The 115,343-nt window shown below is 40.8% G+C and carries 111 protein-coding genes and 2 pseudogenes (2 of these 113 cut by a window edge); 80 read left to right on the top strand and 33 right to left on the bottom strand.

Annotated features, from left to right (window positions below; genetic code table 11):
• From ACYP5M_RS20475 to ACYP5M_RS20455, 5 genes are all read left to right on the top strand, one after another.
• Positions 1-635, top strand: partial view of a LysR family transcriptional regulator gene (locus ACYP5M_RS20475; RefSeq protein WP_434168674.1) — the 3' portion only. It extends 262 nt beyond the left edge of the window; the window shows 635 of its 897 coding nt (coding positions 263-897); the start codon falls outside the window, past its left edge; the stop codon is at positions 633-635.
• A gap of 372 nt (positions 636-1,007) precedes the next feature.
• Entirely contained in the window at positions 1,008-1,184 is a 177-nt protein-coding gene (locus ACYP5M_RS20470; RefSeq protein ID WP_164468801.1) for a hypothetical protein, read from the top strand.
• A gap of 318 nt (positions 1,185-1,502) precedes the next feature.
• Positions 1,503-2,204 (top strand): hypothetical protein, encoded by a 702-nt coding sequence (locus ACYP5M_RS20465; protein WP_434168675.1) that lies wholly within the window; start codon positions 1,503-1,505, stop codon positions 2,202-2,204.
• A gap of 256 nt (positions 2,205-2,460) precedes the next feature.
• Entirely contained in the window at positions 2,461-3,330 is an 870-nt protein-coding gene (locus ACYP5M_RS20460) for an RNA polymerase sigma-70 factor (protein WP_434168676.1), read from the top strand.
• 83 nt (positions 3,331-3,413) lie between these two features.
• Positions 3,414-3,875 carry a carboxymuconolactone decarboxylase family protein gene (locus ACYP5M_RS20455; RefSeq protein ID WP_434168677.1) on the top strand — a complete coding sequence of 154 codons (462 nt, stop codon included), beginning with the start codon at positions 3,414-3,416 and terminating at the stop codon, positions 3,873-3,875.
• A 64-nt stretch (positions 3,876-3,939) separates the two neighbouring features.
• On the opposite strand, the gene ACYP5M_RS20450 is transcribed toward ACYP5M_RS20455, so the two are convergent.
• From ACYP5M_RS20450 to ACYP5M_RS20435, 4 genes are all read right to left on the bottom strand, one after another.
• Positions 3,940-4,167: a hypothetical protein gene (locus ACYP5M_RS20450; protein WP_034304201.1), complete on the bottom strand. Its 228-nt coding sequence runs from the start codon at positions 4,165-4,167 to the stop codon at positions 3,940-3,942.
• Entirely contained in the window at positions 4,167-4,487 is a 321-nt protein-coding gene (locus ACYP5M_RS20445) for a YbjQ family protein (protein ID WP_034304199.1), read from the bottom strand. The genes ACYP5M_RS20450 and ACYP5M_RS20445 overlap by 1 nt, the downstream gene beginning before the upstream one ends.
• Positions 4,488-4,934: 447 nt before the next feature.
• A complete protein-coding gene (locus ACYP5M_RS20440) occupies positions 4,935-5,102 on the bottom strand; it encodes a hypothetical protein (RefSeq protein ID WP_157831104.1) in 168 nt (55 codons plus the stop codon).
• Between the two features lie 17 nt (positions 5,103-5,119).
• Entirely contained in the window at positions 5,120-5,809 is a 690-nt protein-coding gene (locus ACYP5M_RS20435; protein ID WP_452444767.1) for a response regulator transcription factor, read from the bottom strand.
• Between the two features lie 255 nt (positions 5,810-6,064).
• On the opposite strand from ACYP5M_RS20435, the gene ACYP5M_RS20430 reads away from it, so the two are divergent.
• The 4 genes from ACYP5M_RS20430 (at position 6,065) to ACYP5M_RS20415 (ending at position 10,851) form a co-directional block, all read left to right on the top strand.
• Complete coding sequence (locus ACYP5M_RS20430; RefSeq protein WP_459735459.1) at positions 6,065-7,852, top strand: LytS/YhcK type 5TM receptor domain-containing protein; 1,788 nt, start codon at positions 6,065-6,067, stop codon at positions 7,850-7,852.
• Positions 7,849-8,595: a LytR/AlgR family response regulator transcription factor gene (locus tag ACYP5M_RS20425; RefSeq protein ID WP_230177162.1), complete on the top strand. Its 747-nt coding sequence runs from the start codon at positions 7,849-7,851 to the stop codon at positions 8,593-8,595. The genes ACYP5M_RS20430 and ACYP5M_RS20425 overlap by 4 nt, the downstream gene beginning before the upstream one ends.
• Positions 8,596-8,736: 141 nt before the next feature.
• On the top strand, positions 8,737-10,530 hold the full coding sequence (gene cstA, locus ACYP5M_RS20420; RefSeq protein WP_402940799.1) for a carbon starvation protein CstA: 1,794 nt from the start codon (positions 8,737-8,739) through the stop codon (positions 10,528-10,530).
• A gap of 165 nt (positions 10,531-10,695) precedes the next feature.
• Positions 10,696-10,851: a DUF1540 domain-containing protein gene (locus ACYP5M_RS20415; protein WP_065310844.1), complete on the top strand. Its 156-nt coding sequence runs from the start codon at positions 10,696-10,698 to the stop codon at positions 10,849-10,851.
• A gap of 331 nt (positions 10,852-11,182) precedes the next feature.
• Here ACYP5M_RS20415 and ACYP5M_RS20410 read toward each other — a convergent pair whose 3' ends face one another.
• A complete protein-coding gene (locus tag ACYP5M_RS20410; protein WP_434168681.1) occupies positions 11,183-11,824 on the bottom strand; it encodes an O-methyltransferase in 642 nt (213 codons plus the stop codon).
• The gene (locus ACYP5M_RS20405; protein ID WP_459735458.1) at positions 11,811-12,146 is read right to left on the bottom strand and encodes a hypothetical protein; all 336 of its coding nucleotides are present in this window, start codon (positions 12,144-12,146) and stop codon (positions 11,811-11,813) included. Before ACYP5M_RS20405 ends, ACYP5M_RS20410 begins: the two co-directional genes overlap by 14 nt.
• Before the next feature lie 224 nt (positions 12,147-12,370).
• Between ACYP5M_RS20405 and ACYP5M_RS20400 the strand changes: the two genes are divergently transcribed.
• The gene (locus ACYP5M_RS20400; protein WP_434168682.1) at positions 12,371-12,517 is read left to right on the top strand and encodes a hypothetical protein; all 147 of its coding nucleotides are present in this window, start codon (positions 12,371-12,373) and stop codon (positions 12,515-12,517) included.
• Between the two features lie 61 nt (positions 12,518-12,578).
• On the opposite strand, the gene ACYP5M_RS20395 is transcribed toward ACYP5M_RS20400, so the two are convergent.
• The gene (locus tag ACYP5M_RS20395) at positions 12,579-13,007 is read right to left on the bottom strand and encodes a MarR family winged helix-turn-helix transcriptional regulator (protein ID WP_101224365.1); all 429 of its coding nucleotides are present in this window, start codon (positions 13,005-13,007) and stop codon (positions 12,579-12,581) included.
• Between the two features lie 133 nt (positions 13,008-13,140).
• Complete coding sequence (locus tag ACYP5M_RS20390; RefSeq protein ID WP_260356778.1) at positions 13,141-14,232, bottom strand: low temperature requirement protein A; 1,092 nt, start codon at positions 14,230-14,232, stop codon at positions 13,141-13,143.
• Positions 14,233-14,477: 245 nt separating this feature from the next.
• Here ACYP5M_RS20390 and ACYP5M_RS20385 point away from each other — a divergent pair, with 245 nt between their 5' ends.
• The 8 genes from ACYP5M_RS20385 (at position 14,478) to ACYP5M_RS20350 (ending at position 22,271) form a co-directional block, all read left to right on the top strand.
• On the top strand, positions 14,478-15,038 hold the full coding sequence (locus ACYP5M_RS20385; protein ID WP_459735457.1) for an NADPH-dependent FMN reductase: 561 nt from the start codon (positions 14,478-14,480) through the stop codon (positions 15,036-15,038).
• Positions 15,039-15,208: 170 nt separating this feature from the next.
• A complete protein-coding gene (gene ycaC, locus ACYP5M_RS20380) occupies positions 15,209-15,850 on the top strand; it encodes an isochorismate family cysteine hydrolase YcaC (protein ID WP_101224362.1) in 642 nt (213 codons plus the stop codon).
• Between the two features lie 611 nt (positions 15,851-16,461).
• Positions 16,462-17,049 carry a hypothetical protein gene (locus ACYP5M_RS20375; RefSeq protein ID WP_459735456.1) on the top strand — a complete coding sequence of 196 codons (588 nt, stop codon included), beginning with the start codon at positions 16,462-16,464 and terminating at the stop codon, positions 17,047-17,049.
• 343 nt (positions 17,050-17,392) lie between these two features.
• Entirely contained in the window at positions 17,393-19,459 is a 2,067-nt protein-coding gene (locus ACYP5M_RS20370) for a BglG family transcription antiterminator (RefSeq protein ID WP_459735455.1), read from the top strand.
• Positions 19,456-19,722 (top strand): PTS sugar transporter subunit IIB, encoded by a 267-nt coding sequence (locus tag ACYP5M_RS20365; RefSeq protein ID WP_048883162.1) that lies wholly within the window; start codon positions 19,456-19,458, stop codon positions 19,720-19,722. Before ACYP5M_RS20370 ends, ACYP5M_RS20365 begins: the two co-directional genes overlap by 4 nt.
• A 17-nt stretch (positions 19,723-19,739) precedes the next feature.
• Entirely contained in the window at positions 19,740-20,006 is a 267-nt protein-coding gene (locus ACYP5M_RS20360; protein ID WP_048883161.1) for a PTS sugar transporter subunit IIB, read from the top strand.
• A 31-nt stretch (positions 20,007-20,037) separates the two neighbouring features.
• Entirely contained in the window at positions 20,038-21,306 is a 1,269-nt protein-coding gene (locus tag ACYP5M_RS20355; protein WP_459735454.1) for a PTS ascorbate transporter subunit IIC, read from the top strand.
• 119 nt (positions 21,307-21,425) lie between these two features.
• Positions 21,426-22,271, top strand: a complete 846-nt coding sequence (locus ACYP5M_RS20350) for an HAD family hydrolase (RefSeq protein WP_434168688.1) — start codon at positions 21,426-21,428, stop codon at positions 22,269-22,271.
• Between the two features lie 296 nt (positions 22,272-22,567).
• On the opposite strand, the gene ACYP5M_RS20345 is transcribed toward ACYP5M_RS20350, so the two are convergent.
• Entirely contained in the window at positions 22,568-22,978 is a 411-nt protein-coding gene (locus tag ACYP5M_RS20345; RefSeq protein ID WP_459735453.1) for a hypothetical protein, read from the bottom strand.
• A 630-nt stretch (positions 22,979-23,608) separates the two neighbouring features.
• Between ACYP5M_RS20345 and ACYP5M_RS20340 the strand changes: the two genes are divergently transcribed.
• From ACYP5M_RS20340 to ACYP5M_RS20260, 17 genes are all read left to right on the top strand, one after another.
• Positions 23,609-24,634, top strand: coding sequence for a LacI family DNA-binding transcriptional regulator (locus ACYP5M_RS20340; protein WP_101224356.1), 1,026 nt, complete (start codon positions 23,609-23,611; stop codon positions 24,632-24,634).
• Between the two features lie 265 nt (positions 24,635-24,899).
• Positions 24,900-25,667 carry an SDR family NAD(P)-dependent oxidoreductase gene (locus ACYP5M_RS20335; protein WP_434168689.1) on the top strand — a complete coding sequence of 256 codons (768 nt, stop codon included), beginning with the start codon at positions 24,900-24,902 and terminating at the stop codon, positions 25,665-25,667.
• 34 nt (positions 25,668-25,701) lie between these two features.
• Entirely contained in the window at positions 25,702-26,889 is a 1,188-nt protein-coding gene (locus tag ACYP5M_RS20330) for an iron-containing alcohol dehydrogenase (RefSeq protein ID WP_101224354.1), read from the top strand.
• 4 nt (positions 26,890-26,893) lie between these two features.
• A complete protein-coding gene (locus ACYP5M_RS20325; protein WP_459735483.1) occupies positions 26,894-28,327 on the top strand; it encodes an aldehyde dehydrogenase family protein in 1,434 nt (477 codons plus the stop codon).
• 62 nt (positions 28,328-28,389) lie between these two features.
• The gene (locus ACYP5M_RS20320) at positions 28,390-29,013 is read left to right on the top strand and encodes a cupin domain-containing protein (RefSeq protein ID WP_063594732.1); all 624 of its coding nucleotides are present in this window, start codon (positions 28,390-28,392) and stop codon (positions 29,011-29,013) included.
• 2 nt (positions 29,014-29,015) lie between these two features.
• Entirely contained in the window at positions 29,016-29,714 is a 699-nt protein-coding gene (locus ACYP5M_RS20315; RefSeq protein ID WP_459735452.1) for an alpha/beta fold hydrolase, read from the top strand.
• Between the two features lie 54 nt (positions 29,715-29,768).
• Positions 29,769-30,545 (top strand): HpcH/HpaI aldolase family protein, encoded by a 777-nt coding sequence (locus tag ACYP5M_RS20310; protein ID WP_434168691.1) that lies wholly within the window; start codon positions 29,769-29,771, stop codon positions 30,543-30,545.
• A 56-nt stretch (positions 30,546-30,601) separates the two neighbouring features.
• Positions 30,602-31,840 (top strand): ester cyclase, encoded by a 1,239-nt coding sequence (locus tag ACYP5M_RS20305; RefSeq protein WP_260356787.1) that lies wholly within the window; start codon positions 30,602-30,604, stop codon positions 31,838-31,840.
• 64 nt (positions 31,841-31,904) lie between these two features.
• On the top strand, positions 31,905-33,173 hold the full coding sequence (hisD, locus tag ACYP5M_RS20300; protein WP_459735451.1) for a histidinol dehydrogenase: 1,269 nt from the start codon (positions 31,905-31,907) through the stop codon (positions 33,171-33,173).
• Positions 33,174-33,394: 221 nt separating this feature from the next.
• Positions 33,395-34,618, top strand: a complete 1,224-nt coding sequence (locus ACYP5M_RS20295) for an MFS transporter (protein ID WP_101224458.1) — start codon at positions 33,395-33,397, stop codon at positions 34,616-34,618.
• Positions 34,619-35,154: 536 nt separating this feature from the next.
• Positions 35,155-36,123, top strand: a complete 969-nt coding sequence (locus ACYP5M_RS20290) for an ABC transporter substrate-binding protein (protein WP_459735450.1) — start codon at positions 35,155-35,157, stop codon at positions 36,121-36,123.
• An 85-nt stretch (positions 36,124-36,208) separates the two neighbouring features.
• The gene (locus ACYP5M_RS20285) at positions 36,209-37,213 is read left to right on the top strand and encodes a FecCD family ABC transporter permease (protein ID WP_459735449.1); all 1,005 of its coding nucleotides are present in this window, start codon (positions 36,209-36,211) and stop codon (positions 37,211-37,213) included.
• A complete protein-coding gene (locus ACYP5M_RS20280) occupies positions 37,210-38,223 on the top strand; it encodes a FecCD family ABC transporter permease (protein WP_434168696.1) in 1,014 nt (337 codons plus the stop codon). Before ACYP5M_RS20285 ends, ACYP5M_RS20280 begins: the two co-directional genes overlap by 4 nt.
• Before the next feature lie 15 nt (positions 38,224-38,238).
• Positions 38,239-39,030 (top strand): ABC transporter ATP-binding protein, encoded by a 792-nt coding sequence (locus ACYP5M_RS20275; protein ID WP_459735448.1) that lies wholly within the window; start codon positions 38,239-38,241, stop codon positions 39,028-39,030.
• Positions 39,031-39,200: 170 nt separating this feature from the next.
• The gene (locus tag ACYP5M_RS20270) at positions 39,201-40,178 is read left to right on the top strand and encodes a zinc-dependent alcohol dehydrogenase family protein (RefSeq protein ID WP_434168698.1); all 978 of its coding nucleotides are present in this window, start codon (positions 39,201-39,203) and stop codon (positions 40,176-40,178) included.
• A 189-nt stretch (positions 40,179-40,367) separates the two neighbouring features.
• A complete protein-coding gene (locus ACYP5M_RS20265; protein WP_434168699.1) occupies positions 40,368-41,678 on the top strand; it encodes an amidohydrolase family protein in 1,311 nt (436 codons plus the stop codon).
• Between the two features lie 138 nt (positions 41,679-41,816).
• Complete coding sequence (locus tag ACYP5M_RS20260) at positions 41,817-42,083, top strand: hypothetical protein (protein ID WP_230177182.1); 267 nt, start codon at positions 41,817-41,819, stop codon at positions 42,081-42,083.
• Positions 42,084-42,134: 51 nt separating this feature from the next.
• On the opposite strand, the gene ACYP5M_RS20255 is transcribed toward ACYP5M_RS20260, so the two are convergent.
• Positions 42,135-43,088, bottom strand: coding sequence for a bile acid:sodium symporter family protein (locus ACYP5M_RS20255; protein WP_101224343.1), 954 nt, complete (start codon positions 43,086-43,088; stop codon positions 42,135-42,137).
• A 278-nt stretch (positions 43,089-43,366) separates the two neighbouring features.
• Between ACYP5M_RS20255 and ACYP5M_RS20250 the strand changes: the two genes are divergently transcribed.
• From ACYP5M_RS20250 to cobT, 4 genes are all read left to right on the top strand, one after another.
• Positions 43,367-43,783: an RrF2 family transcriptional regulator gene (locus ACYP5M_RS20250; RefSeq protein ID WP_434168700.1), complete on the top strand. Its 417-nt coding sequence runs from the start codon at positions 43,367-43,369 to the stop codon at positions 43,781-43,783.
• Positions 43,784-43,897: 114 nt separating this feature from the next.
• Complete coding sequence (locus tag ACYP5M_RS20245; protein WP_434168701.1) at positions 43,898-44,605, top strand: nitroreductase family protein; 708 nt, start codon at positions 43,898-43,900, stop codon at positions 44,603-44,605.
• Between the two features lie 251 nt (positions 44,606-44,856).
• The gene (lepB, locus tag ACYP5M_RS20240; protein WP_434168702.1) at positions 44,857-45,402 is read left to right on the top strand and encodes a signal peptidase I; all 546 of its coding nucleotides are present in this window, start codon (positions 44,857-44,859) and stop codon (positions 45,400-45,402) included.
• 131 nt (positions 45,403-45,533) lie between these two features.
• On the top strand, positions 45,534-46,580 hold the full coding sequence (gene cobT, locus ACYP5M_RS20235; protein WP_402940870.1) for a nicotinate-nucleotide--dimethylbenzimidazole phosphoribosyltransferase: 1,047 nt from the start codon (positions 45,534-45,536) through the stop codon (positions 46,578-46,580).
• 87 nt (positions 46,581-46,667) lie between these two features.
• On the opposite strand, the gene ACYP5M_RS20230 is transcribed toward cobT, so the two are convergent.
• Positions 46,668-48,068, bottom strand: a complete 1,401-nt coding sequence (locus ACYP5M_RS20230) for a sigma-54 interaction domain-containing protein (protein WP_397314251.1) — start codon at positions 48,066-48,068, stop codon at positions 46,668-46,670.
• A 244-nt stretch (positions 48,069-48,312) separates the two neighbouring features.
• Between ACYP5M_RS20230 and ACYP5M_RS20225 the strand changes: the two genes are divergently transcribed.
• Positions 48,313-49,986, top strand: coding sequence for an alpha-keto acid decarboxylase family protein (locus ACYP5M_RS20225; protein WP_434168704.1), 1,674 nt, complete (start codon positions 48,313-48,315; stop codon positions 49,984-49,986).
• Between the two features lie 908 nt (positions 49,987-50,894).
• The gene (locus ACYP5M_RS20220) at positions 50,895-51,098 is read left to right on the top strand and encodes a hypothetical protein (RefSeq protein WP_434168705.1); all 204 of its coding nucleotides are present in this window, start codon (positions 50,895-50,897) and stop codon (positions 51,096-51,098) included.
• A 675-nt stretch (positions 51,099-51,773) separates the two neighbouring features.
• Here ACYP5M_RS20220 and ACYP5M_RS20215 read toward each other — a convergent pair.
• The 4 genes and pseudogenes from ACYP5M_RS20215 to ACYP5M_RS20200 form a co-directional block, all read right to left on the bottom strand.
• Entirely contained in the window at positions 51,774-52,931 is a 1,158-nt protein-coding gene (locus ACYP5M_RS20215) for a C40 family peptidase (protein ID WP_459735447.1), read from the bottom strand.
• Positions 52,932-53,163: 232 nt separating this feature from the next.
• A pseudogene (locus ACYP5M_RS20210) lies at positions 53,164-53,888 on the bottom strand (TIGR03943 family putative permease subunit).
• Positions 53,889-54,019: 131 nt separating this feature from the next.
• Positions 54,020-54,649 carry a DNA-3-methyladenine glycosylase gene (locus ACYP5M_RS20205; protein WP_459735446.1) on the bottom strand — a complete coding sequence of 210 codons (630 nt, stop codon included), beginning with the start codon at positions 54,647-54,649 and terminating at the stop codon, positions 54,020-54,022.
• Between the two features lie 102 nt (positions 54,650-54,751).
• Complete coding sequence (locus tag ACYP5M_RS20200; protein WP_101224331.1) at positions 54,752-56,317, bottom strand: MDR family MFS transporter; 1,566 nt, start codon at positions 56,315-56,317, stop codon at positions 54,752-54,754.
• A gap of 288 nt (positions 56,318-56,605) precedes the next feature.
• On the opposite strand from ACYP5M_RS20200, the gene proC reads away from it, so the two are divergent.
• Together proC and ACYP5M_RS20190 are read left to right on the top strand one after the other, a co-directional pair.
• Positions 56,606-57,412, top strand: a complete 807-nt coding sequence (gene proC, locus ACYP5M_RS20195) for a pyrroline-5-carboxylate reductase (protein WP_230177191.1) — start codon at positions 56,606-56,608, stop codon at positions 57,410-57,412.
• An 83-nt stretch (positions 57,413-57,495) separates the two neighbouring features.
• Entirely contained in the window at positions 57,496-58,863 is a 1,368-nt protein-coding gene (locus tag ACYP5M_RS20190) for an FAD-binding oxidoreductase (protein WP_452444762.1), read from the top strand.
• A 174-nt stretch (positions 58,864-59,037) separates the two neighbouring features.
• Here ACYP5M_RS20190 and ald read toward each other — a convergent pair whose 3' ends face one another.
• From ald to ACYP5M_RS20160, 6 genes are all read right to left on the bottom strand, one after another.
• On the bottom strand, positions 59,038-60,171 hold the full coding sequence (gene ald, locus ACYP5M_RS20185; protein WP_053533925.1) for an alanine dehydrogenase: 1,134 nt from the start codon (positions 60,169-60,171) through the stop codon (positions 59,038-59,040).
• Between the two features lie 171 nt (positions 60,172-60,342).
• Positions 60,343-61,164, bottom strand: a complete 822-nt coding sequence (locus ACYP5M_RS20180; RefSeq protein WP_434168710.1) for an EcsC family protein — start codon at positions 61,162-61,164, stop codon at positions 60,343-60,345.
• A gap of 49 nt (positions 61,165-61,213) precedes the next feature.
• On the bottom strand, positions 61,214-62,470 hold the full coding sequence (locus tag ACYP5M_RS20175) for a PucR family transcriptional regulator (protein ID WP_230177196.1): 1,257 nt from the start codon (positions 62,468-62,470) through the stop codon (positions 61,214-61,216).
• 129 nt (positions 62,471-62,599) lie between these two features.
• Complete coding sequence (locus ACYP5M_RS20170) at positions 62,600-63,598, bottom strand: inorganic phosphate transporter (protein ID WP_101224327.1); 999 nt, start codon at positions 63,596-63,598, stop codon at positions 62,600-62,602.
• 15 nt (positions 63,599-63,613) lie between these two features.
• Positions 63,614-64,234 (bottom strand): DUF47 domain-containing protein, encoded by a 621-nt coding sequence (locus tag ACYP5M_RS20165; RefSeq protein WP_063235631.1) that lies wholly within the window; start codon positions 64,232-64,234, stop codon positions 63,614-63,616.
• A 424-nt stretch (positions 64,235-64,658) separates the two neighbouring features.
• Positions 64,659-65,657 (bottom strand): inorganic phosphate transporter, encoded by a 999-nt coding sequence (locus ACYP5M_RS20160; protein ID WP_459735445.1) that lies wholly within the window; start codon positions 65,655-65,657, stop codon positions 64,659-64,661.
• 385 nt (positions 65,658-66,042) lie between these two features.
• Here ACYP5M_RS20160 and ACYP5M_RS20155 point away from each other — a divergent pair, with 385 nt between their 5' ends.
• Together ACYP5M_RS20155 and ACYP5M_RS20150 are read left to right on the top strand one after the other, a co-directional pair.
• Entirely contained in the window at positions 66,043-66,873 is an 831-nt protein-coding gene (locus ACYP5M_RS20155) for an aldo/keto reductase (RefSeq protein WP_434168711.1), read from the top strand.
• 473 nt (positions 66,874-67,346) lie between these two features.
• Positions 67,347-67,601 carry a GlsB/YeaQ/YmgE family stress response membrane protein gene (locus ACYP5M_RS20150; protein ID WP_170946860.1) on the top strand — a complete coding sequence of 85 codons (255 nt, stop codon included), beginning with the start codon at positions 67,347-67,349 and terminating at the stop codon, positions 67,599-67,601.
• Positions 67,602-67,810: 209 nt separating this feature from the next.
• Here ACYP5M_RS20150 and ACYP5M_RS20145 read toward each other — a convergent pair whose 3' ends face one another.
• A complete protein-coding gene (locus tag ACYP5M_RS20145) occupies positions 67,811-68,722 on the bottom strand; it encodes an RluA family pseudouridine synthase (RefSeq protein ID WP_459735444.1) in 912 nt (303 codons plus the stop codon).
• A gap of 232 nt (positions 68,723-68,954) precedes the next feature.
• Here ACYP5M_RS20145 and ACYP5M_RS20140 point away from each other — a divergent pair, with 232 nt between their 5' ends.
• Complete coding sequence (locus ACYP5M_RS20140; protein ID WP_459735443.1) at positions 68,955-69,368, top strand: DUF5365 family protein; 414 nt, start codon at positions 68,955-68,957, stop codon at positions 69,366-69,368.
• Between the two features lie 68 nt (positions 69,369-69,436).
• On the opposite strand, the gene ACYP5M_RS20135 is transcribed toward ACYP5M_RS20140, so the two are convergent.
• Positions 69,437-69,907, bottom strand: coding sequence for a thioredoxin family protein (locus ACYP5M_RS20135; protein WP_048689755.1), 471 nt, complete (start codon positions 69,905-69,907; stop codon positions 69,437-69,439).
• Entirely contained in the window at positions 69,907-70,344 is a 438-nt protein-coding gene (locus tag ACYP5M_RS20130) for a disulfide oxidoreductase (RefSeq protein WP_101224324.1), read from the bottom strand. The genes ACYP5M_RS20135 and ACYP5M_RS20130 overlap by 1 nt, the downstream gene beginning before the upstream one ends.
• 191 nt (positions 70,345-70,535) lie before the next feature.
• Between ACYP5M_RS20130 and ACYP5M_RS20125 the strand changes: the two genes are divergently transcribed.
• The 3 genes from ACYP5M_RS20125 to ACYP5M_RS20115 all read left to right on the top strand — a co-directional run bounded on the left by ACYP5M_RS20125 (position 70,536) and on the right by ACYP5M_RS20115 (position 74,655).
• Positions 70,536-72,083 (top strand): carbon-nitrogen hydrolase family protein, encoded by a 1,548-nt coding sequence (locus ACYP5M_RS20125; RefSeq protein WP_137018058.1) that lies wholly within the window; start codon positions 70,536-70,538, stop codon positions 72,081-72,083.
• A 150-nt stretch (positions 72,084-72,233) separates the two neighbouring features.
• On the top strand, positions 72,234-73,964 hold the full coding sequence (locus ACYP5M_RS20120) for a phospho-sugar mutase (RefSeq protein WP_434168713.1): 1,731 nt from the start codon (positions 72,234-72,236) through the stop codon (positions 73,962-73,964).
• A 163-nt stretch (positions 73,965-74,127) separates the two neighbouring features.
• A complete protein-coding gene (locus ACYP5M_RS20115; RefSeq protein ID WP_434168714.1) occupies positions 74,128-74,655 on the top strand; it encodes an NADPH-dependent FMN reductase in 528 nt (175 codons plus the stop codon).
• Positions 74,656-74,786: 131 nt separating this feature from the next.
• Here the strand turns inward: ACYP5M_RS20115 and ACYP5M_RS20110 are convergent, their stop codons facing one another.
• Positions 74,787-75,029, bottom strand: a complete 243-nt coding sequence (locus ACYP5M_RS20110) for a YhdB family protein (protein ID WP_048689737.1) — start codon at positions 75,027-75,029, stop codon at positions 74,787-74,789.
• 132 nt (positions 75,030-75,161) lie between these two features.
• On the opposite strand from ACYP5M_RS20110, the gene ACYP5M_RS20105 reads away from it, so the two are divergent.
• The 13 genes from ACYP5M_RS20105 to ACYP5M_RS20045 all read left to right on the top strand — a co-directional run bounded on the left by ACYP5M_RS20105 (position 75,162) and on the right by ACYP5M_RS20045 (position 87,699).
• Positions 75,162-76,130: a M14 family zinc carboxypeptidase gene (locus tag ACYP5M_RS20105; protein ID WP_459735442.1), complete on the top strand. Its 969-nt coding sequence runs from the start codon at positions 75,162-75,164 to the stop codon at positions 76,128-76,130.
• 48 nt (positions 76,131-76,178) lie between these two features.
• The gene (locus ACYP5M_RS20100; protein WP_101224319.1) at positions 76,179-76,499 is read left to right on the top strand and encodes a DUF3889 domain-containing protein; all 321 of its coding nucleotides are present in this window, start codon (positions 76,179-76,181) and stop codon (positions 76,497-76,499) included.
• A gap of 238 nt (positions 76,500-76,737) precedes the next feature.
• Positions 76,738-77,619, top strand: coding sequence for a radical SAM/SPASM domain-containing protein (locus ACYP5M_RS20095; protein ID WP_101224318.1), 882 nt, complete (start codon positions 76,738-76,740; stop codon positions 77,617-77,619).
• 466 nt (positions 77,620-78,085) lie between these two features.
• Positions 78,086-78,928 carry a MurR/RpiR family transcriptional regulator gene (locus ACYP5M_RS20090; RefSeq protein WP_101224317.1) on the top strand — a complete coding sequence of 281 codons (843 nt, stop codon included), beginning with the start codon at positions 78,086-78,088 and terminating at the stop codon, positions 78,926-78,928.
• A 63-nt stretch (positions 78,929-78,991) separates the two neighbouring features.
• Positions 78,992-80,146 (top strand): M20 peptidase aminoacylase family protein, encoded by a 1,155-nt coding sequence (locus tag ACYP5M_RS20085; RefSeq protein WP_459735441.1) that lies wholly within the window; start codon positions 78,992-78,994, stop codon positions 80,144-80,146.
• Entirely contained in the window at positions 80,139-80,933 is a 795-nt protein-coding gene (locus ACYP5M_RS20080; protein ID WP_452444761.1) for a GNAT family N-acetyltransferase, read from the top strand. The genes ACYP5M_RS20085 and ACYP5M_RS20080 overlap by 8 nt, the downstream gene beginning before the upstream one ends.
• 13 nt (positions 80,934-80,946) lie before the next feature.
• Entirely contained in the window at positions 80,947-82,059 is a 1,113-nt protein-coding gene (menC, locus tag ACYP5M_RS20075; RefSeq protein WP_459735440.1) for an o-succinylbenzoate synthase, read from the top strand.
• Positions 82,060-82,210: 151 nt separating this feature from the next.
• The gene (locus tag ACYP5M_RS20070; RefSeq protein WP_101224314.1) at positions 82,211-83,290 is read left to right on the top strand and encodes a YkvI family membrane protein; all 1,080 of its coding nucleotides are present in this window, start codon (positions 82,211-82,213) and stop codon (positions 83,288-83,290) included.
• Between the two features lie 162 nt (positions 83,291-83,452).
• Complete coding sequence (locus ACYP5M_RS20065) at positions 83,453-84,868, top strand: SpoVR family protein (RefSeq protein ID WP_101224313.1); 1,416 nt, start codon at positions 83,453-83,455, stop codon at positions 84,866-84,868.
• Positions 84,869-85,034: 166 nt separating this feature from the next.
• On the top strand, positions 85,035-85,520 hold the full coding sequence (locus tag ACYP5M_RS20060; protein ID WP_434168723.1) for an arsinothricin resistance N-acetyltransferase ArsN1 family A: 486 nt from the start codon (positions 85,035-85,037) through the stop codon (positions 85,518-85,520).
• A 24-nt stretch (positions 85,521-85,544) separates the two neighbouring features.
• On the top strand, positions 85,545-85,742 hold the full coding sequence (locus tag ACYP5M_RS20055) for a hypothetical protein (RefSeq protein ID WP_434168724.1): 198 nt from the start codon (positions 85,545-85,547) through the stop codon (positions 85,740-85,742).
• Positions 85,743-85,814: 72 nt separating this feature from the next.
• Positions 85,815-86,270, top strand: coding sequence for a MarR family winged helix-turn-helix transcriptional regulator (locus ACYP5M_RS20050; RefSeq protein ID WP_459735439.1), 456 nt, complete (start codon positions 85,815-85,817; stop codon positions 86,268-86,270).
• Positions 86,271-86,325: 55 nt separating this feature from the next.
• Positions 86,326-87,699, top strand: a complete 1,374-nt coding sequence (locus tag ACYP5M_RS20045; RefSeq protein WP_459735482.1) for an FAD-dependent oxidoreductase — start codon at positions 86,326-86,328, stop codon at positions 87,697-87,699.
• Between the two features lie 116 nt (positions 87,700-87,815).
• On the opposite strand, the pseudogene ACYP5M_RS20040 reads toward ACYP5M_RS20045, so the two are convergent.
• A pseudogene (locus ACYP5M_RS20040) lies at positions 87,816-88,028 on the bottom strand (DUF1259 domain-containing protein); the annotation flags it as partial.
• A 231-nt stretch (positions 88,029-88,259) separates the two neighbouring features.
• On the opposite strand from ACYP5M_RS20040, the gene ACYP5M_RS20035 reads away from it, so the two are divergent.
• Genes ACYP5M_RS20035 through arsC form a run of 3 tightly spaced genes read left to right on the top strand, consistent with a single transcriptional unit; the run spans position 88,260 to position 90,369 of the window.
• Positions 88,260-88,601: an ArsR/SmtB family transcription factor gene (locus ACYP5M_RS20035; RefSeq protein ID WP_101224312.1), complete on the top strand. Its 342-nt coding sequence runs from the start codon at positions 88,260-88,262 to the stop codon at positions 88,599-88,601.
• Between the two features lie 18 nt (positions 88,602-88,619).
• A complete protein-coding gene (locus ACYP5M_RS20030) occupies positions 88,620-89,918 on the top strand; it encodes an arsenic transporter (RefSeq protein ID WP_434168728.1) in 1,299 nt (432 codons plus the stop codon).
• Between the two features lie 31 nt (positions 89,919-89,949).
• Complete coding sequence (gene arsC, locus ACYP5M_RS20025) at positions 89,950-90,369, top strand: arsenate reductase (thioredoxin) (protein ID WP_434168729.1); 420 nt, start codon at positions 89,950-89,952, stop codon at positions 90,367-90,369.
• An 84-nt stretch (positions 90,370-90,453) separates the two neighbouring features.
• On the opposite strand, the gene ACYP5M_RS20020 is transcribed toward arsC, so the two are convergent.
• The gene (locus tag ACYP5M_RS20020; RefSeq protein WP_434168730.1) at positions 90,454-91,230 is read right to left on the bottom strand and encodes a SurA N-terminal domain-containing protein; all 777 of its coding nucleotides are present in this window, start codon (positions 91,228-91,230) and stop codon (positions 90,454-90,456) included.
• Positions 91,231-92,018: 788 nt separating this feature from the next.
• On the opposite strand from ACYP5M_RS20020, the gene ACYP5M_RS20015 reads away from it, so the two are divergent.
• The 14 genes from ACYP5M_RS20015 (at position 92,019) to ACYP5M_RS19950 (ending at position 109,026) form a co-directional block, all read left to right on the top strand.
• Entirely contained in the window at positions 92,019-93,011 is a 993-nt protein-coding gene (locus ACYP5M_RS20015) for an alpha/beta hydrolase fold domain-containing protein (RefSeq protein ID WP_434168731.1), read from the top strand.
• Positions 93,012-93,706: 695 nt separating this feature from the next.
• The gene (locus ACYP5M_RS20010) at positions 93,707-95,065 is read left to right on the top strand and encodes an MFS transporter (RefSeq protein ID WP_434168732.1); all 1,359 of its coding nucleotides are present in this window, start codon (positions 93,707-93,709) and stop codon (positions 95,063-95,065) included.
• A gap of 63 nt (positions 95,066-95,128) precedes the next feature.
• Positions 95,129-95,584 carry a DUF3237 domain-containing protein gene (locus ACYP5M_RS20005; protein WP_434168733.1) on the top strand — a complete coding sequence of 152 codons (456 nt, stop codon included), beginning with the start codon at positions 95,129-95,131 and terminating at the stop codon, positions 95,582-95,584.
• Positions 95,585-95,662: 78 nt separating this feature from the next.
• Positions 95,663-97,873, top strand: a complete 2,211-nt coding sequence (locus ACYP5M_RS20000; protein WP_459735438.1) for a helix-turn-helix domain-containing protein — start codon at positions 95,663-95,665, stop codon at positions 97,871-97,873.
• Positions 97,874-98,023: 150 nt separating this feature from the next.
• Positions 98,024-98,878 carry a 3-hydroxyacyl-CoA dehydrogenase family protein gene (locus ACYP5M_RS19995; RefSeq protein ID WP_434168735.1) on the top strand — a complete coding sequence of 285 codons (855 nt, stop codon included), beginning with the start codon at positions 98,024-98,026 and terminating at the stop codon, positions 98,876-98,878.
• A gap of 20 nt (positions 98,879-98,898) precedes the next feature.
• A complete protein-coding gene (locus ACYP5M_RS19990; RefSeq protein WP_434168736.1) occupies positions 98,899-99,675 on the top strand; it encodes an enoyl-CoA hydratase/isomerase family protein in 777 nt (258 codons plus the stop codon).
• Positions 99,676-99,838: 163 nt separating this feature from the next.
• Positions 99,839-101,014 (top strand): acetyl-CoA C-acetyltransferase, encoded by a 1,176-nt coding sequence (locus ACYP5M_RS19985; RefSeq protein WP_434168737.1) that lies wholly within the window; start codon positions 99,839-99,841, stop codon positions 101,012-101,014.
• Between the two features lie 255 nt (positions 101,015-101,269).
• A complete protein-coding gene (locus ACYP5M_RS19980) occupies positions 101,270-102,817 on the top strand; it encodes a class I adenylate-forming enzyme family protein (RefSeq protein ID WP_434168738.1) in 1,548 nt (515 codons plus the stop codon).
• A gap of 25 nt (positions 102,818-102,842) precedes the next feature.
• The gene (locus tag ACYP5M_RS19975) at positions 102,843-103,262 is read left to right on the top strand and encodes an acyl-CoA thioesterase (RefSeq protein ID WP_434169615.1); all 420 of its coding nucleotides are present in this window, start codon (positions 102,843-102,845) and stop codon (positions 103,260-103,262) included.
• 4 nt (positions 103,263-103,266) lie between these two features.
• Complete coding sequence (locus ACYP5M_RS19970; protein WP_434168739.1) at positions 103,267-104,973, top strand: acyl-CoA dehydrogenase family protein; 1,707 nt, start codon at positions 103,267-103,269, stop codon at positions 104,971-104,973.
• A 176-nt stretch (positions 104,974-105,149) separates the two neighbouring features.
• The gene (locus ACYP5M_RS19965) at positions 105,150-106,214 is read left to right on the top strand and encodes a cupin domain-containing protein (RefSeq protein ID WP_434169616.1); all 1,065 of its coding nucleotides are present in this window, start codon (positions 105,150-105,152) and stop codon (positions 106,212-106,214) included.
• A 20-nt stretch (positions 106,215-106,234) separates the two neighbouring features.
• Positions 106,235-107,083, top strand: coding sequence for a fumarylacetoacetate hydrolase family protein (locus ACYP5M_RS19960; protein ID WP_434168740.1), 849 nt, complete (start codon positions 106,235-106,237; stop codon positions 107,081-107,083).
• 86 nt (positions 107,084-107,169) lie between these two features.
• Entirely contained in the window at positions 107,170-108,399 is a 1,230-nt protein-coding gene (locus ACYP5M_RS19955; protein WP_434168741.1) for an FAD-dependent oxidoreductase, read from the top strand.
• Between the two features lie 69 nt (positions 108,400-108,468).
• Positions 108,469-109,026, top strand: a complete 558-nt coding sequence (locus tag ACYP5M_RS19950) for a hypothetical protein (RefSeq protein WP_434168742.1) — start codon at positions 108,469-108,471, stop codon at positions 109,024-109,026.
• A gap of 229 nt (positions 109,027-109,255) precedes the next feature.
• Here ACYP5M_RS19950 and ACYP5M_RS19945 read toward each other — a convergent pair whose 3' ends face one another.
• The 3 genes from ACYP5M_RS19945 to ACYP5M_RS19935 are packed head-to-tail and all read right to left on the bottom strand — an operon-like array spanning position 109,256 to position 111,846.
• Positions 109,256-109,798 carry a TVP38/TMEM64 family protein gene (locus tag ACYP5M_RS19945; protein WP_434168743.1) on the bottom strand — a complete coding sequence of 181 codons (543 nt, stop codon included), beginning with the start codon at positions 109,796-109,798 and terminating at the stop codon, positions 109,256-109,258.
• Position 109,799: 1 nt separating this feature from the next.
• On the bottom strand, positions 109,800-110,477 hold the full coding sequence (locus tag ACYP5M_RS19940; protein ID WP_101224307.1) for a response regulator transcription factor: 678 nt from the start codon (positions 110,475-110,477) through the stop codon (positions 109,800-109,802).
• Entirely contained in the window at positions 110,455-111,846 is a 1,392-nt protein-coding gene (locus tag ACYP5M_RS19935) for a HAMP domain-containing sensor histidine kinase (RefSeq protein WP_434168744.1), read from the bottom strand. Before ACYP5M_RS19935 ends, ACYP5M_RS19940 begins: the two co-directional genes overlap by 23 nt.
• 882 nt (positions 111,847-112,728) lie before the next feature.
• Here ACYP5M_RS19935 and ACYP5M_RS19930 point away from each other — a divergent pair.
• Positions 112,729-113,205, top strand: coding sequence for an Lrp/AsnC family transcriptional regulator (locus ACYP5M_RS19930; protein WP_459735437.1), 477 nt, complete (start codon positions 112,729-112,731; stop codon positions 113,203-113,205).
• A gap of 35 nt (positions 113,206-113,240) precedes the next feature.
• Here the strand turns inward: ACYP5M_RS19930 and ACYP5M_RS19925 are convergent, their stop codons facing one another.
• The 3 genes from ACYP5M_RS19925 to ACYP5M_RS19915 all read right to left on the bottom strand — a co-directional run.
• A complete protein-coding gene (locus ACYP5M_RS19925) occupies positions 113,241-113,792 on the bottom strand; it encodes a chromate transporter (RefSeq protein WP_434168745.1) in 552 nt (183 codons plus the stop codon).
• A complete protein-coding gene (locus ACYP5M_RS19920) occupies positions 113,792-114,412 on the bottom strand; it encodes a chromate transporter (protein WP_434168746.1) in 621 nt (206 codons plus the stop codon). Before ACYP5M_RS19920 ends, ACYP5M_RS19925 begins: the two co-directional genes overlap by 1 nt.
• A gap of 370 nt (positions 114,413-114,782) precedes the next feature.
• On the bottom strand, positions 114,783-115,343 hold the 3' portion of the coding sequence (locus ACYP5M_RS19915) for a DMT family transporter (RefSeq protein WP_434168747.1). Its footprint extends 312 nt past the window's final position; 561 of the gene's 873 nt are visible here — the last part of the coding sequence; its start codon lies beyond the right edge, outside the window — the gene reads right to left on this strand; its stop codon occupies positions 114,783-114,785.

Below are 115,343 nucleotides of genomic sequence, written 5' to 3'. Positions count from 1 at the left end.
CTACAGGGATATTGAATATCGGTACAGTTGAAACGGTCAGCGATCTTCCCAAGATTCTAGCCTCCTATCATAAACAGTATCCAAATGTCGATTTATCCATAAAGGCGGGGTTAACGGAAGAATTAATTAAAGATGTCATTGAACACAGGCTGGATGGCGCTTTTGTTACAGGACCGATCAAACATCCGCTCATTCAGCCATACGATGTATGTACAGAAAAACTTGTATTAGTTACAAGAAATGAAACATTTAACCTTGAAGAAATCATAACAGAACCATTTTTAGTATTCAGTCAGGGGTGTGGCTATCGCTCCAAACTGGAACAATGGCTGAGGGAAGAAGAAGTGATGCCCAAAAGGATCATGGAGTTCAATGTATTGGAAACGATCTTAACCAGCGTAACACTCGGCCTTGGCATTACCCTCGTACCACAATCGGCGGTAAATCACCTAACAGCCATTGAAAAAGTCCACGTGCATCCAATTCCTGAAGAATACCGCAATATCTCGACAGTTTTCATTCACCGTAAAGATGCTTATATGACAAACTCCATGAAAAGCTTTCTGCACACGATTGAAGCTCATCATGAAGACCGATTCAAGCAAAATCCAGAAGCAGCTCCTGAGCTGATATGAAGGGGGAGCAGCAAATCGCTTTACATAGAATGATAGAGGATTGCTGAAACCGATTATTTTAGGCTGCGAAACTATTCATAAAAAGTAAAACATGGGGATACAGGGGCAGCGATATAGCATAGTATGGTATTTATTATTGCTTCGGTTCCTTATGCTTGTCGTTTATTAATCATGTTACTTCTAGAAAGTATTTTGGGAATTATTAGACAAAAGCCAACGATTTCGTTGGCTTTTTGTCTGTACGATCATTTCAATTTTCATACATTCAAATAACCTTCTTAAACTAAACTGGTAGTTTAGCTATAGAAAAATTGTATTACTTTTCATCAATTGGGAAAAAATATAAATAATAACAAGAAGGAGGGAAAAGAGATGGAAGTAAATATGAGTGTTGAAGAAGTCGTGAATCAAATTTCTGACTTAGTAGAAAAAGAAGGGAAGCTACCTCGAAAGAAAGAGGTAAAGAAGTCAGATCCGGAGTTAATGAAGAATGCATTGTATTATTTTCCTAATTGGGATACTGCAGTAGAACATAGCATTGGATCTTAACGATAAACGATACATAAACATTTATTTTTCAAATTAGTAGAAGTTATGAAGGCCGCCAATTGGCGGCCTTTTGAACGTGCGATTCTTTACATTATCATACATTCAAGCACTCCCTATTCAAACTATCTATCGAATAGTTTAGTTAAATAAAGATATAGACGCATCAAAGTGAATCAATCTCATATTTTCTTTTCGGAACGAGTGGAGTATCGATCTTTTTTAGTCGATAAAGTCTGATATTTCAATGAAGCATAGTGTAACTTTTTTCCATATGGGGCCGTATAATAATTTGTTAAAACACAAGAAAAGAGGGTTCCAATGAAAAAGATATTGTTGATTTTGGCAGCCGTTTTTTTGGTAACAGGACTTAGTGCTTGTAAAGAAGTCCAGGAGGGAAATGAGGAATCTTCGCCAATTTCAGAAAAGCCAAATGATAATCCTAAGCAAACCGACGGGCTAGAAGATCCTCCAGGTGAATCGGTTGATGATCCGACAAAAGATCTGCCAAATACGAAAACGGATACGATCATATTAGAAGGTATGGAAGAACCATTCCAATTCACGCTTCATCATAGTCAGGCATTGGGATTCTCAACGTACATCGTGGATGACATGGTCGTTGAAGAGGCTAGTTCTGGTGAAGGAGATGCAATGATTGTTTTTGCAAATTTTGCAGGCAAGAGAAATGAGGATGCCAAAGTTCAGATTTTTTCCAAAAGTGAGGGTACGAATGCGACAATAGAAGAACAGGCGGAGTTTGCGAGGGAAGTTGTGATAAGCAACGGCTTTGAGATAAAACAGCGATCTGATAATTCGCCTAACCGATTTGATTGGTCTGAGGTGGAATTTGACATTAGTCAGAATGGCAGTAATTATTCCATATTGGGTACAGTGTCGGTTTTTCAACATGGCAACCGCGTTTACTATGCGATCGTTCAATACCCGGAAGATTATGAAGAAGGCTTCATACCGCGGGTTGTAAAAATGTTTGATGATATCGTATGGTATGAAGCACCTTGATAAATGAGTATCCGAAAATGGGTACACCATTTGACAGATGATGGTCATATATTTGTCTAAAAAGTGGGCATAAAAAGGAATCCTGTTGAACGGTAGGGAGCTAGTTTGTCTACAGTCTGAGAGCAGCTCTTTGCTGCTCTTTTTTGTATGATAGGATTGTCTGCTTTATTCAGATTAAGAAGGATAAATGATTGGGTTAGAGAATAATTAGTGATAGGATTTCGAAAACGAATTTGATAGAAAATAGGTGAAGCAAGTGGAGTTGGATACATTATATAAGACATATCGACCTTTTCTTTTTTCCATCGCATACCGGATGCTCGGATCGGTTACAGATGCAGAAGATATCGTTCATGATTTATTCCTGCAGCTTAAGCTTGATACCGACGAAATTAAGGACATGAAAGCATACCTTGCGAAAATGACGACAAATCGCTGTCTGAATTACTTGAAATCAGCCCGTAAAAGAAGAGAGGTTTACACAGGTCCTTGGCTGCCAGAACCTCGGGTAAACGAAACAGATCAGCCTCTAGATAAGGTCGTAACGGATGAAACGGTTGCATATGCCTTCCTCGTTTTGCTGGAACAGCTTTCACCTGTTGAAAGAGCGGTTTTCGTGCTTAGGGAAGCATTCACTTACAGCTATGAAGATATCGCCGAGATGCTGGAAAAGAATGAAGTGAACTGCAGAAAGATCTACAGCCGGGCTAAGCGGAAATTACAGAATGATAGGCCTGTCCATCCGGAGGATACGAAACATGTCGATCTTTTGGCAAAAAAATTCATAAAAGCATCTGCGACAGGAAACTTTGAGGAGTTTTTGGATCTTCTTACAGAAGATGTTGTCCTTGTTACTGACGGCGGAGGAAAAGTGCTTTCTGCATTAAATCCAATTGTAACCAAACAGCGCGTATCCTCCTTTCTTAAAGGCGTTTCTGCTAAAGGAGGCTTCATAGGAGAACTTCTTCCGGTGATGGTCAATGGCCAGGAGGGAATTTTGCAAATGAAAGAAGGAAAGCCTATCAAAGTCATCTGCTTTGAATTAGATCCAAAACAAAAAAATATCCGCAAAATCTTCATTGTCACCAATCCCGATAAATTAAATCATATTCCTGTGATAGATTGAGGGGTCTTTTTTTTGGATGTCACAAATCAAACCTCTATTTTGTCTTATAAGTGGAACCTAAAAAGATTATGGAGGAGATAGACATGGAACAACGGATTAACTACATGAAGACAAATCGTGAAGTGGTCAAATTAATGATGGGTTTGGAGGAGTACAAGAAAACAACGGAAATCGATAGCACATTAATCGAATTGATTAAAATTCGCGCGTCTCAAATCAATGGCTGTGCGTACTGCTTGGATATGCATACAAAGGATGCCCGGGCAATGGGTGAAACGGAACAAAGAATTTACTGTTTGAGTGCTTGGCGTGAAACACCATTCTATTCTGATTCGGAAAGGGCAGCGCTGGAATTGACGGAAGCGGTCACGGCCATTTCTGCAAACGGTGTACCTGATGAACTGTATGAGAGGGTCCGCCTTCATTTTGATGAAAAACAATATATCGATCTCGTTACCATAATCATCACGATCAATGGCTGGAACCGATTGGCCATTTCAGCCCAAAACATACCAGGACACTATAAGCCTGTAATGCAAAAATAATGTTGTTATCAAAACCCCTTGTATGGTTACAAGGGGTTTTAATTGTAAAAACGTGGCTTTTTAATTATTTTTCTTTTTTATAAAAGCGTTCACCCGTATCAGGATTATAATACACCCTTGTTTTTTCTCCTGTCACGGGGTCAATATTTATTTCATCTGTCGATTGAAATCCATCAGGAACTTTTACACCGTGATTGCGTTTAAACCGTTTATCATAGATAAAGTATCCAAGTAAAATGCATAAGATAACTATAATAATTTGTAATATATAGTACCCTATGATGAACTTCATTATATTTTCTCCACAATGACGGCGGTTCCATATGCAACAATTTCGCTCATATTCGTGCCGATTTCCCCAGAATCATATCTCATCATTATAATTGCGTTTGCACCCATTTCATTGGCATTTTTTATCATACGGTCCATAGCTTCTTTTCTTGAATCTTCAAGCATCGCTGTATATTGCTTGATTTCTCCGCCTACCAGGGATTTTAACCCTGCCATGATATCGCCGCCAATCCCTCTACTTCTTACAATTAGACCGAAGGCAGGCCCTTTTACCTCTACAATTTTGTACCCTTCAATTTTTTCTGTGGTAACTACCAACACATTAATCGCCTCCGACTTATTTACTTTATTATGAAATTTTCCTGAACTGAAAGCATAAACAAATGATCCAAGTTCGATGAAGTTTAAACATTCCCTTTAGTTCCTTTTTTATCAAGCGCAATAATCATTCCTTTAAATTTTACCATAATATAAGCTTTATCCCCCCCTTAACAATAGATAACATATTTCGGGTAAGCATAAAAAATCCCATTTCGCAGAAAAGAAATGGGATTAAATTTATTGGTGTTTTTACTGCTGATTTTTGATTGTTATATATGTGTGTAGATTTATGATGCTCATGATGCTACTGTGAATGCCCATATAAGCTCTTATATGGGCTAGCTCTATAATATTAGTGTTTTGTAGGATTACATCAAGTAGTAAATAGTATCAACTTATAGGTAGATAATGAAGGTCTCTCAAGAGTTTAGACTTAAAGGGCCTTCATCATTTATTTTTCTTTTTTTGAATTTGAGCGATTAAGATAAGTAATATACCTAAAATAAACAACGAGATAAATATATTGAAAGATTTTACATATCCTACTGGGAATAGTGCAGCACCAATTAATGATATAACCCCTAGTGTATAAAAAGTTCTGACTCTACTAATCATAACTCCTCCTATAAATACTAAAAATAGCGGTTATTTATCTTTATTTCATTAAGAATTTCATACAATTTATTTTCATAGTGCAAGCTGATTAATTGTGATCTGGATGTAACATCTAGTTCTTCAAACATTTTATTTACATAGTTACGAACTGTAGAAACACTTATATTCAGATTATCAGCTATTTCTTTATCTTTGAGACCTTGAGTTATATTTTTTAATATTCGCAATTCAACTTCATGTTGTTGTTCCCTGGTGATTAAGGATGATGTATCTGTTTTTATTATCTCTTCTATTAATAATTTCTCACGATACACATGTAACTCGTAGGAGATTTGATTAGCGAGCATTTCAGAAATCATTTCGAAATTTCCATTATCATCCTTTGTGATTATACCAACATACCCTTGCAATTCTTTATTTTTAATTTCATGGATCGGGGAAGATAAAACACTAAAATACTTCCCGGAGATTTGACTTTTAGTTTTTACAGTAGTATTTTGCAATGAACTTAAAACAAATGCATTATTTTCAACAGATTCTTTTATAACCAAATTACATATATCTTTATGTTCAAAATTACTCTTAGAGTATAAAACATTTAGCTCTTTATCAAAGATAAATATAGTAGTTTCAAAATTAAACTTGAAATTCTTTATACTATTCAATACTTTTTTACTGATATAAATGATTTGATTTTTCAATTCCATATTCATACCTCATACTTGTTCCTAAAATGAAATACCTGTTTACTCTCCTCGTTTCACAATAAACTATTTTACCTTGTGATGGGTTCCAAAAATGATGATTGCTATTTCAGAAATGATACGGCACGTCGGGTTTGGATTTTATTCAATTGCTAACTTATTTACACAGAGTATTGATGAAATTCTAAAAAAAATGCTTATACACCCATCTCCTAAACCTAAAACAAAATTCGACAAGGATTTCATGGCTGGTGTAAGATGAATGAAAAAGCCAGAAATGGGGTGGATGCTTTGGTTGATTTATTACCGTCGCTGTTTGAAAAAGTGGGGATCATCGTAATTGCTGCATTCCTGCTTTCTTATATGAAACCCTTTCGGCAAATGATAGGCCATGAACATGAAATGTCGAAGAAAATCATGTTTATCGCGCTTTTTGGAACATTCGGCATCATAAGTAACTATACAGGAATCGAAATCGGGAACCATGCCATGCCGGAGGGTGATTGGCATGCTGAGATTGCTCCCGATAACGCGATTGCCAATACAAGGATTATGGGCGTGGCAATCGGCGGTTTACTGGGGGGACCATTTGTTGGGTTGGGAGTAGGTTTGATTGCAGGGCTTCACCGTTATTTTCTCGGGGGTTTTACAGCGGGGGCATGTGCGATCGCCGCGATATTAGCTGGGGTCTTATCGGGTTTTTTGGGAAAAAGGCGACGAGAGCATGGGATGATCACTCCTTGGTTTGCGCTGCCCATTTGCATGGCTTTGGAAGCGATTCAAATGGGCATTATCCTGTTGACTACCAAACCATTTGAAAGGGCGTGGGAGCTCGTACAGGTAATCGGACTTCCGATGATCATCATCAACGGGTTCGGGACTTTACTATTCATGCTCATCATTCAATCGATTACAAGGGACGAAGCACGGACACGGGCCGTACAAACGAATCTTGCGTTTTTGATTGCAGATCAGACTTTACCCTTTTTCCGGCAAGGTCTTAATCAAACTTCATGCAAAAGAATAGCCCAAATCATCTTGGGGCTGACTGAAGCCGATGCCGTGGCCATTACCAATGGTCATAGCGTACTTGCCCATGTTGGCGCTGCGTCAGATCACCATGTCCCTAAGGTGGGAATTGCGACAGGCTTAACGAAAAAAGCCCTTGAACAAGGGAAAATAATCGTGGCCAAAACAAAAAAGGACATTTATTGTTTTCATGATCAATGCCCATTGCAAGCGGCCGTAGTCCTGCCGTTGCAGGTCCAACAGAAAACGGTCGGGACTTTGAAGATGTATTTCAAGCATCCGGATAAATTAGGCCAAGTGGAACAAGAGTTAGCTGAAGGATTGGCCAAACTATTTTCCACTCAATTGGAACTCGCTAAAGCGGAAATGCAAACGAAATTATTGAAAGATGCTGAAATTAAGGCATTGCAAGCACAGGTCCATCCGCATTTTTTATTCAATGCAATCAATACGATATCTGTTCTATGCAGGACGGATGTCGAGAAGGCAAGAAGTTTATTGCAGGAGCTCAGTGCTTTCTTTCGCTCTAATTTACAAGGAGCCCGACAAATCCTGGTGCCGCTAGAAAAGGAATTAGAGCATGTTAATGCTTATTTATCACTGGAGCAGGCGCGTTTTCCAAATAAATTTCATATCGACTATCGCATTGAGCCAAGGCTGAATGAAGTTCTTATCCCTCCATTCACGTTGCAGCCACTTGTTGAGAATGCGGTACACCACGCATTTCCACATGTGAAAAGCAAAGGTCAAATCATCCTTCACGCATACTTTAAAGACGATGCGATGCGCATTGTTGTGGAAGATAACGGAAAAGGGATTTCAAGCGGGAGAATAGATGAATTGGGTAAGCATGCTGTAGAATCGGCTAAGGGTACAGGAACGGCCCTTCATAATATCAGTGAACGGCTGGAAGGGATCTATAAAGGACAGGCCAGCCTCTCGATAGAAAGTAAGACGGGACACGGAACAAAAGTGAAAATATCAATACCACTCGAAAGGAGCATATGGCAACGATGATGAAAGCATTTATCGTAGAGGATGAACCACTGGCAAGAGATGAATTGAAATATCTATTGAAGAGAAGCAGGCAAGTTGAAGTCGTGGGTGAGGCTGAGGGGATAGAAGATGCCATAAGGGATATCTCCCGACTTAAACCTGAACTTGTCTTTTTGGACATTGAGCTTGCAGATGGAAATGGCTTGCATTTGGCTAAGCAATTGGCGGAACTTGACCCCGCACCATCGCTTATTTTTGCGACCGCTTATGATGAGTTTGCCCTCCAAGCCTTCGAGTTATATGCATTTGATTATCTATTAAAGCCATTTAATGAAAAAAGGATTCGGCAAACATTGGATAAGCTCATGAAGCAGCGTCAAATTGGGAAAGACGAATCCAGGACAGCAGCTTCCGCCAGCCGAACCGCGGTGGAACAGACAGGTAAATTGGCTGTAGTGATAGATGATCGGATCGTTTTGATCGACCGAGATCATATTTTGTTCATAGGACTCATGGAAGGAAAGACGATCATTAAAACAGAGGAAAATGAATATAAAATCGGTGACCCTCTCATCGTGCTTGAAAAGAAGCTCGATAAGCGCTCATTTTTACGGGTGCATCGTGGTTTTATCGTGAATGTCATCCATATTTCTGAAATACAGCCTTGGTTCAACTCGACTTATAATCTCATTATGAGTGATGGATCAAACATCCCGGTAAGCCGGACGTATGTGAAGGAGCTAAAGCAGCTCATCGGTTTTTAAAAATTTTCATAATTCTGCATTTTATCTTCTTGATAATGCAATCTATCCCTCGATATCTGCATTATAACTTGAAAACCCATTGAATTCGCTTTCATTGTGATATCATTTTTTTACGATGTAAGTAATAGAGGGGGTTCAAATATGAATGCGGTTACAATTGTCATAGGCTCCATTTGTATATTAATGATTGCCTACCGTTTATACGGGACATTCATAGCACTCAAAGTATTAAAACTTGATGATTCCAAGCCGACTCCGGCCCATAAATTAGAAGATGGAAAAGATTATGTTCCAACAAATAAATGGGTGGCATTCGGCCACCATTTTGCAGCCATTGCTGCGGCTGGTCCTTTGGTGGGTCCGATCCTTGCAGCACAATTCGGCTATTTGCCAAGTTTATTATGGCTTTTGATCGGGGCTGTAATCGGGGGGGCCGTTCATGATGCCGTCGTGCTCTTCGCGTCGATGCGTAAAGACGGCAAATCCCTTTCGGAAGTTGCGAAAGAGGAACTTGGACCTGTAGCAGGCTTCTGTACAGGACTCGCGATGCTTTTTATCATTACGATCACGATGGCAGGACTTTCAATGGTCGTTCTGCATGCTTTGGAAAATAATCCATGGGGGACGTTTGCTGTCGGGATCACCATTCCGATCGCCATGGGTGTAGGGCTTTACCATAAAAAAACCGGCAACCTGAAAGGGGCGACCATCGTCGGGTTCGCGCTCATCATGGCCGGAATTTTACTTGGTCCGAACATTCAAGGAACGGCACTTGGTGAATTATTGACACTTGAAGCGAGTACACTTGCCATCATTTTGCCGATCTATGCTTTCTTCGCTGCCGCATTGCCTGTTTGGCTGCTGCTGGCACCACGTGATTACTTGAGTACATTTATGAAAATCGGTGTATTTGCCGCATTGATTATCGGTGTTTTCGTCGTGAATCCAGAAATCCAGTTTCCTGCGTTTACCGAATTCATTAATGGCGGGGGCCCGATCGTAGCCGGTCCAGTTTGGCCTTTCATTTCAATAACAATCGCCTGTGGGGCGATTTCAGGATTCCATGCATTTGTCGGATCAGGCACAACTCCAAAAATGTTAAACCGTTGGAGTGATATCAAATCCGTTGGTTTCGGAGCGATGCTTGTCGAATGTGTGGTCGCCATCATGGCATTGATTGCTGCGGTTTCGCTGCAGCCAGGAGATTATTTTGCGATTAACTCCACACCTGAAGTATTTCAAACATTAGGCATGGAAACCGTACACCTTGACGAGCTCAGTGAAGAAATCGGCATTAATCTGGAGGGACGGACAGGCGGGGCAGTTACACTTGCTGTCGGCATGACCTATATTTTTACCGAAATACCCTTCTTTGACAAACTGGCTTCGTTTTTCTTCCAATTCGTCATCATGTTCGAGGCGGTGTTCATATTAACCGCAATCGATTCAGGGACACGTGTTGCCCGTTACTTGATCCAGGACTTCTTCGGGGAGTTCTATAAACCATTAAAACGAGTCGACTGGCTGCCGGGGAACATCTTCGCCAGCGCGTTAGCCTGCTTTATCTGGGGATACCTGCTTTACTCTGGGGACATCGGTTCGATCTGGGCACTCTTTGGCGTATCCAACCAGCTCATGGCTTCGATTGGACTCATCATCGGTGCGACCGTCGTATTGAAAATCGCAGACAAACGCTGGTATATCTGGACATGCCTAGTACCCCTTGCGTACTTATATGTAACGGTTAATGTAGCAGGGTACTGGATGGTGAAAAACGTATACCTGAACCCGGACTCTGCAGGATTCAGCATCTTGAACGGAGTATTATCGATCACCATGTTAATCCTGGGCTTGATCATTCTGGTTGCCGCCTTGAAAAAATGGCGGGAGCTTTGGAAAATACCTCAAGCAGAACTATTGAAAAGATCAGCATGAGCATAAAAAAATCCGGGCGGAAAACTGCCCGGATTTTTGTTCGTTGCGAACGGTAGAAAATGCCCTCAATACCGTTTCCTTAAAATTAAGACACCAAAACCTGAAAAAGGAAAGTATCAATAACCCCAACTTTGTTAATGATAGCAAATGAGGAGGTGTGATAAGATGGCAAAAGATGTTCTATGTGAAGTGAATAATTGTAAATATTGGGATTCTGGAAACAAATGCAGTGCAGATGCTATTTATGTTGTCAGCCATAAAGGGAACCAAGCATCAAATAGCAAAGAAACGGATTGCAAAACATTTGATCCAGAAATTTAAACAATCGGGGGTAACCATCAACTGGTTACCTTCTTTCATATTTATTATTGATAATAAAAATCATTTTCATTCAAGATTATAGAAATTCATATTATTTTTTCTTCATGGAATGGATATTTGGGCGATATATTTGAGAATTTTGATCGATAAAATCGTGAAATTGATCAATAAAATCGAAAGTTTGGTCGATATATACTTGAGATTGAGCGATATATCGAGAATTTGATTGATATATACGTGAATTTGAACGAAATACTCAAGAATTCGCACTATACTCGTGAGTTTGGGCAGTTTACTCGTGAATTAAGAAGTTTTACTCGTGAGTTTGCACTTACCCGAGAATTACTTTTGAAATAGTCAGTCCATCACCGATTGGAATTAGCATGGATTCCAATTGAGGGTGATTGGCCACCTTTTCATTGAATGCCTTCATAAATGCAGTGTAATGTTTAGGTTCAGCATCCGGATCTGCGACACTGCCCCTCGCAAGTACGTTATCCATGACGATTAAAGCACCCGGTTCTGCCAGTTTAATGCAATATTGCAGGTAATTTTCATAATTGTCCTTGTCAGCATCTATAAAGAAAAAATCAAATTTCCTGTTATCACGCTCAAGTTGTTCAAGGCTTTGCAGAGCTGCTCCGGTCATATATGATACTTGGTCGCCAAAGCCAGCTTTGGATAGATTGCGATAAGCTAACTTTGCGTATTCCTCCTTTAATTCAAGGGAGGTTAATTTTCCTTCGCTGCCGAATCCTCTGGCAAGGCAGATTCCGCTATACCCCCCAAGAGCGCCTATTTCCAATACATTTTTAGCTCCTGAAATGGATATAAGCATAGTAAGAAGTTTTCCGGATGAGGGGGATACCGATATGGACGGCATTCCGTTTTCTTGTATGGACGAAATGACTTCTTCCAAAAGGGCATCTCCGGAATAAAACACTGAGTCGATATAACTGTTAATTTGTTTCATTCGTTTCCATTCCTTTCTCATTGGAAGTTTCCTTTTCTTCACTTTTCTTATCGGCTGCTTCATTTTCTTGTATTTCAAATAATTGAATGAACTCGTTGATTAACATATCAATTGCTTTCAATTCACCGACTAAGATTTGATTGATGGATTGAAACTCTGGTTTATCTAACTGTTCCATAATGGTTGAACGTTTAAGATTCATCATCTCTAAAAAAGCAATTGCCCTTCCGCGGCGAAACGTTTTGGGGCCACGATGGTGTGAACCATGGTCTTTATGCCTGCCAACGTGATGTCCATCTTTTTTGAATTTTTCATCTCTCATGTTATAACCTCTTTCTGTGTATACAAATGTATACACTTTCTCTTTTGTTTAATGTATACATTTGTATACAAAAAGTCAACTGATAATCGAATAGAATAATCAAAATGCAGTTAATAAAAAGTTTGTCTAAATTGTTATTTAGAGAGGAAAAAAGAGACTTACATTCAAAGATTTTTTTGAAAATAGACCGGTTTGTATAACCAAGGGCAATTGGGATAGCGGTCATGGTTTCCCTATTCTCTGCGAAGCAAAATGGCTACTTGACTGATGTGGCAAATGATTTACCGGCAGCTGCCGCCTCAGGTTCATCACTTGTATTTAAAATTTGTTTGATTTTCGCCATCGTGAATGTGGTGCTTCATTGTTCATGAAAAAACCGAAGTAACAAAGATAAAAAAACAGATCACCATTCAAACGGGTGATCTGTTTTTATTATTTTTGAACTTTACTAAGTAAATCTAAAAGCTGTTGTTTTTCCGTCTCATTCAAGTTGGAAAACTGTGATGCCTGAAAATGCTCTTGTTTTGGAACGACTTCATGAAAAAACTCTTTTCCTTCATCAGTCAATGAAAGGTATTTTGTTTTCCATTCCTGCTCCCGTTTAATCAATCCCATTTCTTCCATTTTCCTTAATAGTTGAGTGATATTGCCTTTCGTCACAAAAAGCTTGTTTGCCAGTTCTTGCTGAGACAATCGTTCATGGGAACCCACTTGAACCAAGATATCGAATTGGGCTGCCGATAGATTCCATTTCTTTAAATGTTGATTGGATTCCCGGATACTCTGATTATATATTCGTGTGATTCGGAACCATAACATTAAACCTAGTCTTTCCTCATTATTAGATGTGAAGGGATGCATGAATGTCACCTCATACTTTCTTTGTCCCAATCAGTTTATGAATAAACTAATTAGGTGTCAAATGCAAAAATTTCCAACTTCTATACAAAGAAACCAGTATAATCTTACGTTACTGGTTTCTTTGATTTCTTTATTATGTAGTCGTTAGTTTAGCAAAGATAATAAAAAACAGTGTTAATTCTGCTATAATCACAATATTTGGTACACCGACAAACAAATTAAAAATAAAAAAGAGTGCTAAAATCCCTAAAAATAGCCCTAAATGATATATTTGCAACCGCTGGTGTTTGTGTCTATATTGGTGGAAAACAAAAGTGGTTGAAATGAAATAGAGCAATACGGAACCAAAAACAAAATAGAGGATGAATGAATAATGGACCTCATGTAAAAACAATAATCTGATGGCTGCTGCAATCATGCTTATAGACATTAAAATAAACAGATGTCCGTAAATGATGATCTGGCCGGAAGATTGTACAGACTTGTCGACTTTCTTCTCCATGTTATCAAAATATTGCCACCACATAGCTATTATCAGGGCAAATGAAATGATGGAAAAGGCTATCGAATCCCAATTTCCTTGTTTAGGTTGAATTACCGCAAGAGTGCTGACAAGAGCTTCCCCAAAGAGAATGATGGTAAATAGACCAAAGCGCTCTAACAAGTGGGCCGTATTTGTAGGAACCTTTTCTAAGCACTTTCTTCCAAGGATCGGGACAATGATATCAATCAGAATACCCAGATACAACACAGCATACCGAAGCCAAGAATCAAAAAGGACGGAGAATAATGAAATGGCGATTCCAATCCAAAAATACCTTCCCAAAAAAAGTGCTGCCTTTTTTCTAAATCCCTTTTCAATCCGCTGTACAACAAGATATTGGATAGCAGTCACGGCTCTCAATCCAATATAACCAATTAAAAAAGAAACATAATAAGGATCAAAATCAGCAGATAAGCTTGATGTCATGATCAGGACAAAAAACATTTGCAATATCAAAAATAGCCGTTGATGAAATACATCCTTTCCAAACCGGTTAATAAATATGGTTTGCCCTACCCAAGCCCACCAGATAGGAATAAAAATCAATACGAACTTTAATAAATACTCTAGATGGATATAACCATCTTCAACATGCAGTAAAACATGAGTTGCGCCCGCAACGGCCGCCACAAATAACAAATCATAAAAGAGCTCTAACCATGTAACTTTTTTTTCATCCATCTCTGCACTCCTCCCAATCGCCTTATAGTTTATAGTATGTTGGAAATATTCAGAAAATGGAAGGGGGGTTCAATATAACTTTGGGGAAAGCAATTTAGAATTCATGATCCATTATAAGAAGTTCTATTTACCCAATATTAAGTTAAGCCAAATTCAGTAAATATGTAATTAGGAATAACGTCACTTTTTAAGTTTTGGTATTTTATGGTACTATAGGATATGATTTCAAACGGGGAGGGAAGTAGATGACCAGAACCATCGGCCTTATTTGTGGCAGTTTACGGGAAAATTCTTATAATCGAATCATTGCTCAATCATTGACAGATATGGTTGGTTCGTATCAATTTCGCTGGATCGAAATTAATGATCTTCCGTTGTTTAACGAAGACTTAGAAATAAGTGGGGTTCCAGAAACAGTGGCATCATTTAAATCCGCCATCCAGGGCGTCGACGGTATCATTATCGTGAGTCCAGAGTACAATTCTGGAATACCAGGCGTATTAAAAAATGCATTGGACTGGGCATCAAGACCTCGGGAGTTCGCTGTTCTTACCAAAAAACCAGTTGGCCTGATTGGAGCTACTCCTGGTGGAATGGGAACTGCATTTGCTCAAATGCAAATCAGGCAAGTATTAGAAGCCATGCAAGTTCATGTTCTTCCATTTCAAAAAATGCTGATTTCGCAAGTACATAAAAAGATTGATCCTGATCGGAAAGTGCTTACTGACGATCAAACAAAACGTTATCTTGAGCGTTATTTACAACAATTCATACATTGGATCGATCACACTCCAATTATAGATTAACAATCAATGATTCTTAATCTATATATGATTGACAGGCTATGAGTTTATAGATAAACTAATAGCAACAGTCAGTTAAGTTATAAACTGACTGGAACCAACGAAGGAGTTGGGGGGATTTCCCTACATATGAACTTTCTTCGATAGCTTTTAATAAAAGGAGGACTTTAAAAATGTCTGATCTCTATTCCCGTCTTTCCAAAGATGATGCTGCCGTTCTTCTGGTGGATCATCAAACCGGTCTTATTTCCGGGCTAGTGCGTGATTATGGTGTTGATGAATTCAAGAACAATGTTATGGCTCTGGCCAATACAGCTAAGTTTTTTGATTTACCAGTCATTTTAACGACAAGCTTTGAAAACGGACCAAACGGACCGCTCATGCAAGAATTGGAAGAACTCTTTCCTCACGCACCAAAAATAGCTCGGCCTGGACAAATTAACGCATGGGATAATGAAGATTTTGTTAAAGCAATCGAAGAAACTGGAAAAAAACAACTTATTATCGCGGGAGTGGTTACAGATGTCTGTGTTGCTTTCCCGGCACTTTCCGCTTTAAAAGCTGGTTATGAAGTATTCGCTGTCACTGATGCTTCTGGAACAGTAAGCAAACAGGTAGCTGATGCGGCTTTAGCGCGTATGGCCCATGGCGGTGTGCAGCTTATGAACTGGTTTAGCGTAGCGTGCGAATTACAACGTGATTGGCGCAACGATGTCGAAGGTTTTGGTGCTTTACTTTCCAGCCAGCTTCCTGGTTATCAAAATATCATCGGAAGCTATAGGGGAGCGCAGCGCGACTTCAGCAAGCAGATTTAGATTGTGTCTTTATCCAAGTTGAATAAGGGAGGGGACATTATGTCCTTCCCAGTTTGTAAACAAAAAGGTTTCGGAATGTTCTCATTCCGAAACCTTTTTTATTTTTTACCGGATTTGAAGCGTTCTTAAACGCGTTTTATAAGCTGCAGCTTTCAAACAAAAAAAGAATGTACCATGATTATTCTTCAAAACCTTATTCATTTGAATAGTTAGAGGATACCCTTTGTAAAGTCTTCTTTTTGTTTATCGTTTTTTGAACCATTTTTTTATCATTATGCATTCTCCAATTAATTAACCTACTAGAACACAAGTAATGCCTATATAATAATCTGGATTTTCAAATAAAATGTCTGCAAGTATTGTACCAATAAAAACCCCTAAAAGAATAATAATATATGATTTATATCTAAACCTTAGGTAATTAAACATGAAAATACAATTCCTCATTTTTTTAGTTTGTATATTACATATTATAGTCAAAATGTTTTGAATTTACAAATAAAAAGAGGAGGTTTTACCTATGGTAAAAAAGATTTTAAGTCTATTTGTTACCTTTGCTATTACTTTTTCATTATTTTCAAGTAGTACTATAGCATTTGCTTCTCAAGAACATGAAAGAAATATTGTTTGAAGGAACTAGCGAGGAGCTTCACTTTAATAGTGTTGAGAACGATAACTTCATCATTTCAACAGTTACAGATGCAGAAGGGAATCAGATTACTGAAGTAAAGATTAATAAATTAACAAATCAGTTGGAAATTGATGGTATGAATTTGTCTAAAGAAGAACAGATAGAACTTAATAATTATGTTGAATATGTTAATAATGAATATATATCCGATAGTGAATACTTTGTCTCAGCAGAAAATGAAGTTCCAATTATAGAAATGGCCTCAGCTAATGCGTGCAAGTATAAAAGTCTGGGGACGTATTATGGAAGTTCAGCTGTACCTAAAATAGGTGTTTCAGCATTTGCAGCATATCTATCTACTATTACGAAAGCTCCTTACAGTTCAGCTTTAGCAGCTGCAAGTGTTGTTGTTGGCGCTGTTCCAAATATATATTACTCTTTGAATGATGCTCAATGCACATCTGGTAAGTACTTATACAACAAAAGAACAGTGAAATTCTTTAAAGACAAGGCACGTAAAATACAAGTAGGAAAAACAAGTGTGAGTTATCAAAAAAGAGCTAAGTAAAATAGTAATCTGAAACATTACTTGTGATTTATAAACAGGTCCTGTTGGCATATTTCTTAATAGTTATAAAAAAGTGGTGGACGTTTAATCTCAAAACTTTCACCACTTTTTTTGTTTGTTTTAAAGAGTGTGTGCAATTTCATTTTAATACTGCATAATGCACTTTTAATTCACCCGCTTTTCTACAAGGCAGAATGGTAATTGACCTAACAAGGATGCAGTATTGTGCACAAATGTTTAAAGAGTATATTATTGTGCAGTACCGATGACAACATTCGGACTGAGAAACGCTACATTTTTAATAAGAAGTGAGATATCGTAGAAGCAGGGAGAGGGATTGAGAATGTTTTTAGATGAAAGAAGCGCCAATTTACTAAAACTATTACAGCATTCGCCCATTTCAAAAATGAAAGAGCTTGAAGCCCAAACAGGTCTGACGAGAAGGCAAATCCAATATGGATTGAGCAAAGCGAATGACTGGCTCCAATTTCATGGATATCAACCGATTCAATATAATCGTGAAATGGGCTACTCCTTTTCTGAAACAATCAGGGATGAAGAATTGAATGTAAAACTGACAAAACGCAATTATATATTTTCAGAGACAGATAGGGAAAAGGTTTTTTACCTCATGATCCTGTTAAGCCAAGAAGAATTATCCGTCTATCATTTCCAGACGATCACCGGGGTTTCGCGAAATACGGTGCTGAAGGATTTAAAAAGACTTAAAGATAAAAACAGGGACATATCGCTCAAGATACAGTATTCCAAACAAGATGGCTACGTGGTGATTGGGGAAAGCCGAACAAAGAGATATATCATTGAACGTCTCGTGCATGATGTACTGAACAGTTCCAATAGTGATTGGATCATGGAGTGCATATGGGGAAATCATGAAAAGCAAATCAGCTCGATCCGGTTACAGCTTGAAAGGGCTGAACGTAAATTGGGCATCACCTTTACGGATGAACGGCTTCATGAACTGAGCTATTTATTTCTATGTACAGATCAGCTCATAGGAAAAGGGGAAGAGTTACAGGCCGACCAGAGCTGGGCGCCGTTTGTTGCGACGGAAGAATACAAACTGGTTGAGGAGATGACCAGGACGAATGCCTTTCAATCAGTATGGAGCGAAACGGAAAACTTATACGCAGCCTTACATTTATTGAGCATGAATCGAACGAAGGATATTTCCCCTCTTAAGGATGATGAAGTCATTCAACACCTTTTGCAGGAAATCGTGGAAGAGTTCGAGAGGCTGGCATTTGTTCACCTGAAAGACAAAGAGCAGCTATGCCAGCAATTATACGTTCATTTTAAACCTGCATATTATCGCCTGCGGTATGGTCTCCCGCAAATGAATCCGATGACGGGACGGGTGCAGAAGGTATATCCCGAACTGCATCATTTGACAAAAAAATCCCTGTGGGTGTTGGAGAAAGAGGTTGGCTGTCCAGTATCGGAAGAAGAAGTGGCCTATTTCACGATCTATTTTGGCGGCTGGCTGCGCAGGCAAGGAACAACATTGGATGATCGAAAACGGGCGATTGTCGTATGCCCGAATGGTATCGGCATCAGCAATATCCTCATTTATACATTGAGGGAATTATTTCCTGATATTTTGTTCCTGGATGTTTTGTCCGTTAGGAATGCGGCTGAATACCCGCTGTCGTACGATCTTGTTTTCTCGACGGTGCATATGAGAACAAAAGCGGCATTATTCGTTGTACCGCCGATTTTGGAAATGCAGGACAAACATACATTGCGCCAGCAGGTCATGCAGGAATTGTATGGATATACGACGGAAAGTGTGGATGTTGCAGCTTTATTAAAGATCATTTCCAAGTATGCAACCATCCATGAACAGGATCAGCTTGAAAAGGCTTTGAAATCGAATGTGTATACCCATACACCAAAAATAACCCAATTTTCTTTAAAGGAGGCAGAGAAGCCTGTGTTAGAAGAACTGCTCAATATGCAAACGATCCAATTACAGCAGCAAGTTTCCGATTGGAAAGAAGCCATTCAAGTCGCGGCCAAGCCTCTCGTGGACTTAGGTACCGTCGAAGAACGATATGTGGATGCCATGATCGAGGCCATAGAAACGAATGGACCATATGTAGTGATAACGCCTGGAGTGGCGATTCCCCATGCACGTCCGGAGCAGGGGGTCAGGTCTTTATCCATGAGTTTGCTGAAATTGGAGGAAGCCGTGGACTTTGCGCCGGATAAACCGGTCCGCCTGATTATCATTTTGGCGGCCGTAGATAACGATTCGCATCTGCGGGCATTGATCCAGCTCACTCAATTATTGAATGAGCCGGCCAATATAGAAGAAATCTTAAGCACTTCAGATAAATCGGTCCTTATGGAGTACGTTCATAAATATTCAAAGGAGGAAGCGGAATGAAAATCATGGTAGTATGCGGAAACGGATTGGGAAGCAGCTTCATCATGGAGATGAATGTGAAGAAAGCATTGACGGAAATGGGGAAGACGGCCGAGGTGGATCATACGGATCTGGCATCCGCAAAAACGGTTCAGGCTGATATTTTCCTGGGAGCGGCAGATATTGTCGGTCAGCTGGATGATGGAACCCGGACGATCGTCACACTGGAGAACATGATGAGCATCCCTGAAATCAAATCTAAATTGGAAATGCACGTAGGATAAAAAAAGGAGAGATTGATATGAAGAAAATCATGGTAGTATGCGGTAATGGATTGGGAAGCAGCTTCATCATGGAGATGAATGTGAAGAAAGCATTGACGGAAATGGGGAAGACAGCCGAGGTGGATCATACGGATCTGGCATCCGCAAAAACGGTTCAGGCTGATATTTTCCTGGGAGCGGCGGATATTGTCGGTCAGCTGGATGATGGAACCCGGACGATCGTTACACTGGAAAACATGATGAGCATTCCTGAAATCACATCGAAATTGGCTTCACATCTATAAGAAGAAAACATAAAGAAGAGGGGGAGAGGCAATGCTGGAACTTATCATGAATGACATCTTGGGTACACCTTCCATACTTGTGGGGCTGTTTGCCCTCATTGGACTGCTGTTACAGCGGAAATCCAGTGCGGATGTCGTATCTGGAACGCTAAAAACCGTCATGGGCTTCATTATCATCGGAGCGGGAGCGGCAGTGCTCATTGGCGCCCTTGATATATTCAGTAAAATGTTCGATCATGCATTCAACGTACAAGGCGTCATACCGAATAACGAAGCCATTGTCGCAGCCGCCCAAAGTGATTTTGGGACTTCGACTGCACTTATTATGGTATTTGGGATGGTTGTCAATGTTTTACTTGCTCGTTTCACGCCATTTAAATATATATTTTTAACGGGACACCATACCTTATTCATGGCTTGTTTACTTGCAGTCACCCTATCCGTCGGCGGGCTCAGCGGATTTCCGCTTATCTTGGTCGGCTCCATTCTATTAGGAGTAAGCATGGTGTTGTTCCCAGCCCTCCTTCAGCCATACGTACGGAAGATTACCGGCAGCGATGATTTTGCCATCGGCCATTTCGGGACAATCGGATATTTCGTATCCGCGACTGTGGGAAAATGGTTTGGAAATAAGGAAAAAACGACAGAACAAATCAAGGTTCCCAAGTCTTTAGGATTCCTGAGGGACACATCGGTCGCTGTATCGCTTACGATGACGATGTTCTTCGTGATCGTCGCATTGTTTGCCGGGCAGAACTATATTGAAACGGAATTATCCGGCGGTTCGAACTTCATCGTATTCTCTTTCATCCAGGCGATAACATTTGCTGCAGGAGTCTACATCATCCTTGCAGGAGTACGGATGTTAATTGCTGAAATCGTCCCTGCATTTAAAGGGATTGCCGATAAAGTGGCACCGAATACAAAACCTGCATTGGACTGTCCGACCATCTTTCCATTCGCTCCAAATGCAGTGATCATCGGGTTTCTATTCAGTTTCTTGGCTGGACTATTATCCATGTTCCTCCTTCCGGTACTTGGATTGAAAGTAATCGTTCCAGGGCTCGTACCGCATTTCTTCACCGGAGCTGCAGCTGGTGTTTTCGGAAATGCCACGGGCGGCAGACGCGGAGCGATGCTTGGATCGTTTGCCAACGGACTCATCATCAGTTTCCTGCCGGCAATACTCCTGGTCTTCTTGGGGGATGTAGGGTTTGAAGGCACCACATTTGGTGATTCGGACTTCGGTGTGGTAGGTCTCTTGATCCTGAGTGTCATGAAACTTTTAGGATTATCCTAAACTGTTATACTGATAAGGTACAGAAATAAAAATATATGAATGAAACCAACAGCCTAAGATCTTATAGATAATGGGCTGTTGGCATTTTCATCATCATTCTGATTTTTGAGGTGATTGGCATGGCGAACAAAGCAATTGTGCTCGATTTGGATGGCACGACATTGAACGAAAGAAATACTGTGAATGAGACGCTGGAACAATACATAGGCGAACTTAGGGAAAGCGGTAAGCTGATTTTCATTGCAACAGGAAGAACGCTGGAAGAGGTGAGGGACGTTTTGCCGGCCGGCATGGAGGCTGATGGAATGGTCACCGCCAATGGAATGTCCGTATTCATCGGAAAGGAACAGATTGTCGAACACGCCCTGTCGACGGAACTTGTCGAAGAATTGGTCGCCAAAGCAGGAGCGGAAGAGATTTTTTACGAAGTTCATCCGAACGAAGGCACACGGATGGCATTACTTAAAGATAAAGACTATATGGTTAAACAAGGTTTGATACCAAAACCTGAGACAGTCGATGAAAATGAATGGCTATCAAGACAGGATGCAGTCGAAGACAAAATAAGATGGTCAGAACAACTGGATATAAAGAGCGTCGCCAAAATCTACTTTTTCAGCAATGAAATGAATACGATTCGAAAATGGAAAGCGGAGTTGGGGGAAATCAAGCAGTACAATGCCTTTACCACAGCTTCCTCGACCCATCATAATGTAGAAGTGACCGTGGAAGGCATCACAAAAGCAACAGGCGTTCAACTGCTGCTGAAACATTTTCAGCTAGCACCCGAAAATATCCTGGCAGTAGGCGATGGCGAAAATGACCTCCCGCTATTTAAACTCGCCGGACATTGCGTTGCCATGAAAAACGCCACTGACCTTGTCAAAGAACAAGCCGATGAAGTGACGGAGTATTCATATCGAGAAGATGGACTGTATCGCTTTTTAAAGGCTAAGTTTCACTGAAACCTGGAAGGGCGAGTGCCTTACGTTCCAAACAACGTGTAAGTTTTGACAACTTAATTATGTCTACAAAAGGGGTTCGGAATGGTATCATTCCGGACCTTGATATTAAACAAGATTCCTTAATGGTTTTAAACTGTTTTATGAAACCCTCAAAGGATGGAAGAAATTTGCGACACTCCTGCCGAATAACTGGCTAGCCGAGACCCCACAGACGCTTGCGTCGAGGAAGCTTGGCAGACAGTCGGCGGAAAGGAAGCGGATTTCTGAAATCAACGCCGAACGTTTTTTATTTACTTCTACCTAATTTTAACAGTATCGGTATGAATTTTACCATTATGTTCCCAAACTACGGACACAACTGTGCCTTTTGATGGCTTAGGTCCTAAGGAAAAATCATCTGAAAAAGGATGCAGAACAGTAATTTCGCCATCTTCCGCCCTTCCTTCTTCAAAACTATCGATACGTGTTTTAACTTTATCATTTACTTCAACTACAATGGCTTTTACAGTTGCATTATCGTTTTTTCTTTGTTTTAAATGACCTTCCCATCCATATGGTTCGCTGGGATCTATATTTTTCGAATAAGTTACCTTCCACATCCCATTGTCTGAAGTTCCCGATATTACGATACTTGAGTAATACCAATAAACGCAGGCTACAATGAGAGCTAACGGTATTATAATTTTCAAATATTTATTTCTAATCATATAGCCCAATGCTTCCTCCAAATACTTGTTTTATCTATATTTTAACATATTACGGAAAAAATAAGATTTATTATACAAATCATTTTGCTTACTTGTTTACACAGATGAATTCAATGGATTGAAGAAATTTGCGACATCCCTGCCGAATAAATGGCTAGCCAAGGTCGCTTGGCAGAAAGTAGGCGGAAAGGGAGCGGATTTCTAAAATCAACTGGAACGTGTTTTAATTTGTCTATATTCTAGAAGTTACAGCAGTTTGTAGACAAAAGGAGATCCATCTAAGTTTTTAAGCAAAGTTGATTGGAACGGTAGGTACGAGACTCCCGTGGAAAGCGAGTACCCTACGTTCCACTTAATTAATATCGAGCTTGTCTCCAGTCTGAAGCCAATCTTAAAGATCGGCTCTTTTTCCTATAGGATAAGAAAAGCTACAAAAGCTGCTTCATTCACTTTATTTTCCAAAAATTTTAACCTCACACAATCCAAAACCCAAAACAGTTCCATAACTGGAAGTAAAATTTTAAATATTATGATATATTAAAGGGAAATCATAATGTTTATATTGATATAAATACGTTATTTTAGTTTCCTAGGATAACAATTACTAGACGTAGAAAGGATTTATGAAGCATGAAGAGAGTGACGACAGAAGATGTGGCCAAAATAGCGGGTGTTTCACAATCAACCGTTTCCAGGGTGCTGAATGATTACCCATATATTAAGAAAAATACGCGTGACAAGGTTCTTGCTGTCATTAATGAACTGGGATTTACAAGGGATGAAATAGCGAGAAGCCTCGTTGAAAAAAGAACCAAATCAATAGGGTTGATATTGGGTAGCATTTCAAATCCATTCTTTGCCGAAACGGCGGAAGTCATCATAGAAAGGGCACAAGAATTAAAATATGATGTCATCGTTTACAACACGGGGCATAAAGATGAAAACTTGGAACAAGCCATTAATTTGCTGATTGGTAAAAGGGTAGAGGGAATCATCCTTACAAGCGTTAGTAAAAATTATACTGAAAAAATTAAGAAGTTACATGATAATGGATTTCCCGTATTATTATATAATAGTTTCCTCGATATCAAGGACGTTAACTTTATCGTAATGGACAATAATAAAGGTGCCAGGCTCGCTGTTCAGCATCTAATAAAATTAGGACATAAAAAAATAGCGAAAATATCCGGCCCATCCAAATACTTGGCAACATATGAGCGAACGGTAGGTTATAAAGAAGAGCTGATGGAGAACGGATATGAGATTGATGAAGGTTTGATTTTCAATAGCGAATTTTCCTATGACAAGATTTATTCATTTACAAAAAAACTGCTGAAAAAGAAGGACAGGCCGACTGCAATCATTGCCGCATCCGATCAGATGGCTCTCGCAGTCTTAGATGCAGCTTCAAGTCTGAATTTGAAAATCCCTGCTGATTTATCCGTTGTTGGGTTTGATAATATAAGATTGTCCTCTAATGAATTTATAGGGCTGACCACAGTATCTCAACAAATGGATCAAATGTCCTTAACAGCTTTGGAAAAACTAATCTTTCTCATAGAAAATAAAGAAACATCATCTTCATCTATACAAATTTTTCTTAAGCCTGAATTGATGGTCCGTAAAACAACAGGGCCTGCCCCCATGCAAGACTAAGGGTAAAGGCAGGTTTTGGGTTGGGCCTTAAGTGTATTTTTTATTAACACTCCTTATAAAGAAATCGGTCACTTTTAATATATAAATTAAAGTTTTTTAGACTTAATATTATTTTTACTATTTACAAAAGTCAGAAAGTTGTTTATATTGTAATTTGTAATCGCTAACAAGTATTTTGCATAATTTTGAATACGTATTCAAAACCAAAATGCCAAATGCCTGAATGTAAAAAAATCGCCTCGATGAGGTAAAGATAGGTGATAGATTGGATATAAATCATTTATTTAATTTAAGCGGTAAAGTGGCTATCATAACAGGCGCAAGTAAAGGAATCGGTAAAGACTTAGCCCATTTGCTTGCGCAGGCCGGAGCCGATATAGCGATAGTTGCCCGCAATAAAGAGCAACTCGAAGAAGCTGCACATGAAATTGGGCAAACCGGTGCAAATGTTTTACCCGTTTCATTTGACTTAACAAAGGTTGAGGAAACGGCGGATGTAATGGAAGGGATATACAAACACTTCGGTAAGATTGATATTTTAATAAATAATGCAGGAATTAACGTGGCAAAGCCAGCTGAAGTGCTGACATCGCAAGATTGGGATACAGTACTGGACATTAATTTAAAAAGTGTATTTTTTACGAGCCAAGCTGCAGGGAAGTATATGATCGACCAAAAAAAAGGCAAAATCATAAATATGTCTTCGCAAATGGCATTCGTCGGTTATTACAAAAGGGCTGCATACTCCTCCAGTAAAGGCGGAATTACACAGCTGACAAAAGCGCTTGCGATAGAATGGGCACCATATCAGGTCAATGTCAATGCCATTGCTCCAACTTTCATTGAAACACCGATGACCAAGCCGATGTTTGAAGATGAAACGTTCAAAACTGAAGTATTGAGCAGAATTCCGCTTGGCAGACTTGCTAAAACGGAGGATTTATTTGGCGGCGTGGTCTATCTGGCATCGGATTGTTCAGATATGATGACAGGTCAAACATTGGTGGTTGATGGCGGTTGGACTGTCTGGTGAGTTTTTTGAATACGTATTCAAAGGAGGGGTAATCATGTCTATTGCTCAAAATATAATCCAAGATTTTCGAATGCCGACAGTTTTCCGGGTTGGTGTTGGGGCATTTACGACGTTAGTAAAGGAAATCGAAGAGCTGGGAGCCAAGAAGGTTGCGATTGTAAGTGACAAGGGTCTGGAAAAAGTTGGCGTTGTTCAAAAAGTGTTGGATCATATTAAGCCTCTATCCGTACCAACCATTACATATACGGAGATTTCGGGAGAGCCGACGTTTCAGCTATTGAAGGAGGCCGTACTAACGCTGGATGCCGAAAAATGTGATGTAATCATCGGAATCGGCGGGGGAAGTGCGCTGGATGTAGCAAAAGCAACAGCAGCTTTATGCGGGAAAGACGATATAACAAGTTATCTAAACGGTGAAAAAGTGGTGAAATCGAGAACGGTTAAATGCATTCTTTTGCCGACAACTTCAGGAACAGGTTCGGAAGTGACGATGAATGCCATTTTCGGTGATGAAGAGCAGCAAGTAAAAAGAGGGATCGTAAGCCCGGTATTCCTTCCGGATGTAGCGATCATCGATCCGGAATTGACCATTTCCTGCCCGGCACGAGTTACTGCGGCATCAGGAGTGGACGCCTTTACACATGCCATCGAATCTTATATTGCCATCAAGGCTACACCGCTTACGAAAGTTTATTCAGAGAAAGCAATGAAACTATTTCCTTCGAACATTACGAAAGCTGTCCATAACGGAAATGATTTGGCTGCACGGACAGGAATGAGCTGGGTAAGTTCATTAGCGGGTGTGGCTCTAGCAAATGCAGGGGTTGGGGCGGTTCATGCACTGGCCTATCCGCTAGGCGGTAAATATCATATTGAGCATGGTGTCGCAAATGCCCTTTTAATGCCATTCGTTTTCGAAGTGATTGGGAAAACATGCACGGAAGAAATGATGGAGGTAGCGTCCTTTTTACAGCTGGGTGATTTCAAATCACAGCCAAGCGAAGCATTGAAGGCAGTTGTTGATTATATGTATCAGCTTCTGGAGGATCTTGATTTACCTACATCGTTATCAGAACTTGGGATTGAAGAGGACTCATTACCGATGCTGGCGGAACAGGCGGCCAAAATTGATCGCTTGCTATCGAACACTCCTTATAAGCTAAATGAACAAAAGATTCTCGGAATCTATCAAAGCGCCTTTAAAGGAAGGGTGGGAAACTGACTTGATCAAGACAAATTCCGATAAAAAGAGATTATACATCGGCGGCGAGTGGCTGGCAGGAAAGAATCATTACGATCTTCGGTCCCCTTATTCCGGCAAAGTGATCGCGCAAGTGCCTTTGGCAGAAAAGGAGACGGTACTAAAAGCGATAGAATGTGCGGAACAAGGTGCAAAAGAAATGAAAAAGCTAACAGCCCTTGAGCGCTCCAATATCTTGGAACGTGCAGCCGAAATTTTCAAGGAAAGGCTTGAGGAATGTGCATTAATACTCGCTAAGGAAAATGCTAAGCCATTAAAGGCGGCAAGGGGCGAAATTTTACGCACGATTGAAACATACAAGTTTGCAGCAGAAGAGGCAAAACGGATTCATGGTGAAACGATTCCGATGGATGCCGCTAAAAATGGCAAGGGCCGCTTTGCTTATACAAAGCGTGAACCGCTCGGCGTCATTGCTGCCATCACACCATTTAACTTTCCATTTAATTTAGCGGCACATAAGCTTGGTCCCGCGTTTGCTGCAGGCAACTCGGTCATTTTAAAACCGGCTTCACAGACACCGCTTAGTGCATTGGCCGCAGCCGGAATTTTTGAAGAAGCAGGTTTACCTAAAGGCGCCCTGAATGTTGTTACAGGTAAAGGAAGCGTCGTTGGCGATGTATTGGTCACTGATCCGAGAATTAAAATGGTCACATTTACAGGAAGTGTCGAAGTCGGCTTGGGGATCAAAGAAAGAGCTGGCTTGAAAAAGGTGACATTGGAGCTTGGTTCCAATTCTGCTGTCATTATCGACAGTGCTGCTGACTTGGATGCCGTTGCACAGCGCTGTGTCGAAGGTTCCTTTGCCTATTCAGGTCAGGTTTGCATCTCTGTCCAACGAATTTATGTACAGGAAGATTTATATGAGTCATTTTTGCAAAAGTTTACCGAAAAGACGAAGCAGCTAAAATTTGGAGATCCGGAATCAGAAGATACAGATCTTTCCGCGTTGATCAGTATAAATGAAGCAAAACGAGTGGAAGGGTGGATCGAATCTGCTAGAACCGCTGGAACGGAAATCGCATATGGCGGTCAAAGAGCAGGTGCAATCCTTCATCCAACCATTATCAAGAATGCGGGGTCAAAACAGGAGGTAAGCTGCCAAGAAGCATTTGCCCCCATCGTTTCAGTGAATTCCTATAGCACATGGGATGAAGCCATCGATCTTGTGAATGATTCTTTATACGGCCTCCAAGCAGGCGTCTATACAACTTCGATGCCTAAAGCTTTTGATGCTGTTGAACGGCTTGAGGTCGGAGGTGTCATCGTGAATGACATCCCATCATTCAGGGTCGACCACATGCCATATGGCGGTGTGAAAAACAGCGGGACTGGCAGGGAAGGTATTAAGTATTCAGTCGAGGAAATGACTGAATTAAAACTAGCCGTCTTTACCCTCTAAATAGATATGTCATGAAAATTGAGAAATGAAAAAAATCAACGAACACGGAAGGGGAAATTAAAATGTCAGTACAAGAGCCTAAAGTAAAAAAAGCGGTTACGAATGAGGAAATGGAAAACAATTGGATCGTCCGTTTTGATCAAATGAAATCAAAAGGAATACCGTTAATGTTCATTGATAGTATCATTCCGGGTCATCAACGTATCAACTATACATTAATTGGTGATACAGCAAGCGAAAATGATAATTTCACTCCTGAAATTACCGAGCCGCATGGTTTTCAAATCGGAATGGTGAAAGCCCAAAAAGGGAACGGTCCTGCTTACCATACGCATGATTACATTGAATCCTTCCTTCCTCTCTCAGGAAAATGGCGTTTTTACTGGGGGAAGGGCCCTGATGAAATTGATGGCGAAACGATCATCGATCAATGGGACTTAATTTCATTACCGCCAGGCTTATGGAGAGGTTTCGAAAACATCAGTGAAGAAGATGCTTGGATCTTCGCCGTTCTTGAACAACATAAAGTATTTGATGGAAAAGACCCTTACTGGTCACCAAAAGTGATCAAGGATGCAGCTGAATATGGATTCTTTGCCAATGATTTAGGCAAAATGATTAAACCGGATAACTTTGAAGAACTTGAAAAGGAAATTGCCGATAAATTGAAAATGGGTGAAAAATAAGAATGGCTAAAGTCCCGCTCATTTTGCTTCCTGGTACGCTTTGTGATGAGCGTCTATGGGAAACGGTGAACCTATCAGATCTTGCTGATGTAAAAGTCTGTGATGTATCGAAGGCTGATACTATAGAAGGAATCGCAAAGTCGGTATTGGAAGAGGCACCTGATAAGTTTGCACTTGCAGGTTTATCCCTGGGTGGCATCATTTCTCTGGAAATCATGCGAATAGCACCAGAACGGGTCATAAAGCTAGCGTTGCTTGATACGAATCCAAACCCTCCAAGCCTTGAACAAATCGAAGGTTGGGAGAGGTTCATCGATATGGCGAATAACGGTCAATTTCTGGATATTACTATCAATCACCTTCTGACGGTGTTAATCCACCCAGACCGAAGAAATGATGAAGGATTAGTTTCAACGATCATCGATATGGCTGAAAAAGTCGGGATCGAAGGATATATCAATCAGTTAAAAGCAGTGATGACGCGCTCTGACCAACGTCCCATCCTTTCTACTATTTCATGCCCGACCATGATTTTGGTAGGAAGGGAAGACAGGGTGTGCCCCCTGCACATGTCCGAGTTTTTAACGGAAAACATCCCGGCGGCGAATCTTGAAATCATAAGTCATTCAGGCCATTTAAGCCCTTTGGAACAGCCTGAAAAAGTAAGCGCTGCATTGAGGGAATGGCTGTCATGTAATTGAAATGCTGGGAACTGGATTGAACAAGATACAGTCTGTAGAAAGAGAGGGAAGACGATGAAGAATAATGCCATAAAGGAAAAAATCAAACGCGGGGAACAAGTTCTTGGTGCATTTTTAGGGATAAATTCCCCGCCATTAGTCGAAATGCTCGGTTATGCCGACTTTGATTTCGTCGTAATTGATGACGAGCATGGTGCATTCAGTGCATCAGAGCTTGAAAACATTATCCGTACGGCAGATTCTATTGGGCTTGTCCCGATCGTCCGGGTTTCATATGACCCTTCCAGTATTCAAAAGGCTTTAGATCGCGGAGCAAAAGGTGTACAAGTACCAATGGTCAATACAAAAGAAGAGGCACTTGAGGTTGTTAAGCGGGCTAAATTCCCTCCATATGGAAATAGAGGAGTGTCGTATTCCACCAGACCGGCGCGTTACGGAAAAGATGGCGGAAAACCCTATTTAGATGAGAGTAATGAAAATGTTATGATAATTGTGCATATTGAAACGCTAGCTGCAGCAAACAATTTTGAAGACATTGCAACAGTTCCTGGTATTGATTTGGCATTTATCGGTTCTACAGACCTCTCGGTGAACATGGGATACCAACTAGAAGGGGCAAGTCATCCTGAAGTGCAAAAGGTCATCGATGAACTGTTCATAAAAGGGAAAGAGCTCGATATGCCAATTGGTACCGTTGCCAGTAACAGCGCTGCCGCTAATGCGGCTTTTGACAAAGGCGCCCAATATGTCGGGGTCATATTGAATAATGTGATTACGTCTGCGTTAAATGATGTTGTCTCTGTAAGCAAGGCCACTCAATCTGTTAAATGACTTTACAAGAAGTACAGCATTTCAACGAAACTATTTAAACGAAAAGGATGGTTATAATGGCAGACAAAAAGACAGGTTCAGTGCAAGTAGCTCCAAAAGAAGAAAAAACAGCAACGAATGCAAGCCAACCGGTCAAGAAAACACCGAACTTCATCTTCTATGCGGATGCTGAAGACGTTAATATGCTCGATACAAAAGATGATTATGATTACATTAATATAGAAGAAACGAATCAAAAGAAACAGAGGATGAACGGCTTTGACCCGGAATACAACAACATCGTTGATTATATTGTGAAAATCACACGTCAAATCTGGAAAGAGAAAGACATCGGACTTATATACGATACGTATAGCACAAGCATATCCGTTCATAAAGGGTTGATCAATAGCCATGGGGTTAACGAAGTCATCTCAGGTACGCTGCAAACCTTGCATGCTTTTCCGGATCGGAAAGGGCTGGGATGGAGTGTAATCTGGTCAGGGGATGATGAAGCAGGATTTTTCACTTCACACCGGGGACGTTCAGTTGCAACGAACCTTGGAGATAGTTTATACGGTCCTGCCACCGGAAAGAAAGTGATGTTCAGAACAAGCGCTGATTGTATGATCTTAAATAATAAGATATACGAAGAATGGCTTGTGATGGATACATATCATCTTGTCCTGCAACTTGGCTTGGATCCGGTCGAGTTTGCTAAAAAAATGGCTAGAAGTACGCAGAAGCTTGCTCCTTCGATACAGTTTGGATTTAAAGAGACAGCAGAAACGGGGCTTCCTCCCAAACTATTCACTCCATCTTCTGATGAGTTTGAGATAGGGGAGTTCATGCAGCTTGTATTCAATCGAATTTGGGCTCGGCGCTCATTTAATTTTGTTCGGGAATATTATGAGGAAAATGCAGTCGTTCATTATGTCTGCAACAAGGATGTAATCGGAGTAAGTGAAATTCAAGGAATGTTCATGAGCCTCTTTGCCTCCATACCGAATGGGAAAGTGATTCTTGAGAGGGTAACTTGTAATAGACGCGGCTCTGACAGTGATTGGGATGTAGCTGTTCGCTGGAGAATACAAGGAGTGCACGAAGGAACGGGATACTTCGGAGCCCCTAGCGGAAAAGCCATTGATATTGCCGGCATCAGCCACTATAAAATACGCAATCAAAAAATTTCGGAGGAATGGCTATTGTTTGATGGAATGGAAGTTTTGCGTCAGATTTATTTGCCTGATGAAAACGAATCACAACAAGATGGAGAATCCACAATCGATGACGGGAATTTTACCGGCGTATCATGATTGGCCAGTTGACGGCTGTTCTGCAGCCGTCACTTTACTAAACAACGATTAGGGGGAAAATAGGATGGAATATATGAAAAAAGCGGACGTAGTTGAACAGACCTCTTCACATGAAGTGGAACAAACGGTGAAGTCCATTATTGAAAATGTAAAAGCAGGCGGGGATGATGCCGTACGGGAATATGAAAAAAAATTCGGTGATTCCGATCGTCCTGTCCGGGTTAGTGAAGAAGAGATCGAGCGTTGTATCAGGACTCTTCCAGAAGAGGTAAAGGTGCTGATCGATCGAGTCGTGGAAAGAGTATCCGATTTTGCTAAAGCACAGTTGAACTGCCTAACTCCATTCGAAAAGGACTTTGGCGAGGGTATTAAAATGGGTCATAGAATCGTACCAATCGAAAAGGTGGGGGCTTATGTTCCAGGCGGGAGATTCCCGTTATTATCATCAGGACCCATGGTCGTTGCCCCGGCAAAGGTAGCAGGAGCAAAAAGGATCGTTGCAGCAAGCCCGGCCAATTATGAAGGCGGCATCCATCCGGCCGTTTTATATGGCTTGATTCGCTCCGGTGCAACAGACATTTTTGCAATTGGCGGGGCGCAGGCCATTGCTGCCATGGCATATGGAACCGAATCCATCCCGGAAGTGGATATCATCGCTGGACCAGGTAACCGGTTTGTCGCTGAAGCAAAACGTCAGGTGTTCGGTAAAGTGGGCATAGACCTTATTGCCGGACCGAGTGAAGTGATGGTATTTGCTGATGATTCGGCTTCACCTCAGAAAATAGCGGCCGATTTACTTGCCCAGGCTGAACACGATCCGTACGCACGGGCCATTCTTGTCACAACGTCCAGAACGGTTGCCGAAGAAACAGAAAAAGCAATCGAAGGATTTTTGAAAACATTCTCACCATCTTCCCCTGCACACGAATCATGGGAAAAAAGAGGGGAAATCATTTATGCAGATTCATTACAAGAAGGACTGGATATTTGCAATGATTATGCCATTGAACATCTACATTTGCATATCAAAAATAGCCGCGAATTGATGGATAAACTAAATAATTATGGATCATTGTTCCTTGATGAAGGAAGTTCCGTCGTCTTCTCTGACAAAGTATCTGGAACGAACCATACATTGCCGACTCAAAAGGCAGCAAGATATACAGGGGGACTTTGGGCAGGAAGTTATGTGAAAGTCATGACACATCAGGAAATCACAGGTCAAGGCATTCAATTCCTGGCATCCCATGCGGAAGATCAATCCGAAATCGAAGGCTTGGAAGGCCATAAATTATCGGCTACAGTCAGGTTGACAGAGTGTGCTTCTAAATGATTATGATTGCTGAAAACGCATTCAATTAAGGAGCATGCTTCTGGTGCAGCCCCTTGAAGAAATGGATACTACCATTCTGCCTGAAATAGTTTCAGGTGGATGGGCAGTATCTGCAGATTAGATCCTAACCCTGAAAAATATATGAGAATATGTGTAAATACTAATAGCATCGCCTTTCTGTCCAGTGGGACGAAAGGGAGGGGAATGAAAGGGTGGAATATATGGACAAAACTAAAATTAATAATCGGAAAGAAACCATCTTATTCTTTATCATTAGCTTGTTGTTCTTTGTCACCATTACCGCATTTGATCCATTTATCTCCTCTTATGCTAAGGATCTTGGGTTCGATTCAGTTATTATAGGCAGTATAATCGGAATTTCAGGGATTGTGGCCTTATTGACACGACTTCCGATAGGTGTATTTTCGGATATGCTGCATAAACGAAGATTGTTTATCCAAATGGGGTTGCTGATAACCATTGTAATGTGGACGCTAGCCTTTTTCATACCAAATGCTACCACATTGTACCTTGGGAAAATTTCGGATGGTTTAACTGGTTCCACCTGGGTTATTTACAATGTTATGTTCGCCTCTTATTTTGGTGTGAAGGAAGCTGCAAAAGCAGTGGCGATATTGGGTGTTGCATCGCCGGTTGGCTCCATACTAGGGACAACCATCGGTGCATTAGTGGCCAATAGTTATGGGTATCGGTATAGCTTTTTAGTAGCGGTGGCCGCCGCCATACTTGCGTTTGTTTTAACATTTTTCACAAAAGACCTCAGCATTAAAGGGGTAAAAGTAAAATACGATAAGAAAATACTTGTTGAGCAAATCACCGATAAAAAAATCTGGGTCATTTCCGTTTTGGCAACGATTGCTTTGATGGTCACCATTGGAACAAGGGATACGTTCACACCTTTAGTTGCTACCGACCTTGGAGCAAATCCGCTATTGATTGGCATGCTGGCAAACACACACCTGATCATATATGGCTTAGCCGCAGGATTATGCGGAGCCCTTTTTTATAAAAAAATCGGTTTAATGAATACGGCGATTTTGGGAGCGGTATTACAAGGGGTCATCATCATATTGATTCCTTATGCTGAAAATTTAACGATGCTTTTTCTATTGCAGGCATTCCAAGGTTTTGGTTACGGGCTGATCTTTACGGTCGTCACTTCCTGGGCTGTTGAAAATATCCCGGAGATTAAACAATCTACGAGAATGGGCTTGTTCCAAAGTTTATATTCGGCTGGAATGTTTTTGGGACCCGTCCTAATTGGCATCTTGATTGAAGTGTTTTCAAGATCCACAGGTTACCTGATCATGGGGGCATTATCAATAGCTTCAACCATTCTTATCAAAACCTCCATAAAACGCTCAAAAAAAGAAGCTTCTAATGAAGAATTTCCTCTTGAAGAGATGCTGATTAATAGAAAATGATTCTTTGAAACAGGAAAGAGCAGACCTTAACGGGTTTGCTCTTTTTTAGTTTGAGTCGGATCCTATATTAAATAAAACAACTATCTGTCATTTAAGGCTGAGCGTCAAACCAATATTAGTTAATATTTGAGTTTGTAGACAAAAAAGGTATTACCTAAAATTTCAAAACAAAGTTGATGGGAGCGGGTGTGCGAGACTCCTGCGGGAAAAGCGCGTCAAGGGAAACCCCGCAGGCGCAAGGCGAGGAGGCTCGCGGACCGCCCGCGGAAAGCGAGTGCCTGCAGTGGAAATCTACGCTGGTAAATCTTGATAATCTAAGACTATCATAGGGTCCAATTTACTTCACATTATCAATAAAATGCATGCAGATTGTCTTAATGGCCATAATGATTTTTATTCACAAAATTTCATTAATATTGACCGCATCAATCTATGACTTTATCATAACAACAGGATAATGATAATCATTTTCAATTATGAATGTATTCGTCGGATAAGAAGTTAAGTAGTTATAGATGACGGAAAGGGTGCAAAAAATGAGAGAATCTAGAAAAGTAAGAACATTTGGGGGAGGAGCATTCATCCTGTTATTTACGATTATGATGGTGTTAACAGGATGTAATAATTCTCAAAAAACAACGGAGGCAGAGAAGACATCTGCCGAAACAAAGAATCAAGAAGTAAGGACGATTAAGCATGAAATGGGAGAAACGGAAATTAAAAACACTCCTAAAAAAATAGTTACGCTTGAGTTATCTTTCGTTGATTCTTTAAATGCCCTAGGGATAAAACCTATCGGGATTTCAGATGACAACAAAAAAGATATGATTACAAAACTTGTTGGTCAAGAAATGGATTATACTTCCGTAGGAACACGTGAGCAGCCTAATTTAGAGGTTATCAGTTCTTTACAGCCGGATTTAATCATTGCAGATGCTGAGCGACATAAAGGGATTTATAAAGATTTACAGCAGATTGCTCCTACCGTTGTCTTAAAAAGTCGGGAATCTACATATCAAGAAAATCTGGATTCTTTTAAAACGATTGCAAAGGCAGTAAACCAGGAAGATGCTGCAGAAAATAGATTGAGCGAGCATGAAAAAACGATTAAGGAACTTAAATCAAAGCTTACTGTTGATTCAAATATGACGGTTTTACCAGCAGTTGTACGAGATACTTCATTCCAAGCCCATACTTCATCTTCGTATGATGGAGAATTGCTTGAGCGCATGGGATTGAAAAATGCCATTCAGCAGGAACTACCACATGCCGAAATGAATCTGGAGCAGCTTGTCGAGATTGATCCGGATGTGCTGCTTTTAGCGAACAATGAGGGTAAGTTACTTACTGATGAGTGGAAAGACAATCCTCTTTGGAAAGACTTGAAGGCTGTAAAAAACGGACAAGTGTATAGTGTTGATCGAGATTTATGGACGAGATACCGCGGTGTTGTATCCGCAGAGGCCATTGCTAAAGACACTTTAAAAATGCTTGGAGAAGAATAGACGAACAAAAGCGAAGTAAGAGATCCCATTCTTACTTCGCTTTCCATTAGGTTAAAATTTTGTCAGGAAGTGTGTTGTATAGAAAATGGAAACTGTAGGTAGAAGTAAACTGAAAGTGTTATGTACGGCTATAGCTGGGATCGTTTTGTTAATTTTAGGTATCCTGACGAGTATTTCTGTGGGAGCGTCCGATATTGATGCATCAATGGTTTTGAAGTCCTTTTTTGAGGCCGACTCGTCCAAGGAACAGACTATTATAAGGACTCTTCGATTGCCACGAGCTTTAGTTGGAGCGTTGGTCGGTGCCAATTTAGCGGTAGCGGGTGCTCTCATGCAGGCTATTACCCGGAATTCATTAGCTTCTCCACAAGTGTTTGGTGTTAATGCCGGTGCCTCATTTTTTATTGTGTCAGTTTTTGTTTTCTTTCCTAACCTTTCTTCCGTGTCTCTAGTTTGCGTTGCATTCATTGGTGCAGCAGTGGGAGGGATGGCAGTCTATTCTTTTGCTTCGGGGGGAGGAATGACCCAAGTGAAGCTGGCATTGGCTGGAATGGCTGTTCACTTTTTTTTATCTTCCTTAACGCAAGGCATGATCATCTTTAATGAACAAGCGAAAGATGTGCTCTATTGGTTAGTCGGGTCTATTAATGGAAAAACATGGGCTCACGTGAACATGATCCTTCCTTGGTCTCTTTTCGGGCTGCTTGTTGCTGCCATGTTCTCTCGATCTGTTTCGATCCTTGTCTTAGGAGAAAATATGGCGCAGGGACTTGGGCAGCGGGTGCATCGAATCCGTATTTTAGCAGGAATATTGGTGATCATTTTGGCAGGATCTTCGGTTGCCGTCGCAGGCCCAGTGGGATTTGTGGGATTGATCATTCCTCATATCGTCAGGAGGCTGGTGGGCGGGGATTATCGAAGGATCATCCCTTTTTCTGCATTATTCGGCGCTTTACTCTTAGTTTACGCAGATATTCTCGCACGTTTCATCGCTTATCCTTTTGAGTCGCCGGTAGGCATCGTAACCGCTATGATCGGTGCGCCATTCTTCCTTTATTTAGCTAAGAAAGGGAGGAATATTAAGCAATGAAACTAAAACGGACATTTGGGTTGAAATCAACTTTGCCCCCGTATTCTATTATCCTGTTGCTGACGGTTACCGTGCTGATTTTAGCAATGGTGAGCCTGGGCTTAGGGGCCATTTATATTTCACCTTTAGAAATTCTCCAAAATTTCCTTGGAAATGGCATGCAAAGTCAGACATTCATTTTGCACAACTATCGCATACCGCGCATTCTAATTGCCGTGATAGTGGGGGCCGGATTGGCAACGGCCGGAGCCATTCTGCAAGGAGTCCTTCGAAATCCGCTGGCTTCTCCAGATGTGATTGGGGTAACAAAAGGGGCCGGATTGGCAGCAGTTATCGTCATTGTTTTATTTCCGCAATCGCCCATTATCGTACTGCCTCTTTCAGCTTTTATCGGCGCTGCGGTCATGGCGGCCATTTTGATGATATTTGTTTATAAAAAAGGAGCTCAACCAAATACGATAGCTTTGGTCGGAATCGCTTTAGGGGCCATATGTCAAGCTGGCATAGAGTATTTCATGGTCAAGTTCCCGGATGATGTAAACACGACACTGCTGTGGTTGACTGGCAGTCTATGGGGAAGAGGATGGGATCAAGTATTCATTTTGCTTCCATGTCTTGTGCTTGTACCTGTATTGATTGCATTGACGTCTAAAATGGATGTACTGAGTCTTGGAGACGATATAGCTACAGGTCTCGGTGAAAGATCAAAATCACTGCGTTATATATTGTTAAGTGTTTCTGTCATATTAATCGGAGTCTGTGTAGCAGCGGTTGGTTCGATCGGGTTCATTGGTTTAATTGCCCCCCATATTGCACGGAGGATGGTAGGGTCAAAATTCAAGGTATTACTTCCTGCTTCAGCTATTTTCGGTTCTATCTTTCTCCTCGTTGCCGATAGTCTTGGAAGAGGATTATTCCCTCCAATAGAAATACCCGCCGGAATCATCACTGCGGTGATTGGTGTACCATATTTTTTATATCTATTACGCCGTGAACGAAAAATAACATAAGGAAGGCTGAATATCATGACAACATTATCAGCAGAGCATCTTTCTCTCTCTTATGGATCAACTCAAATTATTGAAAATATTGATTTAGAAATTCCCGAAGGCAAGATCAGTATAATCATTGGCTCCAATGGCTGTGGCAAATCAACCATTCTGAGGTCTCTAGCTAGATTATTGATGCCTCAGCAAGGCACGATCTATTTAGATGGAAAAGCAATTCATCAGCAGTCTTCCAAGGAAGTGGCGAAGAAATTGGCCATCTTACCCCAAGCTCCGGAAGCTCCGGAAGATATAACCGTTAAAGAACTATGCTATTATGGCAGGCATCCGCACAAGGGCTTATTTTCTAGACAAACCCAGGAAGATCATAGGATTGTCGACCGTGCATTATCAGCAACAAAAATGACGGAGTTTGCTGATCGGACATTGGATGCATTATCTGGAGGACAAAGGCAAAGGGCATGGATTTCGATGGCTTTAGTACAAGAAACCGACCTTTTACTGTTAGATGAACCGACAACCTATCTCGACTTAGCGCACCAAATTGAAATATTGGAATTACTGCGCGATTTAAACGTAACTTATGGACGTACGATAGTCATGGTTCTGCATGATTTGAATCAAGCGGCACAGTATGCCGATCACCTGATTAGCATTAAGAAGGGAAAAATCTATAAAGAGGGACCTCCTGAAACAGTATTCACAAAAGAGATGATCAAGGACGTCTTCAGACTGGAATGCTGTATTATTGAAAATCCAGTAGATCAAACGCCCCTATGCATTCCAATTGGTTTATCTAAAGAGTATTAGAAAAACTAACGACGATCGTGCCGGATGGAATAACGAATTACAGAAGTCAACATATTCATTGTTGGCTTTTTTGCTTATTTACGATGTTGAGAGGGATAGTTAAGATATTTTAGATCAAGAGTATAAATGATAGAATAGATAGACATATATATTAAAGGAGACTTAGTATCTTGGAAGCCAAATGTGTTAAATTCTATGAGTTTGGGAATCCGGAAAAGGTTTTAAAAGTTGAAAATAAACTTATTCAAAAACCTTTAAACGGGGAAGTCCTCGTTCGGATGACCACACGTCCCGTTAACCCGTCTGACTTGCTGCCCATTCGCGGTGCATATTCTCACCGAATTCCCTTGCCTTCCATACCTGGTTATGAAGGGGTCGGCATTGTCGAAGAGGTGGGTGCTTCGGTTTCGAAAGAACTGATAGGCAAGCGTGTTCTGCCTTTGCGCGGTGAAGGGACCTGGCAGGATTATGTTAAAACATCTGCGGAGCTGGCCATCGTCATTCCAGATTCACTTGAGGACCATATAGCAGCGCAATTATATATAAACCCGATAACCGCATGGCTAATCTGTACAGAAGTATTAACATTGAAACCGGATGATGTTTTACTAGTAAATGCCTGCGGATCTTCCATTGGCCGCATCTTTGCCCAGTTATCCAGAATTCTTGGATTTAAGCTGATTGCTGTAACGAGAAACAATAAGTATACGGAAGAACTGCTTAAACTTGGTGCTTCATATGTGATCGATACGTCACGATCATCATTGCATGATACAGTGATGGAAATGACGGATGGGCGCGGAGCGAAAGCGGCCATAGATTCAGTGGGCGGCATCGATGGCTCAGAACTCGCTTTTTGCGTTCGGCCAAATGGCACCTTATTAACGATTGGCCTTTTATCGGGACAGCCTGTGAATTGGGCAAAAATTTCCGAAAGGACAAAAGTGAATGTTAAAATGTTTCATCTTCGGCATTGGAATCAGCAGGCTTCCGTTCAAACCTGGCATGAAACGTTTAATCTTTTGATGGGGTTCATCGCTGATAAAAGGGTGAAATTCATGATGCCGGATTCCTACTATGGTCTTCAAGATGTGAAAGAAGCCATGATTGTCACAGGCAATAGAGGGAAGATATTTTTAAGCAATTGATTTTGCAATAGGCATCCACTATGTGGTGGTAATTGAAGAAGCATTCATCTTGGAGCACTTCCAATAGGTTCCTAAGGTAAATGGAAATGTCCCTTGATAATATGGAATTACTTGATTACATGTAAGGTGCTAGTTTAGAATGCGGAATAGAACATGTTAATACATGTGAAGACTTTGGAGGAAATACTTATGAAAACAATATATGTGAATGCTACATTTTTTACTATGGACAAGGAAAATCAAATCTTTGAAAACGGCATGATGATTGTACAAGATCATACCATATCCTACATCGGCCAGCATGATGAACAACAATTGGCAGATGCAGATCAAGTGGTCAACCTTGGCGGGAAATGGATTATGCCAGGCCTTGTGAATGCCCATTCGCATATTGTAATGACCCTTTTACGCGGTATCGGGGACGATATGCTGCTGAAGCCATGGCTTGAAACGAAAATATGGCCGATCGAAAGCCAGTTTACAACGGAAATCGCCTCTGTAAGTTCACAGCTTGGCATCATGGAAATGATGAAATCAGGAACCACGACATTTTCGGATATGTTTAATCCTAATGGAATAGATGCGGGTGCTGTCATGGAGACGATAGGCGAAACAGGAATGCGGGGAGCCTTTTCCTACACGATCTTCAGCTTGGGTACGGAAAAAGATCAAAAGGCGAACCTCATGGGAGCTGAGCAGTTTTCAAAAAACTATAAAACGTTTGCCGATGGCCGCCTGACTACAATGGTCGCACCACATAGCCCATATGCCTGCACACCTGAAGCGATTATGGAAAGTGCACGGATTGCAAAAGATAATGATTTGATGGTGCACATTCACGTATCGGAAACGGACTTTGAAATCCTCGACATCGAAAAACGTTACGGATCCCGTCCTGTCGAGCACCTTCGCCGTCTAGGGCTGTTCGATCAGCCTACCGTGATGGCACATGGAGTGGTTCTCAATGATGAAGAGCGGGCAATCCTAAAACAGCATGATGTTCGCGTTGCCCATAATCCAATCAGTAACCTAAAGCTCGGATCTGGAATAGCAGATGTCGTCAGCCTTCTTGATGCAGGCATTAAAGTGGGGGTGGCAACAGATGGCGTTGCCTCCAATAACAACTTTGATATGTTCGAAGAAATGAGGACAGCTGCATTACTGCAAAAAGGAATGTATAAGGATGCTACTAAATTCCCTGCCCAAACGGCACTCGCCATGGCCACAAGAATGGGTGCCGAAGCAGTAGGAATGGGTCATACAGGATCACTGGAAGCTGGTAAAAAAGCAGATTTCATCACCATTTACCCATATGACAAAGAACATCTTCAGCCATTGAGTGAAGCCTATTCGCACCTGCTTTATGCAGCACGCGGAAATGATGTATGTGATGTATACATTGATGGCAAAAACGTCGTGAAAGATGGCCGCTGCTTAACGATCGATGAAGAAAAAGTAATCGCCGAAACAAATCGTCTGCAAGGTACCTTATCACGATAATGCAGATGTGAGAACAAAAAAAGGAGCTGCCATTTGCAGCTCCTTTTTTATGGATTAAGTTAAGCGACGAAAATTGGTTGTAGGTCAATTAATCTGGTTGCACGTCGGAATAAATTTGTAGGGGATAATTCGTGTCAAATGGCATTCAAAAAAATTTACCGCCAGTATTGTAGAATAAATAGATCTCAACACTTAGAAACCCGTCGTGAGTCCAGTTTCTTGGAAATATGGAAACAAAGGAAGCCGATAAAAAATATTAATAAGAAAATAGGTATGGCAAAAACGGTAAAAAACGAAAAGACGAAAAAAATGCTGCTGACCGCAAATATTAACCAACTGGTAATCAGCAAGCAGCTGGATAAAAAATCTTTGACAGCATGGATCATGAATTTCACCACCGTATGAAGATTTATGTAATGATTATACACTATCTTCCAATCATGTTGTTTCGACGGCTCACCCTTCATTCACATCACGATGGAAATGCCTTTCCATGACATAGCCAAAAAAGGAGGCAAGCATTTGTTGAAACAGCATCCCAAGTACAACGGGTACCGCGACGGCAGCAGGGAAATAGGCGGTTGCAAGAACGGCTCCCGCACTGATGTTTCGCATGCCACCTGTAAATGTCAAAGTGATGATATCCGCCTTATCCCATCTTAAATATGCCCCGACCATCCAAGAAATGGCATACCCAGAAGCAGCTATGAACAAAACCAAGAAGGCCATGATCATTAATTTCTTATCGAAATGGGTTAAGTAAGGCGCGATTTTTGAACTGTTCAATATGACTACGATTCCAACGCTTATCTTGGAAAATGGAGCTAAGCGGGGGGATAGTGTATATTGTATCTTCCCTTTTGTAGCTTGATTCAAGAACATGGCAAGCATGGAGGGAAGAACGACCATACCGATTAATCCTTTCACCATCGAACCTAAATCCATTTCGATCGAACCGCCTCCAAAAAGGGATACACTGTATGGAACGATGAATGGCGAGAGTAGGGTGTCGATCAAGATGATCGTTAGGGCAAGTACGGCATTCCCATTATAAATGGATACCCAGATCATACTGGTGACACCGGTTGGAATCACTACAGCCAGGACTAGGCCGGTTATCGTGAAAGCATCACCATGGAACACTAAATGGCCGAGTCCAAAAGCCCAAACAGGCATAAGCATATGAAGGATGATCAATACGATGAAAACAGGTAAAGGGTGGGTGACTGCCTGTTTAAGAGATTCAAAGTTGGAGCCTAAACTTCCGGAAAAGGTAATGAAGGCAAATATCCATGGGACAAGAAAGGTGTAATCCATTAGATGTTCGGCCAATAATACCCCAATAACCACGCTTATCGGCGTGATAAGGGGCATAATTTTATCCATTTGTTCATTTATTGTTTTCAGCATGATTCATCCACTTCCTGAGTAAAGTAAATTCTATTAAGTAAGTTTACCATATTCCTAAAAATATAATTTGTAAGACAAGCAATTTGTCTATTTGTTTTTTGGATTTTTAAAAAAGATTACTATCACTGCCCTGGAACTCGCATCGTTCCAAAAGGGCTTCAAGCTTTCCCCGACGAGGGAGGGTTCATTAAAAAGAAGAGGTTTTAGGCAGGATTGTTCGATGCATCGTTGTATATTCATTGAAAAATAGTTTAAAGTAGAGGAGAGAGGTGAAAGAAATGTCAGAAAAGGTTTCCAGTATTATGTGGTTTAGTCTTGCCGTACAAGCCCTGCTTGTTCTTGCTGATCATGATGGATTATGTAATAGTAATAAATTGGCCGTTAAGCTTGATTCGGAGTCAGGTTTTCTTAGAAAAATATTAAGTAATTTAGTGAAGGCCGGGCTGATTCAAGCGAAGGAGGGCAGGGATGGGGGATATTCACTTGCCAAAAATCCCGAACAAATCATTCTTGCAGACATATACTCTGCAATTAAATCGGAACCTTTCTCAAAAGGTTTTCTTGATGTGAATGATAAAAAATGCTTTCATCCATCTTCTAGAGAAGCGTTATGCGGTTTAAAAAACGAGATGGAGAGCTGGATTATACACGGCTTGGAACAAAAGACGATTGCTGACTTACTATCAAAATCTTAATGTAAAAAACGAAACTGACAAGGTTTCGTTTTTCTTAAACTGTATTTAATACAGGAACAGTATGCATTATATACTGTTCCTGTATTAAATACAGTTAAATGGAGGTCATTATAAATGACAAAAAATATAATGAGTAAAGAAGAGTACCTAAATAAATCGAAAGAATTGAATATACCGGTTGAAAAGCCCAAAGTCCTTAATGATACGGATTTCATTACGGTAGCAAATGAACGGAGATCTGTTCGCCAGTACGATCCTGAATACGTGATGACTGAAGAAGAAATTCGTGAAATTCTGGAAATTGCGATTCAAGCACCATCTTCTTCCAACTTGCAGCCATGGAGATTCCTTGTGATTCAAGATAAGCAAACCCAGCAAGAATTGCTTCCCATCGCAAATAACCAACAACAAATCGTCGACGCATCTGCTGTCATTGCCGTTTTAGCTGATATTGAAGGTTACAAAAATGCAGAGCGGATTTATGGTGAATTAGTCAATAAAGGGATCATGAAGAATGAAATCAAAGAGCCATATGTAGCCTCTATTCTGCATAATTACGGAAACTTTTCTGCTGAAAAGGCTTTAAGTGTAGCCATGATTGACGGTGGCTTGGTTTCCATGCAGATCATGTTGGCTGCAAAAGCAAAAGGATACGATACAGTACCAATGGGAGGCTTTGATGAAGCCAAATTTGTCGATGCATTCAATGTACCGGAAAACTTCAAGCCTGTCATGTTAATTTCCATTGGAAAAGGAACTAAAGCAGGGTTTGAAAAAGTTCGTTTGCCACTCGATACTATATTGACTTGGAATAAATACTGAGGAAAAAACGTAGTAAGAGGATAGCTGAAATTTGCTATCCTTTTTTTCATGGTTTGAGATTGGCATTGAAAATGATTTAATCTCGCAAGCGATAAATGGATATGTTACAATTTTTCCATATATTTCTTTGGAAAGTCACCTCGAAAGTCCCCGACCGCAAAAGGATATTTAAGGGGATAAACAGAGCTAAAGAATTGCGCTGAAAGCCAATAATTGGTTTAGCCGTTCACAATGGATGGGAGGGAGTCCTTATGAAGAATATGAAAAGTGAAGTGTTTTCGTGGTTGAAAGCCATTTTATTCGCTTTAATGATCGTGTTCATTTGCCAACAGTTTTTATTTACGCCAGTCACAGTAAAAGGTGAATCAATGGAGCCGACTTATGAGAATGATGACCGGATCGTGGTAGCTAAAATCGGAAAGCCGGAGCGCTTCGATATGGTTGTATTTTATGCTCCGGACGCTGAAGAGAATTATATAAAAAGGGTGATCGGTTTACCAGGTGACAGTGTCGAAATGAAAGATGATGTCTTATATATCAATGGGAAAAAGTATAAGGAACCATATTTGAAAACAAAAAAAGGGGAAATTCCTCCTGAAGAGAATCTGACGGAGAATTTCAGCCTGAGTGATTTACTTGGGAAATCCAAGGTACCTGCGGGTCATTTATTTGTCATGGGGGATAATCGGAGGAACAGTTGGGATGGAAGAAGATTTGGTTTTATTTCTGAAGAATCACTTGTGGGCAAAGTGAAATTTCGTATCTACCCACTTAATGAAATGGGAGTGCCGAAGTGAATTGAACACAGTAAGTACAAGTGAAAGCTTAGAGGATAATTATGTGGACTAAGTTGTATTTATAGCAGATGATGGATAAGAACCTTTTCCTGTGGTTAAGGTTTTTCATTTTGGATTGTGGGGGTATTAATATGACGAATGGGTTAGCTGCCATCTCCATCCCGATGCTGGATGAAGAAATGGGACGGCAGGTTAAAGGACATGTCGATTCGCTGACGGTTCCTAAGGGAAGCTTAGGCCGGCTTGAAGAATGGATAATCGAACTGGCCAAGATGACAGGAGAGGCATTTCCGGACATTTCGAAACCGGGGGTTATCGTGTTTGCGGCCGACCATGGAATTACGGAAGAAGGGGTTTCGGCTTATCCAAAAGAAGTGACGGAACAAATGGCTCTCAACTTCCTGAATGACGGTGCCGCAATCAATGTATTAAGCCGGGCGATAGACGCTTACTTGGATATTGTCGATATAGGGATCGATGCAGATATCGAGGCACCAGGGTTAACTTCGAGAAAAGTCCGCAATGGAACTAGAAACTTTTATAAGGAAGAGGCGATGACAAAGGAAGAAGTAATTCAAGCGCTTGAAATTGGATATGAGCGTGCAGAGAAAATGATTGCCCATGGTGTGAACTGCCTGATTCTTGGTGAAATGGGAATCGGAAATACGACATCCAGTACCGCCATCATCTCCATCGTAAGCGGGAAAAGCGTCGAATCACTAGTGGGGCAGGGAACAGGATTGAATTCAGAAGGCATTTTACATAAGCGAAGAATAATTGAGGAAGCGATTTCATTAAGAAATCCCAATCCTGATGATCCAATCAACATTTTGATGAATATCGGTGGATTCGAAATTGCAGGTATGGCAGGGGCCATGCTTGCTGCAGCGAATAACCGTATACCGATTCTTGTTGATGGTTTCATTACAACCACGGCTGCTGTATTGGCAAACCTGATTTCCGGACGTGCAGTCGATTATATGTTTGTTGGACATCGATCTGCAGAACCTGGTCATAGAACGGCCATTGAACTGCTTGGCAAGGAGCCGATCCTCGACCTGGGAATGAGAATCGGGGAAGGAACAGGGGCTGCCCTGTCATACCCCATCCTTAAGGCAGCGACATTGGTCATTAAAGAAATGGCAACATTTGAATCTGCAGGCGTGTCAAATAAATAAGAAACAGGAGACCTTCGATACGCTGGTCTCCTATTTATACAGGTTAAAAAGGTGGATACTGCATTGAAATATACACTCATCCCGCTGTTACTTAATGGGCAGGTGTTCTTTATATTTCTTCATTTTCCTGACGACGGAAGGCTGGCTGATTCCTAAGAATTTAGCCATTTCATATGTGGACTTGCATTGTTTACTCGCTTTCATCATCATCCATTTTTCGACTTGTTCGAGGGCGGTATTGAGATCACTATCATCAACCATCATATTGTCGATCATTAGGGTATCATCTATTTTCTCCAAAGATTCTTGTCCATGGAAATGGGAGGGGAGAAAGCCTGGGAAAATGATGGAGTCTTCCGAGGTCAAAATGAGCCGTTCAATCAGGTTTTCCAATTCACGAACGTTTCCTGACCATTTATGCTGAATCAGTATTTCATAAGTGGAAGGGTGCAACTTCTTATCTGTCTTGTATTTCTTGTTGATAATTTCGAGATTATGATTGATTAAGATGGCAATGTCTTCTTTTCTTTCGCGTAATGGAGGTATTTGGATCGGAATCACATTTAAGCGGTAATACAAATCTAGCCTGAATGTTCCCTTTTCCACCATTTCTTCAAGGTTTTGATTGGTTGCAGTCACAAGCCGAAAATCTATCCTATACTCTTTTTTCCCGCCCACTCTTTTAAAGGTCTTCTCTTGCAGGACATTTAATAATTTCACTTGCATATCCAGGGGAAGCTCCCCGATTTCATCCAGAAATAAGGTTCCGTTATCTGCTTGTTCCACCAGCCCCTGCTTCCCCTGCTTCTGCGCACCGGTGAAAGATCCCGCTTCATATCCAAACATTTCGGATTCAAAGAGACTTTCTGGGATGGTACTGCAGTTGACTTCGATGAATGGCTCTTTGCTGCGGTAACTCTGATTGTGCAGCCGCCGGGCAAATACGCTTTTTCCCACACCGGATTCCCCAAGAAGCATGACTGTCGCATCCGTTTTGGAAACACGGTGTATCGTTTTGGCGATTTGCCGCATTTCCTTACTGCGATAGATCAGCTCCTCCTGTTCCCTAAGTTCCTCGACCTCCGATTGGTATTCTTGAATCTTTTTCTCCAATTGACCGTACTGATCCTGGAGGTTCCTTATTTCAGTTTGATCTTGGGCATAGCTGACGACACGAATCAATTCACCATCCTCATCAAAGATGGGGTAGGCAGTCGACATGACGATTTTTCCCGTCTTCGTTTGCTGCATGATCTGGACAGGTGTTTTCTCTTTCAATACCATGGCGGAAATCGACGGTGAAAGGATTCCTTCCGTTTCGAGCTGGTAAACGGATTTCCCAAGATAATGTTCTGGTTCGATTCCATATATCCACCAATGGTTAGGATTCGTGAATAAAATGAATCCTTTTTCATCGGTCACGGTAATATTGTTATTGGAAGTGTTGATGATGCATTCCAAAACTCTTTTAACATTGTTATCACTCATCATTTTCCCCCTTATCCACTTTCCAGTGATTCAAATATAAATCAAAATCAGAGGTGAATCAAGAATTTTCAGATATTTTGATTTGGAATTGAATCATTTATGAAAGCATGCCTGCGATAATCTCACTCACTTCATACATCAAAGCTACAACTAGAGTAATAGAGTAGCGAACTGCCTTACTTACGGTTAACCTACATATGTTTGGGTATAAATAAAGTATAGAGTATTCGATTTGAAGGAGTGATTGACTTTGAACAGAACCTTGGGACAATTTTTATACGACTGCTTAAAAGCGGAAGGCATTACAGAGATTTTTGGTGTGCCTGGAGACTATAATTTCTCATTGCTAGATACTTTGGAAGATTACGATGGGATTGAGTTTATTAATGGACGAAATGAACTCAATGCTGGATATGCAGCGGACGCTTATGCCCGGGTGAAGGGCATGTCGGCACTGATCACCACATTTGGTGTCGGTGAAATGAGCGCATGTAATGCAATCGCTGGTGCGTACAGTGAAAATGTGCCGCTCATACATATTGTCGGCTCGCCAAAGTCCATGATGCAACAGGAGAAGGAGCTTGCCCATCATACGTTAATGGACGGAGATTTTGATGTTTTCCGTAAGGTTTATGAGCATATCACCGGTTATACGGCGATCCTTACACCGGAAAACGCGGCTAGGGAGATACCGGCTGCAATCCGAATTGCGAAAGAAAAGAAAAAGCCGGTTTATTTGGTAGTGGCTATCGATCTCGTTGAAAAACCGTTGATTTCCCACAGTGAGGCTTATGAGAATGCGGCCAAACCGAATGTCGATGCGTTGCAGTCAGCAGTAAAGCATATAAAGGGTATGTTAGAACATGTAAATAAAGCGGTTCTGCTTGTCGACGTAAAAACACTTCGCTATAACTTGCAGAAACCTGTACTTCAGCTCGCTGAGAGATTAAATGTTCCGGTTGCTTCATTAATGCAGGGGAAAAGCGGGTTTGATGAGAGCCACCCCCAGTATATTGGTGTATACGGTGGAGCTTTCGGAAGTAAGGATGTAACTCAGACTGTTGAAGAAGCGGATTTCATCATAGCCGTTGGTGCTGTTTGGTCAGACGTCAATACTTCCAAAGGTACAGCAAAGCTTAACCCGTTGAAAATGGTGGAAATTCAACCTGACACTTTAAAAGTGGGGGAAGCCAGTTATATGAATGTCATGGCGGAGGAAATTCTAAGTGCGCTCCAGGACATTGGCTACCGGCAGAACGAATCTGTCGGAAACATCTCGTTTCCGTATGACACAATGGTGGAAGACCCGTCAGCACCACTGAAAGCGGCTTCCTATTATCCTCGAATTCAGAAAATGTTGAAGGAAAATGACATTGTGGTCACGGAAACAGGAACATTCTCTTATGGCATGTCACAGGTCAGATTGCCGAAAGGGGCGACCTATATTGCTCAGGGAGGCTGGCAAAGCATCGGTTATGCGACGCCCGCAGCTTTCGGAGCTTGTATAGCGGATAGAAACCGGCGTGTTCTTTTGTTTACCGGGGACGGCTCGATTCAGCTGACAGTACAGGAAATAAGCTCGATGCTGGAGAACGGCTGCAAGCCCATCGTGTTCATCCTCAACAATAACGGCTATACGATTGAAAAATTCTTAAACGTAAAAGTCGATATAGAAAAACAGAAATACAACGAAATACCAGAGTGGGATTATACAAAACTGGCAGAAGCGTTTGGTCAAGAGGCATTTACAGCAAGAGTCGAGACTAATGGTGAACTGGATGATGCCATTACAAATGCTCAGGACATGAACGCCGATAAACTTTGCCTTATAGAGCTGGTCGTGAAAGATCAAATGGATGCACCGGATTATTTGAAAAAAATAAGGCAGTACCTTGAAGAGCAAGAGAAACTAAAGTAATTCATGTACGAAATTCCCTCACTCCTGATTAAAACACTAGAATATATACTTTATGTTTTGTTTATGAACCTCACTAGATAGAAGAATTATGCGACACTCCTGCCGAATAACTGCTGGCCGAGACACTACAGGCGCTTGCTTTGAGGTAGCTTGGCAGACAGCCGGCGGAAAGGGAGCGGATTTCTGAAATGAAGCTGGAACGTTTTTTTAGTAGAAACTGTAGGCGAACTTGCTCTTCATCGAGTGTGGAGACAAAATGGGTTTCGGAGTCCGAATAATGAGGTGAAAGTCGAAAAAAATTCGTGAACGGTCGAATAAAGTGCCTCAACGGTCGAATGCTGTCCGGGATAGGTCGAATCCAGTGCATGAACGACCGAATACAGTGAGGCTTAGGTCGATAAACTGTGTCAACGGCCCAAGACAGTGCAGCTGTTCGAATACCTTGCTCCGGCCTTGATGGTTTTTACTGTAACCGTTATTGGATAGAAGTATTATGCGACACTCCTGCCGAATAAATGACTGGTCGAGACACCACAGGCGCTTGCTTAGATGTAGCTTGGCAGACAGTCAGCGGAAAGGGAGCGGATTCTGAAATGAAGCTGGAACGTTTTTTTAGTAGAAACTGTAGGAGAACTTGCTCTTCTTATTAATATACAGTCTGAAAGGTCTTCTGTGATGAAGGCCTTTTTTTGTTGGTAATCTAGATACTGCACGGCCCGATCAAGGACAAGAATGGCAAGTTCCAGAGTGACAATACCAGTATTGGTACCTGTCATTTCAAAATTGAAACCAAGAATTTTTAAACTAATAGTATTATGAAAATGTCACTAAGTAATAGGGAAAATATTTTTCCTAAGTAGAGAAAACCATTCTTTTTAGCAATTTCTGTAGAGAAGGAGGCACAAAAAATGCGTAAAAGTGTATCATTAGCGCGGTTAATAGAGTCGAATAAAGAAAATCTCAACAATAATCAGCCGTTCATAGATCTTATAGAAGAAAAAGTCCATAGAAAGCAAGTTGAAATGCAGGAAAGGCATTTAACAAAACAGGCAGGTGAGGAAAATGTTATTAAGAAAGGCTTGGTTATTACAACAAACGATTACCTTTCATAGAAAAAAGAAGGATGAAATAGCCCAACGAAAGGAATTATCCAGCTTTGAAGGCGTCCGTATCAGTAATCAACTTAATTATGCGATTGTGGAAATGCAAAGGTTAATGCGCGAGGTATGAGGAAAGAGGGGGATAAAAAAGGTTAGCTTAAATTTGTATATTATAAAGTGAAGAATTTTAATGGTTTAACTAAAACTACCATTTCAGATTATTAAAATGAAAAAAGAGGTGATGATAATTAGTAAGTATTGGTCTTATAAAATGCTTTTAACTGGTGTGTTTATCATTGCTGCGATTATCTTTTATAAATTTGGGTTTACTAGTGAAGGTTTTTGTATGTCTTGCAATAACTTTTAAGTGTGTTGAGTATTTTTAATCGTAAAATCAATTATAAAAAAAGACTTTATACTTTAACGAATAAAAAATAATAACATTTCATTTCCAGTTATGAATAACAAACCATATTTGGATTATCCAGCTTGGAAGGAGTCCGTATCAATAAACAACTTAATTATGCGATTATGGGATGCAAAGGTTAATGCGCTAGTGAGGATGAGAAGAGTTATAAGCCATAACACCAGTTGGCGGCTATTTGACATTATCATACATAAAAAAGCGTGTTTGATCTTTTTTATCAAAACACGCTTTTTGCTCTTTATCGTTTACTGCCATCACATTTAGTTAAGAACTCGGACTGCCTTCACAAAGCTAGGTCCCCAGTAAGAATTGTTAATGTTAGCGTAGGATACTCCTTTAGATGTAGAAGCATTCAGCATTTGACCGTTACCGGCATAAATTCCTACATGGTTGATTACTCCATCATTATTGGTATCAAAAAATACTAAATCCCCTTTTTGAAGGGCTTTTGAAGATACAGCTGTACCAACGTGTGATTGTGCCACTGAATTTCTAGGCAAGGAAATACCTGCACTTTTGAATGCCCTTAATGTGAACGAAGAGCAATCAAAAATGTCAGTCCGCGAAGTGCTCGCACCGTAAACATACTTGGCTCCCATGTATTTAGCACCAGCTGCCAGAACTTGATCCGCTTTGGTCGATTTGGACGGTTTATTAATTGAAGAAGTCGAGGCTTTCCCTGAAACACGGATGGTTTGGCCTATACGAATACGATCTGAATTAGAAATATTAGGGTTTATTTTAAGTAAGGCACTAAGGGAAAGGTTATATCTTTTAGCGATGGTTGATAATGAATCCCCTAATTTAACCACATAAACGTCTGTTGTATTTTTACTATTATCCGGAGTGCTGGTAAGGGTATTAACCTTCAGGACCTGACCGGGAAAAATAAGGCTACCAGTCAAATGGTTTTTAGACTTTAATTGTTGGACAGTCATATTGTTGACTCTTGCAATTTTGTCCAGGGTGTCCCCGGATTTGACTGTATATGTAGCATTTGTTTTAGCCGTAGAGCTGGATGCAGGAGCTTGTCCGGAAACACGGATGGATTGGCCAATATAAATGCGATCCGAATTAGAAATATTAGTGTTTAATTTAAGCAGGGCACTAAGTGAAAGGTTGTATCTTTTAGCAATTTTAGATAAAGTATCCCCCAGTTTAACTACATATTTTTCGGTTTTATCTATATTCTTAGTGTTAAGAGTATTAAATTTCAAGATTTGGCCGGGAAAAATAAGGTTACTAGTCAAATGGTTTTGAGATTTTAATTGTTGGACAGTTGTATTATTAGCTTTAGAGATTTTATCAAGGGTGTCCCCTGATTTAACTTGATAAGAACCAGCATAGGCAGAAGTGCCGGCGATAAGGGTACCTATAATGGTTCCTGCAAGAATGAAAGAGTTTTTCGAATTGTTCATTTAGGAAAGTTCCTCCTGATGTGGTAAAAAAATATGTAGCATTTATATTATAAAGGTAAGGCATATAAAAAACATGACCCATTTAAATAAAATTCAACTTTTTCGTCATTTATCAGGATATTTTGCAGATCTGTCATATTGAGTGGATTCAAGTGGATGGGCAGGATCCTTAATATCGCATAAAGAGATAACTAGGCTAAAAGAGATTTCATAAATGGAAGCTTTGAGGTAATTAAAAAGAAAGGTAAGAATAATATAATATCCTTACCTTTCCATGATAAATTTTTGAATATTGTCTATAAACATAGGGATCGTCAGGTTCTGCGATTTTACTATGTGATGATACTCTTAGCAGGGGAATGGTTTTCTTGAATGGCTGATAATAAATGGATTCCAATTCTCCTGTCACGGAATACCACTCATCATTTTTTGGATGCTACCGAATACCCCAGAGTCTGCGACACAGTGAATGACGCCAAAGCGAAACAGGAATACCTGGTTTTTGGCTAGCTCATCTGAATTGTACGAAAACCCGGTTAACGTAATTTGTTTGCCAGTGAATTTTCCAGGAGAGTAATAGATGGCCTCTAAGTCGTTTAGATAGTTTTCATCGGTTAAATGAAGACTATCATGGTCAACTAAGTCTTTGAGCGAGTGATCCATTAAAGTTAAATAGTCATCCTTGCCATAATAAATACTCGTATCCGGCTGCAGAAATTGATGCTGGCTATAATCATCTGAGTCATCATATACCGGGAAATGAAATCCTTTTTTTTCTACGATATTCGAGTCCATAGTGGCAACAGGCAAAAAGAGACCGGTTAAAATGGGAATGACGTAAAGGAAGTAAGTAAGGTTCTTTTTCCATTTCTTGTTTTCCTGGGAGTGATCATGTCCGCACTGACAATCAACACATTCTTCTTGATTATCTTCTTTAAAATAATGGAAGGAAGTCAATTTAATATTACTGGGGTAATAGGCTGGAAGTTAAATAGGGAGGGGGATTAAGAAAATTGAATAAAGTAAACTCCCCTCAAAGTTGTGTAACATCCAAAGGATTTACACTATTCAACATAGAGGGGATAAAATCATGGTTTATTTTTCGGTACAGCTTTATTAATTAGGTTTTTACGCGATACAAACTGATTGTCGGTAACCCAAAAACGCCAAGGGTAATCTTTTGCTACCCCGGAGTTGTCGATTCCGACGCGGGGGCCGCTGGATATGTGTTCAGGCTGTTTTCCGACAGCTAGATATAGCGGGGGATCCGTAAAAGATCGACCATAATCATCCATGGTGATGCCCAGTGCCTTTGTTAGCTTCCCTGGTCCATCGGTCCATTTACGAATATCGGCAATTCCTCGTCTTTCATGCATTAACTCGAGCCCCGAATAGGGTTCAACCGCACGGATTAAAATGGCTTCCGGATTTTCAGGCCCTCCGCTTACGACATTGACCAGTGTATGTGTGTGCATGACGTATGTATAGATCAAACCTGAATTTCCGAACATCACTTCCGTCCGTTTTGTCCTTCTATTTCCAAAGCTATGTGCGGCCCTGTCTCCAGGTCCAATATAGGCCTCTGTTTCAACAATGAATCCAGAAGCGGTTCCATCCGCTGTTTCTTTTATAATCAGGCAGCCTAGAAGGGATTTTGCCAGTTCAAGGGTAGGCTGCTGATAAAAATCCGCAGGTAAAATTGAATCGTATATCTTCATGATATCACTCCATTTAGTCTCATACAGGTAAAATTCCCTTATCAATGAAAAAGAAACATGAAGGGAAAAAAAGACCGGCTGATTATATCAGCCGACCTTTTTTTAGCCTAATTCCTTCTCCGTTTCTTGATCTTTTTTGATTCGGCCCGAACCCACGGAAAGTGCCACTAATATCCCCGCGGAAACAAAAAAGATACCGGTGATGAAAACACTGGAGAATGCATCGATCCAAGCATTTTCAATCGTTTTTACAAGGACAGTGCTGACTTCTGCGGGCATTTTAAGGTTTTCAGGATAAAGCATGATGTTGAATAACGCATCCGTTTTATCTGCTAATGCTTTCAGTGCCTCATGCAATATAGGGTCCTTTTGACTTACGACCGCATCATCCATATTTTGCTGGAGATTGTGATTCATGACAGCATTCAAAATCGTGATGCCCATCGTTCCTCCTATTGATCTGAAGAATGTCGAAGCCGCTGTAACCGACCCGAGCTGCGATTTTGGAAATTCGTTTTGAACGGCAATCATCAATGTCGGCATGACAAGACCCATGCCTATCCCAAGGATGGCCATGAATGAGTACGCAGTGAATATAGTCGTACTGCCGTCCATCATGCTCATTAGGAAAAAGCCAAGCGTCGCAAAGACCATTCCAAAGGTAAGCACGGTACGAAAACGGAATTTCAAAAGTAACCGCCCGCCAATGATGCTGGAAAGAATCATACCGATCATCATCGGAGTCATGGTCGACCCTGCTTTTGTTGGTGAAACTCCCAATACGCCTTGCATGAACAGCGGGACAAACATGATTGCCCCGAACATGCCAAGGCCAAGCAAGAATCCCAAAATATTCGTTGTGGAAAAAACTCTATTTTTAAAAAGGGATAAATCAAGGATCGGTTCGACCGCTCTTCTTTCAAAAAAGATGAATAGGGCAATGAAGACAATGGTGCTGCCGAAAATCAAGAAAGATTCTAATGATAACCATTCGAATTTATCACCACCGAAGGTCAAGCCAAGCAGTAACAGGACAATACCAGGAATCAAGGTGAAAATCCCTAGATAATCGATATTCACTTTCTCTGTTTTCCTTATCGCTTCATGTTTCAATCCTACATAAATCAAAATGGCAGATAGTAAGCCCGTCGGTACATTGATCAAAAAGATCCAATGCCAGCTGATATGGTCAACGATCAGGCCGCCCAGAAAAGGGCCGATGACAGAACTTAAACCAAAAAGGGCTCCGAATACACCCTGCCATTTGGCTCTTTGTTCCGCAGAGAATATATCACCGATTATCGTTTGGGATAAAGGCATGATCATCCCGCCGCCGATTCCCTGCAGGCCCCTGTAGATGATCAATTGCTCCATCGAAGTGGCTGTGGCACATAAAAACGAACCGATCGTAAATATGATCGTGCCAAGCAGATAAAGGGAACGTCTGCCATATAAATCAGATAGCTTTCCAACAATGGGTACAACAGTCGTTGAGGCTATTAAATAGGCAGTCGTTACCCATGCAAAGATGGTAAATCCATTCAATTCCCCGATAATTGTCGGCATGGCCGTACCGACGATCGTCTGTTCCAATGAACTGAAAAACATTCCAATGATCAATCCTGTTAAGACAAGCTTGGTATTGACCGCTTTTTTTTCCATTTGCATAGCATTTCTCCATTCCTATAACTGTATTCCTTATTCGCTTTTTGACTAATAGGTCAAAATTATAAATCCCTAATGACCATTTAGTCAACAATTTTTTTTTTGAAAAAAAATTCAATTGCCTGACTATATTGCGTAAAGGTGGATTTAAAGATACATCCATATAACTAAAGTAATTCGACCAGAATCCACCAAATCCTTCCTTATTAATGTCTCCAACGTGTTTCCATTTATCATATCCGATATAATAAGAAGGAATATAGATGAAACTTATGATTGGAAGTGTAAGATATGAATAAAAAAATAGGATTTATTGGATGCGGCAAAATGGGTGAGGCGATGCTTGAGGGCATGCTGCTTGCAGAGGTCATTTCACCTGAAGGGATCATGGTCAGTACTGCGAGTGTGGAGACCAAAACTAAAATCACCACGAAATATAAGGTTAAAGGTACTTTGGATAATAAAGAGGTTGCCGGTTTTGCTGATTTTCTCTTTCTAGGAATCCAACCTGCCATGCATAAGCAAGTGCTAGAAGAAGTGAAGAATCATGTTAAAGAAGACGCTGTGATCATTACTATGGCAGCAGGCATCACTGTATCACTAGTTGAGAACAGCTTCGGAAAAAAAGTGAAGGTTGTCCGGACGATGCCAAACACTCCTTCGCTTGTCGGTGAAGGCATGACTGCCATGAGCATTAATGATCAAATTACCGATGCTGATATAGAGGATGTGACTGCACTGCTGAATAGTTTCGGTAAAACGGAAATCCTGCATGAAGATTTGATGGACGCAGTACCTGCCATCAGCGGTTCGTCGCCTGCTTATGTATATATGTTCATCGAGGCGCTGGCTGATGGAGGGGTCCGTGACGGCATTCCACGAAAACAAGCATACCGAATGGCAGCACAAGCTGTAATGGGAGCTGCTAAAATGGTACTGGAAACGGAAAGACATCCTGCTGCTTTAAAGGATGATGTCTGCACGCCGGGCGGTTCAACGATAGCTGCGGTAGCGTCTTTAGAAGAGAATCAGCTAAGATCCAGCATTCTGCAAGCAATGAAGGCATGCACGGATAAAACGAAAGGTTTAAGTAAATGAAGAAAGATGGATTGCCTTTTAGAGGGCAATCTTGTCCGTTTTCCATTTTCAGAATGTTCTGTGAAAAAAGAGGGGGATGCATAATGAATGGTTATATAGAAGAATTAAGGAAGATTCTGACGGAAGAACAAGTAACGGTGAATGAAACATTATTGGAGCAGCACAGCCATGATGAATCATATCACACTCCGCACCTTCCGGATATGGTCATATATCCAAGGGATACTGCGGAAGTAAGCTCAGTCATGCGATATGCGAATGAGCATGAAATACCGGTCATTCCTTTTGGATTAGGATCAAGTTTGGAGGGGCATGTCGTTCCAGTCAAAGGGGGAATTTCCCTGGATCTGTCCTTGATGAATCGAGTATTGGAAGTCAGGGAAAATGACTTCCTTGTGAAGGTGCAACCAGGTGTGACTAGGACGCAGCTCAATAAAGAATTAAAAAAACACGGTTTGTTCTTTTCCGTCGACCCTGGTGCCGATGCTACATTGGGAGGGATGGCAGCTACGAATGCAAGTGGGACGACCTCGGTCAAATATGGGATAATGCGCGATCAAGTAAGGGATTTGGAAATAGTTTTAGCAAACGGTGAAGTGATTCATTCCGGAAGCTTAGCGACAAAATCATCTTCAGGCATCCATTTGAATGGCTTGTTTGTTGGCTCTGAAGGTACGCTGGGTGTATTTACTGAACTGACATTAAAGGTGTATGGCATTCCTGAAGTCACAATGGCCGGGAGAGCATCATTTCCAACCGTCGAACAGGCAGTATCTGCGGTTAATGGGATTATGCTTGCTGGTATTCCGATTGCACGAATTGAATTGGTTGATGCCGAGTCCATAAGAAAAGTTAATCAATTCATGGACAAATCCTATGAAGTCAAACCAACTTTATTCCTCGAGTTTCATGGGAACTTTGCCGGACTGGAACAGGACGTCAAATTTGCCAAGGAAATCGTAAGTGATTTTAGCTGTGGAGATATCCAGTTTGAAACCGATTCAAGAGCACGGAATGCCTTATGGGAAGCGCGCCATAATCTCGCGTACGCATTCATTCACAGCGCTCCGGGGAAGAAGCTGATGGTGACCGACGTTAGTGTGCCCCTTCAAGAATTATCGAATGCCATACTGGATACAAGGAAGAAAGTCGAACAATCCAAAGTGGAGGGGGCGATTGTAGGTCATGTAGGTGACGGGAATTATCACGTATTGTTCATGATCGATCTGAAAAATCCTGAAGAAGTTAAAGAAGCGAAAAGGTTGAATGAAGAAATCGTTGAATATGCATTAACCAGAGGCGGTACATGTACGGGTGAACATGGAGTGGGCCTTGGAAAATCGAAGTATCAGCGAAGGGAGCATGGAGGAGCTTACGAAGTGATGAAAACGATCAAACAGGCATTGGATCCGAAAGGAATAATGAATCCCGGGAAGATCTTCATAGATTAAGAGGAATATTCTATTTTGATAGATTAGTAATAACACCAACTGGGGAAAGGGCAGAGTAGTGGCCTTTCCGGAAAAATAGTTCGTCATAGCAGATAATTCAATCTAACAGCTTCATCGAGATTCTCGTTCAAAAAAAATAAGACTCCAGACAAGATTCTGGAGTCTTATTTTTTATTAAGCGTTAATGTTATTTGGGTTTAAGGCGTTTTCAACACTTACGTAGTTGTAGCCAAGGTCTGTGGCAACTGCTTCGAACGTGATTTCACCGTTCGCCACATTGACGCCTTTTGCAAGGGCATCATTTTCAAGGATTGCTTTGATGGCACCTTTGTTTGCAATTTGAAGTGCAAATGGTACAGTTACGTTAGTTAAAGCAACTGTAGAAGTTTGAGGCACTGCTCCTGGCATATTCGCCACTGCATAATGCACTACTCCATGTTTAACATAAGTAGGGTTATCATGTGTTGTTATGTGGTCGACCGTTTCAAAGATACCGCCTTGGTCGATTGCAACATCGACAATGACTGAACCTGGAGACATCGATTTAACCATTTCTTCAGTAACGAGCTTAGGAGCTTTAGCACCTGGAATCAATACAGCACCGATAACCAAATCGGCATCTTTGACTGCTTCTGCAATATTATAAGGGTTGGAGATGAGTGTAGTCAGTTCATTTCCGAAAATATCATCAAGTTGACGAAGGCGGTCTGGGCTTAAGTCAAGAATGGTAACATCTGCGCCTAATCCAATAGCGATTTTAGCAGCATTCGTTCCAACCATGCCTCCGCCGATAACAGCGACTTTACCGCGTTTAACTCCAGGAACTCCGCTTAAGAGTATTCCTTTACCGCCGTTATTTTTTTCAAGGAACTGAGCACCGATTTGTGCAGCCATGCGTCCTGCAACTTCACTCATTGGTGTCAATAAAGGAAGTGTGCGGTTTACTGCAACCGTTTCATAAGCAATGGCCAAGACACCGCTTTCTTTTAGGGCCTGAGCTAGTGCCGGTTCTGCCGCAAGATGTAAATATGTGAAAAGGATTAAATCTTTTCGGAAATATTTATATTCAGATGAGATAGGTTCTTTTACTTTCATGATCATTTCTGTGCTTGCCCAAACGCTAGCAGCGTCCTCGACTATAACAGCTCCAGCTTCTTGATATGCTTCATTTGTAAAACTGCTTCCTAGACCTGCGTTCATTTCGATTAATACTTCATGTCCTGCATTGACTAATGCTACGACCCCAGCTGGAGTGATAGCTACACGATTTTCATTGTTCTTAATCTCTTTTGGAATTCCTATTCTCATCTTAATCCCTCCAATAATATGTTTTACTATTTGTATCACAAGTATAGTTGGAAAAAGAAACAGTTAGTATGTGGAAATCAGAAAAATGAAAAAGGTGTATTTGTGGAATTCCACAAACGCAGTTTCAAAAAACATGGGCTTGCCAGGATCAAAACCTAATTAAAGCTGAATTCAATTCTTTGCAATTGGTTCTTGAATGCGCTCTAGAATCCTTCTTTTCTTATAAAGCATGATTCCCGTATCGGCTATGTCGGCAATCATGGAACGATTTGTAAGGGCGCCAAATATTATTCCGGCAACAGGAACCATTTGCAAAAGCTTTTTCCAGCCAAACTGATCACGGTATGTATAAACGACTTCTCGCCATCCTTGCAGTTCTGATGCTATTTCCCTTTTTGATTGGGAATCAGTCTGGGTCATTTTCGACAATTCATTTAATAGAGCCTTTTTGCCGACTACATCCGATGTTGTGAATTGCAGGCATTTGACGATGAATATACGTTCTTGGCGGTCCCTAGGATTGAAGCCATATGTGATGGCGATATCCTGAAGGGTTTTGATCGACATGCCGAGAAGAAGGGGGATGTCGATTGCCAAGGTGAAGATTCCGCCAATCCCGGTAGTGGCACCTTGAACCGTTGCCAATTTGCTCCCTGAATTTTTAATATCCTGACTCACGCTATCCATGATATGGAGGGGGATGCTTGAAACATCTTCCAGGGCAGAAATATTCAACTCGGGATTCTTGGCTTGCAGCTGATTTAGAATATGAGCTTCTTTCGTTAAATATTTTCCGCCATTCTGAATGTAGCTGCCGATTTCATCAAGCATGACACCCAATTTTTTCTGAATGAAATCCGGTGTCAACTTATCCAATAGCTTGAAAGGGATCCGCCCAATACGTTCCCAAAACCATAGTCCTTTCTGATCCTTCTCCCATTTATCTATGATTGCTAATTCTTTTTCAAGTTCTTCTTTTGTTTCAAATTTCATAAGATCAACCTTTCCACACCTCTAGTATTCCATATCAGGGAATATATCATTAATTTTTCTTGAAGAATTCATCATATTGGTTAAGTTTAATGTTAAGAAAGAGGGACATTTTTTGAATCGGGTCTTTTAACCGGATATTTCCCACTTCCGAAATCCTTTTTAATCGGTAATTCAATGTATTCACATGGATATGAAGGTTTCTTGAAGCTTCGTTTGGGTTGCAGTCTTTCTCTAGATAGACAGTTAGTGTTTGCAGCAATTCCGTCTGGTTTTTCATGTCGTATGCTTTTAGTTTAAGGATGGAAGGATGAACACGACGCTGTTTGTTGCTTGCGAGTGATTCAATCATTTGAAACATGCCAAGTTCTTCATAATGTAAAATGAGTTTCATGTCATCAGGGAATATATTCTTCATTTTTAGGGTGTATTGAGCTTCTTCGTAACTTGATTTAACGTCCATTAAGTTTTTATACATATTGCCAGCCGTTCCAAGGATATGCTCAACACCGAAACGCCGTTTCATCTCCAGAATGAAAAAAGGAATGAACTCATAAATGGATGAAGTGAAAGAAGGGCTGTTTTCCTGGTTGGCTCCCGCGAAAAGAATGAGTTTGTTATGGTCAATGGCAAATAATGAACTGTTTATCTTTTGAGTGGTCGTTAACATGTATGAAATGTAGCGCTCCACTTCGCGATTGATTTCTTTAGGGAATTCAAATACCAATATGGAAAAAACAACTGGAACATGGATGGAGAATTTCTGATAATTTTCAATTATTTCCGATTCTTCTTGATAATGCCCGGTCAACATGCGCCAAAGAAACTCTTGATGACCGGCTTCTTTCCTTTTCTTTTTCAATTGCAATTGCTGTAACTGGTTCTTCGCTTCCTTGGCAGCGAATTGCAGAAATTTCATATCTTCTTCGGAGAAAGGTTCATTTACTTCCAAAGCCCAAATGAAACCAAGTACTTCATTATTTTTCCGGATGGAAACCGCAACCCTGTTACCGAGCCCGACATCATTGATGGCCCCGATTTTAATGGGGGCATCTTCTTTCAATAACGCGGGTATGAAGCCATCTTTCCATAAACTGTTGATGACCTTCTCAGGGACACGTCTTCCGATTATGGTCATGATACGAGCCTGATCCGTAGTATCATCGTGTGTGCTATAAGCAAGTAAGCGATGGTTACCGTCCTCGATTGTAATGGGGCAACCTAAAACAGAACTGATTCTATCGGCAAACTCCATCATATCTCCATAAAGGTCTTTAAAAATATCTCTATTTTTTTCGAATTCCTTCATTATTATTTTGCCCCTCGCTAAAAAAATTCCTTCTCCTTGAATTTTAAACGATTTTCTATTAATAAGCATAGATAAATCCTTTGTTAAAACAAAAAATCCCTACCTATGGTTACCGGTAGGGATTTTATTTTAGAATAGGAAGTTAATTAAAAGATAAAACAAACCAGCTAATGTTGCCGAGATGGGAATGGTGATGAACCAAGTGATGATCATTCTCTTTGCCGTTCCCCATTTTACGCCCTTGACACGATGCGCAGATCCAACACCAAGGATTGAAGACGAAATAACATGGGTTGTACTGACGGGCATGTGTATTACAGTCGCGCCGAAAATAATGAAAGCGCCGGTTAAATCCGCTGCAACACCATTGACCGGACGGATTTTCATGATTTTGCCGCCAACGGTTTTAATGATTTTCCATCCGCCGACGGAAGTTCCAAGTCCCATTGCCAGTGCACATGAGAATTGAACCCAGAAGGGGATATCGGTACTTGATGCATAACCATTTGCAATGAGGGCCATCGTGATGATACCCATCGCTTTTTGAGCGTCGTTCGTTCCGTGTGTATACGATTGAAGTGCCGCAGTAGCAATCTGTATAGTCCGGAATTTTTGGTTTGTTTTTGTCAGGTTATTGTTTTTAAAGACTACTTTAAAAATGCTGTATACGATAAACCCGATTGCAAAAGCAATTAGCGGGGAGAAGATCAAAGCTTGAAGAATTTTCATGAATCCTTCCCATTTAATGCCGGCGAAGCCTGCTGCAGCAATGGCTGCACCTGCAATCGAACCAATCAATGCATGGGAGGAACTGCTTGGTATTCCGTAATACCAGGTAAGAAGATTCCATATGATAGCGGCAAGCAGAGCAGCCAGAATTACATATGAACCATTCGGAAGCGTGAACGGATCCACGATATCCTTCGTTATGGTCTTCGCCACTCCAGTAAATGTCATAGCTCCGACGAAATTCATGATTGCTGCCATGATGATGGCATGCCTAGGCTTCATGGCCTTTGTTGAAACAGCAGTAGCTATTGCATTGGCTGTATCATGAAAACCATTGATGAAGTCAAATGCTAAAGCAAAGAAAACGATTAATATTGTTAAAATTAATAAAGTATCCATTTATTGGGGTACTCCTTAGGCGTTTTTCATTATGATTGTTTCAAGTGTATTGGCCACCGCTTGACAGTGATCGGCGATCTCTTCAAGGCTTTCGTAAATTTCTTTATATTGAATGATCCTGATTGGATCTTTTTCAACTGTAAACAAGTTTTTGATTGATTGACGTTGAATTCCGTCACAAACTGATTCAAGATCTTTAATTTTGATTGCATTTTCACGAATCATTGGCAATTTTTTAGTGGATAGTGTATCGACAGCATTTTCAATCTCATACGTACACTGTTTGATTGCATCCACAAACTTAAGCATATACTCATCTGCATTGACAATTGAGTACATTTCGAATAATGCCGCACAGTGTTCCAAACCGTCTATGACATCATCCATTCTCATGGTTAATTCAAGGATATCCTCCCGTTCGATAGGAGTGATGAAAGCATTGTTCAGCTCTTTGATCACATTATGGACCATTGAATCGCCTTTATGCTCGTAGTCTTTCATCGTATCTGAAAATACTTTTAGATCGGAGATATTTTTGAGTTTATAATCCGCGAAATAGTCAGCACCTTCTTTAAGGTTTTGAGCGATGTTAAAAAGCATTACAGCGAATTTGTCTTTTTTTGATTTAAAAGCCATGTTAAAGCCTCCCAATTAGTCATGCAAATTTACGCACTTTAGTCGTACGCTTAGTATTAACAAATTGATTGTAACGAATTCATGTAGTATCCGGGAAGGTTTTTCGACGAAAATTTACAAAATCTTAATAAAACTTTACATAAAAAAACAAGGAAAATTAAAAAAAGGGAAAAACCTGCAATTATAAGGGGAAATCTGCAAAAAAAAGCCTTTCCGATATGGAAAGGCACTCCGAATGTAGACAAGCCTGCATTTTTTTTTGAGCGGGTGTGAAATATGAACGTTGATTGAAACGTAAGGCACTCGCTTTCCGCGGGCGGTCCGGGAGCGTTCGTGGCGTCTCCTTTGGACGCGCTTTTCCAGCAGGAGTCACGTCCCTACCCTTCCATTGTCTGCAAACTCTGCATGGAAAAGGCAAAAGGTTCTATAAAAATAAAGCAATCAAATAGTAAATGATTCCAGATAAGGAAGCGGAAATTGGCAATGTAATGAACCAAGTGACCAACATGTTTTTTGCGGTTCCCCATTTTACCCCTTTGATGCGGTGTGCAGAACCGACCCCTAGTATTGAAGAAGAAATGACATGAGTCGTGCTGACAGGCATATGCAGGAAGGTTGCACCGAAAATGATCGCTGCACCAGTCATATCTGCAGCAACGCCATTAACCGGACGGATTTTCATGATTTTACCGCCAACGGTTTTGATGATTTTCCAACCTCCGATAGATGTACCAAGCGCCATGGCAATGGCACATGATAATTGTACCCAGAATGGAACTTCAGAGGTAGAGGCATATCCGTTAGCGATCAAAGCCATCGTGATGATACCCATGGATTTTTGAGCATCATTCGTTCCATGTGTATAAGACTGGATGGCCGCCGTGAGAATTTGTATTCTCCTGAATCGCTTATTGGTTTTTCCTAAATTATTATTTTTGAATACTACCTTGAAAATACTGTATACAATGAATCCAAGCGTAAAGGCAAGGATGGGAGATAGAATCAATGCTTGTACAATTTTAGTGAATCCACTCCATTTAATCGCATCGAATCCACTGGCCACGATGGCAGCTCCCGCTATTGAACCAATGATCGCATGGGAGGAACTGCTTGGAATGCCAAAATACCAAGTGATTAAATTCCATATTATGGACGAAATAAGTGCAGCAAGGATTACATAAGAACCATTGTTCAATGTGAAAGGATCCACGATATCCTTCGTAATGGTATGCGCAACACCGGTAAAGGTCAGTGCTCCTAATAAATTCATGACCGCAGCCATGATGATTGCATGACGTGGTTTAAGCGCCTTGGTTGATACTGCGGTAGCGATGGCGTTAGCCGTATCATGGAAACCATTGATAAAGTCAAAGACCAAAGCAAAAATAATAATTAACACTGTTAAGATGAGTATGCTATTCATACATGGAGGACTCCCTTGATTTCAAGTGTAAAGTGTATATGGATTTTGGCCAATGAATGGGCGCATAACAGTTTGCAACTCCTCAATATTTAGGATGGGAGTTTTGCTTTTGATTATTCTATAAAAGCTGACACCTTCTTTTTTACTTGGTTTTAAGTCGAACTATTCAATTGTAACGAATTTCATATCTATAAGGATAGATGTTTCGTCATTTTTTTACAAAATATTTAACTTAGTGAATGATTAAAAAGATAAAATGTTTCCTTTTATATATATAGATGGGTGCGTTTTCGTTTAAGAACTCTGTAAATCCCGAGGCTTATGGTTAGAAATAGAAGGTGGAGGGATGTATAATTGGTAAATAAAAGTAAGGAGGAATGATGGAATGATTTCAAATATTGGGGAAACGATCACCTTACATAATGGAGTTAAAATGCCACAGTTGGGTTTTGGTGTATTTAAAGTGAAAAACGGCAATGAAACGGTTGAGTCTGTCAAGAAAGCGATCGAAGTTGGATATCGTGCGATCGATACGGCTGCCATTTATGAAAATGAAGAAGGTGTTGGTCAGGCGATTCGTGAATGCGGCGTGCCTCGTGAAGAATTGTTCATAACATCTAAAGTGTGGAATACAGAGCAAGGATACGAAACGACGCTCCAGGCATTTGATGATAGTTTAAATCGCCTTGGCTTGGAATACATGGATTTATACTTGATCCACTGGCCGGGAAAAGATAAATATCTGGAAACCTGGAGGGCTTTGGAAAAGCTTTATAAGGATGGAAAGGTGAAATCAATCGGTGTAAGTAATTTCCATGTTCATCATTTGGAAAATTTACTTGCAAACAGTGAAGTGAAGCCGGTCGTCAATCAAATTGAATTGCATCCACTTTTGACTCAAGTCGAAATTCGTGATTACTGTGCAAAACACGAAATAAAGGTAGAATCTTGGAGCCCGCTAGGAAGAGGGAACCTATTGGAAGAGCCGACAATTAATCATATAGCGAAGAAGCATGGGAAAAGTTCAGCGCAAGTGTTGATTAGATGGCATCTGCAACATGATCTAGTTGTAATACCTAAATCGATTACGCCGTCCCGCATTGAGGAAAATGCACATGTATTTGACTTTTCATTAAGCTTGAATGAAATGAATCAAATAGATGCCTTGAACAAAAATGAACGGTTCGGCAGCAATCCCGATGAACTTTTGTTCTAAAAAGAATGCTGCAAATAATAGAAGGATGTCCCGGAAATTGGGCATCCTTTTTCTTTTTCCTTTATGAACATATTTGAGACGGTTACTGCTTATACTAACAATGTGACAAAGTTAAAGCCTATGGTATACCGTTTAATATGTCTGATAATCCTGTTTTCGTTGCCAAATATTTTTTTAAAAAATTAGGTTTTAGATTATTTAAACGGGGAAAATAATGAGTACAGCGGCAAACAAAAAGAAAAAAATCACTAACATGAGGATTGTCCAATCAGTTACTCAAGGGCTATAGCTAGCTAACTCTACCCAATAACTAAAGCATTCACATTCATTAGATATCGTGCTAATCGGCATCATACCATTTGAATGTAAAAGTTAAAATAACTGAAAAAAGCATGACAATATGGAAGTGATTTGATTTCTTGGAGTCTGCTGCAGAAATGAAAAAATAACTAATTTGAAGGAGGAAATATATTATGGGATTTTTATGGTCATTAATTATCGGAGGTATCATTGGTTGGTTAGCAGGTATGATCGTTGGACGTGACGTACCATTTGGAATTATCGGTAACATTATCGCTGGTTTTGTTGGTGCATGGTTAGGTTCATTAATTCTTGGGAACTGGGGACCTTCAGTAGCAGATTTCGCTATAATTCCAGCATTGATTGGTGCAATAGTATTTGTCTTCATCTTAAGCCTTATCTTAAAAGGCATGAGAAAAGCTTCATAAATAAAAAAATAAAGCTGGCCCTAGTGGCCAGCTATTTTTTATGCCAAAATGAACGGATTTCGTCCCGACATGCGTATATTTCGGCCGTATAGCGGAAAAATTCGACCCAACATGCAGAAGATCCGTCCGTGAAAAAATATGAGCGACAATTCGGATAATATTAATGAAGAAATAAGAACACCGTCCGAAATGGAACGGTGTTCTTTTGTTTAAATGGTGACATCGAATATATCAGGTTCATCAATGAAAGGAGCTTCAACGATCATTTTTTCTTCTGATATGGGATGGATGAATTCAATTTTCCTTGCATGAAGGGCTTGACGTGGAAATGTCCTTTTTCCGCCATATAAGGTATCTCCGGCCAATGGGTGGTTTAAATGACTGAAATGCACCCTGATTTGATGGGTTCGGCCGCTTTCCAAGGTGCAGCTGACCAGCGTCAAGTTTTTCTTGGGATCTCGGTTGAGCACCCGATAGTGTGTGACTGCTGTCTGGCCTGTAGGGGAAACCCTTCTTCTCGTCGCATGGTGGCGGTCGCGGCCAATTTTTTCTTTGATTTCGCCTTCATTCTTTTTAATGTTTCCTTCGACTAAAGCTAGGTAAGTCCGCTTGATTTCCCTTTCTTCCAACATTCTGTCCAGCATGGACCCAATAAGGCGGTTTTTGGCAAAAAGGACGGCACCGGTGGTATCTTTATCAAGCCTATGAATATGCTTGATCATACAGGTCTGGCCGGTTTTTTGAAGATGGTGCGCGACACCATTGAGGAGGGAGTGTGCTTCACCGGGCTGAGAAGGATGGGTATCCATTCCAGCCGGTTTATTGGCTATCAACAACACATCATCTTCATATAAGATGGAAATTCCTAAGTCTGCCGCTTGTACTGTTTCATTTTCAGCGTGATCCAATAAGGGGATGCTGATCGAATCTCCTTCATTAAGGATAGTTGACCATGCGACGGAATTCCCGTTCACTGTCACTTCTTTACTCATTCTCCATTCATGCACTAATTTTTTGGGGGCCTGCCAACGCTCCCTAAAAAGCTTTTCAATTGTTAATCCATTCCAACTTTGGAGAACATCAATTATTAAATGTTGGTTAGTTATTCTGAAATTTTCCAATAAAAACTCCTACTTTCGACTGCTTTGGTTTTGATTAAATGAAAAAAATATATAATAATTAAGAATTAGTCATGAAAAAGTAACCTTGGACCTATTGATGAAATTTCCGTGGTGGAAATTACCACATATTTTTTACAATATTTATGTTATTCTAGTGAGAAAGAAATCGCTTGTCCTAGAATATACATATAATAGATAGGTCTAACGGATCTGAAAAAAGGTGGTTTTTTTAGTGAAGACGGTCTTTTCTTCAACGGAAGAACAAGAGCAAGAAATAGCGAGACTCGTTTCTCGTTTCTACGAATCTGTATTTCCCAAATACTTTACGGAAAGTGAAATCCTTCATTTTCGCGAGATTGGCGTTTTAAAGCCCAATCAAAGTTCTGTTACTTACTTGGCAACATTAAGAGACGCATTTCAAGTAATGACATGTCTTCAAGTCCTTATGTCGATATTAGACAAACAAAAGAGAGAAGATTTTATGGAATCTGAATCTGAAGAATTGTTCCAACATAACATCACTCTATTGAATGAATGCGGAATATTCTTCCCCTTTTATTATGACCATTTTTCAAGTATAAACCATGAAGCGAATAATGAGATGCAGATGATGGACATCCAGGTGGCGAATCAATATTTAGTATAAGGCAAAAAAAATGAGCCGGCTATAACGGGAGAAGCATTTCCGTTAGGGCCGGCTCATTTTTTCCATCCTTAATTAATATCGTGGTCCTTGAACCATTTCTCGAACGTTTCCTCATCATTATAGCCAACGATCCGTTCTTGTTCTTTGCCATTATTATAGTGAACGATGGTCGGTGTGCTTTTGATGCCATAATCGCTCCATCCTTGTTCAAACTCCAAAAGATTGTATTGAACTAGATCGATTCCCAGCTTTTCTGCCAAAGGAGCCACGATTGGCGTGGTTTTTTGACAATGCGGGCACTCAGGACTATAGAAGTAAACGGTCACATCTTCATTATCCTGGAGGTCCTGCTCCAATTCTTCCGGCAGGATCAAGTTTTGATAATTGGGGTCATCCAGCTGATCGACAGTAGCGGGTTTAAGCTTATCCTTACCGTATGGATTTCCTTTTGATTTTTCTTCTTTTTTCAAGTTTGTAAAAACGCCCAGCAGGACAAATATCGCGACGATTATCACTAAAAATATAGCCATTTTCTTCATTAAGCTGCAACCTCCTTGGATCTTGTCCATATGATGTAACTGCATATGAAAATAATGATGAATGCAGTCAAGGCTAGGAACGGGATGGTGATGAAACCAAATACGTTTATATATTGACCTGTACATGGAACCCTTCCGCATGCAAGGGTGTGGTCAGAAAAGAATGAAACCTTTTGTATCAAGTAATGGTACGTGGAAATGAATGCACCGATAGCGGATAATATCATCGTATAAAAGCTGATCCAATAATCTTTTCGAATGATTGCAATTCCTAAAATGATCGTAAAGGGATACATGATGATCCGCTGATACCAACAGAGGACACAAGGTTCATATTGCTTGATTTCAGAAAAATATAAGCTTCCAAACATAGCAATGATGGAAGCAGCCCAGGCTACAAATAATAAGTTTTCCACACTGCGTTTTGTATTGTTCATGGTTCCTCTTCCCCATCTCTTTTTACTCTCATGAAAAGTATAGTATGTAAGGACCGCGTATGTAAAATATATATTCTTTTAACGGACATTCAGAATGTTTTTATTTGTAATCCATGGGTAGGTTCAGTTGTTTTAATTTTTGAATAAGGGGTATAATTCTTATGGAAGAGATTAAAGGAGTCTGAGGAAAAATGCCCAATTTGGACCTGCATAAATATGAAAAAATAATGGAAATACGTAATATGAGGCTAGGAGACATAGATGAAATAATTGCTTTGCAGTCGAGTTGCTTTCCTGGAATGGTTCCCTGGAAGCGAGATCAGCTTGAGAGCCATCTGGCGATTTTTCCAGAAGGACAGTTTGTGGCTGAATATGATGGAAAAGTGATTGGCTCATGTTCCAGTCTCATTATTAATTTTGACGAATATGATGACCGCCATACATGGGATGATGTAACCGATAATGGGTACATCACGAATCATAATCCAGACGGTTATAATTTATATGGAATCGAGGTCATGGTCCATCCTGAATTCCGCAGGATGAAAATTGGCCAAAGATTATATGATTCAAGGAAAGAGCTTGTTGCCCATTTGAATTTAAAAAGCATCATTATCGGGGGAAGGATCCCCAATTACCATAAACATGCGGAGGAACTATTACCAAGGGAATATGTGAAAGAAGTGCAATTGCATAAAATATATGATCCGGTTCTTTCATTCCAGCTTTTAAATGGGTTCACGCTTATGAGGATCAATCCGAATTACTTGCCTGATGATCTGCAATCGAATAAGTATGCTACTCTCATGGAGTGGAATAACGTCGATTATCAGCCGAAAACAAAACGTTATTATAAAACATCAGAGCCGGTACGTATCTGCGTCGTGCAATACATGCTGCGTAAAATCGATTCATTCGAAGATTTCGCTAACCAAGTCGAATATTTCACCGATGTTGCTTCGGATGCTAATGCGGATTTCGCCGTGTTCCCGGAATTGTTCACCACCCAGCTGATGTCTTTCTTGAATGAAAGATCACCAAGCTTGGCTGTCCGGAAACTGTCGGATTTCACGGAGCAATACATTGAATTGTTTACCACTTTAGCTGTAAGGTATAACGTCAATATCATCGGCGGTTCCCACTTCGTTAAAGAAGATGATGACAATATCTATAATATCGCTTATTTATTCCGTCGCGATGGGACGATTGAAAAGCAATATAAAATTCATATCACACCGAATGAAAGAAAATGGTGGGGTATTAACGCAGGTGACCGCGTTCGTGTCTTTGATACGGATTGTGGAAAAATTGCGATACAAATTTGTTATGATATTGAGTTTCCGGAACTCGCCCGGATTGCTACCGACATGGGAGCCAAAATCATATTCACTCCATTTTGTACAGAAGACAGGCAAGGCTATCTGCGAGTTCGTTATTGTGCCCAGGCCCGTGCAGTCGAAAACCAAATCTATACTGTCATTTCCGGAACGGTCGGAAATCTTCCGCAAACGGAAAATATGGATATCCAATATGCCCAATCGGGAATCTTCTCTCCATCGGATTTCGAATTTGCGCGTGACGGCATAGTCGGGGAAACCAGCCCGAACCTTGAGATGGTCCTGATTGGCGATGTCGATTTGGAAATCTTAAGGCGGGAGCGTCAGTCTGGTACTGTAAAGCAATTGAAAGATCGCCGCCATGATATTTACCATCTGCATTACAAAGATGGCCAAAAATAAAGAGGTATACGAGCTCGTGATGTGAAGAATGCTGGATTCGGTTCTTTTCATTACGAGCTTCATTTATTGGAATAAATGTGATAATTTTGTATATGTAAGGTAGATACATAATAATTACAAATATGAGGCGTTTGGGAGGAGATGTTGGAGATGGATTGGAAATCTTTATACACCACTTGGGCAGGGTACCAGAATTTAAATGGGGAATTACGTGTCCTCCTTGAGGAAATGCAGCGGGATGAAGCACAACTCGAAGATGCCTTTTATAAAAATTTAGAGTTTGGAACAGGCGGAATGCGTGGGGAAATCGGAGCGGGAACGAACCGGATGAATGTTTATACGGTAAGGAAGGCAACGGTTGGGTTGGCTCAATATATCTCTTCGTTTGGGGAAGAAGCGAAAGGAAGAGGGGCTGTGATCGCTTATGATTCAAGACATAAGTCCCCGGAATTTGCACTGGAAGCAGCTAAGACCTTGGCAACATTTGGGGTGAAAGCTTATTTATTCGATGAATTGCGTCCAACTCCAGAATTGTCCTTTGCGGTTCGAGAGCTGAATGCTTTTGCTGGCATCGTCATCACGGCAAGCCACAATCCGCCTGAATATAATGGTTACAAGGTTTATGGGTCAGATGGGGCACAATTGCCACCGGATGCGGCGGATCAAGTGATCAGCTACGTGAATGCCATTGAAAACGAGCTTGAAATTCAGGTTGAAGAAGCTGAAGTCCTTAAACTGCAGGGCCTCATCGAAATGGTTGGGGAGGAAGTGGATGCAGCGTATAATCGCGCGTTGCTTACAGTTCCAGAGAACCCGCAGCTTGCCGAGGAAATAGATGTGTCAATCGTCTTTACGCCGCTTCATGGAACGGCAAATAAATCCGTCAGGCGGGCACTGCAAAGCTTAGGATATCAAAATTTGCATATCGTTAAGGAGCAGGAAATGCCAGATCCGGATTTTTCGACAGTTCAGTCTCCAAACCCGGAGGAACCTGCTGCATTTGAAATGGCCATCGAGCTTGGTAACAAGGTGGAAGCGGATCTATTGATAGCAACGGACCCGGATGCCGACCGGCTTGGAATTGCCGTGAGAGACGAGATGGGCCAATATGTTGTCCTGACTGGTAATCAAACAGGTGCCCTTTTCCTGGATTATTTACTGTCCCAGAAAAAAGAAAAAGGGAAGATTCCTCAAAATGGAGTCATCTTGAAAACGATCGTCACTTCAGAAATCGGGCGTACGATTGCCGAGTCATATGGCTTGAAGACGGTTGATGTACTTACCGGGTTTAAGTTCATTGCCGAGAAAATAAATCAGTATCATGAAAGCGGGGAAAGCAGCTTTTTGTTCGGATATGAAGAAAGCTACGGTTATCTGATTAAAGACTTTGCACGTGATAAGGATGCCATTCAAGCTGCGGTGCTTGCTGTCGAGGTCTGTGCCCATTATAAAAAGCAGGGATTGACCTTATATGAAGGGTTGCTGAATGTGTTTGAAAAGTACGGCTTTTACTTGGAAGGTTTGCGTTCATTGACTTTGAAGGGCATTGAGGGAGCGAAACAGATTCAAGGAATATTGAATCAATTCCGTCAAAATCCTCCTTCCCAAATAGCTGGCATTCCGGTAGTCGTTGAAGAAGATTACCAAAGCAGCAAGAAGCGTACATTACTTTCAAATGATGAAGAATTGATCGAGCTTCCGAAATCAAATGTATTGAAGTATTTCCTTGAGGATGGTACATGGGTTTGCCTGCGTCCTTCAGGCACTGAACCGAAAATTAAATTCTATTTCGGTGTCCAAGGTAAATCAATGCAAGAAGCTGAGTCCAAGTTATCGGGAGTCATGGAAGATTTCATGAGCAAGATTGAAGCATTGGTTTAAATGTATGAAAGCTAAACGAAAGACTTCTTCAGGTCTTTCGTTTTTTTTTTTTGATTTTTAGTTGCATGAAAAATCAAAATTCTAGGAAATTCCGTTGCGGTTTTGGTATACTGTATTGGCGACTGATCTCGGAAAACATCGGGGAATAATGGAGGTTTAATTCATGAAATTAGTAATCATTAATGGTTCACCACGTAAACAAGGGCGTACGGGGATTGCCTCACGCTACATATCCAAGAAATACGGAGCGGAACTTATTGATTTAAGCAATAGCGAAATCCCTTTATATTCAGGTGAAGGTGAACAATATCAACTGGAAGTTATTCAAGGACTTCGGAAAAGCATCGAGGAAGCTGATGGCGTAATTCTGACAACTCCGGAGTATCATGGTTCCATGAGCGGAGCCTTGAAAAATGCCTTGGATTTTCTAAGCAGCGAACAATTCACGCATAAACCAGTCGCTCTATTGGCTGTTTCCGGCGGAGGAAAAGGCGGGATCAATGCCTTGAATTCCGTGAGGACAGTGGGTCGAAGCCTTTATGCAAATGTGATCGCCAAACAATTGGTTCTGGATCCGCATTGCTTCGATTACGAAAATGATGGTTTATTTGAAGAATCTGCAGTACTTGTAGAAGGTATGATTGAAGAGCTTAAAATGTATGCAACGGCATATGCTACAATCAAAAAATGATGAAATGAGGGTCAGGTATTTACATACCTGACCCTTCCTTGTTTTTATAGGGTTTCACCAGCCAAAGTTATATCCCCGAAAATCGATCCTCTTGTATAATTTTTCCCGTTTTGCAAAAACTATAGTTGATTTTAGCTTGGAAGTTCACTTAAATAATCACTTGTTTTTTCTGCCGCATGATCCAGATAACGAAGCAGTGCATACAGCTGGGATTGAACGATTTGATAATCATGCTCAAACCTGTAAGCGTGTAAAAAATGTTCTATTTTTTTTGAAAGAAAGTGATCTTTCGTTCGAACCATCAATACTAACAAGCTGTCCCAATCAGAACGATGCGTGTGAAACAATGCCTGATCATAATCAGCAATCCTCATGTTCTTCTCCCCCTTATTAAGGAGCTATTTGTATTTTGTTCAGATATGACAGAACATTTCCTTACAATAAGTGGCGATGTATTTGGAACGCGGTTGTTGCTTTTTACCTGAATAAAAATAAAAGGTGAGTACATGAGAAAAATAATGGTAATTGGAATACTGGTGCTTCTTTTTTTCCCTGAACCATCGCTGGCGGCAAAAGTGTATTCCCCAGAACAGATGGAAATGGATCTGCAAGGAATCCAAAAGCAGTATGAATTGGACGTTCAAATTATCGGACAAACTGAAAAGGGGAAAAATATAAAGGCAGTCAGGTTAGGTAAAGGAAAAAGATCGATTTTGCTGGTGGGATCACATCATGGACGGGAATGGCTCAGCTCCAAACTTTTAATGCGCATGCTTGAAGAATATGCAGCCGCATATCGAGCGGGCAAACCTGTTGGAGAATATCGGACGGAATCATTGGATGAGGTGAGCATCTGGTTCATCCCGATGCTGAATCCGGATGGCGTCAGCATCCAGCAAGGAGATTTCTCCAACTTAAATGTTCTTGAAAAGGCTGCGGTATGGAAAATGAACCGATATAGCAGGAATTGGTCCCGGTGGAAAGCCAACGCTAATGGCATTGATTTAAATAGGCAGTATCCTGCTGGATGGAAAGAAGTCATGAGTCATGAAACAAAACCGACGTATCAATTTTATAAGGGCCGACAACCACTTGAAGCAGCTGAAGTTATAGCGCTTACGGATTTCACGAAAAAGATCGATCCCCTTATTGCCGTTTCCTATCATACCTCAGGACGGGAAATCTTTTGGCATTACAATAATAAACGGAAAAATATGGCGAGGGATTATGGCATTGCGAAAAAGACTGCCGAATTGACTGGATATGAACTGACCTTTCCGGACAAAGAAGCGGTAGGAAGCGGATATACGGATTGGTTCATAACTGAATTCCGCCGCCCGGGAATGACGATTGAACTTAGTTATTTAGTGGATGAAACCAATCCGCCATTGACTGTGTTTCCTGAGGAGTGGGAGAGGAATCGATTAGTTGGAATCATGCTTGTAAAAGAAGCAAAGCAGCTGCATAACAACTGAACAATTTTACATAATAATTCTAATCGGAAAGTATGAGGAGGAAAGATTTTGAAGAAAGTCATCGTGATGCTAATGGGTATTTTTTTGATTATGCAAGCAGGGGCCATTTCAGCACAAGCCCAAAAACCCGATTACGAAAAATACGGAAAGATTGCGATTACAATAGTTCAGGCAGATTATCCTGAAGTTGAGATTACCGATTACGAATATAAGGGCAGAAAAACAGTAGCGAAAAATCTAGTCGAAGACGATTTCAAATTTTTGGTCGAGAATAAAGGTCAGAAGTTCAATGTCATCGTGACTGTACAACATGATTTGAAAAATGAAAAATTACTTAGTTTGAAGGTCACGGAACAAAAAGGAAAGTGAGATCGGAACAACCGGAAAACTTAAGGGATGCATTACAGAACATCTTCACCTCGAGAAGATGTTTTTTTCTGATTTTGTTTAAGGTTGTCCGGGAAATGGTGGATTTCGGATTAGCTGCCAGTGGGGAATGATGGCAGCCGTTCAGCTTCCATGAAGTTTTCATTGCATTTAGGAGCAGCTAACAAGTATAGTTAGTATCAGAATGAAACAATAAGCTTGATTGTAGGGGTATTAGAAAATGAGAAAGTTTAAGAAAGTTTATGTGGAAATTACGAATATATGTAATTTGAAGTGTAATTTTTGTCCAAGCTCCAGTCTGCAAAGGACCCTGAAATTCATGGATCCTGAAGGGTTTACGGATGTTATCAAGAAAATCAAACCACACACCGATCATATTTATTTTCATCTGATGGGTGAACCGTTTTTAAATAAAAATTTGGGTACATTCCTGGATATCAGTGCTGAAAATGACCTGAAGGTTAATATTACAACGAACGGTACTTTGATTCAAAAGGTCAAAGACAAGCTGCTCTCCAAAAAAGCCCTTCGGCAGGTGAATATTTCACTTCATAGCTTTGAGGCAAACGATACGAGCAATAGTCTTGACTCTTATGTCAGTAATATTGCCGATTTTATTAATGAAGCAAATGAAAAAAGCGAAGTGATTTGTGCCATTCGTTTATGGAATATGGATACGGATGAATTAAAAGCGAGTAATGGCCTGAACGATGATATTCTGAGCATGCTGGAGGAGAAGCTTTCATTGGACATTCGCTTAAGTGAAGCTCTTCAGCAAAAGAATAATATAAAGTTGAGGGACAGGGTTTATATAAACATGGCCGAAAAATTCGAGTGGCCGGAATTGGACCGTGACATTATCGATGAAAATATTTTCTGCTATGCCCTTAGAGATCAATTAGGCATCTTGGTGGATGGTACAGTCGTACCTTGTTGCTTGGATAGTGAAGGCAAAATACCGCTGGGAAATATATTCGAAACATCACTTGAAGACATTTTAAATGGTGAACGGGCGAAAAATATGTATGATGGTTTTTCAAGAAGATGTGCAGTTGAAGAATTATGCAAACGATGTGGCTATGCAAAGCGTCATAAAAAATAAATGAAGGAAAACCACCAGTACATTTCGTGGTTTCAGACTGTAGACAAACTCGATGAAAACTCAGTTTGCCTACAGTTTTTTATTTTAAAATGTTCAGTTGATTTCAGAAATCCGCTCCCTTTCCGCCGACTGTCTTGGGCCGTTGACGCAGTTTATCGACCTAAACCACACCGTATTCGACCGTTGAGGCACAGTATTCGACCTACCCCGCACTGTATTCGGCCGTTAAGTTCACCTCACTATTCGGACTATGAACCCCATTTTGCCGCCAAACTGAAACCACGGAGTCCATCTCCGTGGTTTTTTTGTGCTTGAAGCATTTCCTTCCTTTTTATTAAAAATTCAGAATATTATTGTTTTATTAAAAGTCCTGTGATAAAATACTCTCTATTATTGTTGAAGCGAAAACTTCATATTGTCATATAAAAAGTTTTGGATTCATATCTTGTTTCAGAGGGGATGTTTTATGGATTTACAGCAAAAAGTTAAAGAAGTATTCCCTGGTTTATCTACTGGTCAAAAAAAGGTAGCAAAATACTTGTTAGTGCATTCACATACATTTGCAGTCACTTCAGCTCAAAAGCTCGGAAAGGATATTGGGGTGAGTGAAACGACCATCATCCGCTTTTGCTATTCATTAGGGTTAAGTGGATATGCTGAGCTTCAAAAGCTTATTCGCAATCAGTTGATATACGAGAGCAGCAGTTTGAATGAATATCATTCTTCAAAACTTGAAGCCGCGAGTCAGCCAAACTTCATGGCTCAGGTGATGGGGCAGGATATCATCAGCATCGAAAAGACAATGAAAAATTTATCAAATGAAGATTTCTCCAAAACAGTCGATAAATTGGCGGCAGCTGACAATGTTTTAATATCCGGACACCGTTTATCATTTTCGGCAGCACATTGGTTAACCTTTACGCTTAGGCTTGTTAGGGAAGAGGTTCATTTATATCGCCCTGATACTGATGATATATTTTTACTGTTGAATAAAATGACTGAAAATTCCGTTTTTGTGGCCATTTCATTTCACCGCTATGTTAAAGAGACTGTGAAAATAACGGAAATGGCCAAAAAAGCGGGTGCATTTGTAATTGGGGTTACGGATTCCGAACTGGCTCCGATTGCTGAATACACTGACATTTTACTGCCCATTTCAACACCAAGGACTTCCACGATCGATACCGCACCGGTTTTATTCTCATTATTGAATAGTTTAGTAGCTGGTGTATCGATTAAGGACGAACAGGGTTTCAAAGAAAGAAAAGCTATATATGATGCGTTCAATCAAGACGATTATTTCTTTTGAGGTAAAACTTCCACCAGTTTGGGGAACAAGCCGATTAAACCGGGATACAAGGGGGAGACAGAAATGGATATCACACAATCTATCGAAAAATTAAGGCCGCGTATACTCGATATTTTTGACCATTTACACGCAAATCCTGAAACGAGTTGGAATGAAGTGAATACGACAGCTTTCATTTCAAATATTTTAACGGAGAATCAGTGTACGGTGAAAACATTCGAGGACTGTACAGGAGTGATTGGGGAAATCGGGGATGGGAATTTTACGGTCGGGTTACGATCGGATATCGATGCACTTTGGCAGGAGGTGCATGGCATGTTTCAAGCCAATCATTCGTGTGGACACGATGGTCATATGACCTTGGCACTTGGAGTATTCCTGGTATTGAGGGAAATGGACTTTCATCCTAGCGGGAAGCTGAAGTTCATTTTTCAACCTGCCGAAGAAAAAGGTACGGGCGCCTTGAAGATGATTGAAGAAAAGGTATTGGATGATGTCGATTTCCTTTATGGAGTGCACTTAAGACCGGTTGAGGAAGTGAAGGATGGGCAAGCGGCGCCAGCCATTGTGCATGGAGCCGCTCAGTTTATTAAAGGTGAAATAGCGGGAACTGATGCGCATGGAGCCAGACCGCATCAAGGACAAAATGCCATCGAGATAGGAGCGGCATTCATCACTTTGTTAAATGGTATCCATCTCAATCCGTCGATCCCTTATTCCGTAAAAATGACGCAGTTTTTTGCTGGCGGCGAAAGTTCCAATATCATCCCGGGGAGAGCCACTTTTTCCTTGGATTTAAGGGCACAGGATAATGCAGTGATGGAAGAGCTCACCAAAAAGGTGGAAAAGGTTGCAGAATCTTTGGCCATTGTCCATGGAGTCGAAATGAAACTCGAACCGGGAACCTGTGTTGCTGCAGCAACCGTGAACGATCAAGCCCAGGAAATAATGTCTGAAGCGATAGCCGATACACTCGGGGAAAAAAATCTGGTAGCTCCTGTCATTACAACCGGGGGAGAGGATTTTCATTTTTATACGTTGAAAAGACCTGAACTCAAAGCGACGATGCTTGGATTGGGCTGTGATTTGGCACCAGGGCTCCATCATCCGAACATGACTTTCAACAAAGATGCTTTGTTATCGGGAATTGAAATCCTGGTCAAAGCCATCATACTGACTTTCGAGAAATATGGGGATGGGGGCCACTTACATGACTGATGAATTAATTGTTAAATCCCTATCCACATTAGAGGATTTACAAGAGGTGCAGCGACTGGAAGCCCTCGTATGGGGTATGGATTGCGTTCCCATCCATCAGACGATTACGGCAGTCAAAAACGGCGGGCTTGTTTTAGGCGGCTATATCAATGGCCAGTTAGTCGGGTTTCAATACAGTTTCCCGGGATTCAAAGACGGAAGGGTATATCTTTGTTCACATATGTTAGCCATCCATCCGGACCATCAAAAGAAGGGCTACGGCAGATTACTTAAACTTGCACAAAAAGAAGAAGCACTAAAAAAAGGCTACGACTTGATCACATGGACGTATGATCCATTGGAAAGTGTGAATGCAAACTTGAATATCGGTAAGCTAAAAGCTGTTTGCTCTACATATATGGAAGATTGTTATGGAAATATGAAGGATACCCTCAATGAAGGACTGTCCACAGATCGATTCATGGTGGAATGGAATATACGGCAGGAAGCAAAGGAAGAGACTCCGCTTCCTGATGAAGCCGTACACCTCGTAACGACAGCAATGAATGACCAAGGCTTTCCTTACATCAAGGATTATCATTTCGAAACCAATGCCGAGGTGATTGCCATACCCATTCCGACAGATATTCAACAAATCAAAAAAGCTGATCTTCGCCTTGCGATTGATTGGCGGTTAAAAACCGGTGAATTATTCAAAGCCTTTTTTGCCAAAGGATATGTTGCAGCCGGGATCGAACGGGAAAAAGGTAAAAACATTCAAAACTATTTATTAAAAATACAAGAATAAGAGGGGATTCGGGATGAAAATAACAGAAGTGCGTTTACGTCATTTAAATATGGATTTGGTAGCTCCCTTTACAACAAGCTTTGGAACGTTTGTGGATAAGGAGTTCATTCTTGTGGAAGTGAAAAATGGAGAAGGGCTTTCGGGCTGGGCTGAATCTGTGGCGTTTTCAGCACCTTGGTATAACGAAGAAACCATAAAAACCAATTGGACCATGCTGGAGGATTTCCTGATTCCGCTTGTATTGGATAAAGAAATAGAGCATCCTCGTGATGTATCGGATATGTTCTCGCATATTCGTAAAAATAATATGGCAAAATCGGCAATCGAGGGAGCCATCTGGGATTTATATGCGAAAGAAAAGAATATTCCATTAAGTATTGCTTTAGGCGGAAAACTGGAAAAAATCGATGTTGGAATCAGCATCGGCATCCAAAAAACGGTATCTGAATTACTGGCGAAGATAGAAGCTGGATTGAGGGATGGGTATAAAAGAATCAAAATTAAAATACAACCAGGATGGGATGTAGATGTAATAAGGGAAGTACGAAATCGTTATCCTGATGTTCCGATCATGGCAGATGCAAACTCCGCTTACCGGCTGAAAGACATCGAATTACTGAAACAACTTGATCAATTTGATTTAATGATGATCGAGCAGCCCTTGTCATCAGATGATATTGTCGATCATGCCACATTACAAGCGGAAATCAAAACACCGATTTGCTTGGATGAAAGTATACATTCCGTCGAAGATGCAAGAAAAGCCCTTGAATTGGGAAGCTGTAAAATCATTAATATTAAGATCGGCAGGGTTGGCGGTTTAACGGAAGCAATGAAAATACATGAATTATGTAAAGAAAGGAACGTACCGGTTTGGTGTGGAGGCATGTTGGAATCTGGTGTCGGGCGTGCTCATAATATCGCTTTGACAACACTTGATAACTTCACGATGCCTGGTGATACGGCAGCATCCGCGAATTATTGGCACAAAGACATCATCCAACCAGAGGTTACAGTGGAAGATGGTGTCATAACCGTCCCAAAGGCGGCAGGCATTGGCTATGAAGTCGATTATGCTGCGATCGATGAATTCACTTCCTATAGTAAAAGATATCCTAATAAATAAGAGTAAGAATAAAAGAACTCCCGGCTTCATGGACATCGGCCCGTTAACTTGAAGCTGGGAGGCTATTAAAGAACAGGATCATGATGAAGGGGAAGATATTTCTTTTAACTTAAATTGTCAGAATAATCATATAATTAGGGTGGTATTTGATATGAAAAATAGTATAAATCTTGCAGGAGCATATATTGGAATCATCATTGGAGCAGGTTTCGCTTCAGGACAAGAAGTATTACAGTTCTTCACGAGTTTTGGAATCTACAGTGTATTGGGAATTGTGGTGGCGACAGCTTTATTCGCGTTTTTAGGCATGCAAGTTACCCAGCTGGGGAGCACTCTCCAAACACGCTCCCATAAAAGCATCATCGATCATATTTGTGGCCGCTATATAGGCAGGGTGGTCGATATTATCATCACATTTTTCTTGTTTGGCGTTACAGTCATCATGATTGCCGGTTCCGGAACGATTTTTGAGGAACAATTCGGGATTCCAAGCATTGTCGGTGCAATCGTCATGACGGTGCTCACGATTGGTACGCTTTTACTTAATGTTAATAAAATAATGTCCATCATTAGTGCCGTCACACCGTTTTTATTTGTTATCATGATCATTATTTCAGGTTATTCATTTTTTACATCCGATCTAAGTTTCAATCAAATCATTTCATCTTCAAGTAAAGGAACGGCTGCAACCGGGAATTGGATGATGGGTTCATTACTTTATGTTTCATATAATATGACTGCCGGAATAGCCATGCTAGCCGTAATGGGAGGGACCTTCAAGAATAAGAAAGAGGCTGGTATGGGAGGAATTCTAGGAGGGATCGGTTTAGGGATCCTGCTATTCTTGATCAATTTGGGGATGATGTCCGACTTGAAGGGCATAGAAGGCTCAGGAATGCCTACCCTTCATTTAGCGAATCAGATTTCTCCATGGTTGGGATATATCCTATCAATCATCCTTTTAGGAATGATTTATAATACCGCTGTCGGGATGCTGTATGCGTTCACCGCCAGGTTGGTACCTGCCGAAACGAAACGCTTTAAAATATCCGTGATTATAGTCGGCATCCTCGCTTTCCTTGCAAGTTTCGTTGGCTTTATTAAATTGGTTGGGACGGTATACCCTGTCACAGGATACTTAGGTTTTGTCATCATTGCAGCGCTCATCATTTCCTGGATCCGTTCAAGAACGAAAAAAGAGGCTGTGAATACGGAATTCGCGAAATTTTAATTTCAAAGGGATTAAGTGCAGAACTGCACGAAACTTTTGGCCTGACATCTTCTATATGGAGGTGTTTTTTTTCTGTTATCGAGGACCTTTCTCATGATCACGGCATTTTTCCTCCTTTTTTTCATACATTAGTTTAAAGGCGAAAGACAAGGGGGATATCGGATGAATGAAGCGGAGCAAAAGGCTCTGGAATATGCCATTAGTGAAATTACCGAAATAGCAACAGGGTTCGGGTTGGATTTTTACCCGATGCGTTATGAAATTTGCCCTTCAGAAATCATTTATACATTTGGTGCCTATGGGATGCCTACCCGTTTTTCTCATTGGAGCTTTGGGAAGCAATTTCATAAAATGAAGCTGCAGTACGACTTTGGATTAAGTAAGATCTATGAACTGGTCATTAACTCTGATCCTTGTTACGCTTTTCTGCTGGACTCCAATTCACTTGTACAAAATAAATTGATTGTTGCCCACGTTTTGGCGCATTGTGATTTCTTTAAGAATAATATACGTTTCAATAATACTAAGAGAGATATGGTAGAAAGTATGTCGGCAACTGCAGAAAGAATCCGTGAATATGAAATCCTGCATGGCAAAAAGGAAGTGGAAACCTTCCTTGATGCACTTTTAGCCATTGAAGAACATATCGATCCGTCGCTGATGAGACCAAAGCTTGCCTGGACGATGGAGGATGAGGAAGAAGAAGAGGAAATAAAACCGACAGCCACACAATATGATGATTTATGGGACCTTGATAATAAAGATAAACCGAAGAAATCCAACATTAAAAAAAGAAAAAAATTCCCGCCAAGGCCTGAAAAGGATATTATGCTTTTCATAGAACAGTACAGCAGGGATTTAACCGATTGGCAACGGGATATCATGACGATGATCAGGGAAGAGATGCTGTATTTCTGGCCGCAGCTGGAAACGAAAATCATGAACGAAGGCTGGGCATCCTACTGGCATCAGCGCATAATCCGTGAATTGGATCTATCCTCAGGGGAAGCCATTGAATTCGCGAAACTGAACGCAGGGGTCGTTCAGCCATCACGGACCAGTATCAATCCTTATTATCTCGGCTTGAAAGTGCTTGAAGATATTGAAGAACGCTATGATAATCCAACCGAAGAAATGATCAGGCTGGGCGTCAAGCCTGGATCTGGCCGGGAAAAGATGTTCGAAGTCAGGGAAATCGAATCTGATATTTCCTTTCTCCGCAATTATTTGACGAAAGATCTGGTCATGCGGGAGGATATGTACTTATTCCAAAAGCAGGGCAAGGATTATAAAATCGTCGATAAGGCATGGGAACATGTTCGTGATCAACTCGTCAGTATGAGGGTTAACGGCGGTTTCCCCTATATCACAGTAAATGATGGGGACTTCATGCGCAATGGGGAACTTTATCTAAAGCATTGGTATGAAGATATTGAACTGGATCTGAAATATCTCGAAAAAGTCATGCCATATATCTATCAGCTCTGGGGCCGCCCCGTGCATATGGAATCAGTCATGGAAGGAAAAGAAGTCCTGTTTTCCTATGATGGAAAAGGTATTCACCGGAAATATTTATAAAGCTGAAAAAACTGCCGGTCACTCGGCAGTTTTCTTGTTTCAAGCTCTATTATTCGTTAAGGCTACTTTGCATAAAATTTATAATACTTGTAATTTGCAACTATTAATGTTATAAATCAACTATAGAATATTTAAAAACTCATGTGGCAAATGAAGGGGGAAAGATATGATAATTCGGGAAGCGATCGAAACAGACATGGGCTCGGTCAAAGAAATTTATAATCAAGGGATTGAGGATAGAATTGCCACGTTAGAAACGGAACTGAAGGACCAAGCCTACATGGAGGAGTGGTTCGCCAAACACAGCGGTCGATTTAAGGTAATTGTCGCTGAACAAGAAGGGGAAATAGTTGGATGGGCTTCCTTGAATCAATATAACAATCGTAGTGCTTATAATGGGGTTGCCGATTTATCCGTTTATATCTCAAGAGGTCATCGAGGAAAAGGAATTGGCGGTTTATTGCTGCAATCAATCGAAAAGCTCGCAATAGAAAATGACTTCAATAAAATTGTGTTATTCACATTTCCCTTTAACCAGATTGGTCAAGGATTGTACAAAAAACGGGGGTATCGCGAAGTGGGAGTGTTTAAGAACCAGGGAATTTTAGACGGGGAATTTGTCGATGTGATGGCTATGGAGAAATTACTTTAAACAATTAGGAAGGTAGGAGGGATTATGACAGTAAATCATTCAAGCGTATTGTCTGTTGGTTATTTTGATGCTTATTTCAAGCTGGTTTTAGCTTCTCGTGAACCTATGGTGGGAAAGGCAAAAGAATTCATTGAAACAAACTTTTTTAAAGGTGAAGCGTGTTATTATGGAGAGCAAACTCACCGAAATTTCATGGCAGCTTTTAATAAGCTAAAAGGATAAATGAAAAAATAGTTGAATCAAATAGTTGTAAATTGCAAATAACTAGCGTATAAATAAAGTGAGGTGACAGTAATGGAAAATGAAAACCTTAGAGGTCTCTTCCAACTCTTGACTAGGCGCTTTGGATTATTGAATAAAAATTGCTGCAGTGCAGATGGAATTGAAATTTCTCTCGTTCAAAGCCATATCCTGTATGAAATAAACCGACAAAACAACTCTTCCATCCAGCAAATTGCAGAAACATTGGGAACGGACATTACGACGTTCAGCCGACAAATCCAATCCTTAATAAAATTGAATTTAGTCACAAAAACACAAGATGCCCAAGATCGGAGAATTTCTATTCTTTCTCTGACCGATAAAGGAATGAAGGTCAATCAATTAGTCGATCAGCAAATGAATGATTACTTGAATGAAATCTTCAAGACAATGAATGAGTTTGAAAAGGAATCCGTCGTGCGTTCGCTGAAATTGCTTAATGATAAAATGCTGAAGTCTTCCGTATGCTGTACTACTCCTTGGGGGTAGTATAATTTTCAATAATACTTGCAATTTACAACTTTTAATATAGGAGGGAATAATGATGGATCAATTTGATAAAACAGGATTGCCGGTAGCCATTATAGGCGGGGGTCCTGTAGGGCTTGCCGCTGCCGCTCACTTACTGAAAAAAGGAGAGAAGTTTATCGTATTGGAAGCGGGGGATTCGGTTGGTTCCAGCATGCTGGAGTGGGGACACGTCAGAATGTTTTCCCCATGGCAGTATAACATCGATCAAACAGCAAAGGAATTACTTGAGAAGTCTGGGTGGACTTCACCCAACCCAGAAGCCTTGCCAACAGGTCGCGAATTGGTGGAAGAATACCTTCTGCCGCTAAGTAACCTTCCGGAAATTAATGAAAACATCTTATTACAAGCAAAAGTAGTCGGTGTTGCCAAAAAGGCTCACGATAAATTGAAAACAGGAAAGCGGGACACGGTTCCCTTTCAACTCTATGTAGAAGTGAATGGTGACACAACAGTCATTGAAGCGAAGGCTGTTATTGATTCATCAGGTACTTGGAGCAATCCGAACCCTATCCTTTCCAATGGTATCTGGACGAATGCCGAGAGAAAATTACACAATCAAATCCACTATGGCATTCCAAACGTCGTCCAATTGGAAAATAGATATCAAAATAAATCGATCATGGTGATCGGGAGCGGACATTCTGCAATAAATGCCCTATTAGATCTCGCAACCTTACAGCATAAGTTTCCGGATACCAAGATCTACTGGGTTCTTCGTAAAAAACAAATCCATGAAGTGTACGGGGGACAAGAAAACGACGGCTTGGCCGCTCGTGGAGAATTGGGAGTTAGAATTCAACAATTAGTGGAGTCTGGGCGAATCAATATTCTCACCCCCTTTCATATAGACGGAGTGTATCCAACAAACGGCAAAATCACTGTGGTGGGGGAACTTGATGGAGAAAAAACCACAATCGGTGATATCGATGAAATCGTTGTGAGTACGGGTTTCAGACCTGATACATCCTTTTTAAATGAAATAAGGATAAACCTTGATTCAGCTGTGGAAAGCATAGATGCGCTTGCTCCGCTAATTGATCCCAATATTCATAGCTGCGGAACAGTGCGGCCTCATGGTGAACAGGAATTACGGCACCCTGAAAAGAATTTCTACATTGTTGGCATGAAGAGTTATGGAAGAGCACCTACATTCTTACTGGCGACAGGCTACGAACAAGTCCGTTCGGTAGTGGCTTATCTTACTGGCGATATAGAGGGAGCAAAAGAAGTACATTTGGAACTCCCTGAAACAGGAGTTTGCAGTGTGAACCTGACATCTAGCTCCTGCGACTCTGATACCCCAGCAACTGAAACTAAGGATGGTTCTTGCTGTGGCAGTCCCGTTCCAGTGAGATTGGAAATTAAAAATAAATCTTGTTGTAAATGAAATGAAAGACCAGCCTGAAGTCAGGCTGGTCTTTTTACATTATACTTTTTATTTCAAGATACACTATTAATTTATTTTCGGAGCTGATTTCAGCTACTGATTAAATTGTTTTCAAATTAACCTTTTAAAACTTTGAATGCTTCCCGAACTTTTCGAGCAAAATCCAGTGGTGGTTCGATTGATTCGAAATGCATATACATGGCTCTGGGGTTTTCAAACAACCAGTGATTATGAACTGCTGTTACAATAAGGTCCCTTTTTCTTAATTCTGTTAACAAAGGATTTACCTCGACTTGAAGTAGAACTGTTTCACCTAGGATTAGTGCATTTTTGCAAACAATTTATAAATAAATTTCCCGAACTTTGAATTCAATATTAACGAACAATCCTGCCCGTTAGTTCATCAAGAAAAGCAACAACACCCTATATGAATATCTTTTAAGCAGACTAACTTGCTGAATAGTTAATGCTTGATTAAATAAGACTATGCTTATACAATGATGAAGAATAATCACATAAGCATATACTTATTTACTTTGTGCTAGGAGGGATGAAAAGCTATGAATGAAGCGTTGGATTTGGAAACCACGGCAAACATTCTTAAATTACTAGGTGATAAAACCCGTTTGACCATGATTAAGATCATGGCTGAGCATGAATGCTGTGTCTGTGAATTTGTGGACCTATTCGAGATGAGCCAGCCCGCTATCAGCCAGCATTTACGAAAGTTGAAAGATAGCGGGATCGTGAATGAAGCGAGGAGGGGACAATGGGTTTTTTACTCGTTAAACCCGTCTTCTTCCCATTACACATTTATTCAGACGGTCATCAAGGACTTGCCAAGTCAAAACTTTAAATTAGAAAACTTAACAGCACAAGGAAAACGGATTTGTTGTGACTAACTAGGAGGTACTACTTCAGTGGGATCAGTTATTTTGGCAGTTATCATCTTTTTATTAACACTTCTTCTCGTCATCTGGCAGCCGAAGGGATTGTCAATCGGATGGTCAGCTTGTGGCGGTGCGGTTTTGGCCTTACTTGTTGGAGTGGTGGACTTTACTGATGTCATAGACGTGACATCGATAGTTTGGAACGCAACACTCGCCTTCATCGCGATCATCATCATCTCGCTTATTTTGGACGAAATAGGATTTTTTGAATGGGCAGCACTGCATATGGCGAGAGCCGCCAAGGGAAATGGAGTAAGGATGTTTGTCTATGTAAGTATCCTTGGTGCTCTTGTGGCTGCTTTTTTTGCGAATGACGGAGCCGCCCTTATCCTCACACCAATCGTATTAGCAATGGTTCGAGCCTTGAAATTTAGTGATAAAATGATTTTCCCTTTTATCATGGCAAGTGGGTTCATTGCTGATACAACCTCACTGCCTTTAGTGGTGAGTAATCTTGTAAACATTGTATCTGCAGACTTTTTCAATATCGGCTTTGCCGAGTTTGCTTCCAGAATGATCGTACCGGACATCTTTGCACTTATAGCAAGCATCTTGGTTTTATATTTATTTTTCCGAAAAAGCATACCGGAAAATTACGATGTATCACAGCTTAAAAAACCAGCGGAAGCCATTAAAGACCTAAGAATGTTTAGGCTTTCCGGGATAGTATTAGGAGTATTGCTGGTTGGTTATTTTACAAGTGAGTTTATTGGAGTACCTGTATCGATGATTGCAGGCATTGTTGCCATCTTCTTCCTCATGATGGCTAGAAGGAGTCCAGCGGTCAACACAAAAAACGTTATTAAAGGCGCACCATGGGCAATCGTCTTTTTCTCAATTGGTATGTATGTAGTGGTTTATAGCCTGCGAAATGTTGGCTTGACGAATGTATTAACGGATTTAATCCAAGTTACCGCCGATCAAGGATTATTTGTAGCAACGATCGGGATGGGCTTCATCGCCGCCATTCTGTCATCACTTATGAATAACATGCCGACCGTTATGATTGATGCCCTTGCCATTTCCGACACCCATACAACAGGCGCAATCAGGGAGGCCCTTATTTATGCAAATGTCATCGGTTCGGACTTGGGCCCGAAAATCACTCCTATCGGTTCTTTGGCTACGTTATTGTGGCTGCATGTCCTTTCATTAAAAGGCGTGAAAATCTCATGGGGAACTTATTTTAAAACGGGAATCATCTTAACCATCCCAACATTGTTCATCACATTGGCCGGCTTATATATATGGCTGCAAATCATTCATTAAACACTTACTACAAACAAAGGAGAGAAACAGCATGGCTAAAAAAACACTTTACTTCTTATGTACAGGGAACTCTTGCAGAAGCCAAATGGCTGAAGCATGGGGTAAGAAATATCTAGGTGACGAATGGCAAGTGCTTAGCGCAGGAATCGAGGCCCATGGGTTAAATCCAAAAGCTGTAAAAGCGATGAATGAAGTTGGATTGGACATCTCCAATCAAACATCGGATATCATCGACCCTGACATATTGAATAATGCCGATTTTGTCGTTACATTATGTGGTGATGCGGCAGACAAATGTCCAATGACGCCAACGCATGTGAGACGTGAACATTGGGGCTTTGATGACCCGGCAAGAGCGGAAGGAACAGATGAAGAAAAATGGGCTACCTTCCAACGTGTTCGTGATGAAATAGGAGAAAGAATTGCACGTTTCTCTAAAACGGGTGAATAAATAAAATTGAAACGCCTTGGGTGTTAGTGGGCGGACCAAAGACCATAAAGAAAGAGCTGCCATAATTGGCAGCTCTTTTCATCATTAAATCTTAATATCGACCTTAGCATTTTTCTGAAGTTCTTCCACATGCTTCACAAGCTTTTCTTGTTTCTTTTGCTGCTCTAGTTGTTCCTTGATTTGCGGCTTCATTTCCTCGAGTTTCTGTACCTTCTGTCCGCTTGTTTTAGCTTGCTCTGCAACCTGGTCATAATACTTTTGGATTTCTTCATCAGTTGCTTCTTCCACTTTAATTTCTTTTTCAACGTACTTCGTATATGGGATGTTCTCTGCAATCTGAGCATTCAGCGTTTCCGCATTCATGCCTGCTTGCTTCATCGCTTCCTTGAATTTCTCTTCACTCTCATATTGCTTTTTGATTTCGGCAAGTTGCTTATCAATTTCGGCCTTGGAAGCTGTGTAGCCCTTTTTATCAGCTGCTTGAAGCAGTAATGTTTGCCCCACTAAAGAGTTGAGCGTTTGCTCTTTAGTTTGTTTGGCTCCCTCCTTGGTTGTCGGGTCTTGTCCGAATTGCTGCATCTGCATTTGTGTGGTGGACAACACGGTATTATATTCCGCACCTAAAATTTTTTCGTCATTGACGATGGCCACCGTTTTCTTTTCATCCACCTTTTGCTTGTCTAGTTTCTTCTGCATTTCTTCCATCTGTTTTTGCTGTTCCTCAGTTGCTTTAGCCGTTTCTTTCTCAGTTGTTTTAGTCTCTTTCTCGTCATTTTTCTTATCAGCTTCATCGTTCGAACCACAAGCCGTCAGAACAACTGCCAATAATCCAATGATGATTGGGTACAATAGTTTCTTCATATTTCAGTCTCCTCTCGTATTCAATGCTAAAAAATCATCTAATGCGCATTATAAAGGAATTTACCATTAAAACACAATAAATTCATTCTTTTTTCCAGAAAACAGGAAGATAGTATAGGCATCATCTCATTATATAAGTGTAACATTCGCGGAAATGAACCCATTTACCCTTCGACATGCAATAGGCTTAAAAAATGACAAGGCCGATACCTGTTGCAGTCAGCTTGTATTCAATCTCTTAATCACAAACGTAACTACTGTAATTTGGTTTAGTAAAAGAAAGACTCGTCAGAAGATTCTTGGATACTCTTCTAAATCTCTACTTAATTTCCACATATGTGTTTTCTTCATCGATATATATCATCGGTTCCCAGCATTTTGACAAAAAACTTAGTCGACAGAACCCTTGTAATAAGTAGTTTATTGAAAGCTTCCTTTAGGAGATTTTAGAGATATGTAAATCCCTCGATGAATCTCTTTTGAAAAGAAGGGAAAATTTTCTCTTCCAGGTTAGTATTCAAAACATACAAAAACACATTTCCTTTTTCCTACAGAAAGCGGCTAACAATTTTACACGCAAGTTATTAATATAAAGACAAGGAAAAAATACCTAAGAGACTATCTGATGGTTTGTCAGCGCTTCCATTACAGTTTGGTCCTAATAAAGGAGGATACAATTCATGGACGTGGTTGAGTAAGAGTGTAGATTATGTAAGCGCTCAAAAAATCAATACATCCTATGGGTTATTATCATTAATCTTTAAAATATATTCTAGGAGGATAATTGAATGAAAATAAAAAAGGCTCCCTTTCTTTCTTTACTAATGGTTAGTATTCTTGCTGTTGCTACTCCACTTGCAAGTGCAGCTGACAACAAGGCTAAAATGTTAGAAGTCCCTATTAAGGAACCTTCTGTTAATTTAATTTCAGATGTTGTTTACTCTCAGCAACCTATTTATGGTGATTCCAATGTTCCGCTAGAAATGGATATATTACAGCCTGAAGGTAAAAAACCACTTCCTGCAGTTGTATTTGTACCAGGAGGTGGATTCATGTCAGCTAATAACGATAAGTCTGTACAACAAAGAATGACCATTTCAGAGGCAGGTTACGTTGTCGCTAGTATTGAATATCGGGTTACGCCTCAGAGTACCTTCCCTTCACCACTTGAAGATGTTAAAGCGGGCATTCGCTACCTGCGTGCCAATGCTGAAAAATTTAATATCGACCCTGAGAATATCGTTGTAATGGGTAGTTCAGCTGGCGGATATCTTGCTGCGTTTGCTGGAATAACTAGTGGTTTGGCGGAATTCGAGAAAGGGGAAAATCTAGATCAAAGCAGTGATGTGAAAGCGGTTATCGATTTATATGGGCTTTCTGATTTAACGAGAGTTGGAGATGGCTTTTCAGAAGAGATTCAGGCCCTTCACAAATCTCCTTCCGCACCAGAAGGTATGTGGGTAAATGGACCTTCAGTAATGAGCCCTGGTGGTTCGATTTTTGATAATCTTGAAAAAGCAGCCAAAGCAAACCCCATCACATATATCACTAAGGATTCACCTCCGTTCTTAATCATGCACGGAGATAAAGATACACTTGTTTCACCAAACCAGACTGAAATATTACACGAAAATTTAATTAACAAAGGGGTTGATTCCACTTATTATGTTGTAAAAGGTGCTGGCCATGGTGGAACTCACTGGATGCAACCAAAAGTCATGAAAATCTTGATTAATTTCTTAGATAAACACGTAAAAGGTAAAGAAAATAAAAAGAACTGAAGAGAGAAAAATGAATTGAAGCTAAATCCTTCCGTGAATCATACGGAAGGGTTTCTTAGTGTGCAGTGGATTCCAATGGAAATCCGAAATTTTTATCTCAGTAAAAAAAGAAACAAAAAGTCTGCAAAGGTCTTCTTCCAGAAAAGCTTTGCAGTCTATTTGAAATCAAACAAAAAAGTAGAAGGAAAAAACTCTAAATAAACTAATATGAAACTAACAAGCAATTTTCAAATGAATAGTAGACTCGGTAGAAGATACTGATAAGGCCATAACAAACAAGGCTAGTAGCCATAGGGGCTCACCCTTTATAAATTGTTTAGAAATCGAAAGAGATTAGGATCACGGGAGATTTGAAAACGGAGTTCCCTGCTTTTCTAAAACACTATAAATATTAGTCGAATGAAAACTGTGCAAATTAAATTAGCGAACGTCTTCTTTCTTATATATCACTAAGCTGTTTTACTAGTTGGATAGGTTACCCTATCCGAATAGACTACATAATAACTGAAAATAAACTTCTTTTTTCCTACATTAAGTGGCTAACAATCCTTACAGCCAGCTAATAAAATTAGATTACGGAAAAGTCAGTTACTTAAAAGGAGGGAACAGAGGTTACAAAAAAAATGAAAGCGTTTGCTATTGGTGCAGGGTACGATTTGTTAAATGAAATCTAAATTTAAAGGGGGGCAATAATAATGAAGTTGATTAACCCAATGAAAGTAATTGACGGAAGCCGCATCCATTCATTCCATATTTGGCTTGTTTTCTGGCTTTTTCTCGTCATTTTGTTTGATGGATATGATGTTGTCATATACGGGGCTGTTGTTCCATCCCTTATTAAGGAATGGGGAATATCGGATGTGACAGCAGGTGCAATTGGTAGTTATACGGTAATGGGTACAGCGGCCGGCGCAATCGTATTCGGGTTACTTGCAGACAAATTGGGCAGAAAGAAAATTATCTTGTTGACCATTTTCCTCTTCAGCTTTTTCACACTGCTATCTGGGTTCGCGAATGGACCGACAATGTTTATAATTTTTCGGGTTATTGCCGGTATTGGCCTAGGGGGAGTCATGCCAAATGTTATTGCCTTGACCACTGAATTTGCACCTAAGCACATCCGTTCTGCTCTCGTGTCATTCGTTTTTTGTGGTTATTCGGTTGGAGCTATAGCAGCTGCACTTACAAGCCGGTCGCTTCTGCCGACTGTTGGCTGGGAGCCCGTTTTCTGGCTCGCGGGAATCCCTCTTTTGTTCTTTCCATGGTTAATCAAAGTCATACCGGAATCTGTTAGCTTCCTAATTCAAACTGGTAGAGTGGAAGAAGCCAAGAGAGTTCTTGCCAAGATTGATCCTACAATAAACGTGAAAGAGGCAATAGAACTTAAGAAACCTGAAGAGAGAACACCAGGTTCACCTGTTATAAAATTGTTTGAACAAAAACGTGCAATAAGCACCGTAATGTTCTGGATTTCCTGCTTCAGCGCATTTATTTTGATTTACTCGATGAATACATGGCTTCCACGCCTTATGATGCAGGCTGGTTATGACCTTAAATCAAGCCTCACCTTTATTGCGGTCATGCAAATCGGAGCTATTGTAGGGACCATAGTATTTGGCCGATTGGTGGATAAACTGGGCTTTAAGAAAGTACTTGTTCCCCTGTTTTTCTGTGGTGCGATTGCCCTGTCGCTCATTGGCTTCACGAACAGTCCATTTATCGCATATGGCTTGATTTCAGTAATAGGTGCTGCATCGGTGGGTGTACAGAATATGTCAAATGCATTTGTTTCACAGTATTATCCTACTGAAATGCGTTCTACGGCCCTAGGCAGTACCATGGCTTTTGGACGTATGGGGGGGATAGTGGCTCCAACATTCGTAGGTATTCTTCTTACAATGAACTTGCAGCCCCAGTATAACTTCGCAGCAATTGCAAGCGCCGCTGTGCTTGGGGGATTCGCGATGCTGTTCGTTCAGGAAAAGCATGGTAATTATAATAAGGAAGCGGACAAACCTGAATCGGCAGAAGATCATTTGAATGCCGCTAAATAATATTCGTAAATCCCGACGAGATACTCTCTTCGGGATTTACGACTGAGAGGAGGGGAAGAGGAAATGAGCATAAACCTGAAGCATATTTTTACGGCAAACATACATGTGGACGATCCTCTTGAAGTAGGGGATGTGGGAACGGGGATAAGAAGAGTCATTCCTATAACGGGTGGAACGTTTTCCGGACCTGGGATAAAAGGAATTGTTTTACCGGGTGGCGCGGATTACCAGATGATTCGATATGACGGCATGACGGAGGCACTTGCCCATTATACGATTCAAACAGAGGAGGGGGTGCTTATTTATGTTGTGAACAAAGGTTACCGGCATGGTCCCAAAGAAATTATTGACCGTATCATCCAAGGGGAAGAGGTTCCAATTGGATCTTATTATTTTAAAACGGCTCCATTGTTTGAGACAGGGAGTAAAGAATATGCTTTTTTAAATCGAAATATTTTTGTAGGAGAAGGCATAAGAAGACCTTCTGATGTGCAGATGAAATTTTATCAGGTACTATGATTTTTGGTTTTCCCTCTTTCATTATGTGTTTCTTCATTTACAATAGGATTAGGGAGAATTAGGAAGGAGGGAAGGGTTTTGTCTAGCAGTAAAAGAGAGAAATTAATGAGAAAAGTAGATAACCATTTGCGAAAGACATCACGTTATCTGATTAAGATTGACACCGAAGAAGAGGCACTGCAGTACTTGACCGATTCCTTTCGTTCTGAACTATACTGCGATTTTGTTGGTGTCGTGTTAGAAGAGGGCGGGCAGCTTTTACCGAAAGCGTGGAGCGGCAACATACCTTCTGTAACCGAGGCCTTTCCATTTTCCACAGATGACTGTTCCTCCAAATTATTTCGTCAAAGTATGACATATAAAACAGCGGAAGTGCCGGAAAAATGCCATATGGCAAAAGTATTGAAGAAGGCCAATATTAAAACATGGTTTACTGTCCCCCTCAAAGACGAGATTCACCATTTTGGCTTCTGCATAGTTGGTTTCTTAAGCTTCGTCCCGCTTTTGGATATGGAAGTTCACTTTGAGGAATTTGGAAAGGATATGGCAGTTGCCATGGCAATGGCGAGGGAAAAGGAAACACAGCTGAAAAAAATAGAAGGCATTGAATGGATTAGCAAAAACCTCTCACTCGATGCACCTCTTGAACAGCATATCGCCGAACTGACGTCTAGGGCAGGAAAAGGGACCAATGCCGATTTTGCGTGCATTTATTTATATAATGAAAAAGAAAACTGTTTTGTTTTCCAACAACCTGCTTACGGGAAGATGGAATACGCACACAAAATCATGATCCAAGACAATTATATGCTGAAAGACTACTTTCCCTTTCTGGAAACACCTGGTGGGAATCAGCTAACGATTCCTCTTTTCAATGATCTGAAACCAATAGGAGTCCTGCATGTTGGGAACGAAGGGGCAGGTGTATTCTCAGAAGATGATTTGAGAATGTTGGAGCTGTTGTCCAAACACGTTGCCGCTTTGCTCGAAAATGCTCGTTTATATCATAGCGAAAGAGATCATAAACACAGGCTTCAATTTCTTTTGGATTCTCAGCAAGCGCTTGTAAAAGAAACCGTTGAAGTTGACAATTTTGATGGCATCACAACCATGCTCGGCGGAATATTTCAAAGTTCGGTCATCTTATTTGACCGGTTTATGCGGGAGTTATCAGTTCTCGACTATGGACATGAAGGTGGTCCGCTATATACACATCAGTTGGCTGAAAGAGCAAAGGAGGAACTTGGTAACCAAAAAGGGAACGAGCTTATCACTATGCAAGATCCCACTAGCGCAGACTATTATTTTTCATTCTGGCCAGTTAGTGGCGGTGGCAATTTACTTGGCTACCTAGCCATTCGCAGGTCTGGTGTAGAGATGGATGAGTTCGACCGTCTGACGGTCGATTTAGCTCGGAATATTTGCTCAATCCAGTTTATAAAGCAAAAGCTTGTCCTAGATGCAAAAGAACAGGCAAAGGATAGCTTCATTAGCAAATTGCTGACAGAAAAAATTGATAATGAAGAAAGCATTATCCAATATGCAAACTTATTTCAATGGGACCTGTTTAGCCGCCATCGGTTGGCTGTTTTGTCCATAGAGCTTGATGTAAGTGAAATGGAAGGAAGCAATCTTCTTGAACAGCAGACGAAAAAAACGCTTGTTTGGGATTCAATAAAATCTCATCTGTCGGAGCTCGATCGCACTTTTATATCTGCATCACATGACGAAAAGTTTGTTCTACTTGTTTCAACTGAAATGGAAGGGGATAAGCCAAAAAAGTTTTGGGCCACGCTTTTTGAAAGTATTCAGCGCTGGGCCGCGAAGGGATCTATCGAATGTAAAGTACTGATGGGGATCGGGAGTGAAACGGAGAATATCCAGGATTATTATGTGAGCTATCAGCAGGCCGTTCAGGCATTGAATATAGTAAGTAGTCGGTTCGAAAACACTGGTTATTCACTTTTTAAAGACCTCGGTTCCTATACCATTCTCCATCATTTGGGTCATTCAACTGCCATTGATTTATTTGTGAAGAGTCAACTAGGACCTCTTATCAAATATTCAGAAGGGAAAAACACCGATTTGTTCAATACTCTCCATGTATTCCTTCAAAATAACGGAAATGTAAAAGGCACGGCTGAAGAACTCTATATTCATCGGAGTTCCCTCATATACCGGCTTGAAAGGATCGAATTGCTTCTGGATGCCGAATTAAATGACGCTGAAGTCCGGTTCAATTTGATGATGGCATTAAAGCTTTATGATATGAATGGTGGACTTATCTAAAACAGCCTTTATAGGCTGTTTTTTTATCCTACAAAATAGCCGAAGTAATTATAGTTTTTTCCCTCATTTTGTAGGTACAAACCTAAGATTACCAAGGTTATAATTAATTTACAGAATATTGATAATTTTATACAGTCGGGAGATGGAGAGATGGCAATTCAAACAATTGGGGTAGTTGGTGCAGGTTCAATGGGTTCAGGCATAGCGAATCTAGCGGCAATGAATGGGTTTACCGTTATCTTGTGTGACATAGAAGACAGCTATTTGGAAAATGCAATAAAACGTATTGGAAAGTTTATGGATAAAAGTGTTGCAAGGGGGAAAATGACCGAAAACCAAAAACAGGAAACGCTTGGACGCATTCAAACCACGACGCGCCTCGAAGAAATGAAAGACGCGGACGTCGTGATTGAGGCCGTTCTGGAAGACCTTAATCTAAAAAAGGAAGTGTTCTCTGCACTCGACAAAATCGTTCGTGAAGGCGTGATTCTTGCAACTAACACATCATCGATGTCGATTACAGAAATTGCAGCAGCGACACAACATCCGGAACGGGTGGCTGGTATGCATTTTTTTAATCCGGCACAATTAATGAAACTTGTAGAGGTGGTTCGTGGATATCAGACAAGTGATGAAACTGTAGAGGAATTGAAAGCGCTCTCTAAACAGCTGACCAAAGAGCCGGTGGAGGTGAAAAAAGATACGCCGGGATTCATTGTCAACCGGATCATGATTCCACAGTTTATCGAGGCGATCAAGCTGCTTGAAGAAGGCGTGGCTTCTGCTGAAGATATCGATAAGGCCGTTACGCTAGGCCTGAACTATCCTATGGGTCCATTCACACTGCAGGACTTTGCGGGTGTGGATATTGGGTACCATGTGATGGAGTATTTCAAAGAGGAATTCAACGATGATCATTTTGCTCCCCCTCTTCTTCTGAAACAGCTAGTCAGGGCGGGGAGACACGGTAAGAAGACAGGCGCTGGGTTTTACGACTACGAATAATAAGAATGGGGTTGAATTGAATGTATAAATTTTTATTGTGTGAAATCGAAGATAAAATCGCGGTTGTAACCATTAACAGGCCGCCCGTCAATCCATTGAATACAAAGGTATTCCAAGAACTTTCAATCGTATTTGATGAGCTTGAAGCCAATGAAGATGTTCGAGCGATTGTCCTTACTGGCAGCGGAGAGAAAGCATTCGTTGCAGGAGCTGACATCAATGAAATGGCAAGTCTTGATCTTGTCGGAATCAATATGATGAACAAGACATCCAGAACGGTATTTACGAAAATTGAGAATGTGACAAAGCCGGTCATTGCCGCGTTGAATGGAATGGCGCTGGGTGGGGGTCTCGAGCTCGCGCTTGCCTGTGACCTGCGTATAAGTTCCGATCGTGCGAAGTTTGCTTTCCCGGAAGTGGGCCTCGGTATCATTCCAGGGGGAGGCGGTACCCAGCGGCTACAGAAGATTGTCGGACAGGGTGTTGCCAAAGAACTGCTTTATTTCGGCGATATGATTGATGCGCAACGGGCATTGGATTTACATATCGTCAATAAAGTGGTCGCAGCTGGTGAGGTGCTGGAGACAGCGAAGGAATGGGCCGGGAACTTGGCAAAAAAACCACCAGTTGCTCTTCAAATGGTGAAGACTGCAGTCAATGCAGGAGGCAATACTGACCTTGAATCGGGTTTGATTATCGAAAGCGTATGCTTTGGCAATGCATTTTCAACGGAAGATCGGAAAGAAGGACTGAAGGCCTTCGTTGAAAAAAGAGAACCAATTTATTCAGGAAGATAAACAGTGAAGCAACAATAGATAAGTAAAACCAATAAACGTAGATATGAAGGCAATTAAAGAGGATATTCAACTGTAGATTCCAGGACATTTAATGGTGGTAGCTAAGGACATAAGGCTGAATGATACTTCAAGTTTTAAAAAAAATTAAATTGAGGTGAATGAAGTGAAGGAAATCTTTTTGTTAGAAGGAGCAAGGACGCCATTTACTGAAATTTCCGGATCGTTCCGTGATATCACAGCAACGGACTTAGGCGTCTTTGCCGCAAAAGAAGCCATACGGCGAGCCAAAATTTCTGGTGAAGATATCGATCAAGTTGTATTTGGGAATGTGCAGCAATCAAGCAAAGATGCCCATTTGCTGGCGAGACATGTTGGGTTAAAAGCTGGTACCCCGATTCACGTCCCTGCATTGACCATTAATAGACTGTGTGGAACGGGTGTTGAATCTATTTTAACAGCAGCGCGTTACATTTTAACAGGAGAAGCGAATGTCATATTAGCAGGTGGAACTGAAAGCATGAGTCAGGTACCGCATGTAATTCGCGGAATGAGATGGGGAAGTCAACTAGGGGCGCCTGTTGTAGAAGACTGGGTATGGGACGGCCTATACGATACTTATGGAGAATGTACAATGGGTGAAACCGCTGAAAATTTGGCTGCCAAATATAGTCTGTCCAGGGAAGAAGTCGATCAGCACGCTCTCGCAAGCCATGAACGTGCCCTTGCTGCAAGAGAAAAAGGCTATTTAAATGAAGAAATTGTACCTGTGAACGTGAAAGGCAGAAAAGGCGATAAAGTCATAGAAGACGATGAACACATTCGGGAAACTAGCATGGCACAGCTTGGGAAACTGAAGGCGAGATTTGTTGAAAACGGGGTAGTTACACCAGGTAATGCGAGTGGCATGGTTGACGGAGCTGCGGCAGTCATTGTCGCCTCAAGTGACTATGCGGAAGTAAAAGGACTGAATCCGATTGCTCGACTTGTTTCCTGGGATGTAGTCGGAGTAGAGCCAAAGTACATGGGGATTGGACCTGTTCCGGCCATTCAAAGTGCATTAAAAAAAGCTAACTTAACAATCGCAGACTTAGATCTGATTGAAATCAATGAAGCATTCTCAGCTCAGTACCTTGCTTGTCAAAAAGAATTAGGCTTTGACCTTGAAATAGGAAATGTAAACGGTGGGGCAGTTGCAATGGGGCATCCGCTAGCTGCGAGCGGAACAAGAATCGTAACCGCACTCATTTATGAATTGAGAAGACGCAATAAAAAATATGGGGCAACAGCTGTTTGCATTGGCGGAGGTCAGGGAATTGCGGCAATTTGGGAAGCGTTATAAAGTTGTGATTTATAGAACCGTATAATCAAAGTTTAAGGCAGTCCTTTTCCAGGGATTGAAATGATTTTGTGTACAAATGACGAAATAACTGATGAAAATGCGGATTCCATAACGAGGCGTTCATGCTGAAAATAGAAGTTAAAGTAGGCTAAATGGTTCAGTTAAAAGGGAAAACAAGTTTCTGGTTAGAAAAATCACATATAGAGGCAGGAAAAATGGCGAGATTTTTAGAACCATACGGGAGCGAGTGAGTATATGGAAAAAGATCAGAATCTTTTGACAGTTTATGGCTTATTGGAGCGTGCTGTTTCAGCTAATGGGGATAAAGAAGCGATTTATGATTTGAAGAGACGGGTCTCCTACCATGAAATGAAAAAGGATGTGGAACGGTTTGCCGGGACACTCTACAATCTGGGCATAAAAAAAATGGACCGGATTGCTGTGTCATTGCCCAACTGGTATGAAACAGCGGTTATATTTTTTGCTGCAGCTAAAATTGGGGCGGTGATCGTCCCCTTTAACCATAAATATCGAACACATGAAGTCGAATACATCTTAAAGAATTCCGAGCCGAAAGCGTTGATAGTGACGGAAGAATTTGATCAAAACTTTGGGTTAAAAGAAGCGCAGTCGATTGTGCCGTCATTGATCTCTGTACGGTTCACACGGGATGGCCTCCATCCATACGAGGACCAAACCGATGGTGATGTCATTGAAGCAGAAATTGATGTAAATAACGATCTATTTTGTATTTTATATACGTCCGGGACAACCGGCGTGCCAAAAGGCGTTATGATCACGCATAGAGGTGTGGTACAATCCGCGAATACATTGGCAGGGGAACTTAGATGTACTGAAGAGGACGTTTTTGTTGTATCAGCGCCGCTGTTTCATATCTTTGGCATGGCATGCAACTTGTTTTGCGGCGTATCCGCCGGGGCACGAATGGTGTTACAGGAAAAATATCATCCCCGTGAAACTCTTAAACTGATTGAACAAGAAAAAGTTACGATAAAGATGGGTGTACCGACAATGTTCATTAAAGAAATGGAACTGGATGATTTTGATAGTTACGACTTGTCGACATTGCGTACAGGCATGGTGGGATCTGCTCCAATTCCACCAAGTAAAGTCAAGGAAATACGAGATCGCATGGGCATAAAACTTTGTCAATCATTTGGGATAACGGAAACGGTTACGGTTACATTGACTCCTTATGATGATGATGAACAGAAAATAACGAAGACACTAGGAAAACCGATTCCTGGGGTTGAGTTGAAAATTGTTGATGAAAACCGGCTTGAAATCCCATTTGGGGAAACAGGAGAGATAGCCCTCAAAAGCTTTGGGATAATGAAAGGCTATTACAAAATGCAAGAACATACGGACGAGGTTCTAGATCGGGAAGGCTGGTTCTATACCGGTGATCTAGGTGTGCAGGATGAAGAAGGATATCTGCATTTTGTAGGCAGAAAAAAAGAAATGATAATCCGTGGGGGCTATAACATATATCCTCAGGAAATTGAAAGTGTGCTGACCAAACATCCAAACATAATGGTTGCTGCAGTCGTGGGCATTCCAGATGAAGTGCTTGGTGAAGTTGTGTGCGCGTTCATTCAGCTAAAAAAAGGAACAGAAATTTCAGAAGGTGAAATTAAAGCCTTTGTAAAGAAACAAATAGCAAATTATAAAGTCCCGGAAAAACTCATGTTCATTGAGGATTTTCCAATGACGGCTAGCGGAAAAATCCAAAAATCGAGACTTCTTGATCAGATGGATGCGAAGGTCAGTCGTCCAGTCTGAAATTGAAAGGAGCATATCTAACATGATAGCAGAATATTCGTTCCAGGTAAGATGGGGTGACACGGACGCAGCAGGAATAGTGTTTTATCCCAACTTTTATAAATGGATGGATGAAGCCACTCATGAATATTTGTCAGCCCTAGGGTATCCATCCTCCAAACTTTATGCAGAACAGCAAATTGGTGTCCCTTTATTAGAAGCTAACTGCATTTTCAAATGTCCTCTTTTCTTTGAGGATAGCGTGGTTGTGCAAAGTACAGTTGAAGAATTACAAAACAAAGTATTTAAATTGCGGCATGCTTTTATTAGAGGCGAACAAATAGTAGCTGAAGGGTATGAATTACGTGCCTGGACATCATTTGAGGGTAAGCCGAAGGCGCTACCGGTTCCTGAAGGTATCCGAAAAAAAATGATGCCGAAAACCCACCAGTCTATGAAGAGGTGAATACATGCTTACGGAAAAAAAGGAAATCAATCATTTTTTGAATACTGACATCCTTCCTGACGAAATTTTCACACCCGAAGACTTTAGTGATGAACATATTATGCTGGAAGAGATGACTGGGAAATTTGTGAAAAACAGAGTTTATCCTGCATTAGGAAACATAGAAAACCAGGAGTTTGATGAAACAGTGCGTCTTATCAAAGAGGCAGGTGAACTCGGGCTGATCAGCGCAGATATTCCAGAGCAAGATGGCGGGCTAGAACTTGGCAAAGTCAGTGCGTCCATCATATCTGAAAAAATGGCGCTTGGCCGTTCGTTTTCCATTACATTTGGAGGGCAAACCGGAATTGGGGCGTTGCCAATTGCCTATTTTGGAACTGTGAAACAAAAGGCGATGTATCTCCCAAAAATGTTATCTGGTGAAACTATAGCTGCATATGCATTAACCGAACCTTCATCCGGCACGGATGCAATGAGTGCAAAGACAACAGCGGTACTCTCAAAATGCGGGAAATATTACATTTTAAATGGAGAAAAACAGTGGATTACCAACTCTTCTATCGCTGGCCTATTTATTGTGTATGCAAAAGTGAACGGTGAAAAGTTTACTGCTTTCATTATTGAAAAAGATTACGAAGGAGTCTCCATTAGTCCTGAAGAAAAGAAAATGGGGTTGCGGGGCTCTTCCACATGTTCTCTTATTTTGGATAATGTAAGAGTACCTTCTGAAAATGTTATTGGTGAAGTAGGGCGTGGGCATATTATTGCGTTTAACGTATTGAATATCGGCCGCCATAAGCTTTCAGCCACTTCATTGGGAACTGCTAAGAGATCGATTGAGCTAGCAGTTAGCTACGCCATTGAAAGGAAGCAATTTGGCCAGCCTATTTCCAGCTTCAACTTAATCAAAAATAAACTGGCTGATATGGCTATAAAAACATACGCTAATGAAAGTTCCGTGTATAGAACTGCAGGCGCGATGCAGGAAGGGTTTGCAAATATGAAACAAACGGGCTCCGATGACTTTTGTGAAACGATTTCCCGTTATGCTTTAGCATGTTCGATCAACAAAGTTATGTCCACGGAAGTTCTTGACTTTATCGTAGATGAAGCCTTGCAGATCCACGGTGGATATGGATATATGGAAGAATATGAAATAGAGTCACTATATCGTGATTCCAGGATTAATCGGATTTTTGAAGGTACTAATGAAATTAATAGAACCCTGATTGCTTCAACATTACTGAAAACCTATGAATTGCCTAGTAAGAAAGGAAATGTTGACGAAGGTACGCTGCTACGTGAAAAGCAGACACTTCAGCTGATGAAAAAGCTTTATCATTCTACAATAGAGTCTGTTCGGAAGAACGACCTGATAAATCTAAATCAAGAACAGGAAACAGCTGCATTTATCGCGGACCTAGTCATCGGAATTTATTCGGCGGAAAGCTCCATTTTACGAACGGAAAAAGCAGTACAGATAACAGGGAAAGATAAAAACAGCCAAAAAGTTGCTTATACGAAAGTATTTATACATGAAACATCCCAAATGGTTGCCATCAGAGCCTTAAATATTCTAAATCATCTCGGTGATGATGAAGCATTTTCGCGGATTGCTGGCCGTCTTATCATGAGTTGCCCGGAAAATATTGTGGAATTGAAGCGTAAAATAGCGGATGTAATTATTGAAGCTGAAAAATATGTTTCTTAGTTTTAGTGCAGATACTTGATCAGCTACCGAGATAATTGGGAGTGGTAAATAAAGTTCAATTATTAGATTTAATTATGGAATCGCTTTCAAATCATGAATTTATTTTAAAAGGAGTGAATTGAGTGGCTAAAAGTGAAGTTTATACACAGGAAAAGCTAGATCAGTATTATGAAGGAATGAAGAAAAGAAATCTTGGCCCTCTATGGTACGACCTTGGTCATATGGTAACCAAAGAGCCGGTACATGATGTAGAGCCGTATTTATGGAAGTGGAAATCCATTCGTGAATATGTGCTGACTGCAGGGGAATTGCTGGAGCCGGGGAAAGACGCAGAACGCCGTGTAGTGTATCTTCAAAATCCGAGTCTGCTGAAGCGAGGTCTTGTTGGCTATGGGACACATACTTTATATGCTGGCATTCAGCTACTGTTACCTGGTGAGAGCGCCCCCTCCCATCATCACTCACAATCTGCGATCCGTTTTGTTATTGAAGGGGACGGGGCATACACGGCGGTTAATGGAGAGAAAACGTATATGGAACGAGGAGACATGATTTTGACGCCGGCTTGGACTTGGCATGAGCACAAGCACGAAGGAACAGAGCCGATGTTTTGGATGGATGGGCTAGATGTAGGTCTCGTCCGCACGATGGCTGCATCGTTTTTTGAGCCGTATGAGGAAGAGTCTTACCCGATGGAAGCACCAGAAAACTATGCTAATCAGCAATTTTCAATGGGAGCGTTTAAAAAGCTAAATGAAAAATCAAATCCTGAATATCCATCACCAATTTTCGGTTACAAATTCGATCGTGTTAAATATTTGCTTAATCAGATGACAGAAGCAGATTTTGACCCGTTTGACGGATACGCGATTGAATATATTAATCCAACCACAGGTGGTTCGGCTGATTCCCGCATTGGCACAATGATGCAAAAGCTGAAACCAGGTCAGCAAACGAAAGCGCACCGACATGTTCACAGCGCAATTTTTCATGTTCTTGAAGGTACAGGCTATACGGTCATTGATGGTCAGAAGTTTGAATGGGAAAAAGGGGATTTCTTTATTCTACCACCATGGAGCAATCATGAGCATGTGAACACGGGATCAGATGATGTGTTCCTATTCTCCTTCAATGACAAACCCGTCATGGAAAAATTAGAGCTTGAATTCAGCGAGGGGTACCAAGAAAATGATGGACACCAGGTAGTGGAAAAAGTCTTTATACCTGACGGAACCGTTTGAGAAGAGAAGGGGGAGGCATTGTGAAGATTGCTATTTTTAATGACGATTTACTTGGAGTGGTAATGGGAGACCGTGTAACAGATGTATCAAAAGTAGCAGGATGGGATAAAGCTGACCCGAATTCTTCTTTCCTCAAGCTCGTTGAAAATTTTAATGAACTAAAAGAGGAAATGAATCGGGAAGCGGAAACAGGAACTTCTTATTCATTGAATGAGGTGACATTGAAGTCCCCCGTACCAAGTACAAGGAAAATTTGGGCTGCACCTGTGAACTATCGAAAACATCAAGAAGAAATGAATGAAATATTCAACAACGCACCTAGGACAATCGAAGAAATTGCCTTGTTTCTGAAATCACCTGAGTCCTTATCTGGCCCCTCCGATCCCATTTTACTTCCTTATAAGGATCGTCGTACGGACCATGAGGCTGAGCTTGGATATGTGGTCGGTAAAAAGGCGAAAAATATAAAGGAGGAAGAGGCAAAAGATTATATCTTTGGTTACTTTGCCTTATTGGATATTTCCATTCGGGGCAATGAAGAGCGGACCTGGCGAAAGTCGTTTGATTCATTTACTCCGATCGGACCATGGATTGTGACTTCCGATGAGATTGAAGATCCAAATGACTTGGCCATGACATTATGGGTGAACGATGAAGTGCGTCAGGATGGAAGTACAAAACATCTCATTTACGATAGTTACAAATGTTTTGAAGTGGCATGCAATAATATGACGCTCCTTCCTGGAGATATTGTGGCAACGGGTACCCCTGAAGGAGTGGGTCCGATTGAAGAGGGGGATTGTGTCCGCATTAAAATTGACAAAATTGGTGAATTCACCGTAGATGTTAAACTGGCCGGTGAAGTTTAAGGAATTGTAAAACTGAAAATGTCTATTTTGCCTTATAATTCTAACCACAAATAATCATAAAATATTAAATAAGGAGAATCTCATCTATGGAAAAAATAAATAAATGCGATGTAATAGTTGTTGGCGCTGGCCCGGTTGGTTTAGTTGCAGGTCTTGCATTGAAGCAAAAAGGAATTTCTTCTGTAGTTATAGAAGCGGATCCGCACGGACGTCCTCGTCCGGGTAGCCGGGCGATCTATATGCACAGTGCAACTCTAAAACTTTTGGAAGAAATTTCGAAAGGACTGGGGTTCACACTGGGGCGCAACGGGATCATTTGGCCTGTTAAGCGAACACTTTATAAAGGAAAAGAAGTATATGTCCGTAATTATGGATTTACGGATAATACCGATCAAAATAAATTACCCCATTTCACGGCATTGCACCAAGATGATATCGAAAACCACATTTATGATGCCTGTCTTGACGCTGGTGTTGAGTTCGTTTGGGATTCACCAGTGAAAAAATTGGATATTACCGGTGCTGGGGTGAGATTGACTACAAAATCCGGTGAAGTGTGGGAAGCACAATACATTATTGGCAGTGACGGATCACATTCAGTTGTTAGAGAACAGGCTGGTTTAAAATTTGAAGGACCGCGAACGGCAGATACATTCCTTGTAGTTGATGTAAAAGAGGATGAGGAAAATCCCCTGCCGCTTGAGCGTACATTTCATTATCAACATCCAGCAATGGGAGGAAGGAATGTGATGTTTGTTCCGTTTAAAGGTGGCTGGCGGGTGGACCTTCAGCTTTTAGAAGGGGACAATCCGGATGACTATACAAATATCGAGGGTGTCAAAAAGTGGCTTCCAAAAGTGATGGATGCTAAATATGCTGAGCGTATTACATGGGTATCAACATACCGTTTCCATCAGGTCGTTGCCAATTCCTTTACAGATGAAAAAAGACGAGTTCTTCTCGCCGGTGAAGCAGCCCATTTATTTGCACCTTTTGGTGCCCGTGGATTGAACTCCGGAGTTCCGGATGCAATTATTTCTGTACGGGGGATTAAGAAAGCGCTTCAATCTAACTCTGAAACGGAGCGAAAAGAAGCAATTGATGCAGCTGCCACCGAAAGACGTATTGCCGCAAAGTGGAACCGTGATGGATCAACCACTGCATTACATCACCTTCAAGGGGATGCCCCTGAAATGAATCTAAAGCGTGAACTTGCAGCATCCCTCGTATCCATAGTTCCAAGACTGGGACGCTGGCTCGATGAAGGCCCATATGGACCGAAATTTGGTCCTCCAGAACTGACAACAAAATATTAACAGACATTGGTCGGCAGGGGAATCCCAGTCAGCCTGATAAAACGGAAGGTATGAAAGGAGCGGACTAATATGGCTTTAGCCGGAATAATCAATGAAGAAAAGTACGGTACGGACGCACGGCCTGCCAATGAAATGATTGTGCGACTTACTTCCATAGACTGGTATTCACAAGTCGGGGTGAAGTGTAATGAAGCAGAGAAAAAAGTAGATCAGTTTATGAACGCAATTGGCGTCAGTGAATATAAAATAAAGTGGCTTTCGGCAACTCAGGTTTCAGAGGCAATCAGCTGTCTTTCGTTTGAAAGAAGTACACTTTGGGAAGTTCTAAAGGAATTACCAGATCAACTTAAGGAAAAGATCGATGCCGCTGGAAATGAAAAACTGCTTGCAGATATCGTGGACAAAGTGCCGGAGGCCGTTTTTCATGGAGCATATAAACATGCATTCAACGCATTTAGGGATGAAAAAGCAATAAAGTTCCTCGTTGGACATGCCATGTATATAAGTGTTCTTGCTTGTACAGCTGAACTTGCTGGTGAAGAAAACCCATTTTCCTTTATTGTAGAATTGCTTGAAGATGGACATCTGCCGCTCGGTCCTGAAGGAAATACATTTTATCTTCTATAATTTAAGAAGCAAACATGATAGGATGTTTGCGTGCTAATATCACCTACTCACACATACCGGATAACACATATTGTAGTGTTAAGATACTATTGCAAACAGAGACTTTTGAAGACTACCATCTTCCAATAAGAAAACAAGGTTGCCAGAAACGGAAAATCTGGTGCAGCCTTGTTTTCGCTTCAGTTTTATATACCAATAATATGCCTAAGAACAACTTGTTAGTTTCGGATTATAACTTATTTCTATTAAAGTAATAAACGACTGCGATTACCAGAATCGACAGTACCAAAACAATCCTTATATCGTCCGATGCCTTCAATACTTGTGTCACCGAATACGCCTCGACAAGGAGGGCAGGCAGTTTTCCGATGGATGTGGCGAGGAAGAAAATCATCATTCGCGTCTTGCTTAATGCTGCTGTAAGGTTAATCACGCCGGATGGTATAAAAGGAAGGAGCCTAAGCATCAGGATCATCCAAAATGCATGAAACCCTTGTGACTTTTGCAGCTTCATGACCCACAGGTTCTTCATGAACTTGGGTTGGAATGTTTGAATGCCCTTTCGATATAACCAAAAGCTGACCACTGCACCGGCAATTTCCCCCATGTAAGAAAGGATCAATCCCTTTTCAAATCCAAATACGGTGATATTGGCGGCCGTGATAAATACGCTTGGAACAAAACCAAGCACGCTAATCAATATATTGAATACTAAACTTACAGCAATGGAAAAAGGGCCGCTGGATAGTAATGCCTCAGAAATGAAATTCATATCAATCCACAGAACTCCATTTATACCCGATGCCCCAGACCGTTTTCAAGTGTTGATCTACAGGAAAACCGACATGACGCAATTTCTCTCTAATATTTCGAATATGGGAATCGATTGTCCGATCTTCCGTATCCGTTTTAAATCCCCAAATGGTCGAAAGCAGGTGGTCTCTGGAATACACTTGATCTGTTGATTTTAAAAACAAGCACAACAGTGAGAACTCTTTTGGTGTCAATGGGATTGTTTTGGTATCATAATGTGCTTCATAAGCGGATTCATTTAATTTTAGCCCTCTAAATATCACAGTATCATCCTGATTATGCACTCGCCGCGTCACTGCTTCGATTCTGGCAAGTAAAACTTCTTCATTAAACGGTTTCGTAATATAATCGTCTGCGCCCTTTTTCAACCCTTTCACCATTTCTTGTGCAGCATCCCGGGCGGTGAGCATGATTATGGGAATGTTGGTAAACGCACGAATCCTTTCACATGTTTCCCACCCATCCAAATTAGGCATCATTACATCAAGAAGTACTATATCCGCATGTTTATGCGATAAGAACTGTAAGGCTTCATGTCCAGATTTCATCTTCATGCATGTATATCCGTGAGGTTTAATGTATAGCTCTAATAGATCAAGCATTCTCTGTTCATCATCAACCAGAACTATTGTCTTCATTTGTAATCTCCTTAAATGTGATAGTGAAGCACGTTCCTTGCTCCAAGTTGCTTTTAACCGAAATGATCCCTCCCTGTATCTCCACTAATTGCTTGACGATGGAAAGCCCCAATCCGAATCCACCGGTATCTCTGGCGCGTGATTTCTCGACACGATATAAACGGTCAAAGATATGGGGGATATCTTCAGGGGGAATGCCAACCCCTTGATCGATTATGGAAATGGAAATCCTGCCAAGGCATTCAGTGGCTTTGATGGTGGTGACTGTATATTCGTTCGAGTACTTCAGCGCATTATCAAGCAGGTTAAGAATGACTTGCTCAAACCGTGAGGGATCTATATCTATAAATAAATCATCCTTACATTCCAGATTCAATTGAATTCTTTCATTTGCAAAAGCCGGCAGCACTTTTTCATGAATGATTTGCAGGAATGAAGAGAGCTGGACGGTTTCTTTTGATATGGTGAATGTATTCACATCCATTCTAGCCATATTGAATAGTTCGTCCAATAATCTGTTTAATCGTTCGGATTCATCATGGATGATCTCTAAGTATCGTGTTCGTTCGGCAGCATTCAAGTCTTTCCGGCGGGCAATATCAGCGTATCCCTTGATATAAGTTAGCGGCGTGCGCAGTTCATGAGAGATACTTGCCAAAAATTCATTGCGTTCCTTCTTTAAATAGTTCAATTCATTAGCCAAGCTTTGAATGGATTGGGCAAGCTCCCCGAGTTCATCATGAGATCGTACTGGCACTGCCACTGAAAAATTCCCTTTGCTGAGTTTGGTTGTCGCTTCCTTCATTGAAATAAGCGGTCTAGTCAAAGCTTTTGATAGAAAATAAATGGTGATAAGCATGAAGAAAAGGAGCAATGCAGTCGCAAAAAGGAAATGCTTATTCAATTGTGCAATTAAATCCTCAACTTCCCTAGTATCTTTGAACATATAAACATAGCCTTTTTTTTCTTTATCACTGATAAATGGCGTAATGGTCGCTATATATCTTTCATCCTTCCAACTTGATTGGATGACCATACCTTTTCGGGGAACTTGCGGGATGTTTTTTGCCAAGATTTTTTTCATTCCCCCATTTACCTTTTCGGAAGATATCAGAATATCGCCCCTTGTGTTCGTAATCACGACATCTGTATCGGTATGGTACTCCATCAGGCCGATATGCTTAAGGGTAGAGTCGGAATACGTGATTTCCAACACATCACGATGACTATTGCCACGGGCCTTCAGTGATTCCAATTCTTGATTGATACGGGAATGGATCACTTTATTATGCAAGTAAATCATCGAAACGGTTTCCATCAAAAAAATGCAAACAAATATAGATAGTCCGAGCTTAAAGGAGATTTTCATGAGCATTCACCTTCTTATGGAATAAAGTCAGTTTAGCGAAAAAGTATGAAGAAAGTATGCAGTATTTTCAATTTCTTCGCATCTCTTAAACAACGATAATCCGAATGAAGACTTGTTGCAAGAAGGACAATAACTTTAATGGACCCAAACTGCATTTTTTCAGTCTTGTATATGGTAATGCGGGAATCAGTTTTTTTAATTCTATTGGAAGTTGTTATTTAAAAAATAGATGATGATTCTTGAATTTATGTAGACTGCTTTTATTTTATTTAAACCTATAATAAATTGAAACTGCCGAAAAAATGGGCAGTTTTTTTATTTAGCCAATTCAAAATGTTTTGTATTAAGGAAACATTTTGTCGTAAATGAATACTATATAAAAAAGGAGCTGATCCATATGAATTGTACAAACCGTACGCAGAAAAAAATAATGGCTTATTCCGCATTATTCAAAAAAATGGGCATTCTCAATGATGAGGAATACAAAAATATCGCAAAAACCTTACAAACAAAGGATTGAGGAAGTGCCCATTGGAAATTCATAAACTATTATCCTGCATTAAACGGGCTGTAAAACCCCCGCCTTCCAATTTTCGAAGTAGGAGGGGGACTTCAGTCTGGAACTCAAGGAGGTGCCGTCATTTGTCCGGCCCTGAGTCTATCAAATTCCATCTTTTTGGCGGCTGCACTCAGCTGGATGAAATACTGCATCTTAAGTTTGAAAAACTACATATATGATGGGCATTCAAATGGAAGTAGGAGGGGGAACATTAGGGCTGCCCAAAAATTTCTGCCATTATTAGAAGTGAAAGGAAGATTGTTGTGATCCGTTGGTGTTCTCTGCGATAATGGAATAAAGAAATCGAAAAGGAGTTACGTAGGATGGCAGAGGACTATAAGATTCCCAGCTTGAAAGTTGATGAGATCGATAAGAAAATCATATCGGTTTTACATGAAGATGCACGAATTTCGTATACCGACTTAGCAAAGAAAGTGGAGCTTTCCAGAGTTGCGGTACAGATGAGAATTAATCATCTTGTTGAAAACGGGGTGATCGAGAGGTTTACTGCTGTCATAAATCCAGCTAAGGTCGGCATCCATGTCTCGGCATTCTTTAACGTTGAGGTTGAGCCAAAATATCTGGAATCGGTCGCACAGCAATTAGAAAGTGAACCGGCTGTAACGAGTTTATATCATATGACCGGTCCGAGTAAACTCCATATGCACGGAATCTTTACTGATAATCAAGAGATGGAACGGTTTCTCAATGAGAAGCTGTATGCGGTCGTCGGTGTTGTCAGCGTTGATTGCCAAATTCTCATTAAACGCTATAAAAGCAGGATGGGCATGAAGCTTTAAATAAAAAAATCCCCCTATATAGGTGGATTTTTTTATTATGTGAGCGGGATGATAAAGCCGCCATACGCAAAGGCAAGAATGATTACGAATGCGGGGTGAATCTTGAATTTACCTAAAGCCAATAATGCCAATCCAGCGATGACGATTGAATGGATGTAGCCGATGGATCCGACCGCATCCTCTGCCATATTCCAGGTGAGCAATAACATCATGATCGCAATCACGGGCTGTACAAGCAGTGACATGCCTTTTACGATAGGCGATTGCTTGTATTTTCGCAGGATTTTTAATAAATATATTAAAGCCACGGCTGAAGGGATGATCGTGCCTGCCAAGGCAGCTAGAAATCCTGGCCAGCCATATACATCATATCCGACATATGCGGCTATTTTCGTGGCGATCGGTCCTGGGAGTGAATTTCCTAACGCCAGCATTTGTGAGAACTCGGTATTATCAAGCCAGCCATAACGGGTAACGATTTGATCATACATTAGCGGAATCGAGGCTGGACCTCCGCCGTAACCAAGCATATTGGCTATGAAAAACGCCAGAAAAACAGCAACTCCTATTGGGATAATAAGACCCATTAAGCGGATTCCTCCTTCCTATCCGTCTTTTTGTTTTTCAATCTATCCTTTAATTTAAAATGAAACGCTCCATATATAAGAAAAATCATGATGACGATACCCGGATGCAGGGAAATGACCTGCAGAAGCAAAAAGGAAATCGCAAAAAAGGTGATTCCGAGCACCTTTCCTAACCCTTTTACCGCCTTTTCGCCAAACTCATAAGCCATTTGACCAAGCATGACAGCAACCACCGGCATTACAGCAGCGATCATATTACTGATCATTGCGGAATTACTTAGAACATTAATGAACGCAATCAAGAAAACCATCGCAATGCATGAAGGTAAAACGTGAGCGGCCACACTTACGATGGCTCCCGGCCAGCCTTTTAATTTGTAACCAAGGTATGCTGCCATCTTCGTGGCAATCGGTCCTGGGAGTGTATTGGCAATCGCCAAAGTTTCCCCGAATTCATCATCTTCGAGCCAGTGATAACGGGAAACTGCTTCGTGGCGGATGAGCGGGATGACTGATGGTCCGCCGCCGAAACCTAATATCCCCGTTCTCATCATCCCAATCGTCAATTCCATATATGGTTTTTTCAAGAACGATTCCTCCTTTGTTATAAAATTTAGCATTCATTTCCAAAAGATTATGAATTAATGATAACAAAAACTCTTTCGAAATGTACATAAAATAATAATTATTATTACGTAATGATTGTATATTTGAGATTTTTCAATATAATCGGCTGGAAAAAATATAATAATACATCTTTTTGTCTTAAGAATCTAGAAACCGTTGGGACGGTGTGGAGATGAGTTCTTGGATTCCGCCTTATTATTAACATAAAGGGGTATTAATAAGGATAAATTACAAATAAAAAACAACTTTTTCTGCAATCCCCATTTTAAAACCAAAAAAGAACCCTATAGACAGCCTTTTTTAAAGAGACCGCTCTATAGGGTACATTTTAATATATAACTCTAATAAACTTATTAATGTGGGTTATTCTTCCCGAATGACTAATAATACCCCGATAAAAATTAATATTGTGCCGATCCAAAAAGACAAGCCGATTTGTTCCCCTAGAATTAACCAACCTAAAAAAGTACCGACTATAGGCTGTAAAAAGAAAAACAATCCACCACTTGAAGCGGTAAGCATTTGCAGTCCGCGATTCCAAAGTAAAAAGGCACATGCTGTGGAAATAACGCCCAAGTATAATAGGCCGCCCCATATGGATGGATGCATGATTGCTTGAAAATCAAGCTCATCCAATCGACTGATCGTAACAGGTGTTAAAAAAACAATTGCCACAAGCACTGCATAGGTCGTTATAACAATTTGTGAATATTGCCCAGGGACACGTTTAATTAGAACAGACATAAGTGCCCAAGTTAAGGCAGCAATAAGCAGTGATAGGCCCCCAAGTTGGTGAGATGAACCGATATGGGCATTCCCGACAATGATACCGACTCCGATCGTCGCTAAAATTACAGAAATTGACTTTTTAAAAGTGATCTTTTCTTTTAAAACGATACGTGCAAATATCACCATAAATGCAGG

Source organism: Peribacillus sp. N1, assembly GCF_054600815.1.
Note: the sequence above shows the minus strand (reverse complement) of the source record. Positions and strands in the feature narration are given on the sequence as shown.

Bases quoted from the DNA above. Each gene is read 5' to 3' on its own strand.
- ACYP5M_RS20385 (WP_459735457.1), top strand. From the start codon at position 14,478: ATGACCAGAACCATCGGCCTTATTTGTGGCAGTTTACGGGAAAATTCT.
- ACYP5M_RS20315 (WP_459735452.1), top strand. From the start codon at position 29,016: ATGGCTAAAGTCCCGCTCATTTTGCTTCCTGGTACGCTTTGTGATGAG.
- ACYP5M_RS20360 (WP_048883161.1), top strand. From the start codon at position 19,740: ATGAAGAAAATCATGGTAGTATGCGGTAATGGATTGGGAAGCAGCTTC.
- ACYP5M_RS20470 (WP_164468801.1), top strand. From the start codon at position 1,008: ATGGAAGTAAATATGAGTGTTGAAGAAGTCGTGAATCAAATTTCTGAC.
- ACYP5M_RS20010 (WP_434168732.1), top strand. From the start codon at position 93,707: ATGAAGTTGATTAACCCAATGAAAGTAATTGACGGAAGCCGCATCCAT.
- cobT (WP_402940870.1), top strand. From the start codon at position 45,534: ATGACGAATGGGTTAGCTGCCATCTCCATCCCGATGCTGGATGAAGAA.
- ACYP5M_RS20220 (WP_434168705.1), top strand. From the start codon at position 50,895: ATGCGTAAAAGTGTATCATTAGCGCGGTTAATAGAGTCGAATAAAGAA.
- ACYP5M_RS20045 (WP_459735482.1), top strand. From the start codon at position 86,326: ATGGATCAATTTGATAAAACAGGATTGCCGGTAGCCATTATAGGCGGG.
- menC (WP_459735440.1), top strand. From the start codon at position 80,947: ATGAAAATAACAGAAGTGCGTTTACGTCATTTAAATATGGATTTGGTA.
- ACYP5M_RS20345 (WP_459735453.1), bottom strand. From the start codon at position 22,978: ATGATTAGAAATAAATATTTGAAAATTATAATACCGTTAGCTCTCATT.
- ACYP5M_RS20060 (WP_434168723.1), top strand. From the start codon at position 85,035: ATGATAATTCGGGAAGCGATCGAAACAGACATGGGCTCGGTCAAAGAA.
- ACYP5M_RS20180 (WP_434168710.1), bottom strand. From the start codon at position 61,164: ATGAAATTTGAAACAAAAGAAGAACTTGAAAAAGAATTAGCAATCATA.
- proC (WP_230177191.1), top strand. From the start codon at position 56,606: ATGAATAAAAAAATAGGATTTATTGGATGCGGCAAAATGGGTGAGGCG.
- hisD (WP_459735451.1), top strand. From the start codon at position 31,905: ATGGAATATATGAAAAAAGCGGACGTAGTTGAACAGACCTCTTCACAT.
- ACYP5M_RS20305 (WP_260356787.1), top strand. From the start codon at position 30,602: ATGGCAGACAAAAAGACAGGTTCAGTGCAAGTAGCTCCAAAAGAAGAA.
- ACYP5M_RS20215 (WP_459735447.1), bottom strand. From the start codon at position 52,931: ATGAACAATTCGAAAAACTCTTTCATTCTTGCAGGAACCATTATAGGT.
- ACYP5M_RS20190 (WP_452444762.1), top strand. From the start codon at position 57,496: ATGAATGGTTATATAGAAGAATTAAGGAAGATTCTGACGGAAGAACAA.
- ACYP5M_RS20285 (WP_459735449.1), top strand. From the start codon at position 36,209: ATGGAAACTGTAGGTAGAAGTAAACTGAAAGTGTTATGTACGGCTATA.
- ACYP5M_RS20255 (WP_101224343.1), bottom strand. From the start codon at position 43,088: ATGCTGAAAACAATAAATGAACAAATGGATAAAATTATGCCCCTTATC.
- ACYP5M_RS20405 (WP_459735458.1), bottom strand. From the start codon at position 12,146: ATGAGAGATGAAAAATTCAAAAAAGATGGACATCACGTTGGCAGGCAT.
- ACYP5M_RS19945 (WP_434168743.1), bottom strand. From the start codon at position 109,798: ATGAATTTCATTTCTGAGGCATTACTATCCAGCGGCCCTTTTTCCATT.
- ACYP5M_RS20450 (WP_034304201.1), bottom strand. From the start codon at position 4,167: ATGAAGTTCATCATAGGGTACTATATATTACAAATTATTATAGTTATC.
- arsC (WP_434168729.1), top strand. From the start codon at position 89,950: ATGGCTAAAAAAACACTTTACTTCTTATGTACAGGGAACTCTTGCAGA.
- ACYP5M_RS20120 (WP_434168713.1), top strand. From the start codon at position 72,234: ATGGATTGGAAATCTTTATACACCACTTGGGCAGGGTACCAGAATTTA.
- ACYP5M_RS19965 (WP_434169616.1), top strand. From the start codon at position 105,150: ATGAAGAAAAGAAATCTTGGCCCTCTATGGTACGACCTTGGTCATATG.
- ACYP5M_RS20110 (WP_048689737.1), bottom strand. From the start codon at position 75,029: ATGAGGATTGCTGATTATGATCAGGCATTGTTTCACACGCATCGTTCT.
- ACYP5M_RS19940 (WP_101224307.1), bottom strand. From the start codon at position 110,477: ATGAAGACAATAGTTCTGGTTGATGATGAACAGAGAATGCTTGATCTA.
- ACYP5M_RS20245 (WP_434168701.1), top strand. From the start codon at position 43,898: ATGACAAAAAATATAATGAGTAAAGAAGAGTACCTAAATAAATCGAAA.
- ACYP5M_RS20250 (WP_434168700.1), top strand. From the start codon at position 43,367: ATGTCAGAAAAGGTTTCCAGTATTATGTGGTTTAGTCTTGCCGTACAA.
- ACYP5M_RS20350 (WP_434168688.1), top strand. From the start codon at position 21,426: ATGGCGAACAAAGCAATTGTGCTCGATTTGGATGGCACGACATTGAAC.
- ACYP5M_RS20425 (WP_230177162.1), top strand. From the start codon at position 7,849: ATGATGAAAGCATTTATCGTAGAGGATGAACCACTGGCAAGAGATGAA.
- ACYP5M_RS20355 (WP_459735454.1), top strand. From the start codon at position 20,038: ATGCTGGAACTTATCATGAATGACATCTTGGGTACACCTTCCATACTT.
- ACYP5M_RS20035 (WP_101224312.1), top strand. From the start codon at position 88,260: ATGAATGAAGCGTTGGATTTGGAAACCACGGCAAACATTCTTAAATTA.
- ACYP5M_RS20310 (WP_434168691.1), top strand. From the start codon at position 29,769: ATGAAGAATAATGCCATAAAGGAAAAAATCAAACGCGGGGAACAAGTT.
- ACYP5M_RS19955 (WP_434168741.1), top strand. From the start codon at position 107,170: ATGGAAAAAATAAATAAATGCGATGTAATAGTTGTTGGCGCTGGCCCG.
- ACYP5M_RS20085 (WP_459735441.1), top strand. From the start codon at position 78,992: ATGGATATCACACAATCTATCGAAAAATTAAGGCCGCGTATACTCGAT.
- ACYP5M_RS20295 (WP_101224458.1), top strand. From the start codon at position 33,395: ATGGACAAAACTAAAATTAATAATCGGAAAGAAACCATCTTATTCTTT.
- ACYP5M_RS20230 (WP_397314251.1), bottom strand. From the start codon at position 48,068: ATGAGTGATAACAATGTTAAAAGAGTTTTGGAATGCATCATCAACACT.
- ACYP5M_RS20130 (WP_101224324.1), bottom strand. From the start codon at position 70,344: ATGAACAATACAAAACGCAGTGTGGAAAACTTATTATTTGTAGCCTGG.
- ACYP5M_RS20125 (WP_137018058.1), top strand. From the start codon at position 70,536: ATGCCCAATTTGGACCTGCATAAATATGAAAAAATAATGGAAATACGT.
- ACYP5M_RS20440 (WP_157831104.1), bottom strand. From the start codon at position 5,102: ATGATTAGTAGAGTCAGAACTTTTTATACACTAGGGGTTATATCATTA.
- ACYP5M_RS20135 (WP_048689755.1), bottom strand. From the start codon at position 69,907: ATGAAGAAAATGGCTATATTTTTAGTGATAATCGTCGCGATATTTGTC.
- ACYP5M_RS20465 (WP_434168675.1), top strand. From the start codon at position 1,503: ATGAAAAAGATATTGTTGATTTTGGCAGCCGTTTTTTTGGTAACAGGA.
- ACYP5M_RS20050 (WP_459735439.1), top strand. From the start codon at position 85,815: ATGGAAAATGAAAACCTTAGAGGTCTCTTCCAACTCTTGACTAGGCGC.
- ACYP5M_RS20090 (WP_101224317.1), top strand. From the start codon at position 78,086: ATGGATTTACAGCAAAAAGTTAAAGAAGTATTCCCTGGTTTATCTACT.
- ACYP5M_RS20055 (WP_434168724.1), top strand. From the start codon at position 85,545: ATGACAGTAAATCATTCAAGCGTATTGTCTGTTGGTTATTTTGATGCT.
- ACYP5M_RS20280 (WP_434168696.1), top strand. From the start codon at position 37,210: ATGAAACTAAAACGGACATTTGGGTTGAAATCAACTTTGCCCCCGTAT.
- ACYP5M_RS20155 (WP_434168711.1), top strand. From the start codon at position 66,043: ATGATTTCAAATATTGGGGAAACGATCACCTTACATAATGGAGTTAAA.
- ACYP5M_RS20020 (WP_434168730.1), bottom strand. From the start codon at position 91,230: ATGAAGAAACTATTGTACCCAATCATCATTGGATTATTGGCAGTTGTT.
- ACYP5M_RS20070 (WP_101224314.1), top strand. From the start codon at position 82,211: ATGAAAAATAGTATAAATCTTGCAGGAGCATATATTGGAATCATCATT.
- ACYP5M_RS20415 (WP_065310844.1), top strand. From the start codon at position 10,696: ATGGCAAAAGATGTTCTATGTGAAGTGAATAATTGTAAATATTGGGAT.
- ACYP5M_RS20290 (WP_459735450.1), top strand. From the start codon at position 35,155: ATGAGAGAATCTAGAAAAGTAAGAACATTTGGGGGAGGAGCATTCATC.
- ACYP5M_RS20105 (WP_459735442.1), top strand. From the start codon at position 75,162: ATGAGAAAAATAATGGTAATTGGAATACTGGTGCTTCTTTTTTTCCCT.
- ACYP5M_RS20375 (WP_459735456.1), top strand. From the start codon at position 16,462: ATGAAAGAAATATTGTTTGAAGGAACTAGCGAGGAGCTTCACTTTAAT.
- ACYP5M_RS20080 (WP_452444761.1), top strand. From the start codon at position 80,139: ATGACTGATGAATTAATTGTTAAATCCCTATCCACATTAGAGGATTTA.
- ACYP5M_RS20175 (WP_230177196.1), bottom strand. From the start codon at position 62,470: ATGAAGGAATTCGAAAAAAATAGAGATATTTTTAAAGACCTTTATGGA.
- ACYP5M_RS20170 (WP_101224327.1), bottom strand. From the start codon at position 63,598: ATGGATACTTTATTAATTTTAACAATATTAATCGTTTTCTTTGCTTTA.
- ACYP5M_RS20435 (WP_452444767.1), bottom strand. From the start codon at position 5,809: ATGGAATTGAAAAATCAAATCATTTATATCAGTAAAAAAGTATTGAAT.
- ACYP5M_RS20265 (WP_434168699.1), top strand. From the start codon at position 40,368: ATGAAAACAATATATGTGAATGCTACATTTTTTACTATGGACAAGGAA.
- ACYP5M_RS19920 (WP_434168746.1), bottom strand. From the start codon at position 114,412: ATGCTAAATTTTATAACAAAGGAGGAATCGTTCTTGAAAAAACCATAT.
- ACYP5M_RS20015 (WP_434168731.1), top strand. From the start codon at position 92,019: ATGAAAATAAAAAAGGCTCCCTTTCTTTCTTTACTAATGGTTAGTATT.
- ACYP5M_RS20260 (WP_230177182.1), top strand. From the start codon at position 41,817: ATGGCATTCAAAAAAATTTACCGCCAGTATTGTAGAATAAATAGATCT.
- ACYP5M_RS20370 (WP_459735455.1), top strand. From the start codon at position 17,393: ATGTTTTTAGATGAAAGAAGCGCCAATTTACTAAAACTATTACAGCAT.
- ACYP5M_RS19950 (WP_434168742.1), top strand. From the start codon at position 108,469: ATGGCTTTAGCCGGAATAATCAATGAAGAAAAGTACGGTACGGACGCA.
- ACYP5M_RS20390 (WP_260356778.1), bottom strand. From the start codon at position 14,232: ATGGATGAAAAAAAAGTTACATGGTTAGAGCTCTTTTATGATTTGTTA.
- ACYP5M_RS20330 (WP_101224354.1), top strand. From the start codon at position 25,702: ATGTCTATTGCTCAAAATATAATCCAAGATTTTCGAATGCCGACAGTT.
- ycaC (WP_101224362.1), top strand. From the start codon at position 15,209: ATGTCTGATCTCTATTCCCGTCTTTCCAAAGATGATGCTGCCGTTCTT.
- ACYP5M_RS20400 (WP_434168682.1), top strand. From the start codon at position 12,371: ATGGTTTCCCTATTCTCTGCGAAGCAAAATGGCTACTTGACTGATGTG.
- ACYP5M_RS20165 (WP_063235631.1), bottom strand. From the start codon at position 64,234: ATGGCTTTTAAATCAAAAAAAGACAAATTCGCTGTAATGCTTTTTAAC.
- ACYP5M_RS20340 (WP_101224356.1), top strand. From the start codon at position 23,609: ATGAAGAGAGTGACGACAGAAGATGTGGCCAAAATAGCGGGTGTTTCA.
- ACYP5M_RS20365 (WP_048883162.1), top strand. From the start codon at position 19,456: ATGAAAATCATGGTAGTATGCGGAAACGGATTGGGAAGCAGCTTCATC.
- ACYP5M_RS19925 (WP_434168745.1), bottom strand. From the start codon at position 113,792: ATGGGTCTTATTATCCCAATAGGAGTTGCTGTTTTTCTGGCGTTTTTC.
- ACYP5M_RS20410 (WP_434168681.1), bottom strand. From the start codon at position 11,824: ATGAAACAAATTAACAGTTATATCGACTCAGTGTTTTATTCCGGAGAT.
- ACYP5M_RS20430 (WP_459735459.1), top strand. From the start codon at position 6,065: ATGAATGAAAAAGCCAGAAATGGGGTGGATGCTTTGGTTGATTTATTA.
- ACYP5M_RS20065 (WP_101224313.1), top strand. From the start codon at position 83,453: ATGAATGAAGCGGAGCAAAAGGCTCTGGAATATGCCATTAGTGAAATT.
- ACYP5M_RS20005 (WP_434168733.1), top strand. From the start codon at position 95,129: ATGAGCATAAACCTGAAGCATATTTTTACGGCAAACATACATGTGGAC.
- cstA (WP_402940799.1), top strand. From the start codon at position 8,737: ATGAATGCGGTTACAATTGTCATAGGCTCCATTTGTATATTAATGATT.
- ACYP5M_RS20205 (WP_459735446.1), bottom strand. From the start codon at position 54,649: ATGAAGATATACGATTCAATTTTACCTGCGGATTTTTATCAGCAGCCT.
- ACYP5M_RS20095 (WP_101224318.1), top strand. From the start codon at position 76,738: ATGAGAAAGTTTAAGAAAGTTTATGTGGAAATTACGAATATATGTAAT.
- ald (WP_053533925.1), bottom strand. From the start codon at position 60,171: ATGAGAATAGGAATTCCAAAAGAGATTAAGAACAATGAAAATCGTGTA.
- ACYP5M_RS20200 (WP_101224331.1), bottom strand. From the start codon at position 56,317: ATGCAAATGGAAAAAAAAGCGGTCAATACCAAGCTTGTCTTAACAGGA.
- lepB (WP_434168702.1), top strand. From the start codon at position 44,857: ATGAAGAATATGAAAAGTGAAGTGTTTTCGTGGTTGAAAGCCATTTTA.
- ACYP5M_RS20395 (WP_101224365.1), bottom strand. From the start codon at position 13,007: ATGCATCCCTTCACATCTAATAATGAGGAAAGACTAGGTTTAATGTTA.
- ACYP5M_RS20160 (WP_459735445.1), bottom strand. From the start codon at position 65,657: ATGAATAGCATACTCATCTTAACAGTGTTAATTATTATTTTTGCTTTG.
- ACYP5M_RS19930 (WP_459735437.1), top strand. From the start codon at position 112,729: ATGGCAGAGGACTATAAGATTCCCAGCTTGAAAGTTGATGAGATCGAT.
- ACYP5M_RS19935 (WP_434168744.1), bottom strand. From the start codon at position 111,846: ATGAAAATCTCCTTTAAGCTCGGACTATCTATATTTGTTTGCATTTTT.
- ACYP5M_RS20115 (WP_434168714.1), top strand. From the start codon at position 74,128: ATGAAATTAGTAATCATTAATGGTTCACCACGTAAACAAGGGCGTACG.
- ACYP5M_RS20275 (WP_459735448.1), top strand. From the start codon at position 38,239: ATGACAACATTATCAGCAGAGCATCTTTCTCTCTCTTATGGATCAACT.
- ACYP5M_RS19995 (WP_434168735.1), top strand. From the start codon at position 98,024: ATGGCAATTCAAACAATTGGGGTAGTTGGTGCAGGTTCAATGGGTTCA.
- ACYP5M_RS19990 (WP_434168736.1), top strand. From the start codon at position 98,899: ATGTATAAATTTTTATTGTGTGAAATCGAAGATAAAATCGCGGTTGTA.
- ACYP5M_RS20320 (WP_063594732.1), top strand. From the start codon at position 28,390: ATGTCAGTACAAGAGCCTAAAGTAAAAAAAGCGGTTACGAATGAGGAA.
- ACYP5M_RS19970 (WP_434168739.1), top strand. From the start codon at position 103,267: ATGCTTACGGAAAAAAAGGAAATCAATCATTTTTTGAATACTGACATC.
- ACYP5M_RS20455 (WP_434168677.1), top strand. From the start codon at position 3,414: ATGGAACAACGGATTAACTACATGAAGACAAATCGTGAAGTGGTCAAA.
- ACYP5M_RS19980 (WP_434168738.1), top strand. From the start codon at position 101,270: ATGGAAAAAGATCAGAATCTTTTGACAGTTTATGGCTTATTGGAGCGT.
- ACYP5M_RS20150 (WP_170946860.1), top strand. From the start codon at position 67,347: ATGGGATTTTTATGGTCATTAATTATCGGAGGTATCATTGGTTGGTTA.